Annotated in this window: 109 protein-coding genes, 1 tRNA gene and 1 pseudogene (2 of these 111 running past the window's edge); 33 read left to right on the forward strand and 78 right to left on the reverse strand. The window is 64.3% G+C overall.

Annotation, left to right across the window (positions count from 1 at the left end; translation table 11 throughout):
* The 22 genes from nuoL to cspD form a co-directional block, all read right to left on the reverse strand.
* Window positions 1-1,247, reverse strand: the 5' portion of a protein-coding gene (nuoL, locus tag K8U54_RS23800; protein WP_249908110.1) for an NADH-quinone oxidoreductase subunit L. It extends 601 nt beyond the left edge of the window; only the first 1,247 of its 1,848 coding nucleotides appear in the window; its start codon is at window positions 1,245-1,247; its stop codon lies off the left edge, out of view.
* A complete protein-coding gene (nuoK, locus tag K8U54_RS23805) occupies window positions 1,244-1,552 on the reverse strand; it encodes an NADH-quinone oxidoreductase subunit NuoK (protein ID WP_013791402.1) in 309 nt (102 codons plus the stop codon). Before nuoK ends, nuoL begins: the two co-directional genes overlap by 4 nt.
* On the reverse strand, window positions 1,549-2,058 hold the full coding sequence (nuoJ, locus tag K8U54_RS23810) for an NADH-quinone oxidoreductase subunit J (RefSeq protein WP_249908111.1): 510 nt from the start codon (window positions 2,056-2,058) through the stop codon (window positions 1,549-1,551). Before nuoJ ends, nuoK begins: the two co-directional genes overlap by 4 nt.
* On the reverse strand, window positions 2,058-2,606 hold the full coding sequence (gene nuoI / locus K8U54_RS23815) for an NADH-quinone oxidoreductase subunit NuoI (RefSeq protein ID WP_027905361.1): 549 nt from the start codon (window positions 2,604-2,606) through the stop codon (window positions 2,058-2,060). Before nuoI ends, nuoJ begins: the two co-directional genes overlap by 1 nt.
* A 10-nt stretch (window positions 2,607-2,616) precedes the next feature.
* Window positions 2,617-3,609 carry an NADH-quinone oxidoreductase subunit NuoH gene (nuoH, locus tag K8U54_RS23820; protein WP_249908112.1) on the reverse strand — a complete coding sequence of 331 codons (993 nt, stop codon included), beginning with the start codon at window positions 3,607-3,609 and terminating at the stop codon, window positions 2,617-2,619.
* Window positions 3,606-6,335, reverse strand: a complete 2,730-nt coding sequence (gene nuoG, locus K8U54_RS23825; protein WP_249908113.1) for an NADH-quinone oxidoreductase subunit NuoG — start codon at window positions 6,333-6,335, stop codon at window positions 3,606-3,608. Before nuoG ends, nuoH begins: the two co-directional genes overlap by 4 nt.
* A 108-nt stretch (window positions 6,336-6,443) precedes the next feature.
* Window positions 6,444-7,805, reverse strand: coding sequence for an NADH-quinone oxidoreductase subunit NuoF (gene nuoF / locus K8U54_RS23830; RefSeq protein ID WP_249908114.1), 1,362 nt, complete (start codon window positions 7,803-7,805; stop codon window positions 6,444-6,446).
* A complete protein-coding gene (nuoE, locus tag K8U54_RS23835) occupies window positions 7,802-8,293 on the reverse strand; it encodes an NADH-quinone oxidoreductase subunit NuoE (protein ID WP_070887421.1) in 492 nt (163 codons plus the stop codon). The genes nuoF and nuoE overlap by 4 nt, the downstream gene beginning before the upstream one ends.
* Before the next feature lie 10 nt (window positions 8,294-8,303).
* On the reverse strand, window positions 8,304-10,085 hold the full coding sequence (gene nuoC / locus K8U54_RS23840) for an NADH-quinone oxidoreductase subunit C/D (RefSeq protein ID WP_249908115.1): 1,782 nt from the start codon (window positions 10,083-10,085) through the stop codon (window positions 8,304-8,306).
* Between the two features lie 58 nt (window positions 10,086-10,143).
* Window positions 10,144-10,821, reverse strand: coding sequence for a NuoB/complex I 20 kDa subunit family protein (locus K8U54_RS23845; protein WP_013791410.1), 678 nt, complete (start codon window positions 10,819-10,821; stop codon window positions 10,144-10,146).
* A gap of 10 nt (window positions 10,822-10,831) precedes the next feature.
* Window positions 10,832-11,245: an NADH-quinone oxidoreductase subunit A gene (locus tag K8U54_RS23850; protein WP_070887418.1), complete on the reverse strand. Its 414-nt coding sequence runs from the start codon at window positions 11,243-11,245 to the stop codon at window positions 10,832-10,834.
* Between the two features lie 422 nt (window positions 11,246-11,667).
* On the reverse strand, window positions 11,668-13,263 hold the full coding sequence (locus K8U54_RS23855) for an isocitrate lyase (protein ID WP_249908116.1): 1,596 nt from the start codon (window positions 13,261-13,263) through the stop codon (window positions 11,668-11,670).
* Between the two features lie 467 nt (window positions 13,264-13,730).
* Window positions 13,731-14,537 (reverse strand): secretin N-terminal domain-containing protein, encoded by an 807-nt coding sequence (locus K8U54_RS23860; RefSeq protein ID WP_249908117.1) that lies wholly within the window; start codon window positions 14,535-14,537, stop codon window positions 13,731-13,733.
* 8 nt (window positions 14,538-14,545) lie between these two features.
* On the reverse strand, window positions 14,546-15,160 hold the full coding sequence (locus K8U54_RS23865) for a histone acetyltransferase HPA2 (protein ID WP_249908118.1): 615 nt from the start codon (window positions 15,158-15,160) through the stop codon (window positions 14,546-14,548).
* Between the two features lie 38 nt (window positions 15,161-15,198).
* The gene (locus tag K8U54_RS23870) at window positions 15,199-15,624 is read right to left on the reverse strand and encodes a GNAT family N-acetyltransferase (protein ID WP_249908119.1); all 426 of its coding nucleotides are present in this window, start codon (window positions 15,622-15,624) and stop codon (window positions 15,199-15,201) included.
* Window positions 15,617-16,786, reverse strand: coding sequence for a cupin domain-containing protein (locus K8U54_RS23875; RefSeq protein WP_249908120.1), 1,170 nt, complete (start codon window positions 16,784-16,786; stop codon window positions 15,617-15,619). The genes K8U54_RS23870 and K8U54_RS23875 overlap by 8 nt, the downstream gene beginning before the upstream one ends.
* A gap of 80 nt (window positions 16,787-16,866) precedes the next feature.
* Entirely contained in the window at window positions 16,867-18,237 is a 1,371-nt protein-coding gene (gene purB / locus K8U54_RS23880; protein WP_249908121.1) for an adenylosuccinate lyase, read from the reverse strand.
* A gap of 175 nt (window positions 18,238-18,412) precedes the next feature.
* Window positions 18,413-19,033: a high frequency lysogenization protein HflD gene (gene hflD, locus K8U54_RS23885; RefSeq protein ID WP_192290935.1), complete on the reverse strand. Its 621-nt coding sequence runs from the start codon at window positions 19,031-19,033 to the stop codon at window positions 18,413-18,415.
* On the reverse strand, window positions 19,030-20,145 hold the full coding sequence (mnmA, locus tag K8U54_RS23890) for a tRNA 2-thiouridine(34) synthase MnmA (RefSeq protein WP_249908122.1): 1,116 nt from the start codon (window positions 20,143-20,145) through the stop codon (window positions 19,030-19,032). The genes hflD and mnmA overlap by 4 nt, the downstream gene beginning before the upstream one ends.
* A gap of 83 nt (window positions 20,146-20,228) precedes the next feature.
* Entirely contained in the window at window positions 20,229-20,675 is a 447-nt protein-coding gene (locus K8U54_RS23895; RefSeq protein WP_249908123.1) for an NUDIX hydrolase, read from the reverse strand.
* 81 nt (window positions 20,676-20,756) lie between these two features.
* Window positions 20,757-22,985, reverse strand: coding sequence for an NADP-dependent isocitrate dehydrogenase (locus K8U54_RS23900; RefSeq protein WP_249908124.1), 2,229 nt, complete (start codon window positions 22,983-22,985; stop codon window positions 20,757-20,759).
* A gap of 385 nt (window positions 22,986-23,370) precedes the next feature.
* Entirely contained in the window at window positions 23,371-23,637 is a 267-nt protein-coding gene (gene cspD, locus K8U54_RS23905) for a cold shock domain-containing protein CspD (RefSeq protein ID WP_249908125.1), read from the reverse strand.
* Window positions 23,638-23,858: 221 nt separating this feature from the next.
* Here cspD and clpS point away from each other — a divergent pair, with 221 nt between their 5' ends.
* Both clpS and clpA read left to right on the forward strand, forming a co-directional pair.
* Window positions 23,859-24,221 (forward strand): ATP-dependent Clp protease adapter ClpS, encoded by a 363-nt coding sequence (gene clpS / locus K8U54_RS23910; RefSeq protein WP_075930296.1) that lies wholly within the window; start codon window positions 23,859-23,861, stop codon window positions 24,219-24,221.
* A gap of 29 nt (window positions 24,222-24,250) precedes the next feature.
* Window positions 24,251-26,521 carry an ATP-dependent Clp protease ATP-binding subunit ClpA gene (gene clpA / locus K8U54_RS23915; protein WP_249908126.1) on the forward strand — a complete coding sequence of 757 codons (2,271 nt, stop codon included), beginning with the start codon at window positions 24,251-24,253 and terminating at the stop codon, window positions 26,519-26,521.
* Window positions 26,522-26,646: 125 nt separating this feature from the next.
* Here the strand turns inward: clpA and infA are convergent, their stop codons facing one another.
* From infA to trxB, 4 genes are all read right to left on the reverse strand, one after another.
* A complete protein-coding gene (gene infA, locus K8U54_RS23920; protein ID WP_002553999.1) occupies window positions 26,647-26,865 on the reverse strand; it encodes a translation initiation factor IF-1 in 219 nt (72 codons plus the stop codon).
* A 142-nt stretch (window positions 26,866-27,007) separates the two neighbouring features.
* Window positions 27,008-27,715: an arginyltransferase gene (locus tag K8U54_RS23925; protein ID WP_249908127.1), complete on the reverse strand. Its 708-nt coding sequence runs from the start codon at window positions 27,713-27,715 to the stop codon at window positions 27,008-27,010.
* A 66-nt stretch (window positions 27,716-27,781) separates the two neighbouring features.
* Window positions 27,782-28,474, reverse strand: coding sequence for a leucyl/phenylalanyl-tRNA--protein transferase (gene aat / locus K8U54_RS23930; protein WP_249908128.1), 693 nt, complete (start codon window positions 28,472-28,474; stop codon window positions 27,782-27,784).
* Window positions 28,475-28,521: 47 nt separating this feature from the next.
* Window positions 28,522-29,472 (reverse strand): thioredoxin-disulfide reductase, encoded by a 951-nt coding sequence (trxB, locus tag K8U54_RS23935; RefSeq protein ID WP_249908129.1) that lies wholly within the window; start codon window positions 29,470-29,472, stop codon window positions 28,522-28,524.
* A 215-nt stretch (window positions 29,473-29,687) separates the two neighbouring features.
* On the opposite strand from trxB, the gene ftsK reads away from it, so the two are divergent.
* From ftsK to cysG, 6 genes are all read left to right on the forward strand, one after another.
* Entirely contained in the window at window positions 29,688-32,096 is a 2,409-nt protein-coding gene (gene ftsK / locus K8U54_RS23940) for a DNA translocase FtsK (protein WP_249908130.1), read from the forward strand.
* Between the two features lie 17 nt (window positions 32,097-32,113).
* Window positions 32,114-32,740 (forward strand): outer membrane lipoprotein chaperone LolA, encoded by a 627-nt coding sequence (gene lolA, locus K8U54_RS23945; RefSeq protein ID WP_249908131.1) that lies wholly within the window; start codon window positions 32,114-32,116, stop codon window positions 32,738-32,740.
* Between the two features lie 7 nt (window positions 32,741-32,747).
* Window positions 32,748-34,073: a replication-associated recombination protein A gene (locus K8U54_RS23950; RefSeq protein WP_249908132.1), complete on the forward strand. Its 1,326-nt coding sequence runs from the start codon at window positions 32,748-32,750 to the stop codon at window positions 34,071-34,073.
* Complete coding sequence (gene crcB, locus K8U54_RS23955; protein WP_249908133.1) at window positions 34,070-34,444, forward strand: fluoride efflux transporter CrcB; 375 nt, start codon at window positions 34,070-34,072, stop codon at window positions 34,442-34,444. Before K8U54_RS23950 ends, crcB begins: the two co-directional genes overlap by 4 nt.
* A gap of 16 nt (window positions 34,445-34,460) precedes the next feature.
* On the forward strand, window positions 34,461-35,738 hold the full coding sequence (serS, locus tag K8U54_RS23960) for a serine--tRNA ligase (RefSeq protein WP_249908134.1): 1,278 nt from the start codon (window positions 34,461-34,463) through the stop codon (window positions 35,736-35,738).
* A 105-nt stretch (window positions 35,739-35,843) separates the two neighbouring features.
* Window positions 35,844-37,241, forward strand: a complete 1,398-nt coding sequence (gene cysG, locus K8U54_RS23965) for a siroheme synthase CysG (RefSeq protein ID WP_249908135.1) — start codon at window positions 35,844-35,846, stop codon at window positions 37,239-37,241.
* A 136-nt stretch (window positions 37,242-37,377) separates the two neighbouring features.
* Here the strand turns inward: cysG and K8U54_RS23970 are convergent, their stop codons facing one another.
* The 7 genes from K8U54_RS23970 to K8U54_RS24000 form a co-directional block, all read right to left on the reverse strand.
* Complete coding sequence (locus tag K8U54_RS23970) at window positions 37,378-38,379, reverse strand: TRAP transporter substrate-binding protein (RefSeq protein ID WP_249908136.1); 1,002 nt, start codon at window positions 38,377-38,379, stop codon at window positions 37,378-37,380.
* Window positions 38,380-38,549: 170 nt separating this feature from the next.
* A complete protein-coding gene (locus tag K8U54_RS23975; RefSeq protein ID WP_249908137.1) occupies window positions 38,550-39,836 on the reverse strand; it encodes a glycosyltransferase in 1,287 nt (428 codons plus the stop codon).
* 6 nt (window positions 39,837-39,842) lie between these two features.
* Window positions 39,843-40,340: a disulfide bond formation protein B gene (locus K8U54_RS23980; protein WP_249908138.1), complete on the reverse strand. Its 498-nt coding sequence runs from the start codon at window positions 40,338-40,340 to the stop codon at window positions 39,843-39,845.
* Window positions 40,341-40,628: 288 nt separating this feature from the next.
* Window positions 40,629-42,041, reverse strand: a complete 1,413-nt coding sequence (locus K8U54_RS23985; RefSeq protein ID WP_249908139.1) for an efflux transporter outer membrane subunit — start codon at window positions 42,039-42,041, stop codon at window positions 40,629-40,631.
* A complete protein-coding gene (locus K8U54_RS23990; RefSeq protein ID WP_249908140.1) occupies window positions 42,038-45,214 on the reverse strand; it encodes an efflux RND transporter permease subunit in 3,177 nt (1,058 codons plus the stop codon). The genes K8U54_RS23985 and K8U54_RS23990 overlap by 4 nt, the downstream gene beginning before the upstream one ends.
* Before the next feature lie 100 nt (window positions 45,215-45,314).
* Window positions 45,315-46,538, reverse strand: a complete 1,224-nt coding sequence (gene mexE / locus K8U54_RS23995) for a multidrug efflux RND transporter periplasmic adaptor subunit MexE (RefSeq protein ID WP_249908141.1) — start codon at window positions 46,536-46,538, stop codon at window positions 45,315-45,317.
* Window positions 46,539-46,718: 180 nt separating this feature from the next.
* Window positions 46,719-47,636: a LysR family transcriptional regulator gene (locus K8U54_RS24000; RefSeq protein ID WP_249908142.1), complete on the reverse strand. Its 918-nt coding sequence runs from the start codon at window positions 47,634-47,636 to the stop codon at window positions 46,719-46,721.
* A gap of 242 nt (window positions 47,637-47,878) precedes the next feature.
* Here K8U54_RS24000 and K8U54_RS24005 point away from each other — a divergent pair, with 242 nt between their 5' ends.
* Window positions 47,879-48,895, forward strand: a complete 1,017-nt coding sequence (locus tag K8U54_RS24005; RefSeq protein ID WP_249908143.1) for a zinc-dependent alcohol dehydrogenase family protein — start codon at window positions 47,879-47,881, stop codon at window positions 48,893-48,895.
* Window positions 48,896-49,005: 110 nt separating this feature from the next.
* Here the strand turns inward: K8U54_RS24005 and K8U54_RS24010 are convergent, their stop codons facing one another.
* The gene (locus K8U54_RS24010; RefSeq protein ID WP_249908144.1) at window positions 49,006-50,031 is read right to left on the reverse strand and encodes a LacI family DNA-binding transcriptional regulator; all 1,026 of its coding nucleotides are present in this window, start codon (window positions 50,029-50,031) and stop codon (window positions 49,006-49,008) included.
* Between the two features lie 192 nt (window positions 50,032-50,223).
* Here K8U54_RS24010 and K8U54_RS24015 point away from each other — a divergent pair, with 192 nt between their 5' ends.
* From K8U54_RS24015 to K8U54_RS24025, 3 genes are all read left to right on the forward strand, one after another.
* A complete protein-coding gene (locus K8U54_RS24015) occupies window positions 50,224-50,748 on the forward strand; it encodes a gluconokinase (RefSeq protein ID WP_249908145.1) in 525 nt (174 codons plus the stop codon).
* A 124-nt stretch (window positions 50,749-50,872) separates the two neighbouring features.
* Window positions 50,873-52,249: a GntP family permease gene (locus K8U54_RS24020; RefSeq protein ID WP_249908146.1), complete on the forward strand. Its 1,377-nt coding sequence runs from the start codon at window positions 50,873-50,875 to the stop codon at window positions 52,247-52,249.
* Window positions 52,250-52,269: 20 nt separating this feature from the next.
* Window positions 52,270-52,638 (forward strand): hypothetical protein, encoded by a 369-nt coding sequence (locus tag K8U54_RS24025; RefSeq protein ID WP_249910520.1) that lies wholly within the window; start codon window positions 52,270-52,272, stop codon window positions 52,636-52,638.
* A gap of 199 nt (window positions 52,639-52,837) precedes the next feature.
* Here the strand turns inward: K8U54_RS24025 and K8U54_RS24030 are convergent.
* The 9 genes and pseudogenes from K8U54_RS24030 to K8U54_RS24070 form a co-directional block, all read right to left on the reverse strand.
* Window positions 52,838-53,795: pseudogene (locus K8U54_RS24030) on the reverse strand (GNAT family N-acetyltransferase).
* Window positions 53,796-53,993: 198 nt separating this feature from the next.
* Window positions 53,994-54,755: an amino acid ABC transporter ATP-binding protein gene (locus K8U54_RS24035; protein ID WP_249908147.1), complete on the reverse strand. Its 762-nt coding sequence runs from the start codon at window positions 54,753-54,755 to the stop codon at window positions 53,994-53,996.
* Window positions 54,752-55,654 (reverse strand): amino acid ABC transporter permease, encoded by a 903-nt coding sequence (locus K8U54_RS24040; protein WP_249908148.1) that lies wholly within the window; start codon window positions 55,652-55,654, stop codon window positions 54,752-54,754. Before K8U54_RS24040 ends, K8U54_RS24035 begins: the two co-directional genes overlap by 4 nt.
* Window positions 55,651-56,547: an ABC transporter substrate-binding protein gene (locus K8U54_RS24045; RefSeq protein ID WP_249908149.1), complete on the reverse strand. Its 897-nt coding sequence runs from the start codon at window positions 56,545-56,547 to the stop codon at window positions 55,651-55,653. Before K8U54_RS24045 ends, K8U54_RS24040 begins: the two co-directional genes overlap by 4 nt.
* A gap of 3 nt (window positions 56,548-56,550) precedes the next feature.
* A complete protein-coding gene (locus K8U54_RS24050) occupies window positions 56,551-57,900 on the reverse strand; it encodes an LLM class flavin-dependent oxidoreductase (RefSeq protein ID WP_249908150.1) in 1,350 nt (449 codons plus the stop codon).
* 9 nt (window positions 57,901-57,909) lie between these two features.
* Window positions 57,910-59,220, reverse strand: a complete 1,311-nt coding sequence (locus K8U54_RS24055) for an MmgE/PrpD family protein (protein WP_249908151.1) — start codon at window positions 59,218-59,220, stop codon at window positions 57,910-57,912.
* A 144-nt stretch (window positions 59,221-59,364) separates the two neighbouring features.
* Complete coding sequence (gene xth, locus K8U54_RS24060) at window positions 59,365-60,165, reverse strand: exodeoxyribonuclease III (protein WP_249908152.1); 801 nt, start codon at window positions 60,163-60,165, stop codon at window positions 59,365-59,367.
* A gap of 307 nt (window positions 60,166-60,472) precedes the next feature.
* Entirely contained in the window at window positions 60,473-61,819 is a 1,347-nt protein-coding gene (locus K8U54_RS24065) for an ATP-binding protein (protein ID WP_249908153.1), read from the reverse strand.
* A complete protein-coding gene (locus tag K8U54_RS24070; protein WP_249908154.1) occupies window positions 61,816-62,529 on the reverse strand; it encodes a response regulator in 714 nt (237 codons plus the stop codon). The genes K8U54_RS24065 and K8U54_RS24070 overlap by 4 nt, the downstream gene beginning before the upstream one ends.
* Window positions 62,530-62,693: 164 nt before the next feature.
* Here K8U54_RS24070 and K8U54_RS24075 point away from each other — a divergent pair, with 164 nt between their 5' ends.
* Together K8U54_RS24075 and K8U54_RS24080 are read left to right on the forward strand one after the other, a co-directional pair.
* On the forward strand, window positions 62,694-63,467 hold the full coding sequence (locus K8U54_RS24075) for an MlaA family lipoprotein (RefSeq protein ID WP_249908155.1): 774 nt from the start codon (window positions 62,694-62,696) through the stop codon (window positions 63,465-63,467).
* 40 nt (window positions 63,468-63,507) lie between these two features.
* Window positions 63,508-63,744 carry a hypothetical protein gene (locus K8U54_RS24080; RefSeq protein WP_349654558.1) on the forward strand — a complete coding sequence of 79 codons (237 nt, stop codon included), beginning with the start codon at window positions 63,508-63,510 and terminating at the stop codon, window positions 63,742-63,744.
* Between the two features lie 28 nt (window positions 63,745-63,772).
* On the opposite strand, the gene K8U54_RS24085 is transcribed toward K8U54_RS24080, so the two are convergent.
* From K8U54_RS24085 to K8U54_RS24120, 8 genes are all read right to left on the reverse strand, one after another.
* On the reverse strand, window positions 63,773-64,543 hold the full coding sequence (locus K8U54_RS24085) for an IucA/IucC family C-terminal-domain containing protein (protein WP_249908157.1): 771 nt from the start codon (window positions 64,541-64,543) through the stop codon (window positions 63,773-63,775).
* The gene (locus tag K8U54_RS24090) at window positions 64,540-65,331 is read right to left on the reverse strand and encodes an ABC transporter ATP-binding protein (RefSeq protein ID WP_013791471.1); all 792 of its coding nucleotides are present in this window, start codon (window positions 65,329-65,331) and stop codon (window positions 64,540-64,542) included. The genes K8U54_RS24085 and K8U54_RS24090 overlap by 4 nt, the downstream gene beginning before the upstream one ends.
* A gap of 11 nt (window positions 65,332-65,342) precedes the next feature.
* Window positions 65,343-66,311, reverse strand: coding sequence for a FecCD family ABC transporter permease (locus K8U54_RS24095; RefSeq protein ID WP_434060046.1), 969 nt, complete (start codon window positions 66,309-66,311; stop codon window positions 65,343-65,345).
* 214 nt (window positions 66,312-66,525) lie between these two features.
* Complete coding sequence (locus tag K8U54_RS24100) at window positions 66,526-67,515, reverse strand: FecCD family ABC transporter permease (RefSeq protein WP_249908158.1); 990 nt, start codon at window positions 67,513-67,515, stop codon at window positions 66,526-66,528.
* Window positions 67,512-68,387, reverse strand: coding sequence for an ABC transporter substrate-binding protein (locus K8U54_RS24105; protein ID WP_249908159.1), 876 nt, complete (start codon window positions 68,385-68,387; stop codon window positions 67,512-67,514). The genes K8U54_RS24100 and K8U54_RS24105 overlap by 4 nt, the downstream gene beginning before the upstream one ends.
* Before the next feature lie 59 nt (window positions 68,388-68,446).
* Window positions 68,447-70,891: a TonB-dependent receptor gene (locus K8U54_RS24110; RefSeq protein WP_249908160.1), complete on the reverse strand. Its 2,445-nt coding sequence runs from the start codon at window positions 70,889-70,891 to the stop codon at window positions 68,447-68,449.
* Between the two features lie 65 nt (window positions 70,892-70,956).
* The gene (locus K8U54_RS24115) at window positions 70,957-71,907 is read right to left on the reverse strand and encodes a FecR domain-containing protein (protein WP_249908161.1); all 951 of its coding nucleotides are present in this window, start codon (window positions 71,905-71,907) and stop codon (window positions 70,957-70,959) included.
* Entirely contained in the window at window positions 71,901-72,413 is a 513-nt protein-coding gene (locus tag K8U54_RS24120; RefSeq protein ID WP_249908162.1) for a sigma-70 family RNA polymerase sigma factor, read from the reverse strand. The genes K8U54_RS24115 and K8U54_RS24120 overlap by 7 nt, the downstream gene beginning before the upstream one ends.
* 198 nt (window positions 72,414-72,611) lie before the next feature.
* Here K8U54_RS24120 and K8U54_RS24125 point away from each other — a divergent pair, with 198 nt between their 5' ends.
* On the forward strand, window positions 72,612-73,073 hold the full coding sequence (locus K8U54_RS24125) for a hypothetical protein (RefSeq protein WP_249908163.1): 462 nt from the start codon (window positions 72,612-72,614) through the stop codon (window positions 73,071-73,073).
* Here the strand turns inward: K8U54_RS24125 and K8U54_RS24130 are convergent, their stop codons facing one another.
* A complete protein-coding gene (locus tag K8U54_RS24130; protein WP_249908164.1) occupies window positions 73,074-73,961 on the reverse strand; it encodes a polyprenyl synthetase family protein in 888 nt (295 codons plus the stop codon). It lies immediately after the preceding gene.
* 272 nt (window positions 73,962-74,233) lie between these two features.
* Here K8U54_RS24130 and fni point away from each other — a divergent pair, with 272 nt between their 5' ends.
* Genes fni through crtB form a run of 5 tightly spaced genes read left to right on the forward strand, consistent with a single transcriptional unit; the run spans window position 74,234 to window position 80,184 of the window.
* Window positions 74,234-75,271, forward strand: coding sequence for a type 2 isopentenyl-diphosphate Delta-isomerase (fni, locus tag K8U54_RS24135; protein WP_249908165.1), 1,038 nt, complete (start codon window positions 74,234-74,236; stop codon window positions 75,269-75,271).
* Window positions 75,268-76,539, forward strand: coding sequence for a glycosyltransferase (locus K8U54_RS24140; RefSeq protein WP_249908166.1), 1,272 nt, complete (start codon window positions 75,268-75,270; stop codon window positions 76,537-76,539). Before fni ends, K8U54_RS24140 begins: the two co-directional genes overlap by 4 nt.
* Window positions 76,536-77,702, forward strand: coding sequence for a lycopene beta-cyclase CrtY (gene crtY / locus K8U54_RS24145; RefSeq protein WP_249908167.1), 1,167 nt, complete (start codon window positions 76,536-76,538; stop codon window positions 77,700-77,702). The genes K8U54_RS24140 and crtY overlap by 4 nt, the downstream gene beginning before the upstream one ends.
* A complete protein-coding gene (locus tag K8U54_RS24150; RefSeq protein WP_249908168.1) occupies window positions 77,699-79,189 on the forward strand; it encodes a phytoene desaturase in 1,491 nt (496 codons plus the stop codon). Before crtY ends, K8U54_RS24150 begins: the two co-directional genes overlap by 4 nt.
* A complete protein-coding gene (gene crtB, locus K8U54_RS24155; RefSeq protein ID WP_249908169.1) occupies window positions 79,186-80,184 on the forward strand; it encodes a 15-cis-phytoene synthase CrtB in 999 nt (332 codons plus the stop codon). Before K8U54_RS24150 ends, crtB begins: the two co-directional genes overlap by 4 nt.
* Here the strand turns inward: crtB and K8U54_RS24160 are convergent.
* The 3 genes from K8U54_RS24160 to K8U54_RS24170 form a co-directional block, all read right to left on the reverse strand.
* Entirely contained in the window at window positions 80,066-80,602 is a 537-nt protein-coding gene (locus K8U54_RS24160) for a sterol desaturase family protein (RefSeq protein ID WP_249910511.1), read from the reverse strand. The genes crtB and K8U54_RS24160 overlap by 119 nt on opposite strands.
* 247 nt (window positions 80,603-80,849) lie before the next feature.
* Window positions 80,850-81,686, reverse strand: a complete 837-nt coding sequence (galU, locus tag K8U54_RS24165) for a UTP--glucose-1-phosphate uridylyltransferase GalU (RefSeq protein WP_249908170.1) — start codon at window positions 81,684-81,686, stop codon at window positions 80,850-80,852.
* Window positions 81,687-81,735: 49 nt separating this feature from the next.
* Window positions 81,736-82,236 (reverse strand): CinA family protein, encoded by a 501-nt coding sequence (locus tag K8U54_RS24170; RefSeq protein WP_249908171.1) that lies wholly within the window; start codon window positions 82,234-82,236, stop codon window positions 81,736-81,738.
* 161 nt (window positions 82,237-82,397) lie between these two features.
* On the opposite strand from K8U54_RS24170, the gene K8U54_RS24175 reads away from it, so the two are divergent.
* Window positions 82,398-82,835, forward strand: a complete 438-nt coding sequence (locus K8U54_RS24175; protein ID WP_249908172.1) for a hypothetical protein — start codon at window positions 82,398-82,400, stop codon at window positions 82,833-82,835.
* An 81-nt stretch (window positions 82,836-82,916) separates the two neighbouring features.
* Entirely contained in the window at window positions 82,917-84,092 is a 1,176-nt protein-coding gene (ubiM, locus tag K8U54_RS24180; protein WP_249908173.1) for a 5-demethoxyubiquinol-8 5-hydroxylase UbiM, read from the forward strand.
* A 143-nt stretch (window positions 84,093-84,235) separates the two neighbouring features.
* Here ubiM and cysW read toward each other — a convergent pair whose 3' ends face one another.
* The 3 genes from cysW to cysP form a co-directional block, all read right to left on the reverse strand.
* Window positions 84,236-85,066, reverse strand: coding sequence for a sulfate ABC transporter permease subunit CysW (gene cysW / locus K8U54_RS24185; protein WP_249908174.1), 831 nt, complete (start codon window positions 85,064-85,066; stop codon window positions 84,236-84,238).
* Window positions 85,063-85,911: a sulfate ABC transporter permease subunit CysT gene (cysT, locus tag K8U54_RS24190; RefSeq protein WP_249908175.1), complete on the reverse strand. Its 849-nt coding sequence runs from the start codon at window positions 85,909-85,911 to the stop codon at window positions 85,063-85,065. The genes cysW and cysT overlap by 4 nt, the downstream gene beginning before the upstream one ends.
* Before the next feature lie 297 nt (window positions 85,912-86,208).
* The gene (cysP, locus tag K8U54_RS24195) at window positions 86,209-87,222 is read right to left on the reverse strand and encodes a thiosulfate ABC transporter substrate-binding protein CysP (protein WP_249908176.1); all 1,014 of its coding nucleotides are present in this window, start codon (window positions 87,220-87,222) and stop codon (window positions 86,209-86,211) included.
* Between the two features lie 183 nt (window positions 87,223-87,405).
* Between cysP and K8U54_RS24200 the strand changes: the two genes are divergently transcribed.
* Complete coding sequence (locus tag K8U54_RS24200; RefSeq protein ID WP_249908177.1) at window positions 87,406-88,302, forward strand: formate/nitrite transporter family protein; 897 nt, start codon at window positions 87,406-87,408, stop codon at window positions 88,300-88,302.
* A gap of 347 nt (window positions 88,303-88,649) precedes the next feature.
* Here K8U54_RS24200 and K8U54_RS24205 read toward each other — a convergent pair whose 3' ends face one another.
* The 10 genes from K8U54_RS24205 to K8U54_RS24250 form a co-directional block, all read right to left on the reverse strand.
* A complete protein-coding gene (locus K8U54_RS24205) occupies window positions 88,650-89,666 on the reverse strand; it encodes an ABC transporter substrate-binding protein (protein WP_249908178.1) in 1,017 nt (338 codons plus the stop codon).
* Between the two features lie 118 nt (window positions 89,667-89,784).
* The gene (locus K8U54_RS24210; protein ID WP_249908179.1) at window positions 89,785-90,651 is read right to left on the reverse strand and encodes an ABC transporter permease; all 867 of its coding nucleotides are present in this window, start codon (window positions 90,649-90,651) and stop codon (window positions 89,785-89,787) included.
* Window positions 90,652-90,663: 12 nt separating this feature from the next.
* Window positions 90,664-91,527 (reverse strand): ABC transporter ATP-binding protein, encoded by an 864-nt coding sequence (locus K8U54_RS24215; RefSeq protein ID WP_249908180.1) that lies wholly within the window; start codon window positions 91,525-91,527, stop codon window positions 90,664-90,666.
* 6 nt (window positions 91,528-91,533) lie between these two features.
* Complete coding sequence (locus tag K8U54_RS24220) at window positions 91,534-92,577, reverse strand: ABC transporter substrate-binding protein (protein WP_249908181.1); 1,044 nt, start codon at window positions 92,575-92,577, stop codon at window positions 91,534-91,536.
* Between the two features lie 211 nt (window positions 92,578-92,788).
* Window positions 92,789-93,682 (reverse strand): TauD/TfdA dioxygenase family protein, encoded by an 894-nt coding sequence (locus K8U54_RS24225; RefSeq protein WP_249908182.1) that lies wholly within the window; start codon window positions 93,680-93,682, stop codon window positions 92,789-92,791.
* Window positions 93,683-93,862: 180 nt separating this feature from the next.
* Window positions 93,863-94,585: an ABC transporter permease gene (locus K8U54_RS24230; RefSeq protein WP_249910512.1), complete on the reverse strand. Its 723-nt coding sequence runs from the start codon at window positions 94,583-94,585 to the stop codon at window positions 93,863-93,865.
* A 41-nt stretch (window positions 94,586-94,626) separates the two neighbouring features.
* Window positions 94,627-95,826: an ABC transporter substrate-binding protein gene (locus K8U54_RS24235; protein ID WP_249908183.1), complete on the reverse strand. Its 1,200-nt coding sequence runs from the start codon at window positions 95,824-95,826 to the stop codon at window positions 94,627-94,629.
* The gene (locus K8U54_RS24240; RefSeq protein WP_249908184.1) at window positions 95,792-96,610 is read right to left on the reverse strand and encodes an ABC transporter ATP-binding protein; all 819 of its coding nucleotides are present in this window, start codon (window positions 96,608-96,610) and stop codon (window positions 95,792-95,794) included. The genes K8U54_RS24235 and K8U54_RS24240 overlap by 35 nt, the downstream gene beginning before the upstream one ends.
* The gene (locus tag K8U54_RS24245; RefSeq protein WP_249908185.1) at window positions 96,607-97,671 is read right to left on the reverse strand and encodes an acyl-CoA dehydrogenase family protein; all 1,065 of its coding nucleotides are present in this window, start codon (window positions 97,669-97,671) and stop codon (window positions 96,607-96,609) included. The genes K8U54_RS24240 and K8U54_RS24245 overlap by 4 nt, the downstream gene beginning before the upstream one ends.
* 27 nt (window positions 97,672-97,698) lie before the next feature.
* A complete protein-coding gene (locus tag K8U54_RS24250) occupies window positions 97,699-98,259 on the reverse strand; it encodes a carboxymuconolactone decarboxylase family protein (RefSeq protein WP_249908186.1) in 561 nt (186 codons plus the stop codon).
* Window positions 98,260-98,362: 103 nt separating this feature from the next.
* Between K8U54_RS24250 and K8U54_RS24255 the strand changes: the two genes are divergently transcribed.
* Window positions 98,363-99,280 carry an AraC family transcriptional regulator gene (locus K8U54_RS24255; protein ID WP_249908187.1) on the forward strand — a complete coding sequence of 306 codons (918 nt, stop codon included), beginning with the start codon at window positions 98,363-98,365 and terminating at the stop codon, window positions 99,278-99,280.
* A 136-nt stretch (window positions 99,281-99,416) separates the two neighbouring features.
* On the opposite strand, the gene K8U54_RS24260 is transcribed toward K8U54_RS24255, so the two are convergent.
* Window positions 99,417-100,196, reverse strand: a complete 780-nt coding sequence (locus K8U54_RS24260; RefSeq protein WP_249908188.1) for a MetQ/NlpA family ABC transporter substrate-binding protein — start codon at window positions 100,194-100,196, stop codon at window positions 99,417-99,419.
* A 220-nt stretch (window positions 100,197-100,416) separates the two neighbouring features.
* Here K8U54_RS24260 and K8U54_RS24265 point away from each other — a divergent pair, with 220 nt between their 5' ends.
* The 4 genes from K8U54_RS24265 to tcyN all read left to right on the forward strand — a co-directional run bounded on the left by K8U54_RS24265 (window position 100,417) and on the right by tcyN (window position 103,753).
* Window positions 100,417-101,415: a D-cysteine desulfhydrase gene (locus tag K8U54_RS24265; protein WP_249908189.1), complete on the forward strand. Its 999-nt coding sequence runs from the start codon at window positions 100,417-100,419 to the stop codon at window positions 101,413-101,415.
* A gap of 102 nt (window positions 101,416-101,517) precedes the next feature.
* Window positions 101,518-102,315, forward strand: coding sequence for a cystine ABC transporter substrate-binding protein (tcyJ, locus tag K8U54_RS24270; RefSeq protein WP_249908190.1), 798 nt, complete (start codon window positions 101,518-101,520; stop codon window positions 102,313-102,315).
* Complete coding sequence (tcyL, locus tag K8U54_RS24275; protein WP_070887340.1) at window positions 102,312-102,980, forward strand: cystine ABC transporter permease; 669 nt, start codon at window positions 102,312-102,314, stop codon at window positions 102,978-102,980. The genes tcyJ and tcyL overlap by 4 nt, the downstream gene beginning before the upstream one ends.
* Window positions 102,981-102,991: 11 nt before the next feature.
* The gene (gene tcyN / locus K8U54_RS24280) at window positions 102,992-103,753 is read left to right on the forward strand and encodes an L-cystine ABC transporter ATP-binding protein TcyN (RefSeq protein WP_249910513.1); all 762 of its coding nucleotides are present in this window, start codon (window positions 102,992-102,994) and stop codon (window positions 103,751-103,753) included.
* Between the two features lie 33 nt (window positions 103,754-103,786).
* Here tcyN and K8U54_RS24285 read toward each other — a convergent pair whose 3' ends face one another.
* Both K8U54_RS24285 and gorA read right to left on the reverse strand, forming a co-directional pair.
* On the reverse strand, window positions 103,787-104,410 hold the full coding sequence (locus K8U54_RS24285) for a trimeric intracellular cation channel family protein (RefSeq protein ID WP_249908191.1): 624 nt from the start codon (window positions 104,408-104,410) through the stop codon (window positions 103,787-103,789).
* A 7-nt stretch (window positions 104,411-104,417) separates the two neighbouring features.
* Window positions 104,418-105,773 carry a glutathione-disulfide reductase gene (gene gorA / locus K8U54_RS24290; protein WP_249908192.1) on the reverse strand — a complete coding sequence of 452 codons (1,356 nt, stop codon included), beginning with the start codon at window positions 105,771-105,773 and terminating at the stop codon, window positions 104,418-104,420.
* A gap of 118 nt (window positions 105,774-105,891) precedes the next feature.
* Between gorA and K8U54_RS24295 the strand changes: the two genes are divergently transcribed.
* On the forward strand, window positions 105,892-106,314 hold the full coding sequence (locus tag K8U54_RS24295; protein ID WP_249908193.1) for a VOC family protein: 423 nt from the start codon (window positions 105,892-105,894) through the stop codon (window positions 106,312-106,314).
* Between the two features lie 90 nt (window positions 106,315-106,404).
* On the opposite strand, the gene galU (K8U54_RS24300) is transcribed toward K8U54_RS24295, so the two are convergent.
* Entirely contained in the window at window positions 106,405-107,241 is an 837-nt protein-coding gene (gene galU / locus K8U54_RS24300) for a UTP--glucose-1-phosphate uridylyltransferase GalU (protein ID WP_093504591.1), read from the reverse strand.
* Window positions 107,242-107,388: 147 nt separating this feature from the next.
* Here galU (K8U54_RS24300) and K8U54_RS24305 point away from each other — a divergent pair, with 147 nt between their 5' ends.
* Together K8U54_RS24305 and K8U54_RS24310 are read left to right on the forward strand one after the other, a co-directional pair.
* Window positions 107,389-107,640 (forward strand): hypothetical protein, encoded by a 252-nt coding sequence (locus K8U54_RS24305; protein WP_070887335.1) that lies wholly within the window; start codon window positions 107,389-107,391, stop codon window positions 107,638-107,640.
* Between the two features lie 228 nt (window positions 107,641-107,868).
* A complete protein-coding gene (locus tag K8U54_RS24310; protein WP_249908194.1) occupies window positions 107,869-108,654 on the forward strand; it encodes an outer membrane protein OmpK in 786 nt (261 codons plus the stop codon).
* 45 nt (window positions 108,655-108,699) lie between these two features.
* On the opposite strand, the gene K8U54_RS24315 is transcribed toward K8U54_RS24310, so the two are convergent.
* The 5 genes from K8U54_RS24315 to K8U54_RS24335 all read right to left on the reverse strand — a co-directional run bounded on the left by K8U54_RS24315 (window position 108,700) and on the right by K8U54_RS24335 (window position 110,626).
* Window positions 108,700-109,269: a GNAT family N-acetyltransferase gene (locus K8U54_RS24315; protein WP_249908195.1), complete on the reverse strand. Its 570-nt coding sequence runs from the start codon at window positions 109,267-109,269 to the stop codon at window positions 108,700-108,702.
* A gap of 81 nt (window positions 109,270-109,350) precedes the next feature.
* Window positions 109,351-109,437: transfer RNA gene (locus tag K8U54_RS24320), tRNA-Leu, on the reverse strand.
* A 179-nt stretch (window positions 109,438-109,616) separates the two neighbouring features.
* Window positions 109,617-109,952 carry a DUF883 family protein gene (locus tag K8U54_RS24325; RefSeq protein WP_013791518.1) on the reverse strand — a complete coding sequence of 112 codons (336 nt, stop codon included), beginning with the start codon at window positions 109,950-109,952 and terminating at the stop codon, window positions 109,617-109,619.
* 90 nt (window positions 109,953-110,042) lie between these two features.
* Complete coding sequence (locus K8U54_RS24330) at window positions 110,043-110,294, reverse strand: hypothetical protein (RefSeq protein WP_249908196.1); 252 nt, start codon at window positions 110,292-110,294, stop codon at window positions 110,043-110,045.
* 80 nt (window positions 110,295-110,374) lie between these two features.
* Window positions 110,375-110,626 (reverse strand): DUF1652 domain-containing protein, encoded by a 252-nt coding sequence (locus K8U54_RS24335; RefSeq protein WP_249908197.1) that lies wholly within the window; start codon window positions 110,624-110,626, stop codon window positions 110,375-110,377.
* Between the two features lie 205 nt (window positions 110,627-110,831).
* Here K8U54_RS24335 and K8U54_RS24340 point away from each other — a divergent pair, with 205 nt between their 5' ends.
* Complete coding sequence (locus tag K8U54_RS24340) at window positions 110,832-111,152, forward strand: YgaP family membrane protein (RefSeq protein WP_249908198.1); 321 nt, start codon at window positions 110,832-110,834, stop codon at window positions 111,150-111,152.
* A 10-nt stretch (window positions 111,153-111,162) separates the two neighbouring features.
* Here K8U54_RS24340 and K8U54_RS24345 read toward each other — a convergent pair whose 3' ends face one another.
* Window positions 111,163-111,366 (reverse strand): hypothetical protein, encoded by a 204-nt coding sequence (locus K8U54_RS24345; RefSeq protein ID WP_249908199.1) that lies wholly within the window; start codon window positions 111,364-111,366, stop codon window positions 111,163-111,165.
* A 263-nt stretch (window positions 111,367-111,629) separates the two neighbouring features.
* Here K8U54_RS24345 and K8U54_RS24350 point away from each other — a divergent pair, with 263 nt between their 5' ends.
* A protein-coding gene (locus tag K8U54_RS24350; protein WP_013791523.1) for an Arc family DNA-binding protein crosses the window boundary here: on the forward strand, window positions 111,630-111,715 show its beginning. It continues 205 nt past the right edge of the window; only the first 86 of its 291 coding nucleotides appear in the window; its start codon is at window positions 111,630-111,632; its stop codon lies beyond the right edge, outside the window.

The raw sequence follows: 111,715 nt of genomic DNA on the forward strand, positions 1-111,715 counted from the left end.
AGGCCGGAATGACCGCTGGCGAAGGCCTCCCAGAGGATCTCGTCCTTGGAGTAGAAACCCACGGTGATCAGTGGCAGCGCCGCCAGGGCCGAGCCACCGACGATGAAGCTGGCGTAGGCCAATGGCAGCTTCTTCCACAGGCCGCCCATCTTGAAGATGTTCTGCTCGTGGTGGCAGGCGTGGATCACCGAGCCGGAGGCGAGGAACAGCAGGGCCTTGAAGAAGGCGTGGGTCATCAGGTGGAAGATCGCCGCGTCCCAGGCACCGACGCCCAGGGCCAGGAACATGTAGCCGATCTGGCTCATGGTCGAGTAGGCGAGGATACGCTTGATGTCGGTCTGCACCAGGGCAGCGAAGCCCGCCAGCACCAGGGTCACGCCACCGACGATGCCGACCAGTTCGAGAATCTCCGGGGTCAGCAGGAACAGGCCGTTGGTACGGGCGATCAGGTAGACGCCCGCGGTGACCATGGTGGCGGCGTGGATCAGCGCCGAAACCGGGGTCGGGCCGGCCATGGCGTCGGCCAGCCAGGTCTGCAGCGGCAGCTGGGCGGACTTGCCGACCGCACCGCCGAGCAGCATCAGGGTCGCCAGCCACAGCCAGGTATCACCGGCCGCGTATTTCTGCGGGGCCAGCACCATCAGTTCCTGGATATTCAGGGTGCCGAGGTTGAGGAACAGCAGGAACAGGCCGATCATCAGGAATACGTCGCCGATGCGGGTGACGATGAAGGCCTTCAGTGCCGCGTTACCGTTGGGCACGTGCTTGTAGTAGAAGCCGATCAGCAGGTACGAGCATAGGCCCACGCCTTCCCACCCGAAGAACAGGGTCATCAGGTTGTCGCCCAGTACCAGCAGCAGCATGCTGAAGATGAACAGATTGGTGTAGGAGAGGAAGCGCGAGTAACCCTCTTCACCGCGCATGTACCAGCTGGCGAACATGTGGATCAGGAAGCCCACGCCGGTGACCACACCGAGCATGGTCAGCGACAGGCCATCCAGGTACAGGGTGAAGCTCGGCGCCAGGCCGTCGACGCTCATCCACTGCCACAGGGTCTGGGTGTACACGCCGCCTTGCGGTGGCGCGACGTTGAACTGCCACATGATCCAGGCGGTGGTCAGGGCCGACAGGCCGACCGAGCCGACACCGACGACGGCGGCAGCGCCTTCGCTCAGGCGGCCCCGGGAGAAGGCCAGGATGAACCAGCCGATCAGTGGGAACAGGAGGGTCAGGAATAGGAGGTTCATCCGCGCATCTCGCTGGCTGCGTCGATATCGAGGGTGTGGAAGCGGCGATACAGCTGCAGCAGGATCGCCAGGCCGATGCTCGCTTCGGCGGCGGCCAGGGCGATCACCAGAATGAACATGATCTGCCCGTCAGCCTGGGCCCAGCGCGCGCCGGCCACGACGAAGGCCAGCGCGGCGGCGTTCATCATCACTTCCAGGCTCATCAGCACGAACAGGATGTTGCGGCGCACCATTAGGCCGACCAGGCCGAGGCTGAACAGCACGCCGGCCAGCGCCAGGCCGTGCTCCATTGGAATACCATTCATGGCGTAGCATCCTTGATGTCGTTACGGCCCAGGTGATAGGCGGCCACCAGTGCCGCCAGCAGCAGCATGGAGGCCAGCTCGACGGCCAGCAGGTACGGGCCGAACAGGTGCACACCGACGGCCTTGGCATCGACCGTGGTATGGCCGATGGTGGCGCCGCTCGGTACCGCGAACAGCACGTACAGCAGCTGCCCCAGCAACACGGCGGAAAGCAGCGCCGGGCCGATCCAGATGCCCGGCGTCAGCCAGGTGCGTTCCTGCTGTACCGAGGCCGGGCCCAGGTTGAGCATCATCACCACGAACACGAACAGCACCATGATGGCGCCGGCGTAGACGATGATTTCCAGGGCGCCGGCGAACGGCGCGCCGAGGCTGAAGAACACCATGGACACGGCCAGCAGCGAGATGATCAGGTAGAGCAGGGCGTGCACCGGGTTCTTGCCGGTGATCACGCCCAGGGTCGAGGCAACCGCGACCCCGGCGGAGAAATAGAAGGCGAATTCCATTATGGCAACAACCCCTTGACGTTGATCGGCTCGGCTTCGTCCTGCGCGGCGCCTTTCGGCTTGCCGGCGATGGCCATGCCGGCCACGCGGTAGAAGTTGTAGTCCGGGTTCTTGCCGGGGCCGGAGATCAGCAGGTCTTCCTTCTCGTACACCAGATCCTGACGTTTGAACTCGCCCATTTCGAAATCCGGGGTGAGCTGGATCGCGGTGGTCGGGCAGGCTTCCTCGCACAGGCCGCAGAAGATGCAGCGCGAGAAGTTGATGCGGAAGAAGTCCGGGTACCAGCGACCGTCTTCGGTTTCCGCCTTCTGCAGCGAGATGCAGCCCACCGGGCAGGCCACGGCGCACAGGTTGCAGGCCACGCAGCGCTCTTCGCCATCGGGGTCGCGGGTCAGCACGATGCGGCCGCGGTAGCGTGGCGGCAGGTAGACCTGCTCTTCGGGGTATTGCAGGGTGTCGCGCTTGCGAAAGCCATGGCCGAAGACCATGACCAGGCTGCGCAATTGGGTCGCGGTACCGACCAGTACGTCCCAAATATATTTGAACATCACTCGCTCCTTACTGGGCCGTGGCCAGCACGACGGCGCCGGTCACCAGCAGGTTGATCAGGGTCAGCGGCAGGCAGAACTTCCAGCTGAAGGCCATGACTTGGTCATACCGCGGGCGCGGAATCGAGGCGCGCAGCAGGATGAAGATCATGATGAAGAAGCAGGTCTTGATCGCGAACCAGAAGAACGGGATCTGCGGCAGGATGCCGAACGGACCATGCCAGCCACCGAAGAACAGGGTTACCAACAGCGCGGAAATGGTCACGATGCCGATGTATTCACCGACGAAAAACATGCCCCATTTCATGCCGGCGTATTCGATGTGGTAACCGTCGGCCAGCTCCTGCTCCGCTTCCGGCTGGTCGAAGGGGTGACGGTGGGTCACGGCCACGCCGGCGATGAAGAAGGTACAGAAACCGAAGAACTGCGGAATGATGAACCACAGGTGCTCGGCCTGGTAATCGACGATATCGCGCATGTTGAACGAGCCGACCTGGGCGACGATGCCCATCAGCGCCAGGGCCAGGAACACCTCGTAGGAAACGGTCTGGGCCGAGGCACGCAGGCTGCCGAGCAGGGCGAACTTGTTGTTGCTCGACCAGCCGGCGAACAGCACGGCATACACCGACAGACCGGCCATGGCGAAGAAGAACAGGATACCGATGTTCAGGTCCGCCACACCCCAGTTGGGGGTGATGGGGATTATCGCGAAGGCCACCAGCATGGCGCCCATGCCGACGATCGGCGCCAGGGTGAAGATCATCTTGTCGGCGAACGGCGGCGTCCAGTCTTCCTTGAAGAACATCTTCAGCATGTCCGCAGCGATCTGGAACATGCCGAACGGACCGACCCGGTTGGGGCCGTAGCGATCCTGCCACCAGCCGAGCAGACGGCGCTCGACGAAGCTCAGCAGCGCCCCGCACACCACCACGGCGAGCAGGATGACGATGGCCTTGAGCACTTCCTGGATGATGTCGAGCAACGCGGGAGTCAACCAGCTCATTGTGCGGCCTCCCCGATACCGGTGACGGGCGCGCCAGCGAAGGCCGCCGGAATGCCGCCCAGGCCGACCGGCAGGCCGACCAGGCCGATGCCCAGTTCTTCGCTGACCCGCAGCGGCAGGCGCAGGCTCTGGCCGTTGACGCTCAGTTGCAGCAGGGCGCCATCATTGACGCCGAGGCGGTCGGCTTCATCCTTGGCCAGCGCTACGTAGGCGTCGGGCGTGCGTTCGGCAATCGGCGCGGCGCGCGAGGACATTTCCTCGCTGCCGAACAGATGATGCAGCGGCACGGCCTGCCAGGTGCCCTGGGCCGGGTTGAAGGCCGTTGGTGCGCTGAACCAGCCCAGGCTCGCGCCCTTGGCTTCGATCAGGCGCACGCCGGGGTCGCCGGCACGCAGATGGCCGCCGACTTCGTCCTGGAACTTGTTCCAGGCTTGCGGCGAGTTCCAGCCTGGGGACCAGGCGAACGGAATCTGCTGGCGATCTTCCTGGCTGCCCGAATAGCCCTCCATGGAGAAGGCGAAGGCGCTGTCCTTGTCCTGGGGCTGACGGGGCTCGTGCACGCTGATGTTGGCGCGCATGGCGGTGCGGCCGCTGTAGCGGTGCGGCTCGCGAGCCAACTTGAGGCCCTTGATGCGGAACGAGGCGCCTGGCGCGGCGTCGCGGATACCGGCCAGCTGGGCGTTGCTCGCGGCGCAAGCGGCGGTGACCTGATCCAGTTGAGTCCAGTCGACGACACGGTTGTGCAGCGTGCTGTGCAGCGCGTGCAGCCACCGCCAGCCTTCGCGCACCAGGATGTTGGCGTCGTAGTAGGAAGGGTCGTAGACCTGGAAGAAACGCTGGGCGCGGCCCTCCTGGCTGACCAGGGTGCCGTCGCCTTCGGCGAAGCTGGCGGCCGGCAGCAGCAGGTGCGCCTTGGCGGTGGTGGCGGTGCTCTGGTGATCGGCGACGATCACCACCTTGGCGGCGGCCAGGGCCGCGTCCACACGGGCGGCATCGGCGCGGTGATAGAGATCGTTCTCCAGTACTACCAGAGCGTCTGCCTGACCGCAGGTCAGCGCTTCGAGGGCGTCATCCAGGCTGTTGCCGGCGAACTGCTCGCCCATCAGCAGGGCCATGCCCATGCTGTTGGCTTCCGGCACCACCAGGCTGATGGAGCCGTTCTTCTCGCGGTTCTTCAGGGCGCTGGCGATGTTCGCGGCGGCTTCGATCAGCGCGCGATTGCCCAGCGAGGCGCCGGAAACGATCAGCGGGCGCTTGGCGTTCAGCAGCGCTTCGGCGATGCGTTGCACCAGTTCGCCGGCTTCGGCTTCCAGGCCTTCGACGGCCGGGGCGCTCGGGTCGATGGCGTGGGCCACGGCGAAGCCGATGCGCGCCAGGTCATCGGGCGCGGCGTGTACGCACTGCTCGGCGACATCGTCGAGGCGGGTGGCGGTGACGCTGGCGATGAACAGCGGGTTGAGCGCGTGCTGGGCGACGTTCTGCACGGCGGCCATGTGCCAGTCCTGGATCTTCGCGCCGGCGGCGATCTCGGTGGCCTTGCCCTTGACCGACTGGCGCAGGGCCAGGGCGACGCGGGCGGCGGTCTGGGTCAGGTCTTCACCGAGCACGAACACCGCGTCGTGGCTCTCGATGTCGCGCAGGGTCGGCACCGGCAGCGGGCCGTTCTGCAGCACGTCGCGGATCAGGCGGATGTTGGCCTGCTCGGCCGCGGCGATACCGGAGTAGAAGTTGCCTTCGCCGACCAGTTCGCGCAGGGCGAAGTTGCCCTCCAGGCTGGCACGTGGGGAACCGATACCGATCACCTTGCGACCCTTGAGCAGGGCGGCAGCCTGGTCCAGCGCGGCGTCCAGGCCCATCTTCATCTTGCTGAGCATCATCAGCGGCTGACGCGGACGGTCCTCGCGGTTGACGTAGCCATAGCCGAAGCGGCCACGGTCGCAGAGGAAATACTGGTTCACCGAGCCGTTGAAGCGGTTCTCGATGCGGCGCACTTCGCCGTAGCGCTCACCCGGGCTGGTGTTGCAGCCGCTGGAGCAGCCATGGCAGATGCTCGGGGCGAACTGCATGTCCCACTTGCGGTTGTAGCGCTCGGAGTGGGTCTTGTCGGTGAACACACCGGTCGGGCAGACCTCGACCAGGTTGCCGGAGAACTCGCTTTCCAGGGTGCCGTCTTCCACCCGGCCGAAGTACACGTTGTCGTGGGCACCGTAGACGCCCAGGTCGGTGCCGCCGGCGTAATCCTTGTAGTAGCGCACGCAGCGGTAGCAGGCGATGCAGCGGTTCATCTCATGGGCGATGAAGGGGCCGAGTTCCTGGTTCTGGTGGGTGCGCTTGCTGAACCGATAGCGACGGGCGTTGTGGCCGGTCATCACCGTCATGTCCTGCAGGTGGCAATGGCCGCCTTCCTCGCAGACCGGGCAGTCATGGGGGTGGTTGGTCATCAGCCACTCGACGACGCTCTTGCGGAAGGCCACGGCCTCTTCGTCGTCGATGGAGATCCAGCTGTTGTCGGTGGCCGGCGTCATGCAGGACATGACCAGGCGGCCGCGCTTGTCGTTTTCGTCGGTGTACTGCTTCACCGCGCACTGGCGGCAGGCGCCAACGCTGCCGAGCGCCGGGTGCCAGCAGAAGTAGGGGATGTCGAGACCAAGGGACAGACAGGCCTGCAGCAGGTTGTCCGCACCATCGACTTCGAGATCTTTGCCGTCTACGTGGATAGTGGCCATTTTTCTTCAGTCTTCGTTTGCCCACCGTGAGGTGGACGGGCTAAGGGAATTCTCTTCAACGACCTGGGCCGGACGGCGCCATCGCGCCCACTCGTCCGGCCAGCGGGCCTATACCGCGTGTGCCGCTACCGGCGGCTGTGGCGCAATGGCGCCCACGCCGGCTTCGAACTCTTCACGGAAATACTTGATCGCGCTGCCCAATGGCTCCACGGCGCCCGGTGCGTGAGCACAGAAGGTCTTGCCGGGGCCGAGGAAGTTGACCAGGCCGAGCAGGGTGTCGATGTCCTCGCGGGTGCCCTGCTTGCGCTCCAGGGCACGGAGGATCTTCACGCTCCACGGCAGGCCGTCACGGCACGGCGTGCACCAGCCGCAGGATTCGCGGGCGAAGAACTCCTCCATGTTGCGCAGCAGCGACACCATGTTCACCGTGTTGTCGATGGCCAGGGCCAGGCCGGTGCCCATGCGGGTGCCGACCTTGGCGATGCCGGCGGCGTACATGGACGCCTCGAGGTGCTCGGGCAGCAGGAAGCCGGTGCCGGCACCGCCGGGCTGCCAGGCCTTGAGGGTGTAGCCGTCGCGCATGCCGCCGGCGTAGTCCTCGAACAGCTCGCGGGCGCTGATACCGAACGGCAGCTCCCAGATACCCGGCGTCTTGACCTTGCCGGAGAAGCCCATCAGCTTGGTGCCGTGGTCTTCGCTGCCTTCGCGGGCCAGGGACTTGTACCAGTCCACGCCGTTGGCGACGATGGCCGGCACGTTGCACAGGGTCTCGACGTTGTTGACGCAGGTCGGCTTGCCCCACACGCCCACCGCAGCGGGGAAGGGTGGCTTGGCACGCGGGTTGGCGCGACGGCCTTCCAGGGAGTTGATCAGTGCGGTTTCTTCACCGCAGATGTAACGCCCGGCACCGGTGTGCACGAACAGCTCGAAATCGAAACCGCTGCCCAGGATGTTCTTGCCGAGCAGGCCGGCGGCCTTGGCTTCCTCGATGGCGCGGTTGAGGTTGGCGGCGGCGTCGACGTATTCGCCACGCAGGAAGATGTAACCGCGGTAGGCCTTCAGGGCCCGGGCGCTGATCAGCATGCCTTCCACCAGCAGGTGCGGCAGCTGTTCCATCAGCATGCGGTCCTTCCAGGTATTGGGCTCCATCTCGTCCGCGTTGCACAGCAGGTAGCGGATGTTCAGCGACTCGTCGTTGGGCATCAGGCCCCACTTCACGCCGGTGGGGAAGCCTGCACCACCGCGGCCCTTGAGGCCGGAATCCTTGACCGTCTGCACGATGTCGGCCTGGGCCATCTCGGCCAGGGCCTTGCGGGCGGCGGCATAACCGTTCTTCTGCTGGTACTCGTCGAGCCATACGGGCTGGGCGTCGTCGCGCAGGCGCCAGGTCAGCGGATGGGTCTCTTCGCTGCGGGCGATACGGTTGGCCGGGCCGAAGGAGGTCAGCAGGTTGGAGCTGCGGCTGATCATTGGAAGTTCTCCAGCAGTTGCGCCACGCCTTCGGGCTGCACGTCGCCGAAGGTTTCGTCGTCGATCATCATCGCCGGCGCCTTGTCGCAGTTGCCCAGGCAGCACACCGGCAGCAGGGTGAAGCGGCCGTCGGCGGTGGTCTGCCCAGGCACGATGCCCAGCTCGGCCTTGATGCTGCCCAGCACGTTCTCGTGGCCACCGATGAAGCAGGTCATGCTGTCGCACACGCGGATGATGTGGCGGCCGACCGGCTGGCGGAAGATCTGGCTGTAGAAAGTGGCCACGCCTTCGACGTCGCTGGCCGGGATGCCGAGAATCGCGCCGATGGCGTCGGCGGCGCCGTCCGGCACCCAGCCACGCTCCTTCTGCACGATCTTCAGGGCTTCGATGGACGCCGCGCGCGGGTCCTCGTAGTGGTGCATCTCGTGCTCGATGGCCGAGCGCTCGGTTTCACTGAGGGCGAAACGGTCGGTCTGAATCATGTTCATGGTGTTCTCCTCAGCGATCCACGTCGGCCATGACGAAGTCGATACTGCCCAGGTACGCGATAAGGTCGGCGACCATGCTGCCGCGGATTACCGAAGGGATCTGCTGCAGGTGCGGGAAGCTCGGCGTGCGGATGCGCGTGCGGTAGCTCATGGTGCTGCCGTCGCTGGTCAGGTAGTAGCTGTTGATACCCTTGGTCGCTTCGATCATCTGGAAGCTTTCGTTGGCCGGCATGACCGGGCCCCAGGAAACCTGCAGGAAGTGGGTGATCAGGGTTTCGATGTGCTGCAGCGTGCGCTCTTTCGGCGGCGGCGTGGTCAGCGGGTGATCCGCCTTGTACGGGCCTTCCGGCATGTTGCGCAGGCACTGGTCGATGATCCGGATGCTCTGCCGCATCTCCTCGACGCGCACCATGCAGCGGTCGTAGGCATCGCCGTTGGCGGCCAGCGGCACCTCGAACTCGAAGTTCTCGTAGCCCGAGTAGGGGCGCGCCTTGCGCAGGTCGAAGTCGCACCCGGTGGCGCGCAGGCCGGCACCGGTGGTGCCCCATTCCAGGGCTTCCTTGGTGTTGTACTGGGCCACGCCGATGGTACGGGCCTTGAGGATGCTGTTCTTCAGCGCGGCCTTTTCGTACTCGTCGAGACGCTTGGGCAGCCAGTCGACGAATTCCTTGACCAGCTTGTCCCAGCCGCGCGGCAGGTCGTGGGCGACGCCACCGATGCGGTACCAGGCCGGGTGCAGGCGGAAACCGGTGATGGCTTCGATCACCTTGTAGGCGCGCTGGCGGTCGGTGAAGGTAAAGAACACCGGGGTCATGGCACCAACGTCCTGGATGTAGGTGCCCAGGAACAGCAGGTGGCTGGTGATGCGGAAGAACTCGGCCATCATGATGCGGATGGTGTCGACCTTCTGCGGCACCTGGATGCCGGCGAGCTTCTCGACCGAGAGCACGTAGGGCAGGTTGTTCATCACCCCGCCCAGGTAGTCGATACGGTCGGTGTAGGGAATGAAGCTGTGCCAGCTCTGGCGCTCGGCCATCTTCTCGGCGCCACGGTGGTGGTAACCGATTTCCGGCACGCAATCGACGATCTCTTCGCCGTCGAGCTGCAGGATGATGCGGAAGGCACCGTGGGCGGACGGGTGGTTGGGGCCGAGGTTGAGGAACATGTAGTCCTCGTTCTCGCTGTGGCGTTTCATGCCCCAGTCTTCGGGATTGAAGCGCGCGGCTTCTTCCTCGAGCTGCTGCTTGGCCAGGGTCAGGCTGAACGGATCGAATTCAGTGGCGCGCGCCGGGTAGTCCTTGCGCAGCGGGTGACCTTCCCAGGTCGGCGGCATCATGATGCGGGTCAGGTGCGGGTGCCCGGTGAAGTGGATGCCGTACAGGTCCCAGACTTCGCGCTCGTACCAGTTGGCGTTCGGCCAGATAGCGGTCACGGAAGGCAGGTTGAGGTCGCCTTCGCGCAGGGCCACCTTGATCATCACGTCGCTGTTACGCTCCAGCGACATGAGGTGATAGAACACCGTGAAGTCGGCGTCCGGCAGCCCGCGACGCTGGGTGCGCAGGCGTTCGTCGACGCCGTGCAGGTCATACAGCATGACGTAGGGGCGGGTGGTCTGGCGCAGGAAGCGCAGGACCTCGACGAGCTTGTCGCGGCCGACCCAGATCACCGGCATGCCGGTGCGGGTGGCCTGCAGCGTGAAGCTGTCGGCGCCAAAACGGGATTGAAGCTCAACGACGACGTCTTGGTCGTCCGCCTTGTACGGCGCAATGGACACGAGGGTGTCTGCAGTCATGGTCTCGATCGCTATCGGTCAACGGTGAGAGTGAGCCCAGTTAATAAGTAAGCAGGACTCAGACTTCGTCAGGGGAACGCAGGTTGGTAACCGCAATACGCTGCTCGCGGCGCTGTTCTTTCTGGGAAGGCATCTCGGCGCGGTAAACGCCTTGATCGCCAACGACCCAGGACAGCGGGCGGCGCTCCTGACCGATGGATTCCTGCAGCAGCATCAGGCCTTGCAGGAACGCCTCGGGACGGGGCGGGCAACCGGGAATGTAGACGTCGACGGGAAGGAACTTGTCGACCCCCTGAACGACCGAGTAGATGTCGTACATGCCGCCGGAATTGGCGCACGAGCCCATGGAAATGACCCACTTGGGTTCGAGCATCTGTTCATAGAGACGCTGGATGACCGGCGCCATCTTGATGAAACAGGTGCCGGCGATGACCATGAAGTCGGCCTGGCGCGGGGAGGCTCGGATCACCTCGGCACCGAAGCGCGCGACGTCGTGCGGCGCGGTGAAGGCGGTGGTCATTTCCACGTAGCAGCAGGACAGCCCGAAGTTGTACGGCCACAGGGAGTTCTTGCGACCCCAATTCACCGCGCCGCTGAGAACATCCGAGAGTTTCCCCATGTAGATGTTCTTGTGCACTTCATCTTCTAGCTGTTGGTCGGTAACGACCTCCCGCTTGCCGATCGGGTATTGCTCGTTGGGAGCATCCGGATCGATCCGAGTGAGTTTGTATTGCATCGCCAAAGCCTCATTGTTTCAGCTTCGCCTGCCGAGCCTTACGACTCTCGGGTGCCCAATCCAGCGCACCGATACGCCAAAGGTAGACAAGACCTGCCAACAGAATGTTTATGAAAATGGCTGCTTCGATAAAGCCGGCCCAGCCGCTTTCGCGAACGGAGACGGCCCAGGCGAAGAGAAAGAGGGCTTCGACGTCGAAGATCACGAAGAGCATCGCGACCAGATAGAATTTGGCGGACAGGCGCAGGCGTGCGCTGCCGGTGGGAAGCATGCCCGATTCGAAGGGCTCGTTCTTGCTGCGCCCCCAGGCTTTGCTGCCCAGCAGGCTGGAGACACCCATCATGAAGGCACAGAGGCCAACGACGCCCAGCAGAAAAACGGCCAACGCCCAGTTGTGGGACAGGGAACTGCTTGCTTCCAGCATGCCGGGGCTCCTCAGGCAAGGAACGGCTTAACGCACGATTTAAAATTATGGCAAGGCATTAAGTGCCTTGAATCAATTCGCATAATGTTATGCCTGTATTGGGTGTAAGTAAATTTTTCCGCACAAAAAAATAATAAAACGTCGCATGCCTGCAATCAGCCAGTATCCAGAAAGCCACGCAAATCAAGGTGCTATAAAAACAAGGCGGAAACTTCGCGGATGCGCGCAAGTTGCATGTAGTGCAAAAATAAAGTCGCTTCAATAAGAATATATATCATTTGAGAATTTATTCTCTTGCCGCACCTCGATGGCTCTGCTCGTAATAAGCGCAGCAGTGAGCCAGTACTTCTTACTTGCAATAAAAAGCCCCGGCATCGCTGCCGGGGCCAGGGCTCGAAGTTGCGCCGGGCGACGCGTGATTCTCAATGAAACTGATTCATGGTGTTGTCCTTGCCGCCGGCCTTCAGGGCCGCCTCACCGGCGAAGTACTCCTTGTGGTTGTCGCCGATGTCCGAGCCCGCCATGTTCTGGTGCTTGACGCAGGCGATGCCCTGACGGATTTCCTGGCGCTGCACGCCCTTGACGTAGGCGAGCATGCCCTGGTCGGCGAAGTAGCCCTTGGCCAGGTTGTCGGTGGACAGCGCAGCGGTGTGGTAGGTCGGCAGCGTGATCAGGTGATGGAAGATGCCGGCATGGGCCGAGCCGTCGCGCTGGAAGGTGCGGATCTTCTCGTCGGCGACCTGGGCCAGTTCGGTTTCGTCGTACTCGGCGCTCATCAACTTGGCGCGGTCGTAGGCCGACACGTCCTTGCCCTCGGCCTGGAACGCATCGAACACCTGCTGGCGGAAGCTCAGGGTCCAGTTGAACGACGGGCTGTTGTTGTAGACCAGCTTGGCGTTGGGGATCACTTCGCGAACACGATCGACCATGGCCTTGATCTGGCCGACATGGGGCTTCTCGGTTTCGATCCAGATCATGTCCGCGCCGTTCTGCAGCGAGGTGATGCTGTCCAGCACGCAGCGATCCTCGCCAGTGCCCTTGCGGAACTGGAACAGGTTGGAGGCCAGGCGCTTGGGTCGCAGCAGCTTGCCTTCGCGGTTGATCACCACGTCGCCATTGTTCAGTTCGGCCGGGCTGATTTCCTCACAATCCAGGAAGGAGTTGTACTGGTCGCCCAGGTCGCCCGGCTCGCTGGTCACGGCGATCTGCTTGGTCAGGCCGGCGCCCAGGGAGTCGGTACGGGCGACGATCACGCCATCGTCCACACCCAGTTCGAGAAAGGCGTAGCGCACCGCGTTGATCTTGGCGAGGAAGTCGGCATGGGGCACGGTGACCTTGCCGTCCTGGTGGCCGCATTGCTTCTCGTCGGAGACCTGGTTCTCGATCTGAATGCAGCAGGCGCCGGCTTCGATCATCTTCTTGGCCAGCAGGTAGGTGGCCTCGGGGTTGCCGAAGCCCGCGTCGATGTCGGCAATGATCGGCACCACGTGGGTTTCGAAATTGTCGATCTGCGCCTGGATTTCGCTCTGCTTGGCGCGATCGCCCGACTCGCGGGCCGCGTCTAGGGCGCTGAACAGCAGGTCCAGCTCGCGGGCATCGGCCTGGCGCAGGAAGGTGTACAGCTCTTCGATCAGTGCGGCGACCGCGGTCTTCTCGTGCATCGACTGGTCCGGCAGGGGGCCGAAGTCGGAACGCAGCGCGGCGATCATCCAACCGGACAGGTACAGGTAGCGCTTGTTGGTGGTCTTCAGGTGCTTCTTGATGGAAATCAGTTTCTGCTGGCCGATGAAACCATGCCAGCAGCCCAGCGACTGGGTGTAGACAGAAGAGTCGGCGTCGTACTCGGCCATGTCCTTGCGCATGATGGCCGCGGTGTACCTGGCTACATCCAGGCCGGTCCTGAAGCGGTTCTGGGCGCGCATACGAGCGACGGATTCCGGGTTGATAGCGCTCCAGCTGCTGCCAGCGGCTTCTTTCAGGGCGGTAACGGCTTTGATGTCGTTTTCGTAAGCTGACATGGTCAATCCTTCAAGTATGTGTTGGGGCGAACACCGAGCGTGCGCACAGGCGCAGGGCACGGCGCGAGCTCACCGCAGACGTTGAGGGGAAACCGGAAGGAGGAGGGCTTGTGGCGGGATGGACGAAGCGTATCGTGTGCTCGCTGCCGGGTAGGCGAGCGGTGGTGCGTGCAGGCCCGTGGACGCCCTTGGCACCGTGCAACTCGATACGTGAAACGCTTCCCCGTCCCTCAGGACAACCTCGTTCCAGTCGCCATCTCGTCGAACTGCCTTGTGGGCTTAACAACACGAATCGATCCCTGCGGTAAGCGGGAACGATTCGGAGGCTCCGTTTCCGGAACCCCTGATTAGCGGGAGCGAGGCCATCATGCGACCGACGAAAATGTTCGTCAATCGTTTTTGTAGTGTTTTTTAAGGAGTACTACATAAGTCTTAGATCGACCATATGGTCACGTTTTACGGGGCTTTCAGTCGATCACCTCGACCTTCACGCGCATGCTCATGTCGTCGCGCCCTTCGGTCGAGTAGCGGCGCAGGATGCCACTGCGGTCGGCCTGGCTCTGCTCGCTGCTGCCGCCGATGGTGATCCACTCGCCGAGCCGACCGCTGACCCGGGTGTCGGCTTGCTGGATGTCGATCACGCCGGGCTGCTGCTGGCTGACCCGGTCACGGTTGCTGCTGATGTCCAGGTGCACGATCTCGCCGGCCAGGCTGGCGGTGACGTAGAAGCCCTGGGTGACGTTGCGGTACTCGGTGTTGTTGTACACCTGGCCGTAAGGACCGCGGCTGCTGGTGGTCACCGGTACGCTCTGGCCGACCTGGATCAGCGCCGGGTAACCCTCGCTGGTCTGCACCTGCTGGGTGCCGCCGCCGCGGCTGTCGGTACTGCGGCGAATGATGCGCGCCTGGTCACGACCGGCCACTTCGCCACGGCCGATCTCCACGCGGCCATTGCCGGCACTGATGCTGCCGTCCACGCCGTAGCCGCGGTCGTCGCGGTAGGTCGATTCACTGGTGTCGACGCTGATCAGCAGGCGTCGCGGCTGGGTGTCGAGCTGGCCGAGCAGGGCGCGCACCTCCTCGATCTTCGCCGGTGGCGCATTGACGATCAGTTGGTTGCCATAGGCGCTCACCCGCCCGTCGTTACCGAGCGCCGATTGCACCACGGGCAGCAGCTCGTCTGCGGTGCGGAAGTTGAGCGGGATGACTTCGGTCGCCGCGCTGGCCAGGAGGCTGAAGGCGAGCAAGGCGGCACCCATCACGCATCGTGTCATGGCGTTCGTCATAGCAAGAAGCTCCGCAAATCAGGGTCGAGAATGCTGGTGTCCCAGGTCTGGTCGAACTGGTGCTGCAACTGGCGGACGCGGGCCGGATCCTGGTACTTGGCGTAACCGGCGAACTGGTCGGTTTCCGGGCGCATCAACAGGCCCTGATCGTCAGCGAGTAGGAAGGCGCCGTCGGGCGCCGGATAATCCGGGTGACAGCGGCGAATATGCAGGTGACTGGGCCGTTTGCGCGACAGCGCGATGAGCCGATGCCCGTCACGGACCGCCCGACTGCTGTCGCACACCAGAATACGCAGGCTGCTGTGACGATGGCGCAGCAGGAAATCGCTGCAGGCCTTGTAGACGCTGCCGTGATGGTAAAGCCAGGGGTCGAGATCGGGGCTGTAGAGGCACAGGGTGCGCCTGGCCTGCTGCATCATCGCCAGGGCGTGGCTACGGGCCTGATCGGGCAGGCTGAAGCGCTGCAGGGCCTGCTCGCTGCCGAGTGCGAAGGGCGCCGGTTCCCAGGCGGCCGGTTGCGGCAGGGGGTTGTCCGGGTTGTGCAGGGTAAAACGCCCAGGCGATTCGAACTCGATGGGCTCGAGATCGGCGGGCGTGTGTTCGTCGTTCATGCTGACCTCTGTGGCACCGGTGCGTGCCACAGCTGACATCAGCTGCTGCTGCGCACCATGTCGACGTGAGGGATACCGGCTTCCAGGTATTCCTCGCTCACTACAGTGAAGCCCAGCTTTTCATAGAACGGCGTCGCCTGCACCTGGGCGCTGAGCATTTGCTGGCTCAGGCCACGTTTTTCCGCCTCGGCGATCACCGCCAACAGCAGTGCTTCGCCGACTTTCAAGCCGCGCCAGTCCTTGAGCACCGACACCCGGCCGATCTGGCCGTCGGCGAGCAGGCGTGCCGTACCGATCGGGTAGTCGCCTTCGCAGGCGAGAAAATGCACGGCATCACTGTCTTCGGCGTCCCATTCCAGTTCAGGCGGCACGGCCTGTTCAGCCACGAAAACCGTTTCGCGGATGCGACGCAGCTCCTCGTAATCCCTGTGCCAGTCGGCGATGCGTACGTGCAGGTCATTCATCGGCAGCAAACTCCAGGCTTCCCTGCTTGGCCAGTTCGAGCACCAGCTCGCGGGCCTCGTCGTTGCCCAGCCATGGGCCCAGGTTTTCCAGGTGCAGGGCGTCGGCCGAGCAGATCAGCTTGAGCAGCTCGCGCAGGCTGGCGGACACCAGGCGGCTCTGGCCGCTGGCGAACAGCACCAGGCCATCGCCGACTTCCGACCAGGCCAGGCGCGCGCTGGGGTTGCGGACCAGGATGGCGCCATCCTCGAGCTGATCGAGGAAGCCGTCCTCGTCGATCTCGATGCCGGCGATCAGTTCCGGGTACTTGGGCTCGGTCATGAACTGGCCGAACCAGGTCATCAGCAGGCGCTCGTCGCTCATGTGCTCGGCGAGCAGCGCCTTGAGGCGCTCCAGGGCATCGCGCTGGATCTCGTTGGGGTCGCTGGCCGGCGCGGTGCCGGCGTCGCTGTAGCGCGTTTCGTCCGGCAGGAACTGGCCAAGGAAATCAGTGAAATGGGTCAGTACTTCGGCCGCGCTGGGTGCGCGGAAACCCACGGAATAAGTCATGCAATCGTCCTCGGCGGTACCACAGTGGGCCAGGAGCGGCGGCAGATAGAGCATATCGCCGGGCTCGAGCACCCATTCTTCAGTTTGATCGAATTGAGCCAGGATCTTCATGTCCAGATCCGGCAGCAGCGGGCTCTGGGCGTCGCACATCTGGCCGATCTGCCAGCGGCGGCGGCCATGGGCCTGCAGCAGAAACACGTCGTAGTTGTCGAAGTGCGGGCCAACACCGCCACCCGGTGTGGCGAAGCTGATCATCACGTCGTCGATGCGCCACTTGGGCAGGAACTTGAACTGCTCCAGCAGCTCGGCGACGTCGGGCACGAACTGGTCGACGGCCTGCACCAGCAGGGTCCAGTCACGTTCCGGCAGCTCGGCGAAGGCATCCTCGGCGAAGGGGCCGCGGCGAACTTCCCAGGGCGTCTCGCCGTGCTCGAGCACCAGGCGCGACTCGACTTCTTCCTCGAGGGCCAGGCCGGCCAGCTCGTCGGGAGAAATCGGACTCTCGAAGTCGGCGATGGCCTGGCGCACCAGCAAGGGCTTCTTCTGCCAGTAGTCGCGCAGGAACTCGCGTGCGCTCAGGCCACCCAATAGCTGAAGAGGAGCATCAGGATTCATCTGTAAGTCCTTGATATTTATTGAAGCGTATAAAAAGAAACGCCCGGCTTCAGCCGGGCGTCCTTGGGGCCGAAGGCCGTTTAGATGCGTTTGGCCTGCGCCACGGCATTGCCGATGTAGTTGGCCGGCGTGAGCTGCTTGAGCTCTTCCTTGGCCGCAGCGGGCATGTCCAGCGTGTCGATGAAGGCCAGCAGCGCCTCGGGCGTGATGCCCTTGCCACGGGTCAGCTCCTTGAGCTTCTCGTAGGGGTTCTCGATGGCATAGCGACGCATGACGGTCTGGATCGGTTCGGCGAGCACTTCCCAGCAGGCGTCCAGATCTTCAGCAATACGCTGAGCATTGAGCTCCAACTTACTGATTCCCTTGAGGCTTGCTTCATAGGCGATCACGCTGTGGGCGAAGCCGACACCGAGGTTGCGCAGTACGGTGGAGTCGGTCAGGTCACGCTGCCAGCGCGAGATCGGCAGCTTGCTGGCCAGGTGCTGGAACAGCGCGTTGGCGATACCGAGGTTGCCTTCGGAGTTCTCGAAGTCGATCGGGTTGACCTTGTGCGGCATGGTCGAGGAGCCGATTTCACCAGCGACGGTCTTCTGCTTGAAGTAGCCCAGGGAGATATAGCCCCAGACGTCGCGATCGAAGTCGATGAGGATGGTGTTGAAGCGCGCGATGGCGTCGAACAGCTCGGCGATGTAGTCGTGCGGCTCGATCTGCGTGGTGTAGGGGTTCCACTGCAGGCCCAGGTCACCTTCGATGAACTGGCGGGCGTTGGCTTCCCAGTCGACCTGCGGGTAGGCCGACAGGTGGGCATTGTAGTTGCCCACGGCGCCGTTGATCTTGCCCAGCAGCGGCACGGCGGCGATCTGCACGATCTGTCGCTCGAGGCGGTAGACGACGTTGGCCAGTTCCTTGCCCAGGGTGGTCGGCGAAGCCGGCTGGCCATGGGTGCGCGACAGCATCGGCACGTCGGCGAACCTGACCGCCAGCTCGCGGATGGCGGCAGCGATCTGGCGCATCAGCGGCAGCAGCACCTTGTCGCGGCCTTCGCGCAGCATCAGGGCGTGGGACAGGTTGTTGATGTCCTCGCTGGTGCAGGCGAAGTGGATGAACTCGCTGACCTTGTCCAGTTCCGGCAGCTTCGCCGCCTGCTCCTTGAGCAGGTACTCCACGGCCTTGACGTCGTGGTTGGTGGTGCGCTCGATTTCCTTGACGCGCTCGGCGTGCTCGACGGCGAAATTTTCCGCCAGCTCATCGAGCAAGGCGTTGGCTTCGGCGGAGAAGGGCGCCACTTCGCTGATGCCTTGATGGGCGGCGAGGCGCTGCAGCCAGCGCACTTCCACCTGGACGCGGAAACGGATCAGGCCGTACTCGCTGAAAATGGGGCGCAGGGCGCTGGTTTTGCCGGCATAGCGGCCGTCTACGGGCGAAACCGCGGTGAGCGAGGAAAGCTGCATGGGAGGCGTTCTCGGACAGTCGGGCGTTGAAAAGGGCGCATATCATACACGACGGCGCTCGCTGCAGGCTGCAAGCTGCAGGTAAAAGCGATTGATGGACAGGCGCTTTAAACTAAAAAACCTTTTAAACCATCTAGTTGCGGTGAAAACCTAATCTGAAGCCTGAAGACCGCCCTTAGCCACGCAGCATCGGGTAAAGCTCGCGCAGCAACTTGCGGCGACTGAATACCAGCTGCCAGCGATGGCCGCCCAGTTGGCGCCAGAGGCGCGCCGAGCGAATCCCGGCGAGCAGCAGGCCGCGAATCTTCGAGGCGTTGGCCGGTTGCTGCAGGAAGCGGCTGTCGCCCTGTACCTGGATGCGTTGCTTGAAGGTGCTGATGGTGTCCTGGTAAAGCGCGCCGCACGAGGAAATGACATTCTCGTGGCCGATGCCGAAGTGATCGGCCTGGCTCTGGATCTGATCCAGGCGATTGCCCATCAACTGCAGCAGGTCGCCGCGCTTGTCGAGTTGGCGTTCCAGGCCGAGCAGGGCAAGGGCATAACGCAATGGCTCGCGCTGCAGGCTGGTGGGGTCGCGCTCCAGAGCGCTGACCAGAGCGCGATAGCCGTCGCGCAGATTGAGGTCATCGCCGCCATAGACATCCAGGGTGCCGTTGGCATCGCGCACCAGCAGGCTGCCGATCAGGCAGGTCACTTCGCTTTCGCCGGCCTGGCCGGTCTTGGCGATCTTGTCGACCATTACCGCGGCCTGAAATACCGCGCCCAGAGCGATCAGCTGTTCTTGAATGGGATTCATCGCGGGGCGCCCTCGCTCCAGGGCTCGGCGCTTTCGATCACGCTGCCGCCGAGACAGATATCGCCGTCGTAGAACACCACGGACTGGCCCGGCGTGACGGCGCGTTGCGGTTGCTCGAAGGTGGCACGATAACCCTCGGCCGTGCGCTCCAGGGTGCAAGCCTGATCGGCCTGGCGGTAGCGCACCTTGGCGGTCAGCTGCCGCGGCACGTCGAGCGCCACCGGGTTGACCCAATAGATCTGCGAGGCGAGCAGGGCGCGGGAGAACAGCCACGGGTGCTCGTTGCCCTGGCCGACCACCAGCACATTGCGGGCCAGGTCCTTGTGCAGCACGTACCAGGGCTCGTCACCGGCATCCTTGAGGCCGCCGATACCCAGGCCCTGGCGCTGACCGATGGTGTGATACATCAGGCCGTGATGCTTGCCGATCACCTCGCCCTCGGTGGTTTCGATGGTGCCGGGCTGCGCCGGCAGGTACTGCTTGAGGAAATCGCTGAAACGCCGCTCGCCAATGAAGCAGATGCCGGTGGAATCCTTCTTCTTGGCGGTGGCCAGCTCGTATTTCTCGGCGATCGCCCGCACCTCGGGCTTTTCCAGTTCACCGACCGGGAACAGGGTCCTGGCGATCTGCTCGCCGCCCACGGCGTGCAGGAAGTAGCTCTGGTCCTTGTTGGCATCCAGGCCCTTGAGCAGTTCGCTGCGGCCGTCGACATCGCGGCGGCGCACGTAGTGGCCGGTGGCGATCAGGTCGGCGCCGAGCATCAGGGCGTAGTCGAGGAACGCCTTGAACTTGATCTCACGGTTGCAGAGGATGTCCGGGTTGGGCGTGCGGCCGGCCTTGTACTCGGCCAGGAAGTGCTCGAACACGTTGTCCCAGTACTCGGCGGCGAAGTTGGCGGTGTGCAGCTTGATGCCGATGCGGTCGCACACGGCCTGGGCGTCGGCCAGGTCGTCCATGGCGGTGCAGTATTCGGTGCCGTCGTCTTCGTCCCAGTTCTTCATGAACAGGCCTTCGACCTGGTAGCCGGCTTCGAGCAGCAGCAGGGCCGAGACGGAGGAGTCGACACCGCCGGACATGCCGACGATGACGCGCTGGGTGGCTGGATCTTGCATGGTCGGGATCAATACGGGCTTCAAAGGGACGGGATTCTAACAGGATGCGCGGCGGGTTTCAGTCTGGCGCGCATGGGCGGCATTCACATCAGGTCGTGGATGAGGCCGAGGGGGAAGCGGGCGCCGGCCAGGTAGTCGTCCAGGCAGCGCAGCACCAGTTCGCTGCGCAGGCGATCACGCGCGGCCAGCAGTTCGTCGTAGGTGAGCCAGCGGATGCCGCTGATGTCGCGGTCCAGCTCGCGCTCGGGGTGGTGCTGCAGCAGCTCGGCGACGAAGCAGATGCGCTGGTAGGTCACGCCGTTGCTCGGCGCGGTGTACAGGTAGATGCCGGTAACTCCGGTCAGTTCGACGTCGCAGCCGGTTTCCTCGAGCGTTTCGCGCACGGCGGCCTGCGGCAGGCTTTCCCTGGGTTCCAGATGGCCGGCGGGCTGATTGAGCACCAGGCGCCCACCCTTGAGTTCCTCGACGAACAGAAAGCGCCCCTCGTGCTCGACGATGGTGGCGACGGTAACGTGTGCATGCCAGGTCATGCTGACTCCTTTATCGAGAACTGAAAACGACAACCCCGGCGCAAGGCCGGGGTTGTCGGTGCCGCTAGATCAACGTTTCGCTCAAGCCAGGGAGGCCAGGGCCGCGTTGAGGGTCGCGCTCGGACGCATGACTTTTTCGGTCAGCGCCTTGTCCGGTGCGTAGTAGCCACCGATTTGCGCCGGCTTGCCCTGGACCGCGCCCAGCTCGGCAACGATCTTGGCTTCGTTGTCGCTCAGGGTCTTGGCCAGCGGCGCGAACTGCGCCTGCAGGGCGGCGTCTTCGCTCTGGGCTGCCAGGGCTTGTGCCCAGTACAGCGCCAGGTAGAAATGGCTGCCGCGGTTGTCGATACCGCCAACCTTGCGCGCCGGCGACTTGTCGTTGTCGAGGAACTGGCCGGTAGCCTGGTCCAGGGTCTTGCTCAGCACCAGGGCTTTGGGGTTGTCGTAGGTATTGCCCAAGTGCTCCAGGGAAGCGGCCAGGGCCAGGAATTCACCCAGGGAATCCCAGCGCAGGAAGTTCTCTTCGACCAACTGCTGCACGTGCTTCGGCGCGGAGCCGCCAGCGCCGGTTTCGAACAGGCCGCCGCCGTTCATCAGCGGCACGATCGACAGCATCTTGGCACTGGTGCCCAGTTCCATGATCGGGAACAGGTCGGTCAGGTAGTCGCGCAGTACGTTGCCGGTCACCGAGATGGTGTCCTTGCCTTCGCGGATGCGCGCCAGGGAAAACTTGATGGCGTCGACCGGGGCGAGGATGCGGATGTCCAGGCCGTTGGTGTCGTGCTCCTTCAGGTACTTCTCGACCTTCCTGATCATTTCGGCGTCGTGAGCGCGCGCCGGGTCCAGCCAGAACACCGCCGGGGTGTTGCTCAGGCGGGCACGGTTGACGGCCAGCTTGACCCAGTCCTGGATCGGCGCGTCCTTGGTCTGGCACATGCGGAAGATGTCACCTTCCTCGACCTTCTGCTCCATCAGCACCTTGCCGCTGGCATCGCTGACGCGCACCACGCCATTGGCGTGGATCTGGAAGGTCTTGTCGTGGGAGCCGTACTCTTCGGCTTTCTGCGCCATCAGGCCAACGTTCGGCACGCTGCCCATGGTGGTCGGGTTGAAGGCACCATTGGCCTTGCAGTCTTCGATCACGGCCTGGTAGATGCCGGCGTAGCAGCGATCCGGGATCACCGCCTTGGCGTCCTGCAGTTCACCAGCGGTGTTCCACATGCGGCCCGAGTCACGAATCATCGCCGGCATCGAGGCGTCGACGATCACGTCGCTCGGCACGTGCAGGTTGGTGATGCCCTTGTCGGAGTTGACCATCGCAAGCGCCGGGCGCTCGGCGTAGACGGCGTTGATGTCGGCTTCGATCTCGGCCTGCTTGTCGGCCGGCAGCTTCTTGATGCTGGCGTACAGGTCGCCGATGCCGTTGTTCAGGTTGAAGCCGGCTTCCTGCAGGGCAGCAGCGTGCTTTTCCAAGGCTGGCTTGTAGAACTCGGCGACGATCTGGCCAAAGATGATCGGATCGGAGACCTTCATCATGGTGGCCTTGAGGTGCACCGAGAACAGCACGCCCTGTTTCTTGGCGTCCTCGATCTGGGCGGCGATGAAGCTGCGCAGGGCCTGCTTGCTCATCACCGAGCAATCGAGAACTTCGTCAGCCAGTACGCTGGTCTTCTCTTTCAGCACGGTGGTGCTGCCGTCAGCGGCGATCAGCTCGATCTTCACGCTGCCCTGGGCGTCGATCAGGGCGGCTTTTTCGCTGCCGTAGAAATCGCCGCTCTCCATGTGCGCCACGTGGGACTTGGAGTCGGCAGCCCAGGCGCCCATCTTGTGCGGGTGCTTGCGGGCGTAGTTCTTGACCGACAGCGGCGCACGGCGGTCGGAGTTGCCTTCGCGCAGAACCGGGTTCACGGCACTGCCCTTGACCTTGTCGTAACGGCTGCGGATGTCGCGGGCTTCGTCGCTGTCACCGGCATCCGGATAGTCGGGCAGGGCATGGCCCTGGCTCTGCAGTTCCTTGATCGCGGCTTTGAGCTGCGGCACCGAGGCGCTGATGTTCGGCAGCTTGATGATGTTGGCTTCTGGCGTGGTGGCCAGGGCGCCCAGTTCGGCGAGGTGGTCACCCTGTTTCTGAGCGTCGGTCAGAAACTCGGGGAACAGCGCCAGGATACGGCCGGCCAGCGAAATGTCGCGGGTCTCGACGGCGATATCGGAGGAGGCGGTAAAGGCTTTGACGATGGGGAGCAGGGAGTAGGTCGCGAGCGCTGGGGCTTCGTCGGTGAGGGTGTAAATGATCTTCGAGCGTGTGGTCATATTTGATTTAACTCTCTTTTTGCTGAACTTGCGCGGCACTGATCCGGGTGAGGTGGCTTCTGGCCACAGCGCGGCATCAATGATGCGAATTCGAAGTTCCATCCCGATGATGTTGGGTGTCGCAACTGGCTGGAGGCGGTAACGGATCGCCTGACAAGACCGGCACGACGGGTGCTGGAAGCCGTACTCCAGGCATAGGCGCCCTTATGACTACTCAGTCAGCGCCCGAGTATATCAAACCGACGTAGCAAGTTGCTCGCGCCGGTGGCGAAGATGCGCGTTGCGTCGTCAGGAGCCTTCGCCAACCGGCGTTCGATTGCCTCAGGCGCCGGCTGAACCGCAAAAAAAACCGGCCACGGGGGCCGGTTGCCTAGCAGGTGAAAGGTCAGGCGCCAACGGCGGACGCCCGTGCCGGGCTGGCTGCTGGAGCAGGTGCATCCTGGACGGCCTGAGCGGCACTGATATTCACGGCGTGGAGACCCTTGGGGCCTTGAATGATATCGAAACTGACGGCTTGGCCGGCCTTCAGGGTTTTGTAGCCATCCATCTGGATGGCCGAGTAATGGGCGAACAGGTCCTCATCTCGGCCGTCGGCGAGGATGAATCCGTAGCCCTTGGCGTTGTTGAACCACTTGACCTTACCACTTAGCATGCTGATATCCCTCTGCAAGGAACCCCACTGCTGGAGTATCATCCACATTAGATCCAGCGTTCACGGGAATTCCCCAGTGAACGCAAGCCCTTTCACCCCGTAGGGGTATCCTTTGGTTGTAACACCCTTTTGCCGATAGTCAAGGCATCGCACGAAACGACGATAAACGGGTCTGATTTTTGCGGCCCGCTCCATTCACCTCCACGAACCTTTTATCCAGCATGCATGCAAGTAGCCAGATTCGACTAACATTCAATCAGGATCGACCCGCACCGCATGAGGACGACTCATCAGGCCTGGCCGTCGAGGAGTCCAAGCCGGCATTGCAGGCGCCTCCTCTCTACAAGGTGGTCTTGTTCAATGATGACTACACCCCCATGGATTTCGTGGTCGAGATACTTGAGACCTTCTTCAACCTCAATCGCGAGGTGGCAACCAGGATCATGTTGACCGTGCATACCGAAGGTCGCGCCGTGTGCGGGCTCTATACCCGCGACATCGCCGAGACCAAGGCCACGCAGGTCAATCAATACGCGCGGGAAAGCCAGCATCCATTACTCTGTGAAATCGAGAAGGACGGTTAACGCCGGCCGCTTGGGCATGAGGTGAAGCTATGTTAAATCGAGAGCTCGAAGTCACCCTCAACCTTGCCTTCAAGGAGGCACGCGCAAAGCGTCATGAATTCATGACCGTGGAGCACCTCCTGCTGGCTCTTCTGGACAACGAAGCGGCAGCCAGCGTGCTGCGCGCCTGTGGGGCCAGCCTGGACAAGCTGCGCAGTGACCTGCAGGAATTCATCGACTCCACCACGCCGCTGATCCCCCAGCATGACGAAGAGCGTGAAACCCAGCCGACGCTGGGCTTCCAGCGTGTGCTGCAGCGCGCGGTATTCCACGTGCAGAGCTCCGGCAAGCGCGAAGTCACCGGGGCCAATGTGCTGGTGGCGATCTTCAGCGAGCAGGAAAGCCAGGCGGTGTTCCTGCTCAAGCAGCAGAGCGTGGCCCGTATCGACGTGGTCAACTTCATCGCCCACGGCATCTCCAAGGTGCCCGGGCAGGGCGCGTCCCCTGAGTCCGACCCGGAAATGCAGGACGAGGAGGGCGGCGAGTCCTCTTCCTCGAGCAATCCACTGGACGCCTACGCCAGCAACCTGAACGAGATGGCCCGCCAGGGGCGCATCGATCCACTGGTCGGCCGCGAGCACGAAGTCGAGCGCGTCGCGCAGATCCTCGCCCGGCGGCGCAAGAACAACCCGCTGCTGGTCGGTGAAGCCGGCGTCGGCAAGACCGCCATCGCCGAAGGCCTGGCCAAGCGCATCGTCGACAACCAGGTGCCCGACCTGCTGGCCGACAGCGTGGTCTATTCCCTGGATCTCGGTGCGCTGCTGGCCGGCACCAAGTACCGTGGTGATTTCGAGAAGCGCCTCAAGGCGCTGCTCACCGAGCTGCGCAAGCGCCCGCAGGCCATCCTGTTCATCGACGAGATCCACACCATTATCGGTGCGGGTGCGGCCTCGGGTGGCGTGATGGATGCCTCCAACCTGCTCAAGCCGGCGCTGTCGTCCGGTGAGATCCGCTGCATCGGCTCCACCACCTTCCAGGAATTCCGCGGCATCTTCGAGAAGGATCGTGCCCTGGCGCGTCGCTTCCAGAAAGTCGATGTGGTGGAGCCATCGGTGGAAGACACCATCGGCATCCTCAAGGGCCTCAAGGGGCGCTTCGAGCAGCACCACGACATCGAGTACAGCGACGAAGCGCTGCGCGCAGCCGCCGAGCTGGCCTCGCGCTACATCAATGACCGTCACATGCCCGACAAGGCCATCGACGTGATCGACGAGGCGGGCGCCTTCCAGCGCCTGCAGCCCGAGGACAAGCGCGTCAAGCGTATCGACGTGCCCCAGGTCGAGGACATCGTCGCCAAGATCGCACGGATTCCGCCAAAGCACGTCAGCAGCTCCGACAAGGAACTGCTGCGCAACCTGGAACGCGACCTGAAGCTGACCGTGTTCGGTCAGGACGCCGCCATCGACTCGCTGGCCACCGCCATCAAGCTGTCGCGCGCCGGCCTGAAAGCACCGGACAAGCCGGTCGGCTCGTTCCTGTTCGCAGGCCCTACCGGCGTCGGCAAGACCGAGGCGGCTCGCCAGCTCTCCAAGGCGCTGGGCGTGGAACTGGTGCGCTTCGACATGTCCGAGTACATGGAGAGGCACACCGTATCGCGCCTGATCGGCGCGCCACCCGGCTACGTCGGCTTCGACCAGGGCGGCCTGCTGACCGAGGCGATCACCAAGCAGCCCCATTGCGTACTGCTGCTCGACGAGATCGAGAAGGCGCACCCGGAAGTCTTCAACCTGCTGTTGCAGGTCATGGACCACGGCACCCTGACCGACAACAACGGGCGCAAGGCGGACTTCCGTAACGTGATCCTGATCATGACCACCAACGCCGGCGCGGAAACCGCCTCGCGGGCGTCGATCGGCTTCAGCTACCAGGATCACTCGTCCGACGCCATGGAAGTGATCAAGAAGAGCTTCACGCCGGAGTTCCGCAACCGTCTGGATACCATCATCCAGTTTGGTCGCCTCAGTCACGACACCATCAAGAGCATCGTCGACAAGTTTCTCATCGAGCTGCAGGCGCAGCTCGAGGACAAGCGCGTCATGCTCGAGGTCAGCAACGCTGCGCGTGACTGGCTGGCCGAACAGGGTTACGACGTTCAGATGGGCGCACGGCCGATGGCGCGCCTTATCCAGGATCGCATCAAGCGACCGCTGGCGGAGGAGATCCTCTTCGGCGAACTCTCCGAGCACGGCGGCACGGTGCATGTGAATCTCGAAAACGGCGAACTGACGTTCGAGTTCGAGACCACCGCGGAGATGGCCTGAGGTACGGCGGGGTGCTTATCGCGCCCCGCACTGCCTATGGCGACAAGCCAATAAAAAGCCCGACATGAGTGCCGGGCTTTTTATTGGCCGCTGGGAGCAGAGCAGTGAATCGTGCTCCTGCTCCGTTAGCGGGCGCGATAGGTGATGCGACCCTTGCTCAGGTCGTACGGGGTCAGCTCTACGCGAACCTTGTCACCCGTCAGAATGCGGATGTAATTCTTGCGCATCTTTCCGGAGATGTGCGCGGTAACGACGTGCCCATTTTCCAACTCCACGCGAAACATGGTGTTGGGCAGGGTGTCGACGACAGTGCCTTCCATTTCGAAGCTGTCTTCTTTCGACATGCAGTAAAGCCCTCGGTATCCAGAGAATGGCCCGGCGCAACTGGCCCCAGGCAAAAGCGGCAAGCATTGTGCCTGAAAACCAGGGTTGACGCCAAGGGGCTACCTCTGTTTCGGCAGCGAAAGGCCAGGAAAATCGTCGCTTTCAGGTCAGGGCGACCCAGCGCTGATTGACGAACAGCTCGATGGGGCGGTACTGGGTCTTGTAGTTCATCTTTCTGCAGTTCTTGATCCAGTAGCCAAGATATACGGCGTGCAGGTCAAGGCGCAGCGCTTCGCCGATCTGCCAGAGGATCGCGTAGCGACCCAGGCTGCGCCGCTCCTCATCCGGGTCGTAGAAGGTGTAGACCGCCGACAGGCCGTTGGGCAGCACGTCGGTCACGGCAATGGCGAGCAGCCGGCCCTGCTCGCGGAACTCGAAGAAACAGGAGAAGGGCAGGTCACGCACCAGAAAGGTCGAGAACTGCTCACGGCTTGGTGGATACATGTCGCCGTCGGCATGGCGCTGCTCGATATAGCGCGCATACAGTTGATAATATTCTTCGTTGAATGAAGGGCTTACCGGCTTTACTTCAAGTGATTCATTACGTTTTAGGATGCGTCGCTGCTGTCGATTGGGGGCGAAGCGGGCAGCCGGAATTCGCGCCGGCACGCAGGCTGTGCAGCGCTGACAATGCGGGCGATAGAGGTGATCGCCGCTACGCCGGAAACCCAGCTCGGAGAGCTCGGCGTACATCTCCACGTCCATCGGCTGGCTGGGATCGAGAAACAGCGTAGTGGCCTGTTCCTCGAGCAGATAGCTGCAGGGATGTGGCTGCGTGGCGTAGAACTTCAGGCGAGCCAGCTCAGTCATGATCGACTCCCAGGAATGGCCTCGAATCAGTGTATGCCAGCGCCGAGCTGCGGGCCAGGGCGCCTGTCACCGTTCGCCAGCGGCGCGCCAGTCGGCCGGGCTGGGCTGATCCAGAAAGCGCGCCAGGTAATCGGCGAACGCCTGGCGGCTGATGGCGCGGGCGCCGAGGCTGTGCAGGTGCTGGGTCGGCATCTGGCAGTCGATCAGCTCGAACTGCCACGCCTCGAGTCGCTCGACCAGGCTGACGAAGCCGACCTTGGAGGCATTGTCGGCCCGGCTGAACATCGATTCGCCAAAGAACAGCCTGCCCATGGCCAGCCCATACAGCCCGCCGACCAGTTGCTGGTCCTGCCAGACTTCCACACTGTGAGCCACGCCGCGCTCATGCAGGTCGATATAGGCCTGCTGCATGGGTGTGGTGATCCAGGTGCCGTCGGCGTAGTCGCGAGGCGCCGCGCAGGCGCGGATGACCTCGGCGAAGGCGCGGTCGAAGGTCACCTGAAAATGCCCCTGGCGGAGGACCTTGCGCAGGCTGCGCGACACGTGCAGCTCGCTGGGAAACAGCACGGTGCGCGGATCCGGTGACCACCACAGCAGCGGCTGGCCATCCTGGTACCAGGGGAAGCAGCCATGCCGATAGGCGGCGATCAGCCGCTCGGCGCGCAGGTCGCCGCCCGCGGCCAAGAGGCCGTTGGGTTCGCGCAGCGCCTTGTCGAGCGGCGGAAAGGTCAGGGAGTCGCGTTGCAACCAGGTAAGCATGGGCGAGACCGCAGCGGGGGAGGGCGGGCGTTACCCCGCCCGGAGCCTCAGTTGTCGTCGAGGAATTTCTCGACGTCCAGGGCGGCCATGCAGCCGGCACCGGCCGAGGTGATGGCCTGGCGATAGACGTGATCCGCCACGTCGCCGGCGGCGAACACGCCCTCGATGCTGGTGGCGGTGGCGTTGCCTTCACTGCCGCCCTTGACCAGCAGGTAGCCGTCACGCATTTCCAGCTGGCCCTGGAACAGGTCCGTGTTGGGCTTGTGGCCAATGGCGATAAACACGCCGGCCAGCGGCAGGTCGCGGGTGGTGCCATCCTGGGTGCTGCGCAGGCGCGCGCCGGTCACGCCAGTGGCGTCGCCCAGCACTTCTTCCAGGGTGTGGTTCCAGTGCAGCTTGATATTGCCGTTGGCGACCTTGTCGAAGATCTTGTCCTGCAGGATCTTCTCCGAGCGCAGTTTGTCGCGGCGGTGCACCAGGTGCACTTCCTTGGCGATGTTGGACAGGTACAGCGCTTCTTCCACGGCGGTGTTGCCGCCGCCGATCACGGCGACCACCTGGTTGCGGTAGAAGAAACCGTCGCAGGTCGCGCAGGCGGACACGCCCTTGCCGGCGAACGCTTCTTCGGAGGGCAGGCCCAGGTACTGGGCCGAAGCGCCGGTGGCGATGATCAGCGCGTCACAGGTGTAGGTGCCGCTGTCGCCCTTGAGGGTGAACGGACGGCTCTGCAACTCGGCGGTGTGGATGTGGTCGTAGATGATCTCGGTTTCGAAGCGCTCGGCATGTTTCTGCATGCGCTCCATCAGCCCCGGCCCAGTCAGCCCTTCCACGTCACCCGGCCAGTTGTCGACCTCGGTGGTGGTGGTCAGCTGGCCGCCAGGCTGAATGCCGGTGATGATGACAGGCTTCAGATTGGCGCGAGCGGCGTATACGGCGGCGCTGTAACCGGCCGGCCCGGAGCCCAGGATAATCAGGCGGGAATGCTTGACTTCGCTCATAAAAACACCTCATAAGCCTTTGTCACAAAAGAGAATGCATGCTCAAATTGAGCCGCACGGACGAATAGTGGCCGCTATGCTACACCGAAGCACGGGACGAGCGGGAGCCAGCCGGGTGATCGGTTCCCCAATGCACCGGCGGCATGCCGTACAATGGCGGCGTTTCGTCCTCCACCGATCATTCGGCGCGCTAGCAGCGCAGGAACAGATGCGTTTTGAAGAACTCTAGCTCTACAGCACCGGCGCCGGCCTGGCGCCAGCAATTGCCATATCGCCTCAAAGAGGGCGCCCTGATCGCTCTTGGGGCGTTGTGTCTCTACGTGTGGATGGCGCTGCTCACCTATGACCCGGCCGATCCGGGCTGGACGCACACCAGCAACGTCGAGCAGGTGCACAATGCCGCCGGGCGGGCCGGTGCCTGGTTCGCCGACGTGCTGTTCATGGCCCTCGGTTATTTCGCCTACCTGTTTCCGCTGCTGCTGGGCATCAAGGCCCTGCAGGTGTTCCGGGCCCGCCACGAGCCCTGGCACTGGAGCGGCTGGCTGTTCTCCTGGCGGCTGATCGGCCTGGTGTTCCTGGTGCTGTCCGGTGCGGCGCTGGCCTACATCCATTTCCAGAGCAGCGCCAACATGCCGGCCTCGGCCGGTGGCGCGCTGGGCGAGAGCCTCGGGCAACTGACCGTCGCGGCGCTCAACGTGCAGGGCAGCACGCTGCTGTTCATCGCCCTGTTCCTGTTCGGCCTGACCGTGTTCACCGACCTGTCCTGGTTCAAGGTCATGGACCTGACCGGCAAGATCACCCTCGACCTGCTGGAGCTGGTGCAGAGCGTGGTCAATCGCTGGTGGAGTTCGCGCCAGGATCGCAAGCAACTGGTCGCCCAGCTGCGTGAAGTGGACGAGCGCGTGCATGACGTCGCCGCCCCGGTGGTCAAGGACCGCCGCGAGCAGGCCAAGGTCAAGGAACGCCTGATCGAGCGCGAAGAGTCGCTCAACAAGCACATGAGCGAACGCGAGAGCCGCCCGGCACCGGTGATATCCGCCCCGGTGGCGCCCAAGGCACCGGAGCCGAGCAAGCGCGTGCAGAAGGAAAAGCAGGTGCCGCTGTTCGTCGACAGCGCCGTGGAAGGCACCTTGCCGCCCATTTCGCTGCTCGACCCGGCCGAAGCCAAGAAGGTCGAGTACTCGCCCGAGTCCCTGGCTGGCGTCGGCCACCTGCTGGAAATCAAACTCAAGGAATTCGGCGTCGAGGTCACGGTGGACTCGATCCACCCGGGCCCGGTGATCACCCGCTACGAAATCCAGCCGGCCGCCGGCGTCAAGGTCAGCCGCATCGCCAACCTGGCCAAGGACCTGGCCCGCTCCCTGGCGGTGACCAGCGTGCGCGTCGTGGAAGTGATTCCCGGCAAGACCACCGTGGGCATCGAAATTCCCAACGAGAATCGCCAGATCGTGCGTTTCTCCGAAGTGCTGTCCACCCCGGAGTACGATGACGCCAAGTCGCCGGTCGCCCTGGCCCTGGGCCATGACATCGGCGGCAAGCCGGTGATCACCGACCTGGCGAAGATGCCCCACCTGCTGGTGGCCGGTACCACCGGCTCCGGTAAGTCGGTGGGCGTCAACGCGATGATCCTGTCGATCCTGTTCAAGTCGAGCCCGGAAGATGCGCGGCTGATCATGATCGACCCGAAGATGCTCGAGCTGTCGATCTACGAAGGCATTCCGCACCTCTTGTGCCCGGTGGTCACCGACATGAAGGAGGCGGCCAACGCCCTGCGCTGGAGCGTGGCGGAGATGGAGCGCCGCTACAAGCTGATGTCGAAGATGGGCGTGCGCAACCTGGCGGGCTTCAACCGCAAGGTCAAGGACGCCATCGAGGCCGGCGAGCCGCTCGCCGACCCGCTGTATCGTCGCGAGAGCATGGAAGACGAAGCGCCGCTGCTCAAGCCGCTGCCGACCATCGTGGTGGTGGTCGACGAATTCGCCGACATGATGATGATCGTCGGCAAGAAGGTCGAGGAACTGATCGCCCGTATCGCCCAGAAGGCGCGGGCCGCCGGCATCCACCTAATTCTCGCCACCCAGCGCCCCTCGGTGGACGTGATCACCGGCCTGATCAAGGCCAACATCCCGACCCGTATGGCCTTCCAGGTATCGAGCAAGATCGACTCGCGCACCATCATCGACCAGGGCGGCGCCGAACAGCTGCTCGGCCACGGTGACATGCTCTACATGCCGCCGGGCACCAGCCTGCCGATCCGCGTGCATGGCGCCTTCGTGTCCGACGATGAAGTGCACCGCGTGGTCGAGGCCTGGAAGCTGCGTGGCGCCCCCGATTACAACGAAGACATTCTCGCCGGCTCGGAAGAGGGCGGCGGCGGTGGCTTCGACGGCGGCAGCGGCGGTGAGGGTGGTGAAGACAGCGAAAGTGATCCTTTGTACGACGAAGCGGTCAACTTCGTACTGGAAAGCCGCCGCGCCTCCATCTCCTCGGTGCAGCGCAAGCTGAAGATCGGCTACAACCGCGCTGCCCGGATGATCGAAGCCATGGAAATGGCCGGCGTCGTGACACCGATGAACACCAACGGCTCGCGCGAGGTCATCGCACCCGGGCAGAACCGCGATTAATCTGACAGAGGATCCCCATGCGCCTGATTCGCCTGATGCTGCTCGCCGTTCTCACCACGGCCAGCCTGTTCGCCCACGCTGACGACGAGGCGGCGGTCAAACGCCTGACCGAGCTGCTCAACCAGGCGCAGACCATCACCGCACGCTTTTCCCAGCTGTCCCTCGATGGCAGCGGCACCCAGCTACAGGAAACCGCTGGCGAGCTGGCCCTCAAGCGCCCCGGCCTGTTCCGCTGGCACACCGACGAGCCGATGGAGCAGTTGCTGGTTTCCGATGGCAAGCAGGTGTGGCTGTACGACCCTGATCTGGAGCAGGTGACCATCCAGTCCCTCGACCAGCGCCTGACCCACACCCCGGCGCTGCTGTTGTCCGGCGACGTGTCGCAGATCCGCGAAAACTTCGAGATCACCTTCAAGGAAGGCGGCAGCGTGGTGGACTTCATTCTCAAGCCGAAGTCCAAGGACACCCTGTTCGACAGCCTGCGCCTGTCCTTTCGCAACGGCGTGCTCAACGACATGCAGCTGATCGACAGCATCGGCCAGCGCACCAATATCCTGTTCATGAGCGTGAAGATGAACCAGCCTCTGGATGACAAGCAGTTCAGCTTCGACATCCCCGAGGGTGCGGACGTCATTCAAGAGTAGGTAAGCCGTGGATCTGTTTCGCAGCGCGCCCGTCGCCCAGCCCCTGGCCGCCCGTTTGCGGGCGACCACCCTGGACGAATACGTCGGTCAGGAGCACCTGCTGGCCCGCGGCAAACCGCTGCGCGAAGCGCTGGAGCAGGGCGCCCTGCACTCGATGATCTTCTGGGGCCCGCCCGGGGTCGGCAAGACCACCCTGGCCCGCCTGCTGGCCCAGGTCACCGATGCGCATTTCGAGACCATTTCCGCGGTGTTGTCCGGCGTCAAGGAAATCCGCCAGGCCGTCGAGATGGCCCAGCAGCATGCGGCGCAGTATGGCCGCCGTACGATCCTGTTCGTCGACGAAGTGCATCGCTTCAACAAGTCCCAGCAGGACGCCTTTCTGCCCTATGTCGAGGACGGCACGCTGATCTTCATCGGCGCGACCACCGAAAACCCATCCTTCGAACTCAACAATGCCTTGCTGTCCCGCGCCCGGGTCTACGTGCTCAAGAGCCTCGACGACGCCGCACTGCGCAAGCTGGTCGAGCGCGCCCTGAACGAGCCCAAGGGGCTGGGCGAGCGGCGCCTGACGCTGCCGGAAGAAAGCTTCGAGATCCTCAAGAATGCGGCCGACGGTGACGGCCGGCGCTTTCTCAACTTCCTGGAAAACGCCGCCGACCTGGCCGATGACGGTGGCGAGATCAGCACCGAACTGTTGCTCGACCTGCTCGGCGATACGCGGCGGCGTTTCGACAAGGGTGGCGAGGCCTTCTACGACCAGATTTCCGCGCTGCACAAGTCGATTCGCGGCTCCAGCCCGGATGGTGCGCTGTACTGGTTCGCGCGCATGCTCGATGGTGGCTGCGACCCGCTGTACATCGCGCGCCGCGTGGTGCGCATGGCCAGCGAGGATATCGGCAACGCCGACCCGCGGGCCCTGACCCTGTGCCTTAACGCCTGGGACGTGCAGGAGCGCCTGGGCAGCCCGGAAGGCGAACTGGCGGTGGCCCAGGCCATCGTCTACCTGGCCTGCGCGCCGAAGAGCAATGCCGTGTACATGGCCTTCAAGGCCGCCAAGCGCGACGTCGCCGAGAATGGCTCGCGAGAGGTGCCGCTGCACCTGCGCAACGCGCCCACCAAGCTGATGAAGGAGCTCGGTTACGGCGACGAATACCGCTACGCCCATGACGAGCCCGATGCCTACGCGGCCGGCGAGGACTACTTTCCCGAGGACCTCGAACCGCGGCGCTACTACGAGCCGGTGCCGCGCGGCCTGGAACTGAAGATTCGCGACAAGCTAGCCCACCTGGCCAACCAGGATGCCAACAGCCCCAGGCAACGGAGAAAGTCATGATCGTCACCGTTGCGGCAGTTGCCGTCGGCGGCGCCCTGGGCACATTGGCGCGGTTTTTCACCGGCAACTGGGTCGCAGCCAACTGGCCGCAGCATTTTTATGGCGCCACCTTGCTCGTCAACCTCGTCGGCTGCCTGCTGATCGGGGTACTCTACGGCCTGTTCCTGATGCGCCCCGAGGTGCCGCTGCCCGTTCGGGCCGGGCTGATCGTCGGCGTGCTGGGCGGTTTCACCACATTTTCTTCGTTTTCCCTGGACACCCTGCGCCTGCTGGAAGGCAGCCAGGCGCCGCTGGCCCTGGCCTATGTGGCAGTGAGTGTCCTGGGCGGCCTGCTCGCCACCTGGGCGGGCCTTTCGTTAACCAAACTCTGATCGACGAGAACCTGAAATGCTCGATTCCAAACTGGTGCGCAGCCAACTGCACGATATTGCCCAGCGTCTGGCCACCCGTGGCTATGAACTGGACGTGACCCGCGTCGAAGCCCTCGAGGCCCAGCGCAAGTCCGTCCAGACCCGCACCGAGCAACTGCAGGCCGAGCGCAACAGTCGATCCAAGTCCATCGGCCAGGCCAAGCAGCGCGGTGAAGACATCGCGCCGCTGCTGGCCGATGTCGACCGCATGGGCAACGAACTGGAAGAGGGCAAGCGCGAATTGGACGCCATCCAGGTCGAACTCGACGACCTGCTGCTGAGCATTCCCAATCTGCCCCACGAGTCGGTGCCAGTGGGCGCCGATGAAGACGACAACGTCGAAGTGCGTCGCTGGGGTACGCCGCGTGCCTTCGATTTCGCCGTGCAGGATCACGTCAGCCTCGGCGAGCAGCACGGCTGGCTGGATTTCGAAACCGCCGCCAAGCTGTCCGGCGCACGCTTCGCGCTGCTGCGTGGGCCGATCGCCCGCCTGCACCGCGCCCTGGCGCAGTTCATGATCAACCTGCACACCGCCGAGCATGGTTACGAAGAGGCCTATACGCCGTACCTGGTGCAAGCACCTGCACTGCAGGGTACCGGCCAGTTGCCGAAGTTCGAGGAAGACCTGTTCAAGATCAGCCGTGAGGGCGAGGCGGACTTCTACCTGATCCCGACCGCCGAAGTGTCGCTGACCAATATCGTGGCCGGCGAAATCATCGAGGCCAAGCAGCTGCCGCTGAAGTTCGTCGCCCACACGCCGTGCTTCCGCAGCGAGGCCGGTGCCTCGGGCCGTGATACCCGAGGCATGATCCGCCAGCACCAGTTCGACAAGGTCGAGATGGTCCACGTAGTCGAGCCGGGCAAGTCCTTCGAGGCGCTGGAGGAGCTGACCGGCCACGCCGAGAAGGTGCTGCAACTGCTCGAACTGCCGTACCGCGTGCTGGCCCTGTGCACCGGCGACATGGGCTTCAGCGCCACCAAGACCTACGACCTGGAAGTCTGGGTGCCGAGCCAGGACAAGTACCGCGAGATTTCCTCGTGCTCCAACTGTGGCGACTTCCAGGCCCGCCGCATGCAGGCCCGCTATCGCAATCCGGAAACCGGCAAGCCCGAGCTGCTGCACACCCTCAACGGCTCCGGCCTGGCGGTGGGTCGTACCCTGGTGGCGGTGCTGGAGAACTACCAGCAGGCCGACGGCAGCATCCGTGTGCCTGAGGTGCTGAAACCCTACATGGGTGGCATCGAGGTCATCTGAGCCGCTGCACCGCGCGTGGTGCAGCACCAGTGTTGAATCAGGCCCCGTATCAGGGGCCTCTCTATTTCATACGTCGCCGATCGGGTGACTGAGACGGGCCTCGCTATGGACTTCCTTCCCCTGTTCCACAAATTGCAGAACCGCCGCGTGCTGGTGGTGGGCGGTGGCGAAATCGCCTTGCGCAAGGCACGGCTGCTGGCCGATGCCGGCGGTACGCTGCGGGTGGTGTCGCCCGACGTGGGCAGCGAACTGCGTGAACTGGTCGAGCAGGGGGCAGGGGAGCTGCTGCTGCGTGGCTATGAGGCAGACGATCTGCAGGGTGTGTCGCTGGTCATCGCCGCGACCGACGACGTGCCGCTCAATGCGCAGATCTCCGAGCAGGCCCAGGCCCTCGGTATTCCGGTCAACGTGGTGGACGCGCCGGCGCTGTGCAGCGTGATCTTCCCGGCCATCGTCGACCGCTCGCCGCTGATCGTCGCGGTCAGCAGCGGCGGCGATGCCCCGGTGCTGGCGCGCCTGATCCGCGCCAAGATCGAGACCTGGATCCCGGCAACCTATGGCCAGCTGGCCGGGTTGGCGAAAATTTTCCGTGCCCAGGTCAAGAGCCTGTTCCCGGACGTGCAGCAGCGCCGCGTGTTCTGGGAGGACGTGTTCCAGGGGCCGGTCGCCGAGAGCGCCTTCGCCGGCAAGCTCGGCGAAGCCCGCCGCCTGCTCGAAGACAAGATCAACGGCGCGGCTCCCCAGGCGCTGGGCGAGGTGTACCTGGTCGGTGCCGGCCCCGGCGACCCCGACCTGCTGACCTTTCGCGCGTTGCGCCTGATGCAGCAGGCCGACGTGGTGCTTTACGACCGCCTGGTCGCCCCGGCCATCGTCGAGCTGTGCCGGCGTGACGCCGAGCGCATCTATGTCGGCAAGCGCCGCGCCGATCACGCCGTGCCCCAGGAGCAGATCAACCAGCGACTGATCGACCTGGCCAAGGCCGGCAAGCGCGTGTTGCGCCTCAAGGGCGGTGACCCGTTCATCTTCGGTCGTGGCGGCGAAGAGATCGAGCAACTGGCGGCCCATGGCATTCCCTTCCAGGTGGTGCCGGGCATCACCGCGGCCAGCGGCTGTTCGGCCTATGCCGGCATACCCCTGACGCACCGCGACCACGCCCAGTCGGTACGCTTCGTCACCGGCCACCTGAAGGACGGCAGCGCCGATCTACCGTGGCAGGAGCTGGTGGCCTCGAGCCAGACGCTGGTGTTCTACATGGGCCTGGTCGGCCTGCCGACCATCTGCCAGCAGTTGGTCGCCCACGGGCGTGCCGCCAGCACCCCGGCGGCGCTGGTGCAGCAGGGCACCACGAGCAATCAGCGGGTATTCACCGGTACCCTGGCCAACCTGCCGGACCTGGTAGCGCGCCATGAGGTGCATGCCCCGACGCTGGTGATCGTCGGCGAAGTGGTCTTGCTACGCGAGAAGCTGGCCTGGTTCGAAGGGGCTCAGCACGCGCCCAACTAGTGGTGTTCGTAGCCCGGCGTTGGGCGCAGCGATACCCGGGAGCGGCTGCTGCGGATGGCGCTTCGAACAGCCTGGGACTGGAAGCGACTAAAACCAAAGAGGCCCGCGTTATGCGGGCCTCTTTGGTTTGCAGCACTCAGTCGTGGCGCTTGCGGTTGACGATCTGGGCAGCCTTGATCACGTCGCTGCCGATCTCGGCCTCGAATTGCTGCCATACCGGACGCATCGCCTCGCGCCAGGCCTGGCGCTGTTCCGGGGTGAGGCTGATGATCTGGCTCTTGCCGGAGGCTTCGATGCGGCGGCGATCGGCCTGGTTGGCTTCCTCGGCCTGGCGATTCACCGCGTAGGTAACCTCGTCGATGATCGCTTCGAGCTCGGTGCGGATCTGGTGGGGGATGCCGTACCAGAAGCGCGCGTTGCTGATCAGCATGTAGTCGAGCACACCGTGGTTGGTTTCGGTGATGAACGGCTGCACCTCGTGCAGGCGCTGGCTGTAGATGTTCGACCAGGGGTTTTCCGCGCCCTGTACCTGGCCGCTCTGCAGGCCCTTGAAGACCTCGGCGAAGGGCATCTTCACCGCGCTCGCGCCGAGCTGGGCGAACTGGGCATCGAGCACCTTGGAATTCTGGATGCGGAAGTTCAGGCCGGCGGCATCACCGGGCACGCGCAGGGCCTTGGTCGCCGACATCTGCTTCATGCCGTTGTGCCAATAGGCCAGACCGACGATGTTCTGCTCTTCCATCGAACGCAGCAGCTGGCGGCCTTTGGCGCGCTTCTGGAAACGATTGACGGCCTCCAGGTCATCGAACATGAACGGCAGGTCGAAGACCTGCAGCTGCTTGGTGTACTGGTCGAACTTGGCCAGCGACGGGGCCAGCATCTGCACCTCGTTGTTGCGCAGCGCTTCCAGTTCGTTGGCATCGCCATACAGCGAGGAGTTGGGGTAGACCTCGACCCGCACCTTGCCCTCCAGACGCTGGTCGACCAGGCGCTGGAACATCAGCGCACCCTGGCCCTTGGGCGTGTCGTCGGCGACCACATGGGAAAGCTTGATCACCAGCGTGCCTTCTTCGGCAACGGCGGCATAGGAAGTGAGCGTCAGGGCGCAGACGGCCGCGACAGCGATCTTTTTCAGCATGTGGAAGACCTTATTCTTGTCGACTGTTTTTTAGGTCGGACGCCGGTTGGCAGTAGCGCCCGTGGGAATCGCTTAGGATTGTAGGCGAAGTCTACTGCAATCATGGCGCCATATATGTGACAGCCGTCTAGCTGCGCCACCTGGCGCGGCAAAATGCCAGCCTGCCGGGCTCAGCTGCCGCGTGCGTTCTTGGCGGCGATCCACTGGGACATGTACTGGGTGCTCTTGTGCTGGTGGTGACGCAGCATGGCACCGACGAAGTTCAGCTGGCGATGCTGCTCGCGCGTCTCCAGTAACTGCTCCAGCCTGGTGAGCAGTTCGGCGCCGAGCCGCGGGCGATCGAAGCGCTGCTGCAGCAGCGGCGCGCTGTGGCTGCGCGCTTGCGACCACGCCGCCGGGTCTTCATGCAGCTGCACAGCCGCCTCGGCAAAGGCCTGGGCGTCGTCGCTCACGTGCCCCGGCCAGGGCAGTTCGCCGTGCATGCCCTCGCTGCCGATGGAGGTGGTCACGCTGGGCGTGCCGCAGGCCATGGCATCGGCCAATTTACCCTTGATGCCGGCGCCGAAGCGCAGGGGCGCCAGGCACACGCGGGCCTGGGCCATCACCCGGTGGGCGTCGTCCACCCAGCCCAGCACATGAAAGCCCTGTATGGGGTTGTGCAGCGCCGTGGCCTTGGGCGGCGGGTAGGCGCCGTAGACATGCAGCTGGGCGTGCGGCAGCTGCGCGCGAATCAACGGCCACAGGGCGTGCTTGAGCCACAGCACGGCGTCCCAGTTGGGCGCATGGCGGAAGTTGCCGATGCTCAGGAAATGCGCGCGCTCGGCGAAGGGCAGGTCGACCAGCGCCGGCGGGATCAACATCAGCGCGCAGTCATGCAGCAGGCTCGCCGGCACGCCGAATTGCGCCTGCAGCAGTTGCATCTCGAACGCGGAAATCATCAGCGTCAGGTCGCTGCGGTAGATCGACGCCACCTCGCGCTGGGCCATGTCACCGCCGGCCATAGTCGCATACAGCTGCTGCGCGGATGCCTGCACCGGCCCCACCTGCTGGCGCTGGGTTTCGTTGGCGCAGGCCTGCTGGCAGGCCTTGAGCAAGCCGTGGCGGGCATCGCGCAGGCAGTGCAGGTCACTGGTATCGAGCACCCGCAGGGCCGCTGGCCAGGCCCGCTCGACCCGCCAGCCAAACTGCTCCTCGGTGAAGAAGCGGTCGAACAGCACCAGGTCCGGCTGCAGGGCCGCGACATAGCCATCGAAACTGTCGCAGTTCAGGGCGACGGCCACTTCCTCGATGTCGAGTTCGGCCAGGTCGGCACGGTGGGTCGACAGTGCCGCGGCGCTGGCGAAGGTGACCTGCCAGCCCTGGCCGCGAAACACCCCGAGCAGTTCCAGCATGCGGCTGCCAGCCGCGGACGAACGCGGCTCCGGCCACACGTAGCCGATTACCAGTACCTTGCGCATAGGGGCTCAGCGTGTGCCGCGAATGCTGCGCCACAGGGTGACCAGCACCAGCACGAACAAGGCGGCAATGCTGGCCAGCGTCCACACGGTGAAGGGCAGGCCGAGAATCTTGTAGTCGTTCATGCCGCACACGCCGCCGCTCATGAACACCGCCGGCCAATATTCGTGCAACGGCAACTGCTGGTAGTAGAACGGGAAGGGCGAGCAACTGGTGCTTTCCATGATGCCCAGTTCGATCAGGGTGACATGGGCGTTGTCGATCAGCGCCATACCGCTGGCGGCCAGCAACAGCGGCCACAGCAGCACCGCCAGCCAGGTCTGCCGGGCTGCCGAGGCGGCGCTCAGCAGCAGGGCGATGGCGGCAGTCAGGCACAGCCACAGGCGGATCTGCACGCATAGGGTGCAGGGCTCCCAGCCGAACACATGCTGGGCAATCAGGGCGCCGGCGAGCATCAGGGCGCTGGCCAGGGCGATCAGCAGCAACAGCGGGGCGGGGCGGGACATGCAACTCTCCAGGTGAGAAGGCCTACGGCAACAAGGTGCCGTTTGTACCGGAAGGCGGCCTGCCGGGCAATCGAGGATTCCGATGCGAACCATCATTTTTCGAGTGCAGGCATGGCGCTCGCGGCGGGGGCCTTGCGCAAGCCGGCCGTGGGAACGGGCCATGCCCGTGACGTCGCGCGCATGGCGCGCTCCCACAAGGGCAGTACTTCGTAAAAAAAATCCCCACGCAGAGGGGCATCTGCATGGGGCAACAAGGGCCGACAAAGCGGCCGGGAGGGAAAGGGATACTCAGGACGCCGGCTGCCAGCCGCCGCCCAGTGCCTTGTAGATGGCGACGATGCCCTGGTAAAGCTCGACCTCGGCCTGGGCCTGGCTGTCTTCGGCGGCCAAACGCTCACGCTCGGCGTCGAGCAGCACCAGGAAATCCGCACTGCCTTCACGGTATTGCAGCGCGGCCTGGGCCGCGGCGGCGCGGCTGGCCTCCGACTGGCGTACCAGTGACAACAGACGTTGCTGGCGTTTGCCGTAATCGCTGAAGGCGTTTTCCGACTCTTCCAGGGCCAGCAATACCTGCTGCTCGTAGCTGGCCAGGGCGCCGTCGGCATCCGCCTCGGCGCCGCGCAGACGGGCACGGACGCTGCCCAGGTCGAACGCCGCCCAACTGATGGTCGGTGCCACGCCCCAGGCGCGCGCCGCCGAGGAGCCGAGTTGCGAACCACGCCCGGCGGTAAAGCCGAGGAAGCCGGACAGGCTGACCCGCGGGAACAGGTCCGCGGTGGCCACGCCAACCTGGGCAGTGGCGGCTGCCAGCTCCCGCTCGGCAGCACGCACGTCCGGCCGGCGGCGTAGCAGCTCGCCCGGATCACCGATCGGCAGGGCCTTGGCGATGGCCGGCAGCGGCCGTGGCGACAGGTCCACGCTCAGCGCATCAGGGCGCTGGCCGAGCAGGGTGGCGATGCGGTTGCGCGCCCGCACCTGCTGCGCCTGGAGCTGCGGCAGCGTGGCTTCGGTGGCCGCCAGGCGGGCGTCGGAACGCAGCACGTCCAGCTCGCTGCCCATGCCGACCTCACGGCGACGCTCGATGATGTCCCGCGACGATTGCTGGTTCTCCAGGTCGGAACGGGCGATGCTTTCGCGCAACTGGGCGCCGCGCAAGGTGCCATAAGCGTCGACCAGTTCGGCTATCAGGCTGACCTGCAGCTGCTGGTAGTCGGCCTGGGCCACCTCTATCTGCGCTTCACTGGCTTCCAGCTGCCGCTGGATGCGCCCGAACAGGTCGAGCTCCCAGGCCATGTCCAGGCCCAGGTCATAGCGCTCGGCGTTGACCCGCTGCTCGGTCACGCCGGGCTGCTGGGCCTTGCCGATCTCGCTGCTGGCCCGGCTGGTCACGGTGGGAAGGCGGTCGTTGGCCATGTCGTCAAGAATCGAGCGGGCGGCGCGCAGACGGGCGTAGGCCACGCGCAATTCACGGTTGTCCTGCAGCGACTGCTCGACCAACTGGTTGAGCGTCGGGTCGTCGAACTGCTGCCACCACTGCGCTTCGAAGTGGGCAGTGTCGTAGCTGCCCCGGGCCGCTGGCGCGGACACCCCGTTGGCGTCCTGTGGCGCCCTGTAATCCGGGCCGACCGCGCAGGCGCTGATGGCCAGCGCCAGGGCGGGGATCAGCAGCCCACGGGGCAGATGAGTGATCATCGAATTCATGCCTGGGCCTCCTGCAGACGAGCCTGTTGTTTGCGCGCCTCGCGTTTTTCCACGAAGGCGCGGATCAGCACATAGAAAACTGGGGTGAGCAGCAGGCCGAAGAAGGTCACGCCGAGCATGCCGCTGAATACCGCGACGCCCATCGCATGACGCATTTCCGCACCGGCGCCGCTGGACAGCACCAGCGGCACCACACCCATGATGAAGGCGAAGCTGGTCATCAGGATCGGCCGCAAGCGCAGGCGGCAGGCTTCCAGCACCGCGGCGACGCGATCCAGGCCATGTTCCTGCTGTTCCTTGGCGAACTCGACGATCAGGATGGCGTTCTTGCACGCCAGGCCCACCAGGACGATCAGGCCGATCTGGGTGAAGATGTTGTTGTCGCCACCGGACAGGATCACCCCGGTGATGGCCGACAGCAGCACCGTCGGCACGATCAGGATCACCGCCAGCGGCAGGCTCCAGCTCTCGTATTGAGCGGCCAGCACCAGGAAGGCCAGCAGCACGCAGAGCGGGAACACGAACAGTGCGGTATTGCCGGCGAGGATCTGCTGGTAGGTCAGCTCGGTCCACTCGTAGCTCATGCCGTTGGGCAGTTCTTCCCTGAGCAGCTTGGCCATCGCCGCTTCGGCCTGGCCGGAGCTGTAGCCGGGGGCTGCCGCGCCGTTGATCTCGGCGGTGATGAAGCCGTTGTAGTGCATCACCCGGTCGGGGCCGGAGGTGTCGCTGACCTTGACGAAGGTCGACAGCGGAATCATCTCGCCCCGGTTGTTGCGCACCTTCAGCTGGCCGATCTGCTCGGCGTCCAGGCGGAAGCGCTGGTCGGCCTGCACGTTGACCTGGTAGGTACGGCCAAAGCGGTTGAAGTCGTTGGCGTACAGCGAGCCGAGGTAGACCTGCATGGTGTCGAAGATGTCATCGATGGCCACGCCATGGGTCTTGGCCTTCTCGCGGTCGAGGTTGGCTTCCACCTGGGGCACGTTGACCTGATAGCTGGTGAACAGCCCGGCCAGCTCCGGTACGTTCTGGCTCTTGGCGATGATGTTCTGGGTCTGCCTGTACAGCTCCTCGTAACCCAGGCTGCCGCGATCCTGCAGCTGCACGCGGAAGCCGCCGATGGTGCCCAGGCCCATCACCGGTGGTGGCGGGAAGATGGCGATGTAGGCTTCCTGGATGCTGGCGAACTGGCCGTTGAGGTCCGCGGCGATGGCGTTGGCGCTCAGCGACGCGTCCTTGCGCTGATCGAAGTCCTTCAGGGTGACGAACACGATGCCGCTGTTCGGGCTGTTGGTGAAACCGTTGATCGACAGGCCCGGGAAGGCCACGGTGTTCTCCACGCCGGGGTGCTTGGCGGCGATGTCCGACATTCGCTTGATCACCGCTTCGCTGCGGTCCAGGCTGGCGGCGTCCGGCAGCTGGGCGAAGGCCACCAGGTACTGCTTGTCCTGGGGCGGCACGAAGCCGGTGGGCGTGCTGGAAAAGCCCAGGTAGGTCAGCCCCATGAGGCCGGCGTAGAGGATCAGCGCGATGCCGCTGCCGCGCACCACCCGGCGCACGGTGCCGACGTAGCCATGGCTGGCCCGTTCGAACACGCGGTTGAAGGGGTTGAACAGCCAGCGGCCGAACAGCCGGTCGAGGACCACCGAGAAACGGTCCTTGGGCTCGTGATGGCCTTTGAGCAATACGGCGGCCAGGGCCGGCGACAGGGTCAGCGAGTTGAACGCCGAGATCACCGTGGAGATGGCGATGGTCAGCGCGAACTGCTGGTAGAACTGCCCGGTGAGGCCGGAGATGAAGGCGGTCGGCACGAACACGGCGCACAGCACCAAGGCGGTGGCGACGATCGGCCCGGTGACTTCCTTCATGGCCTGGCGGGTCGCCTCCAGCGGCGTCTTGCCGAGGCCGATGTTGCGTTCGACGTTCTCCACCACGACGATGGCGTCATCCACCACGATACCGATGGCCAACACCAGCCCGAACAGTGACAGGGCGTTGAGCGAGAAGCCGAACATGTGCATGACCGCGAAAGTGCCGATCAGCGACACCGGCACGGCGGCCAGGGGGATGATCGAGGCGCGCCAGGTCTGCAGGAACAGGATCACCACCAGCACCACCAGCACGATGGCTTCGAGCAGGGTGTGCACCACCGCTTCGATGGAGCCGCGCACGAAGATGGTCGGGTCGTAGACGATTTCGTAATCCACGCCCTGGGGGAAGCTCTGCTTCAGTTCGGCCATGCGCTCGCGCACCGCATCGGAAATGGCGATGGCGTTGGAGCCCGGGCGCTGGAAGATCGGCATGGCCACGGCGGGTTTGTTGTTGAGCAGCGAACGCAGGGCGTATTGCTTGGAGCCCAGTTCGATGCGGGCGATGTCCTTGAGGCGGGTGATCTCGCCGTTCTCGCCGGCGCGCACCACGATGTTCTCGAACTCTTCCTCGCTGACCAGACGGCCCTGAGTATTGATCGACAGCTGGAAGCTGTTGTCGCTGGCCGCCGGTGGTGCGCCCAGGGAGCCGGCCGCCACCTGGCGGTTCTGCTCGCGGATGGCATTGACCACGTCGGTGGCGGTGAGCCCGCGGGAGGCGACCTTGTCCGGGTCCAGCCACACGCGCATCGAGTAGTCGCCGAGGCCGAACAGCTGCACGTCGCCGACGCCATCGAGGCGAGCCAGCTCGTCCTTGATGTTCAGCGAGGCGTAGTTGGACAGGTAGAGCATGTCGTAGGCGTCGTTGGGCGAGGTCAGGTGCACGACCATGGTCATGTCCGACGAGGCCTTGTCCACCGTCACGCCAAGGCGCTGCACTTCGGTGGGCAGCGTCGGCATGGTGCGGGTGACGCGGTTCTGCACCTGCACCTGGGCAGTATCCAGGTTGGTGCCCAGGGCGAAGGTGATGGTCAGCGTCATGCGCCCGTCGTTGGTCGCCTGGGACGACATGTAGAGCATGCCCTCGACGCCGACGATGGCCTGCTCCAACGGCGAGGCGACGGTTTCGCCGATCACCTTGGGGTTGGCACCGGGAAAGTCGGCACGTACCACCACGGTGGGCGGCACCACTTCCGGGTATTCGCTGATCGGCAGCTGGAACAGCGAGATGGCGCCGCCGATCAGGATGATCAGCGACAGCACGGCGGCGAAGATCGGCCGCTGGATGAAGAACTGCGAGAAGTTCATCGTTAGAGTCCTTTTGATGCGGGCACAGCCCAGCCTGCCCACGCCATGGGCGGCGCGAGCAGGTTCTCGGGTAGGAAGGGGGAGAGGGCGAGGCCCGCTGTTACTTGAGGCTGACCTTCAGCGGTTCGTCATTGTTGCGCGCCGAGGCCACGGCCTTGCGCTGCTTTTCCAGCGTCGCCAGGGTCTTCTCGTCGGCCATCGGCACGGCTTGCGGGTCCACGGTACTGCCCGGAATGGCACGCTGCAGACCGTTGACCACCACGCGGTCGCCCTTGGCCAGGCCACTGCGTACGATGCGCAAGCCCTCCAGCTTGGGCCCCAGCTCCACCGAGCGGTAGGCCACGGTGTTGTTGTCACCGAGCACCAGCACGAACTTCTTGCCCAGGTCGGTGCCGACGGCGACGTCCTGGATCAGCATGGCGTCGTAGGTGTCGCTACCCACCAGCTTCAGGCGCGCATACAGGCCCGGGGTGAACTGGCCGTCACGGTTGTCGAACACCGCGCGGCCGCGGATGGTGCCGGTGCGCGGGTTGACCTGGTTGTCGAGAAAGTCCAGCTGGCCCAGGTGCGGGTTGCCTTCCTCATTGGACAGGCCCAGGTACACCGGGCTCTTGCCACGGCTGTCGTGGCCGGCCTTGCGAGCCAGCTCGGTGTACTTGAGGAAGGCGCGCTCGTCGGCGTCGAAGTAGGCGTACACCTTGTCGGTGGACACCAGCGAGGTGAGCAGCGATTCGCTGGCGGTCACCAGGTTGCCGGCGGTGACTTCGGCACGGCTGACGCGGCCATCGATGGGCGCGGTCACGCGGGTGAAACTGAGGTTCAGGCGAGCGTTGTCGAGTTCGGCCTGAATGCCGGCCACGGCGGCCTGGGCCTCCTGGGCCGCACTCTTGCGTGCATCGGCCAGTTCGGTGGAAATCGCATTGCCTTCCCGCAGGCGCTCGCCACGCTGGGCTTCGCTGCTGGCGCGAACCTGATTGGAGCGGGCTTGCTGCAGCTGCGCTTCCAGGCGTTTGACTTCGGCCTGGAAAGGGCGCGGGTCGATCTGGAACAGCAGGTCGCCTTTCTTAACCAGTGCCCCTTCGGTAAAGCTCACCTTGTCGATGAAGCCGGAAACCCGGGGGCGGATCTGCACCGATTCCGGCGCTTCGAGGCGGCCGGTGAACTCGTCCCATTCGTTGAGGGGCTGTTCGATGACTTCGGCCACGCTGACCTTGGGGGTAGGCATCTGCTGTGCGGTTTCCTGGCTCTTGCCACAGGCAGCCAGTACGAGGGCTGCGGTAAGGGCCAGGGGAAATTGCCAGAGCCTTGGGTTGGACTGTTCCATGATTGCGATCCGCCAAGAGGAGAGGGAGGTGATGGAGGCGGAGTCTGGTCGCTGCAACATCCGGGCACGAATCGAATGCCACGAAAATAAATATCATCACGAATGATGATATTACCCGTTGGAATATAAATAGAAAGCTACCTATCTATTTAATCTAGATGGCCAAGCTGGTTCCAGGCGCTATTCCAGGCTGTCGGGATCACCGAAGAACATCTGGATGCGCGAGCGCAGCCAGCGTTCGGCCGGGTCGTTGTCCTGGGCGCCACGCCAGGCCATGGACATCTCGAAGCTGTCGCTTTCGAAGGGCAGGTCTTCGGCGCGCAGGCCGCCGGCGGCGGTGAGCGCGGCGGCGGTGTAGTCGGGCACCACGGCGATCAGGTCGGTACCGGCCAGCAGGGTGCCCAGGCCGTTGAACTGCGGCACGGCGAGCACCACCTTGCGGGTGCGCTCGAAGCGCGCCAACTGATCATCGATGAAGCCGTTGAGGTCGCCGGCGAACGACACCATGGCGTGGGGGCGAGCGCAGTATTCGTCGAGGCTCAACTTGCCAGGTATCGAATCGGCACGCAGCAGCTTCGGCTTGCTGCGCCGCAGCGTCTTGCGCTTGGCGTTGGCCGGCAGCTCCTCGGTGTAGCTCACGCCTACGGAAATTTCCCCGGAGGCGAGCAGGTTGGGCATCAGCAGGTAGTTGGCACGGCGCACCACCAGCACCACGTTGGGCGCCTCGGAGCGCAGGCGCCGCAGCAGCGCCGGAAGCAGCGCGAACTCGACGTCGTCCGACAGGCCGACCCGGAATACCGCGGTGCTGGTGGCCGGGTCGAACTCCGAGGCGCGGCTGACCGCGGTGGAGATCGAATCCAGCGCCGGCGACAGCAGGGCGAAGATTTCCTGGGCCCTGGCGGTGGGCTCCATGCTGCGGCCGGTGCGCACGAACAGGGGGTCGTCGAACAGGTTGCGCAGGCGCGACAATGCCGCACTGATCGCCGGCTGGCCAAGGAACAGTTTCTCTGCCGCACGGGTCACGCTGCGTTCGTGCATCAGCGTTTCGAACACGATCAGCAGGTTGAGATCGAGACGGCGCAGGTCGTTGCGGTTCATCCGGGTTCCAAATGTGCGGGCTTGCCAGAGCGGGACGCTAGTGAGAGCCTTGTCCGCCAATAGTACGAGCACTTGAGCGCATTGGGAAAGACACCGGTAACATTGGCATATCCACACGTTCCGCCGGCCTATATCACTGCCAGGCATGACGACTATTAGTCGTGTCGGGTGGTGTGCACCCAGGTCTGCAGATAAAGTCGAATCCAGTGAATGACCCAATCCGCGATCAGTTGAGGTTGACGATGTCCCGCATGATCCGTTTCCACAAGTTCGGCGACGCCAGCGTATTGCAGTGCGAAGAAATGCCGACACCCACTCCGAATGCCGGGGAGGTGCTGGTACGTGTCCAGGCGCTCGGCGTCAGCTGGGGTGACGTGCTGTGGCGCCAGAACCTGGCGTCCGAAGAAGCCAAATTACCTTCCGGGGTCGGCTCCGAGCTGGCCGGTATCGTAGAAGCCGTGGGCGAGGGTGTCGACGACCTTGCGGTCGGCACGCCGGTAGCCGCGTTCCCGGCCAATACGCCCAACCGTTACCCGACCTGGGGGGACATGGTGGTGGTGCCGCGCTATGCGCTGACCCGCTACCCCGACGTGCTCAGCCCGGTCGAGGCGAGCATCCACTACACCGGCCTGCTGTTCGCCTATTTCGCGATGGTCGACCTGGCCAAGCTCAAGGCCGGCCAGCACGTGCTGATCACCGAGGCCTGCCATTGCCTGGCGCCGCAGTCGGTGCAACTGGCCAAGGCGCTGGGTGCCAAGGTCATCGTTTCGACCAGCGTGCCGGGCAGCCGCGAGTTCCTGCGCGAGCTGGGCGCCGACAAGATCATCTTCACCGAGGAGCAGGATCTGGTTCTCGAGGTCGAGCGTTACACCGAGGGCAAGGGCGCCGAGGTGATCCTCGACCACTGCGCCGGCCAGCAGCTCAAGCTGCTCGGTGACGTCGCCGCCACCCGCGGCAAGCTGATCCTCTACGGCCTCAACGGTGGCAACGACACCGCGTTCCCGGCCTGTGCCGCGTTCAAGAAACACCTGCAGTTCTTCCGTCATTGCGTGCTGGACTTCACCGGGCACTCGGAACTGGGCATCGAGCAGGATCACGCCGCCGTGCAGCGCGCCCTGGATCACATCAACATGCTCACCGCCGATGGCCTGCTCAAGCCGCGGATCGACAAGACCTTCGCTTTCGAGGAGTTCGCCGAGTCGCATCGCTACATGGAAGCCTGCCCCGAGCGTGGACGCGTCGCCCTGACGCTGGAGTGATCCGCCCCAGAACGAAAGAAGCCCGGCACTGACCGGGCTTTTTTCTGGGGCGATACATCCTTGTATCAGGCCTCGAGCATCGCCGAGATGTATTGCCGTTTGATGACCTGCTAGCTGCTTTCCCGCACCCGCAACTCGAAGCCCAGGTCGATGCTGGATGCAGCAGGGCGACCATCGAGCATTTTCAGCAGCAGGTTGGCGGCTTCGCGACCGACCTCGGTGCGCGGCGTATGGATCGATGACAGCCGCGGCACGGTGTGCGCAGAAGCCGGCAGGTCGTTGAAACCGACCATCGCCACGCGTCCCGGCACAGCCATGTCGCAGCGTTGCGCCTCGAAAAGCGCGCCCTGGGCCAGGTCGTCGTTGCAGAAGAAGATGCCGTCGACATCCGGGTGGCGCTGCATCAGCTCGCGAAACAGCTGGCAGCCCAGGCCGATGGACGAGGGCAGGGGGTGCAACAGCTCCAGGGTCGGGTCGTAGACACCCGCGGCCTGCAGGGCACGGCGAAAGCCTTCGCCACGCTGCATCACCCGTGGGTCCAGCTGGGCCGCCACATAGGCGAGCCGCTTGCGACCTTGCTGCAACAGGTGCCTGGCCGCGGCTTCACCCGCCGCCTGCTGGGAAAAGCCGACGCTGGCGATACCCGGCGCATCGCTCAATTCCATCATGTGCACGCAGGGAATGCGGCTGGCGCCGAGCAGGTGTCGCGTGCCTTCGGTGCGGTCGAAACCGGTCAGCAGCATGCCCATGGGCCGGTACGGCAGGTAGTTGCGCACCAGTCGCTCTTCCTCGTCGCGGCAATAGTGGTAATCGCCGATCAATACCTCGATACCGCGTGGGCGCATCACTTCGTGAATGGCCTCCAGCGGCTCGATGAACAGCTGGTTGGAGAGCGACGGAATCAGCACCACGACCGAGGTGCCACGCGCCGACGCCAGGGTTCGCGCCGCCGGGTTGCCCACATAACCCAGCTCATCGGCGGCCTTGCGCACCCGTTCGGCGAGATCGGCACCCACCGTGGCCACGCCGCGCAGCGCCCGCGAGGCGGTGATGGTCGATACCCCGGCACGTTCGGCGACCTGCGCCAGGGTCGGCATGCCAAGGGTGCGGGAACTGCTGTGCGTCGGGGATTTCATCGCCAGGGGTTGTCATCGGCCAGAGTTGATGGTTAAGGTAGCGCTGTCTCAAGGGCTTGGCAATCGAGCGCGATGCGCTGGCAGCCTCTGAGCAGCAGGAACCGGCGTATAACAGTTACAACATTTGAAGCCGCTGTCTCGCGTATTGCTATATCCGCCAAAGATAGCGCTGTCTTCTGCTGGAGTTGCACGATGAGCAAACCGATAACCGCAGTGGTCGTCATGGGCGTATCCGGATGTGGCAAAAGCTGCGTCGGCGAATCGATCGCCAACCATGTCGGCGGTTACCTGATCGAAGGTGACCAGTTTCATCCGCCCGCCAATATCGAGAAGATGAGCGCGGGAATTCCCCTCGATGACGATGACCGTGCCGACTGGCTGACGCGCCTGGGTCGGGAACTGATCAGCGCACTCGAGGCCCACCCCCATCCCGTATTGACCTGCTCGTCGCTCAAGCGCAAGTACCGCGACCGGCTGCGCGAGGCCGTGCCCGGCCTGGGCTTCGTGTTTCTCGAATTGTCCCGTGAGGAGGCCGCCCAGCGCGTCGGCAATCGCCCGGGGCACTTCATGCCCGCCAGCCTGATCGACAGCCAGTTCGCCACTCTGGAACCGCCCCATGGCGAGCCCTCGACCCTGGCGCTGGATGCCACGCAACCCATCGATACCCTTGGCCGCAAGGCCGCTGACTGGTGGCGGGCTTCCAGCGACGACCGCTGACCGTGCACCCATGCATCTCCCATAACAAAGACAAGTGGAGGCGACATGAATACCGAACATCAGGCTGAGCTGTACCGCACACCCCTTGATCACCTGACTGCAGCTGTAGAGGAGGGCGCTCACCATGAATGAAGTGACCACCACCCTCGGCGCCGGGCCACTGCTGTCCATCGCCGCCGGCGCCGTTCTGCTGCTGTTGCTGATGATCATCCGCTTCCGCCTGCATGCGTTCCTGGCGCTGGTGCTGGTGAGTATCTTCACGGCTCTGGCGACGCAGATTCCCTTCGACAAGATCGTGCCGACACTGCTCGGCGGCTTCGGCACCACCCTCGCAGCAGTAGCCTTGCTGGTCGGCCTTGGCGCGATGATCGGCCGCCTGCTGGAAATCACCGGCGGCGCCCAGGTGCTGGCCGACACGCTGATCAACAAGTTCGGTGAACACCGGGCGCCATTCGCGCTGGGCGTAGCCTCGCTGCTGTTCGGCTTTCCGATCTTCTTCGATGCCGGCCTGATCGTGATGCTGCCGATCATCTTCAGCGTGGCCAAGCGCTTCGGCGGCTCGACCCTCAAGTATGCGCTGCCTGCCGCCGGCGCCTTCGCCGCGATGCACGCCCTGGTGCCGCCGCATCCGGGGCCGGTGGCCGCGGCAGAACTGCTGGGCGCCAACATCGGTCTGCTGGTCATCGTCGGTACCGTCATCGCGCTGCCAACCTGGTATTTCGGCGCCTATCTGTTCGGCCTGTGGGCCGGCAAACGCTATGACCTGAAACTGCCGGCCAGCTTTCTGACCGACGTGCCGCGCGATAACAGCGTGACGCCGCCGGCCTTTTCACTGGTGATGACCATTCTGCTGATGCCATTGCTGCTGATCTTTCTGGACACCGGCCTCAACACCCTGACGGTCATGGGCGCGGTGGATGGCGGCAGCAGCTGGGTGCAGTTCCTGCGCATGCTCGGCAAAACGCCGGTGGCGCTGCTGATCACCGTGCTGTTCGCCTTGATCGCCTTCAGCGGCCGGCACAGTCGCCAGCATCTGGAAAAGGTCTGCGAAGGCGCGCTCGGGCCGATCTGCTCGATCATTCTGGTCACCGGGGCAGGGGGCATGTTCGGTGGTGTGCTGCGCACCAGTGGTATCGGTGATGCCCTGGCCGATACCCTGTCGGACACCGGCATGCCGGTAATCCTCGCTGCCTTCGTGATCTCCGCGGCGCTGCGCGTCGCCCAGGGCTCGGCTACCGTGGCCTTGACCACCACAGCCGCGCTGGTGGCACCAATGGTCGCCGCCACGCCGGGGCTCAGCGAGTTCGACCTGTGCTTTATCGTGGTGGCCATCGCCGGTGGCGCGACGGTGCTGTCCCATGTCAACGACTCGGGCTTCTGGCTGGTCAGCCGCTTCCTGGAAATGGACGAGAAGACCACGCTGAAAACCTGGACGGTGATGGAGACGTTGCTGGGTGGTATCGCGTTCATTCTGGCCGTTATCGGTAGCCTGATCCTGTAGCGTGAAAGGCCGATGCCGTCATGGCGACGGCATCGGTGCGGGATTACACACCGTTCCAGATCTGGAACAACCCGGCAGCTTGCTATGCGGCGCCCTGGAACGTGTTCATCTGGTGCCGTACGCAGCGCCAGATCCTGGCGAACGACCCACGATATTTCTCAGGCACAACGCGAGCTGAAAGCAGGACGCCAGCCGCGGCATCTTCGACAGCCATATCTGCAAAGCCGTCCAAGCACCGTGCGCATGCCCATGGCGAGCATCTTTCGCAAATTAGAGTGTTCGGCATCAGCAGCGGCCACTTTGAAGGGACTGACGATTACGTAGTGAGTTTTGCAGCGGATGATTACAAGAACCTGGCAGGAGAACGGCTGGCATCGTTCAGTACATAACTTCGCATAATGTATATTATGTTAAATTGCATATACGAAGCTGCCAGCCGCTAGATCAACCTGTGCCCCGTTTGCCTCAAACCTCGACGACGATGGCACGCTGAGTCGCCTGGCATTTCTCCTCGCTCAATCTTCTATCCATAGCAATCTTATCAGCCATGAACAGCGCTGCCCGTTCTTGGGAAGATTTCGCGCCGGATTACAGGTGATAATCACCCGCCGCCTCCGGCTGGTAAAGCACCTTCCTGATCTCGATCTGCCGCGTGCGACCCGCTATGCGCCAGTTGATGGCATCCCCCTCCTGATAACCCAGGATCGCGGCGCCGAGGTCGGAACACACCGAATGCTTGCCAGCGCTGTGGTCGGCGTCTTCGGGATAAACCAGGGCCACTTCGAACGCTTCGTCGTCCAGCTGCACCAGGGCCCTGGAGTTCATGGTGACGACATTGCTGGGCACCTGATCCGCCTCGACGACGATGGCGCGCTCGAGCTCATGTTCGAGTTGGACGACTGGGCCTTCCTCCAGCGCGATCAGGCTGTCGAGCTTGGCCTTGTCCATTTCGGTGATGTAGATCCCAGGTGCATCGCGGAACGCATCTTCGCGCAGCAGCTGCAGGTAGCGCCCGGCCGTCATGGCCCATAACGTCATGGTCGGCGTTTCGCTCTCGAGTCTGAAGCCGCTGCGTTCAAAGGCTTTCTGCGAGCGCTGGTTGTCCGGATGGATCTTGGCGATCAGCGTCTTGGCCCGCATGTCGAGGAAAGCCAGTTTCATGCTTTCGCGGATCGTACGGGTGCCCAGGTTCTGCCCCCACTTGTCGCTGTCGCCGATGGCCAGGACGATTTCGCACGCCGAGCCGGTCTTGATCAGACGCACGAAGCCAACCGGATCGTCATGCCGGTCGTAGGCCATGAAGAATCGGCCGCCCTGGTTGAACAGATGGGTCAGAATCGGCAACTGAGTCCGATCGATGGCGTGTTCGATGGAGCGGGAAACATCACGCGAATCGCTCAGGTAGCAGGTAACGCGCTCATCTTCCAACCAGTCCATCAGCTTCAGCGCATGTGCCCGGGTAATTTCAGGGCACAGCGAAATGAAAGGCTTGTTCATCTTCACCACACATATTTGAAGGATGAAAGCCCTTCATGGCTATGGCCATGACGGTTCTTTCGGCAACCGGCAAGTCTAATACATCGGGCGCGTGATTCCGACCCGCTTGAACATGGTTGGCTGTTACTCGGCAGGTCGGCGCCCTCTCCCGCCTTAGACAGCTGCGCAATTTCTACATACCGTTCACGCAAGCCGGGCCGAATAAAGCACCTGGCGATGAGCAAGGCTCACCACCAGGCGGCGCGCCTCAAAGCACGCTGGCCAGGAACTCGCGCAGCCGTGGATGCTGCGGGTTGTCCAGCAAGGCGCGGGCATCGCCCGCCTCCACCACCTTGCCGTTGTCCATGAACACGAGGTTGTCCGCCACCTCGCGGGCAAAGCCGATTTCATGGGTGACCACCACCATGGTGATGCCCGAGTGCGCCAACTGCTTCATTACCTGGAGCACTTCGCCCACCAGCTCGGGGTCCAGTGCCGAGGTCGGCTCGTCGAACAGCATCACCTCGGGTTGCATGGCCAGTGCCCGGGCGATCGCCACGCGCTGCTGCTGGCCGCCGGACAGCTCCCGTGGCCAGGCCTGCGCACGGTGCGCCAGACCGACCTGGTCAAGCAGCTGCATGGCCCGCGCCTCCACCTCGGCGCGTTTCTGGCCGAGGATGCGGATCGGTGCATCGGCGATGTTCTGCAGCACCGTGCGGTGCGGGAACAGGTTGAACTGCTGGAACACCATGCCGATGCGCTGACGCTGCCGGGCGACGGCCTTCTCCGGCAGTTCGTAGAGCGCCTGGCCCTTGCGGCAATAACCGATCAGCGTGTCGCCGACGTGAATGGTGCCGCCGTCGAGTTTTTCCAGGTGGTTGATGCAGCGCAGCAGTGTCGACTTGCCCGAACCGGACGGCCCGAGAATCACCGTCACCGAGCCGGCGGCGATGTCCAGGTCGATGCCGTGCAGCACCGTATTGCCGGAAAACTGCTTGTGCACGCCATGCAGGCGGATGGGCTCGCTCATGACGCGGACTCCTGCGTGCCTTTGTTGCGGCGCAGCCAGCTGCCCCGCGCCGGGCCATTGCCGCGGCTGAACCACACTTCGATGTAATGCTGGAGCACCGACAGCACCGAGGTCATCACCAAGTACCAGAGGGTGGCGACCAGCAGCAGCGGAATCACCTCATAGGTGCGCTGGTAGATGATCTGCGCCGAATAGAGCACATCCTGCAGGGCGATCACCGACACCACCGCGGTGGTTTTCAGTTGGCCGATCACCTCGTTGCCGGCCGGCGGCAGGATGGTGCGCATGGCCTGGGGCAGCACGGTCTGGCGGAAGATCTGCCCGGGCCGATAGCCCAGGGCCTTGGCGGCTTCGAGCTGGCCCTGTCCGACGCTCTGGATGCCGGCGCGAATGATTTCCGCCGCGTACGCGGACTGGTGAATCACCAGGGCCAGCACCGCCGCGCTGAACGGGCTGATGATCTCGTTGGTTTCCGCGCTCCACAACTCGCCCACCAGCGGCAGGCTCAGCGACAGCTGCGGGTACAGCGCCGCGATGTTGTACCAGAGAAACAGCTGCACCAACATCGGCACGGCGCGGAAGAACCAGGTGTAGGCCCAGCTGACGCTGACCAGCACCGGGTTGGACGACAGCCGCATCAGGGCCAGCAGCGTACCGCCGGCAAAGCCGAACACCACCGAGATGACCGTCAGTTCGATGGTCATCAGCACGCCGGCGAGGATCGACTCCTCCGTCAGGTTCTGCGCCACCACGTCCCATTCGAAACGTGGGTTGTTGACCATCGAGGTGGCCACCAGCGACAGCAGCAACAGCACGATCAGGGCGCTGAACCAGCGCCCCCAGTGACGGTGCTTGACGATGCGCAGCCCGGCGATGTCGTCGTCAGGCCGTTGGCTCATTTGAGGTTTTCTGCGTTGAGGCCGGCGGATTCGACGGCGCCGAAGCCGATTTCCCACTTGTCGAGGATCTGCTGGTAGGTGCCGTCCTTGATCAGCGAGTTCAGCGCTGCCTGGATCGGTTTGCCCAGCGGCGAGTCCTTGGCCAGGGCGATGGACACGATGGTGTCCTCGATGGTGATCTCGCCGGCCAGTTTCAGCGCCTTCACCTGGCTGGCCTGGTAGCGCAGGCCTTCGTAGGGGCCGAAGAACATCGGCACGCGGCCGCTGATCACCGCCTGTACGCCGGCCGGGCGATCCGGGAAGATCGGCACCTTGATGGCCGGCTTGCCATCGGCCACGCAGGCCTCGCTGGCCTGTTGCAGGCGCGTGACCTGGGAGGTGCCGGCGCCGGCGCCGACGGTCTGGCCGCACAGCTCGGCAAAGCTGTTGAACGGGCCTTTGTCGGAATCCGCGCGGCCGACCAGGGCCAGCTTGGAGGCGTTGTAGTAGCCGACGAAGTCGACCTGCTCCAGGCGCTTGGCATTGGCGTCGATATTGGAGATCGCCGCGTCGTAACGCCCGGATTTCAAGCCCGGAATGATGTTGTCGAAGCCGCCGGTGTCGCGCAGATCCAGCCTGACGCCCAGGCGATCGGCGACCGCGCTGATGATGTCGATCTCGCGCCCGGCCAGGGTCTTGTTGTCGGCCTGGTAGAAGGTGGTCGGCGGGGTGTTCGGGTTGGTACCGGCGATGATGCTGCCACGTTTCTTGATCGCCTCCGGCAGGCTGTCATGCAGCGCGGCATCGGCCTCGGGCTTGGCGGTGGCGTTGAAGGGCACGCCCTTGTCGGCGGCAATGGCGCCGGTCAGGGGCAACAGCGCGAAGGCGGCAGCGGTCAGTGCAGAACGTTTCATGGGTCATTCCTTCTCGGTTGCCAGTGGGGCAACGGCGGCAAAGTTTTCGTCGACAGGAGGCAGGCCGAGGTTTTCCCGCAGCGTGCTGAATTGGTAATCGGTGCGGAACAGGCCGCGGCGCTGCAGCTCGGGAATCACCAGCTCGACGAACAGCTCCAGCTGGTCGGGCAGCACCGCCGGCATGATGTTGAAACCATCGGCGCCGCCCTGCTCCAGCCAGTGCTGGAAGTCATCGGCGATATCCTCGGCGGTGCCGACCACAACGCGGTGACCGCGCGAGCCGGCAGCCACCGCCGCCAGTTGGCGCAGGGTGAGGTTCTCGCGGGCGGCCAGCTCGGTAAGCAGCTTGACGCGGCTCTGGCTGCCTTCGGTGGCGGGGATTTCCGGCACCGGGCCGTCCAGCGGATAGGCGGTCATGTCCACGCCGAAACGCGCCGACAGCTGCTCGATGCCGTTGTCGATGTCCACCAGTTCGTTGAGCTGGTTCCAGACTGCCTGGGCCTCTTCACGGGTACGGCCGACGATGGGCATCACACCGGGCAGGATCAGCAGGTGGTCGGGCTGGCGACCGGCGTCACGCACGAACTGCTTCTGGCTCTGGTAGAAGGCCTGGCCCTCCTCCAGCGACGACGCTGCGGTGAACACCACTTCGGCGGTTTGCGCGGCCAACTGCTGGCCTGCCGGCGACGAACCCGCCTCGATGATCACCGGGCGGCCCTGGGGTGAACGGGCGATGTTCAGCGGGCCTTGCACCTGGAAGTGCTTGCCCTTGTGGTTGGCCGCATGGATCTTGCTTTCATCGGAGTAACGGCCGGTGTCCTTCTCGCGGACGATGGCGCCCTCTTCCCAGCCATCCCACAGCTTGAAGGCCACATCGAGAAACTCCCGGGCCATTTCGTAGCGGTCGGCGTGGGACGGCAGGTCTTCACGGCTGAAGTTGCGCGCCGCGTCGAGGGAGAACGAGGTGACCACGTTCCAGGCGCCGCGGCCACGGCTGATGTGGTCCACCGAACAGAGCGCGCGCGCCAGGTGGAACGGCTCGTCGAAGGTGGTGGACGCGGTGGCGGCCAGGCCGATGTGTTGGGTCTGCACGGCCAGGGCCGAGAGCAGCGTCAGCGGTTCCAGGCGCGATAGGGTCGACGGCAAACGATGCACGCTGGTAGCCAGGGCGTCGCCGACGAAGAACATGTCGAACTTGCCCTCTTCCGCCTTCCTGGCGATCCAGGTGAACCAGTCGATATCGGTGGGCGAGCCTTTCGCGCCCTCGGCACGCCAGCCGCCCACGTGGTGCCCCAGCGCCTGCACGAACAGGCCGAGGCGCAATTGACGGGGTGAAGCAGGTTGCACGGACATAACGAATCCTTACTGACAGCTAATGAGTGAAGCCAGACGATGCAGCGCGGCATCGTCAGCGAGTTGCAGATCCGCGCTGATCGCGGCCAGCCGCGCCTCGGGCAGGGATCGAAGGTTGTTGCGCAGCTTGGCCAGCACATCGGTGGGCACGGCGGCGGTTTCCAGGCGCGTCACGCAGTGGCTGTGGGAGGTGCCATCGGCCATGAACAGGGTGACGCGGTGAAAGCGCCGGTCCGGATCCAGCTCATCGGCCGGCGCACTGGGGTCCGGTACCCGGCGTACCCGGGCGGCCAGCGCGGCGATCCGGATATCGACCGCTTCTTCGCCGTAACGCTCGAGGGAAATGGCGCCGTTGAGCAGCCCATCGGCGATCACGTATTCGAGGCTGAAGCGCGCCTGCACGCCATTGACCGGGGCAGTGATATTGGGTGCGGTGTCGGCGCCCGGCGGGAAGCTCACCTCGATATGCTGCACGGCGTCCAGGTCGGCACCCAGCCGCTCGCGCAGCACGAAGGCCGCTTCCGCGGCGCTATGGGTACCGCCGCAGGTTGGGTAACGCTTGAATTCCAGGCCGGGCGAGATGATTCGCCAGGGTGCGCCCCACCCGGCCAGCAGATCATCAGGGCGTTCGACGCCGTAACCCACGGCGGCCAGGAATGCCTCCAGCACGCCGTGGCGTTGCGCGGCGAAACCGGCGCGGGCCAATTCGACGCTGTTGACCGCACCCCGTGCGGCCAGGCCGGCATGCAGGGCCTTGGCCGCGGAGCCGAACTGGGCGCGCAGGCCCGAAGCCTGGGTGGCGGCCAGGCCAAGGGCGACTTCGCTTTGTTCCTTCGTCAGGCGCAGCAACCGGCACGCGGCGCCGGTGGCCGCGATCACACCCAGCGTCGCGGTGCTGTGCAGCCCGGCGGCGTAATGGCGCGTGCCGATGGCCTTGCCCAGGCGCCCCGCCAGCTCGACGCCGACGATATAGGCGTCGAGAAACGCCTCGACCGCCATCGGCGGCTGGTCTTCGAGCAAGGTCAGCAGCGTCGACAGCACCACGGTGGTCGGGTGGCCGCGAAAGGTCGCATGGTAGTCGTCGAAATCCAGGGCATGGCTCATGTAGCCGAGCTGCAACGCGTGATTTCCCATGCTGCGCGTAGCAGGAAACACCCCACGTAGCGGCGCCAGTCCCGAGTCCCGCACCAGGCCGAGTTGCACCGGCAGCAGGCAGGCGAAATAGTCGATCAGGCCGTCGCGGGCACGCTGACGCTCGTCAGGCCCCGGCTGGCTGTCGAAAAGCGTTGTGGCCAACTGGCCGCTGAGGGATGCGTTCAAAAGACACCTTTAAAGTAAGGCTTTGACCTGTATCAAAAAATTGCGTAATCGAGCATTTTCCTTGTCACCCAAAGCGGCTGCAAATATGAAAAAGGTCTTTGCTTATTTCCAAAGGAAATAACGCTTCTGGTCGTCAGCATGGCTTCATCTGCCTCGCCGTTTGCGGCTGCTCAGCTGGATCCAGGTTGGCGCGTGGTCACTGGGGTGCTCCTCGCCACGCACCCAGGTGTCTACGCCCGCCGCCTGGAGGTAGGGCGCCAGTGCCGGGTTGAGCAGCAGGTGGTCGATCCGCAGCCCGGAGTTGCTCTGCCAGTGGCGACGGAAGTAATCCCAGAAGGTGAACAACTGCTCATCCGGGTGCAGGGTGCGCAACGCGTCCACCCAGCCCTGGTCCAGCAAGCGCCGGAAGCACTCACGGCTTTCCGGCTGCAGCAAGGCATCCTTCAGCCAGGAACGGGTGTTGTAGATGTCGAAGTCGGTCGGCACCACGTTGAAATCGCCGGCCAGCACCACCGGGTGCTCGCTGGCCTGCAGGCTGCGTGCATGCTCGATCAGGTGCTCGAACCACCTGAGCTTGTAATCGAACTTCGGGCCGGGCTGCGGGTTGCCGTTGGGCAGGTACAGGCAGGCCACCACCACGCCAAGTACCGCCGCCTCGATATAGCGCGCCTGGCTGTCCCATTCCGCACCGGGCAGGCCACGGCGAATCTCCAGTGGCTGGGTATCGCGGCCGAGAATCGCCACGCCGTTCCACGACGTCTGCCCCTGATACACCACGCCGTAGCCGGCCGCTTCGATGTCCCGGGCCGGGAACGACTTGTCCGGCGTCTTCAGTTCCTGCAGGCACACCACGTCCGGCTGCTCACGCTCCAGCCAGCTCAGCAGGTTGGGCAGTCGGGCGTTGATGCCATTGATATTGAAGGTGGCGATGCGCAGGCGCTTCATCGGCGGCTCCCAGGGTGATCATCGTAGGCTTGTGACCTGCGCGACCGGCAGCCGGTGCAATTTATGTATTGGCCGGTCGAGGCTATTCGCCGACCGCCATTACCACGCCCCGCCGGATAGCGGCGTAATAGGAGCCTGGTGTTTGCCCTCAAGGAAAATGGCACGCGCATGATGGCCGAACGCGAGACCAACGCGGAACATGCCGGTTCCGTCGTGGTGACGTATTCGGACATCTCACCATAGCTCTGGCTGAAGCCGTCTCGGCGAGCCAGAAGGCCGGATCGGTCAGCTGAACTTCGTAAGATGCTCAGGCGAACGGCAGTTCGACCCGCACCTCCAGGCCGCCGCGGGGGCGATTGCGCAAGGTCAGGCTGCCGCCGTGTTCCAGCACGATGGCCCGGGCGGCGCAAAGTCCCAGGCCAACGCCGCCGGTGTGCTTGTTGCGCGAGCCCTCGATACGGAAGAAGGGTTTGAAGACCTCCTCCTGATACGCCGGGTCGATGCCCGGCCCGCGGTCCAGCACGCGGATGTGCACACCCTCTGCGCGCTGTTCCAGGGTGATGGCCGGCTCGCGGCCATACTTGATGGCGTTGTCGAGCAGGTTGCCGAGCGCGCGCTTGATACCGATCGGCCGGCCGACATAGACCAGCCGCCCGGGAGTCCTCAGCTGCACCTCGACGCCGGCATCCCGGTAGTCGTCGACCAGGGTGTGCAGCAACCCGGCGAGATCGAAGGCGGTCGCCGGTTCCAGGCGGGCGTCATCGCGGAAGAACTCCAGGGCACTGTTGATCATCGCCTGCATCTCGTCCACATCGCGAAACAGCTTGGCCTGTTGCTCCGGGTCGTCGATGAATTCGCCGCGCAAGCGCATGCGCGTCAGCGGCGTGCGCAGGTCGTGGGAAATCGCCGCGAGCATCTGCGTGCGGTCGTGGATGAAGTGCTGCAACTGCGCCTGCATGGCGTTGAAGGCGACGATGGCCTGGCGGATTTCCCGGGGCCCCTCGACGGCGATGGGCGGCGCGCGAAAATCACTGCCGAAGCGCCGGGCGCCGCGGGCGAAGCGCTCCAGGGGAGTGGCCAGGTGACGTGTGGCGATCAGCGCCACGGCAATGGTCGACAGCAGCACCAGGGCAATGACGATCAGGTTGCGCGGCAATGGATCGAGGCCCCAGTTGCGGGTGAATGCCGAGAACTTCAGCCATGAGCCATCGCGCAGTTCGACCAATAGGGCATAGCCTGCCCGTGGGTCGTTGGCCGGCCACTCATCGGGCTCGAACCCCAGGACCCTGGCGTTGGGATTGCCCAGCTGGCTGCGCAGAAATTCTTCGCCGGCGCGAAAATCCGCATCGTCGTCCGGCGCCGGCACCTCGGCTTCCTCGAAGCGGCGCAGCCAGGTGGTGCTGTATATCTCGTTGCTGGCCGACCTGGCGATGGCCGGGCGCTGCTCGAGCGGCGCAGCATCGATGATCCGGCTGATGCTGGCCAGGCTCTCCAGCAGGCCGGTCTGCAGCAGCGGTGGCCGTGCCCATACGCCCGCCAGTTGGCTGAGTGCCCAGGTCAGCAGCAGCGCGGTCAGCATGGCGGCCATGGTGGTCAGGGCGATCCAGCGCGCCACCGTATCGCTGGGGCAGTCGAGCCATCGTAGCGGTTTCATCGTTTCACCAGCACGCTGGGGGTGAACAGGTAGCCGCTGTTGCGCACCGTACGGATCATCGGCAGTGCGCCGACATCGCCTTCCAGCTTGCGGCGCAGGCGGCTGACCTGCACATCGATGCTGCGATCGAAGGCGTCGTGGGCGTCGCCGCGGGTCATGTCCAGCAGTTGCTGGCGACTGAGCACCCGGCGCGGGTGCTCGGCGAACACCAGCAGCAGCTCGAATTCGCCAGCGGACAGCGGAATCATCACCTGGTCCGGCGAGCGCAGTTCGCGGCGCGTGACGTCCAGCTGCCAGCCGGCGAATTCCAGGGTCGGTCGCGGCTTGTCGTTGAGTACGCTTCTGACTTCGCCGGTCCGGCGCAGCACCGCGCGCACCCTGGCCAGCAGCTCACGGGCGTCGAAGGGCTTGCTGAGGTAGTCATCGGCGCCAAGCTCCAGGCCCACCACGCGGTCGCTGAGTTCGCCCATGGCGGTGAGCATGATCACCGCAACCGAGTGTTCGCTGCGCAGGCGCTGACAAAGCACCAGGCCGCTCTCCCCCGGCAGCATCACGTCGAGGATCACCAGGTCGGGCTGCTGGCGCTGCATCGCCTGCCACAGGCTGGTGCCATCGCTGGCCACGTCGACGCGGTAGCCGTGCAGCTCGAGGAATTTCTTCAGGAGGTCGAGGACGTCGAGGTCATCGTCCACCAGCAATAGGTGGTTCACGCGGGGCTCGCTGCAGGCAGTTGTGGAGCGGCTATCTAAAACCATTGGCGCAGGCGCGTCATATATTTCAATTCGGCAATAAAGCGGCGATTTCGCAACAAGGCGGACATCCTCCGGCAAAACCTGCCAGGCAGCATCGGCGCAGTTTCCATCGAGGATCATCCATGCCGACTCCCGCTTTCGCTCGTCACTTCGCCCGTACCCTGTCGCTGGCTGCTGCCGTGAGCCTGGCCGCAGGCTGCGCTAGCCCCACGCCCTCTTCCAGCCAGCTTTGCCAGGGCACCCTGGCCGCGCCCCATGACCCGGCCGAGCCGCTCAACCGTGGCATCTTCGCGTTCAACCGCGGCGTCGACGACTACCTGCTGGCCCCGGTGGCCCGCGGCTATCGGCACCTGCCCGGCTTCGTGCAGGGCGGCGTGCACAACTTCGTCGCCAACTTCGGCGAGCCCAAGGTGTTCATCAACGATCTGCTGCAGGGCAATGGCCGGCGCTCGCTGACCACGGCCGGCCGCTTCGCGCTCAATACCACGGTGGGTGTCGTCGGCCTGATCGACGTGTCCGGACGGCTGGACATCGAACGCCACGAGGCGGACTTCGGCCAGACCTTCGGCGTGTGGAACATCGCCAACGGCCCGATCGTCGAGCTGCCGCTGCTCGGCACCGGCAACCTGCGCGACGCCGGCGGCAAGGTGTTGAGCTTCCTGGTCTCGCCGTTCGGCAGCAACAGCGACACCCTGGAGACCCTGGGCACGGTGGATACCGTCGGCGGCATCGTCGATGGCCGCGCCGAGGCGTTGCCGCTGACCGACGAGCTGAGAAAGCAGCCTGATTACTACCTGGCCCTGCGCGATGCGGTGGCCGAGCGGCGGGCGCATTTCGTTGCCGAGGGCAAGCTTGGAATACAACCGGACCTTTGCGGAGCGATCGATGAGCGCTGAAGGCGTACTGGTATTACACCGGCGAATCAGAACCCCGGATATGACCACCCTGCATTGCCGCGAACTGCAACTGCGCCTCGACGCCGATGGCCGCCACCTGGTGCTCAGCCGCTATACCGAGCTGTATGGCGAGGACCAATCCATCTGGGGTGCCACGCGGGATCACAAGGTGTCGCTGGTCAGCCTGCTGCGCTGGATGGTCAGCCAGCAGAATGGAGCCAGGATCGCGCCGGGAGACAGACCCGGTGACGGCCACCCGACCGCGCAACGGCGGTAAGCATCAGCAACGGCTCCGCTCCTCGGCGTTATCGCGGGGCCTTGGGGCGGATCAGCGGGCAGGTCGAGCAGTACTCCACCGGGTCGCTGGCCTGGTAGTAGAAGCAGCAGGTGCGGCGGAAACGCACCGCCCGGGCGCCGTCGTCGAGCAGGGTCAGCGGCCGGTTGAAGTGCTGCAGCGGGTTGTAGTCGAGGCCGAACAGGCTGCCGGGCGCCTGTTCGGTCAGCCAGCGAAAGTCCTCGGCGCAGCGCTGGCGCATCGCCGTGCATTCGAGCTTGGCCAGGCGCCGCTCGTACAGCGAGTAGACCCGCACCGCGGTGTTTTCCCAGAGGATGCGCCGCGACACGCCCGTGAGCTGATGAAAGCGCTCCCATAGCGGCTGCAGCAAGCCGGCGAACAGCTGACCAGCCACCGCCTCGCGCCAGGCCTCGCGTGCGCCGGGTTCAGGCCGGCTCACGGCCAGGCTGCGCAGCGGCAGCGACGAGGTCCACAGGCAGTCGTCGTGGCCGTACTCGATAAAGGTGTTGTCCAGCGACAGTTCCAGCCCCTTGTCATAGGCCGACATGGCATACAGGCAGGCGCCGGTGAGCAGGAACGACTGGCGCTTGCCCAGCAGCGAGGCGGTGATACGCCGCGATGGCGAGAGAATCACCGGGCCGAGCCTGTCCAGCAGCGCCGTGCAGGTGTCTGCGTCGAGCAGCTCGGCAGCCGGCAGGCTGCGCTCAGTATCCCGCTCGCATTCGCGGCGCAGCCGTAGCGCGCCGCAGAGGCTGGCCCATTCGGCGTCGCTGAAGCTCATCGCGGAATGTCCCGGCCGAAGGGAATGCATAGCGGTGTATGGAAGAACGGGTCGGGGATGATCCGGCAATCCAGGTCGAACACCGTCTTGACCAGCTCTTCGCTGAGGATGTCCGCCGGCTTGCCCTGGGCGTAGGCGGTGCGCTGGTGCACGGCGACCATATGGTCGGCGTAGCGACAGGCCAGGTTGAGGTCGTGCAGCACCATGACGATGGTCTTGCCCTCCTGGCGATTGAGCTCGCGCAGCAGGTCCAGCACCTCGATCTGGTGGGCCAGGTCGAGAAAGGTGGTGGGCTCGTCGAGCAGCACCAACTCGGTTTCCTGGGCCAGAGTCATGGCGATCCAGGCGCGCTGCCGCTGACCGCCGGACAGCGCATCGACCGGCCGTTCGGCCAGCTCGTCGAGGCCGGTGCGGGTCAGTGCGCGGGCCACCACGGCTTCGTCCTCGGCCGACCACTGCTGCATCCAGCTCTGGTACGGGTAGCGCCCCAGGGCGACCAGCTGACGCACGCTGATGCCCTCGGGCGCTACCGGCATCTGCGGCAAGATCGCCAGCTCCCGCGCCACGGCGGCGGTCGGTTTGCGCTGGATGTCGGCGCCGTTGAGGATCACCGTGCCGGCCTGCGGCTTGAGCAGCCGGGCGAAGGATTTCAGCAGCGTGCTCTTGCCGCAGCCGTTGCTGCCGATCAGCACCGTCACCTGGCCGCGCGGCAGTGCCAGGTCGAGGTTGTCGATGATCGGCTGGCGCTGGTAGGCAAGAGTCAGGTTGCGGCTGGCGATGGCGGTCATTTCAGGAGTCCTCACTGCCGCTGCTTGATCAGCAGGTACAGAAAATACGGGGTGCCGAACACGGCGACGAAGATGCCGGCGGGCAAGTCCAGCGGCAGAAACAGGGTGCGCCCGGCCAGGTCGGCGAGTATCACCAGATTGGCACCGACCAGCGCCGCCATGCAGGCCTGGGCGGCGAAACCGATGGGGATCAGCTGGCGAGCGATATGCGGCGCGATCAAGCCGACGAAGGCCATGGCGCCGCCCCAGGCGATGGCCGAGCCGGCCAGGGCCACACTGACGGCAAGAAGCGCTGCGCGCAGCCACTGCACGCGCACGCCGATGCCGCGGGCCAGGCCCTCGTCCAGTTGCTGAACCACCACGTGGCGCGACAGCAGGACCAGAACCGGCAGCAGGCACAGCAGCGCGCCCGCCAGCGCCTTGACCTCTCGCCAGCTCGCGCCGTACACGCTGCCGGTCAGCCACACGTAGGCCGACAAGGTGGTGCTCAGCGGGCTGAACACCAGCATGAAGGTGGTGGCCGCCGCCAGCATGGCCGACACACCGACGCCGATCAGCACCAGCCGCAGCGGTGACGTGCCCTGCTTCCAGGCCAGGCCGTAGACCGCCAGCGCGGCACTGCCGGCGCCGAGCATCGCCGCCAGCGGCAAGCCGCCTATACCCCAAGTCGCCGCGAAGGCCGACAGGTACAGCACCGCCGCCGCACTGGCGCCACTGGACAGCCCAAGCAGATCCGGCGAGGCCAGGGGGTTGCGCACGATGGCCTGCAGGATCAACCCGGACACCGCCAGGGCCCCGCCGATCAGCCCGCCGAGCAGCAGGCGCGGCAGGCGCAGTTGCTCGACGATAAAGCTCAGCCCGGCCCCGCCCTCGCCCATCAGCACGGCAGCGACTCGCTGCGGCGAGAGCATGACCTTGCCCAGGCACAGGCCGAGAACCAGCACGAAAAGGCTGAACAGTACGGCCAGCAGCAGGCGCAGCGCGCCGGTGCCTTCGATTCGCCGCGAGAAACCGCGCCAGCGCAGGATGCGAGGCTTGACAGGCCGTTGAAAAACGTTGGCGAGGCAGCCAGCGCAATACCGAGGGCGGCCCCGCAAAAACAGGCGAGAAAGCGGAGTGTACAAGCTGTACATGAGCATTTTGAGCTTGTTTTTAACGCCGCGCTGGCAACGCAGGTAGGTTTTCGACGGCCTGTTAGGCATTGCGACCTCCACGCCTCGCCAGTGCGATAAAGAACGGCGCGCCGAACAACGCGGTCATCACCCCGACCGGCACTTCGTGGGGCAGGATCAGCACCCGGGCGAGCATATCGGCGACCAGCAACAGCGTGGCGCCGAGCAGCGCGCAACCGGGCAGCATCACCCGGTGGTCGATGCCGACCAGGCGACGCACCATGTGCGGCACGATCAGCCCGATGAAACCGATGCTGCCCGCCAGGGCCACCGCGCTGCCGGCCAGCAGCACCACTAGCACGCCCAGTTTCAGGCGGATCAGGCCGGTGCGCTGGCCCAGGCCGATGGCGATCTGCACGCCGGCATTCAGCACATTGACCTGGGCGCCGAGCAGGCAGGCCACCAGCAGCGCTACCAGTGCACAGATCAGCAGCGGCACGGCGGTGGCTAGGCTGCGCTCGCTGAGCGAGCCGGCCAGCCAGAACAGCACGGTGTCCAGGCCCTGTTGATCGATCACCAGCAACGCCTGGCTGAACGCCGTGAACAGCGCGGTTATCGCCGCCCCGGCAAGCACCATGCGCAATGGGTTGAGCGCGCCCTGCCCGCTGTTGCCCACCGTCCAGACCAGCGCGCCGGCCACGGCGGCGCCTGAGAAGGCGCTCCACAGCCATTGCTCAGGCGCATTCAGGGAGAACAGCGACAGGCTGACGATCAACGCGAAGGTCGCCCCGGCGTTGATGCCGAATAGCCCCGGCGAGGCCAATGGGTTGCGGGTCATGGCCTGCATCAGCGCGCCAGCCACCGCCAGGCTGGCGCCGACCACCACTGCCATCAGGGTGCGCGGCAGCCGGGTGGTGTTGACCAGCAAATGGTCGACGTTAGACGGATCGGCCTGCAGCAAGGCGTCGAACACGCTGTGCGGGCCGATCCAGCTGGGGCCGGTGGACAGGCTCAGCACGCAGCAGGCCAGCAGCACGACTAAGGCGATGATCAGCTTGCCGGGCGCCGTCATGCCGCGGCGTCCGCCAGCAAGCTGCGTTCGATATCGTCGAGAATGCGTGTGGCGCCAAGGATGCCGCCGGAAAATATCCAGGCCACGCCATCCACCCACCACACCTGCCCGGCTTGCGGCGCGGCCATACGCTGCCACAGCGGGTGCCCAGTAATCGCCTGGTAATGGCGCTGAACCGCGGGGCTGTCGGCCCGGCCGAACACGAAGAACACATCGGCGTCGGCCACCGGCAGGCTTTCCCGGCTGCGCAGCTTGATGGACACGCCGCTGGCATCGCGGCTCTGCCGGTTCCACACGAAGCCCAGCTCGGCCAGCACGCTGCCGGCGAAGCTGTCGGGCAGGTAGCTGCGCAGGTGGTCCTCACGCACGTCCAGCACCGACACGCTGAGCGGCCAGCGCGCGCCGAACTTCGCGGCCAGGCGCTCGCGCATCGCGCTGACGCGTGCATCCCAACGCGCCTGCAAGGCCCGCGCCTCGCCACTGCGCGCGGTAGCAGCGCCCATCACGCGCAGGGTATGGCGGAATTCGAATACCTCGTCGAGCATCACCACCGGGCACAGCTGCTCGAGCAGCCCGGCAATCCGATCATGGCGAAAGCGCGAGGCGACGATCAGGTCCGGGCTGAGCAAGGCGATGTCCTCCAGGCTCGGCTGGGTTTCCAGGCCGACATGGGGCACGCCTGCCAAGGCCGAGCGCAGGTAGCGATACATGGGCTTCTCGCTCCACGAATCGACCACGCCGGCCGGCCGAATGCCAAGCGCCACCGCGGTATCGGTGGCGCCCTGAAACAAGGTGATGACGCGCCGCGGCGCAGGCCCGGCATTGACCAGGGGCATTGCACCGGCAGCGAGAACGCCCAGGGACAGGCGCATCAATGTGCGCCTGGAGAGCGCCCCCTTACTACCTTGCAAACTCGATCCCACTCACTGGATCAGAACCCGAGGGTGGCCGACAGCACGAAGGTGCGTGGAGTTGAGATCGTCAAGCCTGGCGAGCTGTCGTCCGAGGCGCCCGCCGAGATCCAGTCCCGGGAGTCGGCGACGTTCTCGACGGTGCCACGCAAGGTGACATCGGTCTCGCTGACCTTGAAGGCGTAGCGCGCACCCAGGTCGTAGCGGGTCCAAGAGCCGATTTCCTTGGTGTTGGCCTGATCCAGATACTGCGAACTGCTATAGATAGCGCGGCCCGTCACGGTCAGGCCCTGAACGCCAGGCAGGTCCCACTCGGCACCGAAGTTTGCATTGAGCTTGGGTGTGGCCGGCGCGCGATTGCCATCGTTGGCACCACCGTTGTTGGTGTCCTTCAGTTCGCTGTCGATATACATCACCCCACCGAGCAGCCTGACGCCGTCAACGGGTTCGCCAAAGACGTTGAGCTCGATACCGTCATTGACGCGTTTGCCGTTGGGACCGAACGTTCCTTCGGTTTGACCCGCCGCGGGCGCCGCAGTCTCGTAAGCCGGCTGTTTGATACGGAAAACCGCCGCGGTAAGGGCAAACCTGCCCATATCGTATTTGGCCCCCGCCTCAGCCTGGCGACTGATAAAGGGCGGGAAAATCTCGTTTTCGTTCTCCGCTGTGCCGGGCGCGATCTTGCCCTGGCTCAGGCCTTCCATGTAGTTGGCGTACAACGAAAGTTGATCGGTCGCCTTGAACAACACGCCCGCCGAAGGCGAGAACTTTTCCTCGTCATAGGCGGTGGGTTGCTTCACGCCATCCGACCAGTCATCGACGACCACTCGCTGCCAACGTGCTCCCAATGTCACCAGCAGGCGATCCTCCATAAAGCCCAGGGTGTCAGAGAGCGCTACCCCGCTGAAGCGGTTCTCTGTGTAATCCCTGGTTGACGGCCTCGTGGGCAAGCCTGGCGCAGGCGTTGGTCGCGTGTTGTAGAGGTTGCTATTTCCACGGGCATAGCGTGTGTCGCCGTTTTCAAAATCCATGGAGAAATAGTCGGCGGCCAAGTTGACCTCATGGCTGACCGATCCTGTGTTAAACCACTTACGCACGCCGGCGTTGATGGTTCGAACATCCTCATCCCTGCTGAACCCCCTCGGGTCAACCGTGAAATCGCCAGCAGCGTTCGTCACCGACACGTTGTGCCGCAGGAAATCATGACGACTCTTACGCGCACCCACAGCGCCATAAACCATCAACGAATCGTCGATATCGTACTCACCGCGCAGCGCACCAAAGGTGTCGCGGGTCTCGGCCTTGCTCCAGGCTTGCGCGTAGTTGTGGCGCACGTCATCGGCCCGCGGCACGGGTGCATTGGCGCCGACCAGCACGCGCTCCTGGGGCGCATCGGTATCGCGCTCGGTATGCCCCAGATCCATCGACAGGCGCAGGCGTTCGTCGCGGAAATCCAGCCCCACCACGGCCATCTCGCGGTTGACCTTCTGGTGATCCCACTCGGTATCACCGGATTGCTTGACGCCGTTGAAGCGGATGCCGAAGCGGTTGTCCTCGCCGAAACGACGACCCACGTCGACCGCCCCACCGACCTGGCTGTCCGAGGCGTAGCTGCCGGTGAACTCGGTGATCGGCTTGTCGGTGGCGCGCTTGGGCACCACGTTGATGCCGCCGCCGACGCTGCCGCGAGGCGAGATGCCGTTGACCAGTTGGGTCGGGCCACGAAGGATATCGACGCGGTCGGCCATTTCCATGTCGATGGAGTACGTCGGCATGATGCCGTACAGCCCACCGTAGGACACATCACTGTTGAACAGGCTGAAACCACGGATGGTGAACTGCTCGAAGCGCCCGCCCGCCGGGTTGGTCGAGCGCACCGCCGGGTCGCTGGCGGTCAGGTCGGCCAGGGTGCGCGACTGGGTATTCTTCACCGCCTCGCTGGTGTAGGTGGTCATGCTCAGGGGCGATTCCATGAAGTCCCGCGAGCCCAGCAGCCCCTGGGAACTGCGCCGCGCGACCTGGCCGCCGGCGTAGCGCTCGCCCTCCAGGCTTTGCGACGGGATGGTTACGCCAGTGATCGCCGTCGGGGCGATTTCCAGGGTCTCGGCGCTATCGGCTGTTGGCGCGATGGTATAGGCCGAATCGCCAACCGGCTGCAGACGCAAGCCGCTGCCCTGGAGCAGGCGAGTGAACCCCTCATCGACGCTGTAGGTACCGGACAGCCCCTGGCTGCTGCGCCCCCTGACCAGCGCCGGATCTACCGACAGGCTTACCCCGGCCTGGCTGGCGAAGCGGCTCAGGGCCTCACCGAGGCTGCTGCTCGGCACGCTGTAGCTGCGCTCGGCGGTTTGTGCCCCGGCGCTCAGCGGCGCGATGCTGCCCAGCCCGAGCATCAGGCTCAGGCAGACGGTGGAGTAGGAAATCGAAGACACCAGACGAGGCCGATAACGTGTCAGGGGTGGCATGGCAGACGCTCTCTTTTTGATTCACTACCTCCCATGACAGGTGAGTGAAAAAAAAGGGACAGGCTTCAGGCAGTTTTTTCGCGCGGCACCAGAGTGACCCAGTAACGGGTGCGCTTGTGCACCTCGACAGGCAGGCTGGCAGCCAGCAGGTCGAGGATCTGGTCGGTGTCGGCGAGGCGGAAACTGCCGGTCACCCGCAGGGTTTCCAGGGCCGGCGACCAGCGCAGAATGCCGGGCCGGTAACGGTCCAGCTCACGCAGGAAATCGCCCAGGGGCTGGTCGTTGGCCATCAGCACACCGTCACGCCAGCCAGGCGCACCAGGGTCGAAGATCTGGGTGGACTGGATGCGCCCAGCGCGCAGTGTGGCCCGCTGCCCCCGCTGCAGAACCTGTGTCTCATGAGTACTTGCCTGCAGTTGCACCGAACCCGCCAGCACCGAGAACCGGCAGCTATCGCCCTGCTGATGCACGCAGATCTCTCCAGCCACAAGCGTCGCCCTGCCCTGGCCGGTCTCGATAACGAATGGCGAGCTGCCAGCGACACGCAGGGCCACTTCGCCCCGCAACAAGGTCAGGCGACGCCCACCGGCGTCGAGGTTCAGCGCGGAATCGGTATTGATGTCCAGCACGCTGCCATCGGCCAGTGTCAGCCGCTGCCGCTCACCCACACGGGTGGCCAGGTCGGCGCGCCAGGCATCGATAGGCAGTTCACGGCTGACCAGCCAGGCCGCCGGTGCCAGCGCGGCGAACCCCAGCATGCCTTTGAGCAGGCGCCGCCGGCCCTGGTCAGGGCGGTCGAGGCTGGCCATCGCCAACTCGGCAGGCAATGCGCCAAAGCGCGAACGCAAGGCCTGGATCTTCTGCCAGGCATGCTCGTGACTGGCGTGCACGTCACGCCAGCGCTGCAGCGCCAGGTGGTCCTGCTCGCTGGCCGCACCGGACTCGATCAACGCCAGCCAACGTGCCGCCGAGCGCGCCACCCGCCGGGTGTCTTCGCTGATCTCGCGGTTCAGCACAGCTCGACCAGCAGGCAGTGCTCGTAGGCCTGCGCCATATAGCGCTTGACGCTGCGCTCGGAGACCTCGAGGCGCTCGGCGATCTCGCGGTAACCGAGCCCTTCGAGCTGGCTGAGCAGGAATGCTCGACGCACCACCTGGGGCAAGCCGTCGAGCAGTTCGTCCAGGGCCTGCAAGGTTTCCAGCACCAGCCACCGCTCTTCCGGTGATGGCGCACAGGCTTCCGGCAGTTGCGCCAGCGCCTCCACATAGGCCTGCTCCAGGCTGCGGCGCTTGTACAGGTTGATCAGCAGGCGCTTGCCGATGGTTTTCAGGTAGGCACGCGGTTCCTGCAGCTCGCTGATCGCCTGGGAACCGGCCAGCACGCGCATGAAGGCATCCTGGCTGAGATCGGCGGCATCCCAGCCATTGCCCATACGGCGGCTCAGCCACTGCTCCAGCCAGCTGCGATGCTCCCGGTACAGATCGTCGAACGCGCGTTCACTCGATACAGCCACACCACCCATGCCAACACCCGTTACGAAAGATCAATAACGAGATCGATTCTAATTAACAACTATACCGAAAGGTAGCCTTGCACTCGGAATTACCGGGGGCTGCAGGCCGGCCTGCAGTGCCGAGGAAGCTGGAGCAAATGCAAAATATTTGGCAAGCGTGACCGCCGCGCTCTATTGTGCTGCCACTTTTTCACCGAGCGGCTTGCCATGAAACGACTTTGCATCCTGTTGTTCAGTGTTGTCTGTTCCTCCACCTGGGCGACCGACGCGCCCGCGCCGACACGCTGGACGCTGCTGGATCAATTCGAGAAGGCCTATACCCTGGACGATAGCGCCCGCGTGGTGCTGGTGGCGCGCAGCATGTCCACCGCCCGCCTGGTCAACGGCGCGCTGGAAGAACAGCCGGAAGGGTTTCTGGATGCTCGTCACGTGGTCTACGTGGCCGATATCGAGAAGATGCCGTCGCTGGCGAAGATGGTTGCAGTACCGGCCATGCGTTCGGCCAAGTATCGGATCATGCTCGACCAGACCGGTCGGGTCGCCAGTCGCTACGACGGTGATCGCGACACCGTGCAGTGGCTGGACGTGCACAATGGCAACGTGGTTCGTGAACAGCGTTTCAGCGATGCGGCAGCCCTGCAGGCCGCGCTGGAGGCGCTGCCCCGGTAATCAGCCGAACAGCATGCCCAGGAAGCGGCCGATATAGGCGTCGCCGCGGTAGGCTTCATCCAGGCAGATGTGCGCCCGGGCCAGGTGGCTATCGAGGCGCTCGCGCACCTTCTGCTCGCCGTGCAGGGCCAGCAGCGTCGACTTGCCGTTGTCCTTGCCCTGGTCCTTGTCGCTGTTGGGATTGATGTCCTGCAGGTCGTCGTAGAGCTGCACGGCGTGCCCCAGCTCGATGGCGAAGCGCTGCAGCACCCCCCGCAACGGCTGGGGTGCATCGCTGATCAGAAACGCCATATCCATGATCGCGCTGAACAGCACCCCGGTCTTGAGGTTGTTGGTGGCGGCGATTTCCTCTTCGCTACGGGCGTGCCTGCCGTCGCGCAGGTCCTGCAACTGCCCCTGCACCAGCCCCTGGGAGCCGATGGTATTGGCGAGAATCTCCACCAGTTGGGTGCGCACCAGCGGGCGCAGCCCGTCGATCGAGGCCACCACACCAAAGGCCCGTGACAGCAGCGCCACGGCCGCGAGAATGGCGATGTCCTCGCCGAACGCCAGGTGCACGGTGGGCCGCCCGCGGCGCAGCTGGGCGTTGTCCATGCAGGGCATGTCGTCGAGAATCAGCGAGGCGGCGTGCACCATCTCGATGGCACAGGCCAGATCCAGCGCCTGGTGCTGATCGGCGCCCAGCCCGTCGGCGGCGAGCAGCAACAGCAGCGGGCGCATGCGCTTGCCCGGGGCCAGTGCCCCGTCACGGATCGCCGCAGCCACCAGGTCGCGCTCGTTGCTGGCAGGCGGCAACAGCTCGTCGAGTCGGTCATCGACGGCGCCACGCAGCTGCATCAGGTGTTCGGTGAATCCGCTGTCGATCGTTGCGGTCGCATAGGCTGTCATCGTTCACTCTCTTCTTCTGTATGCCTGCAGTACGCGAACACCTGTTACGTACCGAGGGTCACGACGTTGTACGATCCTGACATCTAAATCATCGTAACCAAAGCCGATTTGTAATGTTGGAACGTCTAATGCCTGCGGTTGCCTGATAATCTTGCCTGCCAGCAGGTTGTTCAAAGACTTGTACAAGGCGGCTGGATCGACATGCTATTCGATTATTCCGTTCTGGACAGACCGCGTGCACAGCAAAATGATTCCGGCGCAATGGAGCCTGCATGAATAATAGCGACCTCAGTCGGCGTAAGGATGATCATCTGGATATCGTTCTGGATCGGCACAAGGCCGCTACCCGTGTCAGTGCCGGTTGGTCGCAGGTGCAATTCGAGCACTGCGCCCTGCCCGAGCTCGACCACGCCGCCATCGACCTGCGCGCCTCGCTGCTCGGCACCCCGCTGCAGGCGCCCTTGCTGATCAGCTCCATGACCGGCGGCGCGGCGCGCTCCGAAGCCATCAATCGTCACCTGGCCGAGGCCGCTCAGGCACTGGGCATCGCCATGGGCGTCGGCTCCCAGCGCGTCAGCCTGCAGACCGGCAATGACCAGGGCCTGACCGGCGAGCTGCGTCGGCTGGCTCCGGATATCGTGCTGCTGTCCAATATCGGCGCCGCCCAGTTGCTCGAGGTCGACGGTCTCGACCTGGCCCGCCGTGCGGTCGATACGTTGCAGGCCAACGGCCTGATCATTCACCTCAACCCGCTGCAGGAAGCCGTGCAGGCCGAAGGCGACCGTGACTGGCGCGGTGTGCTGACGCAGATCGCCCGGGTGGTCGACAGCCTGGAGGTGCCGGTGATCGTCAAGGAAGTCGGCGCCGGCCTGTCGGCCAGCGTCGCCCGTTCGTTGGTCGAGGCCGGTGTGCAGGTCATCGACGTGGCCGGTGCCGGCGGAACCAGCTGGGCGGCCGTGGAAGGCGAGCGTGCCACCAACCCGGCCGATCGGGCGGTGGCCATGGCCTTCGCCGACTGGGGCATTCCTGCGGCCAGCGCCGTGCAGGCGATACGCGATGCCCTGCCGGACGTGACGCTGGTCGCCTCCGGCGGGATACGCGACGGCGTCGATGCCGCCAGGGCCATCCGCCTGGGCGCCGATATCGTCGGCCAGGCGGCCGGCGCGCTGCCCGGCGCGACGCTGTCGACCGAGGCGGTGATCGAACACTTCCAGATCGTCATCCGGCAACTGCGTACCGCGTGCTTCTGCACCGGCTCGGCCAACCTGGCCGCGCTGCGCCAGGCGCCTTTGCTGGCGAGCCAGGCATGACCCACTTCGCGGTTGTCGCACCGCCTTACTACAGTCACTTCCAGGCCCTGCAGGCCCTCGCCGTCGAGCTGATCGGCCGCGGCCATCGGGTGACCTTCTTCCATCAGTCCGATGCCGCCCACTGGCTCAGCGACCCGCGCGTGGCCTTCCGCTCGGTAGGCGCCAACACCCACCCGCCCGGCAGCCTGGCGCGCACCCTGCACCAGGCCGCACACCCGGACACGCCCTGGGGCCTGCGGCGCATCATCAAGCAGATGGGCGCGACCACCGCCATGCTCTGCAGCGAGCTGCCCCAGGCGCTGGCCGATAACGCCGTGGAGGCCCTGCTCTGCGACCAGATGGAGCCCGCTGGCGGACTGGTCGCCGAAAGCCTGGGCCTGCCGTTCGTGTCGGTGGCCTGCGCGCTGCCGGTCAACCGCGAGCCGGGCCTGCCGCTGCCGGTGATGCCTTTCGCCTACGGCACCGACCAGCGCAGCCAGCATATGTACCGCGGCAGCAGCCAGGTTTACGACTGGCTGATGAAGCCCCTGGGCAAGGTGATTCAGGATGCAGCGCTGCGCCTGGGCGTGCCGCCGCGCACCGCCCTGCATGAGTGCCTGTCGCCCCTGGCGCAGATCAGCCAGACCCTGGCCGGTTTCGACTTCCCGCGCAGCCGGTTGCCGGCACATTTCCATGCGGTCGGCCCACTGCGCAGCCCAGCCACGCCGCAACAGGGCGAATGGCCCATCGATGAGCAGCGGCCGTTCCTTTTCGCCAGCCTGGGCACCTTGCAGGGAGATCGGCTCGGCGTGTTCGAACGCATTGCCAAGGCTTGCAAGCGCCTCGATGGCCAGTTGCTGATCGCCCACTGCGGCAAGCTCGATGCTGCCCAGGAACGCCGCCTGATCGACTGCGGCGCCACCTGGGTCACCGACTTCGCGCCGCAGCAATGGGCACTGGAGAAAGCCGACGCGGTCATCACCCACGGCGGCCTGAACACCGTGATGGATGCCATCGTTGCGCGCACGCCGATGCTGGTGATGCCGATCGCCTTCGACCAGCCGGGTGTCGCCGCACGGGTGGCCTACCGCGGTGTGGGCAGCCAGCTGAGCCGGCGTGCCGGCGCGGCCCGTATCGAAGCGGCGTTGCGTGATCTGCTCACCAAACCTTTGACCGGCTTCGACCCGCTGATCGACGAGCTGCAGCAGGCTGGCGGCGTAACCCGGGCGGCCGATATCGTCGAGGCTGCCGTGGTCAGCCACGCCACCGCACAGGCGCACACCTTATGACCCATGACCTGATCCTGGCCGGCGGCGGCCTCGCCAACGGCCTGATCGCCTGGCGCCTGCAGCAGCAACGCCCGGACCTCAAGGTGCTGTGCATCGAGGAACAGGCCAGCCTGGGCGGCAACCATACCTGGTCATTCCATGATGGTGACCTGAGCGAGACCCAGCATCGCTGGCTGGAACCGCTGGTGGTCAAGCGCTGGGCCAGTTACCAGGTGCACTTCCCCTACCTGTCGCGCGCCCTGAACAGCGGCTACGCGAGCATCACCGGCGAGCGCTTCGCCGACGTGTTGACCCCGGCGCTGGGTTCCTCCCTGCGCTTGAGCAGCAGCATCAGCGCGCTCGGCCCGACCCATGTGTTGCTGGAAAGCGGCGAACGTCTGGAGGCGCGGGCGGTCATCGACGGGCGTGGTGCGCGGCCCAGCGACAACCTGGTGCTCGGCCAGCAGGCTTTCGTCGGCCAGCTGCTGCGTCTGGAGGAGCCCCACGGGCTGACGGCGCCTATCATCATGGATGCGCGGGTGCCCCAGGGCGACGGCTATCGTTTCGTCTACGTGCTGCCGTTCTCGGCCGACACGCTGCTGATCGAGGACACCCACTACGTCGACAACCATCGCGCCACCACCGATCAGCTTCGCGAGCACATTGCCGCCTATGCCAGGCAGCATGGCTGGCAGATAGCCGAATGCCTGCGCGAGGAACAGGGTGTGCTGCCGATCACCCTGGCCGGCGACTTCGAGGCCTTCTGGGACGAGGCCGCCGGCCAGCCGCTATCGGGCCTGCGCGCCGGCCTGTTCCACTGCACCACCGGTTACTCCCTGCCCCATGCGGTGCGCCTGGCCGACTGGCTGGTGAGTTATCAGCTGCGCGACGCCGCCACCCTGGCCCACGACCTGCGCGAGCATGCCCGGGGTGAGTGGCGCAACCAGGGCTTCTATCGCCTGCTCAACCGCATGCTGTTCCTGGCCGGCCGGCCACAGGATCGCTGGCAGGTGATGCAACGTTTCTACGGCCTGCCAGCCGGGTTGATCGAACGTTTCTACGCCGGCCGCAATCCCTGGTACGACCGTGCACGAATTCTTGTCGGCAAACCGCCGGTCCCCGTTGACCAAGCCATGCGGGCGGCCCTGCGCCACTCGCCCAGGCATTTCGAGACGCGTTCATGAACCAAGTGAAAACAGCCATCGTCATCGGCGCGGGTTTCGGCGGGCTGGCCCTGGCCATCCGCCTGCAGAGTGCGGGCATCCAGACCACCCTGCTGGAAAAACGTGACCAGCCCGGCGGCCGTGCCTATGTGTACCGCGACCAGGGCTTCACCTTCGATGCCGGCCCGACGGTGATCACCGACCCCAGCGCCATCGAGGAGTTGTTTGCCCTCAGCGGCCGCAGGATCGAGGACTACGTAGAGCTGCTGCCGGTCGCGCCGTTCTACCGCCTGTGCTGGGAAGACGGCACGCAGTTCGACTACGCCAACGACCAGGCCGAGCTGGACCGCCAGATCGCCGCCCTGAACCCGGCCGATGTCGCCGGTTACCAGCGGTTTCTCGCCTACTCCAAGGCCGTGTTCAAGGAGGGCTATCTGAAGCTCGGCGCCGTGCCCTTCCTGTCGGTGGGCGACATGCTCAAGGTCGGCCCACAGTTGGCCCGCCTGCAGGCATGGCGCAGCGTCTATTCGATGGTGTCGAGCTTCGTCGAGCACGACAAACTGCGCCAGGCGTTCTCCTTCCACTCGCTGCTGGTGGGCGGCAACCCGTTCGCCACTTCGTCGATCTACACCCTGATCCATGCCTTGGAGCGCGAGTGGGGCGTGTGGTTTCCCAGGGGCGGTACCGGCGCGCTGGTGCAGGGTATGGTCAGGCTGTTCGAGGACCTGGGCGGTACCCTGGAGCTGAACGCCGACGTGGCCGCCATCGACACCGCGGGCAACCGCGCCACCGGCGTGCGCCTGCAGGACGGCCGCCACTTCGCCGCCGACAGCGTGGCCTCCAACGGCGACGTCGTGCACACCTACGACAAGCTACTGGCCGGCCACCCACGCGGCCGCCAGGAAGGCAAACGCCTGAAGGGCAAGCGCTTCAGCAACTCACTGTTCGTGATCCACTTCGGCCTCAAGCGCCCGCAGCCCCAGCTGCAGCACCACACGGTGTGTTTCGGCCCCCGCTACCGCGAGCTGATCGAAGAGATCTTCAAGGGCCAGACCCTGGCCGAGGATTTCTCCCTCTACCTGCACGCGCCCTGCGTGACCGACCCGAGCCTGGCCCCCGAAGGCTGCTCCAGCCACTATGTACTGTCGCCGGTGCCGCACCTGGGCAATGCGCCGATCGACTGGAGCGTCGAGGGGCCGCGCTATCGCGACCGTATCCTCGCCTATCTGGAAGAACACTACATGCCGGGGCTGCGCGAGGACCTGGTGACCTGCCGGATCTTCACCCCGGATGACTTCCGCGACGAACTCCACGCCTACCAGGGCTCGGCGTTCTCCCTGGAGCCGGTGCTGCAGCAGAGCGCCTGGTTCCGCCCACACAACCGCGATGCCCAGTTGCACAACCTGTATCTGGTCGGCGCCGGCACTCACCCCGGCGCCGGGGTGCCGGGCGTCATCGGCTCGGCCAAGGCCACCGCCAGCCTGATGCTCGAGGACCTGCAGGCATGAGCGGCGCGCCGCAGGACGACGCGCTGATCGAACACGCCAACCAGAGCATCGCGGTGGGCTCGAAAAGCTTCGCCGCGGCCTCGAAACTGTTCTACGAACCCACCCGGCGCAGTGCGGTGATGCTCTACGCCTGGTGCCGCCATTGCGACGACGTGATCGACGGCCAGGAGGCCGGCCACGACGCCGTGCCGATCAGCCGCGAGGAAGCCGAGCGGCGCCTGCTACATCTCAAGGCGCAGACCCACGCGGTGTACCGCGGCGACGCGCTGCACGACCCGGCGTTCGCTGCCTTCCGCCAGGTGGTACTCGCCCATGACATCCCGGAGCAGCACGCCCTCGAGCACCTGGCCGGCTTCGAGATGGATGTGCTGGAGCGCCGCTACCTGAGCATCGACGACACCCTCGAGTACTGCTACCACGTCGCCGGCGTGGTGGGCCTGATGATGGCGCGGGTAATGGGCGCCCGGGACGAGGCGACCCTGGATCGCGCCTGCGACCTGGGCCTGGCGTTCCAGCTGACCAATATCGCCCGCGACATCATCGATGACGCCGCCGTAGGCCGCTGCTACCTGCCCGAGCGGTGGCTGGAAGAGCAGGCCATCCCGCGTGACCGGCTCGCCGACCTCCATCACCGCCCGGCGGTGGCGCTTCTCGGCCAGCGCCTGGTCGAACTGGCCGAGCCCTACTACGCCAGCGCTCAGGCAGGCTTGAGCGCCCTGCCCTGGCGCTCGGCCTGGGCGGTAGCGACGGCAGCTGTGGTGTATCGGCAGATCGGCATGAAGGTGCTGGAAGCCGGCGAGCACGCCTGGGACGAGCGTATTTCCACCTCCAAGGCGGAGAAGATCGGCGCCGTGTCGATCGGCTTGTGGCGCGCGGTTACGAGTCGCTTCGCGCGCTGGCCGGCTCGCTCCGCCGATCTGTGGCAACGTCCCCGTCCGGCTTGCGCAGCGGGCCGTCGTGCATCGCCCGCAACTGAGCCTTCAGACGCGCCGTAGTCGGCGCGTAGAGAAAGCCGAACGACACGCAGCGCTCCTTGCCCTCCACGGCGTGGTGCATCCGGTGCGCCTGATACAGGCGCTTGAGGTAGCCACTGCGCGGCACGAAGCGAAATGGCCAGCGGTGATGCACCAGGCCGTCATGCACGACGAAATACAGAAAACCGTAAGCGGTCATGCCGGCGCCGATCCACTCCAGTGGGTGCCAACCCTGGGTGCCCAGGGCGATCAGCACGATGGCCAGCCCGGCGAACACCGCGGCGTACAGGTCGTTCTTCTCGAACCAGCCTTCGCGCGGCTCGTGGTGGGAGCGATGCCAGCCCCAGCCCCAGCCATGCATCACGTACTTGTGGGCAAGGTAGGCCACGCCTTCCATGGCGGTCAGGGTGGCAAGGAAAACCAGGGCGTTGATGATCATCGGGTACCGGTGCGCGTAGGCTGAAAAGGTGAAGAGACCGTTTGCCACCGTGCAGCTCGAATCACTGCGCGACGGGCACTGCTATCGACCCTGCGGGCCGCCATCCGATCCATCTGTTTGAGCGCCGGGGCGGCGGGGTCGTCTGCGATTGTATCCGCAGATGGTGATCACCGTGTGGCCCAGGTCAATAAAGCGCAGGCAATAAAAAACCGGGCCCATGGCCCGGTTTCTCGTTCAGCGACGCCGATCAGCCGCGGCCTTCACGGTAGAGGTTCTCGAAGCAGTAGTTGGTCGCCTCGATGTAGCCCTCGGCGCCACCGCAGTCGAAACGACGGCCTTTGAACTTGTAGGCCAGTACACAGCCGTCCTGGGCCTGCTTCATCAGCGCGTCGGTGATCTGGATCTCACCGCCTTTGCCCGGCTCGGTGTTCTCGATCAGCTCGAAGATGTCCGGGGTCAGGATGTAGCGACCGATGATCGCCAGGTTCGACGGCGCGTCTTCGGCCTTCGGCTTCTCGACCATGTGGCTGACGCGGAAGATGTCGTCACGGATGGTTTCGCCGGCGATCACGCCGTACTTGTGGATCTCGTCCATCGGCACTTCCTGCACCGCCACGATCGAGCAGCGGAACTGGTTGTACAGCTTGACCATCTGGGTCAGTACGCCATCGCCTTCGATGTTCAGGCACAGGTCGTCGGCCAGCACCACGGCGAACGGCTCGTCACCGATCAGCGGGCGACCACTGAGGATGGCGTGGCCCAGGCCCTTCATTTCCACCTGGCGGGTGTAGGAGAAGGTGCAGTTGTCGATCAGGCGACGAATGCCGACCAGGTACTTTTCCTTGTCGGTGTTGCGGATCTGGTGCTCGAGCTCGTAGCTGATGTCGAAGTGGTCTTCCAGCGAGCGCTTGCCGCGACCGGTGACCATGGCGATCTCGTTCAGGCCTGCATCGAGCGCTTCCTCGACGCCGTACTGGATCAGCGGCGTGTTGACCACGGGCAGCATTTCCTTGGGCATGGCCTTGGTCGCCGGAAGGAAGCGTGTGCCGTAACCGGCGGCAGGGAACAGGCATTTCTTGATCATGGGTTTTCCTTGAATGGTCAATGTTGCTCAAGTCGCTGAGACGTCGGCATCAGGAGGTCTGACGCAGCCGCTCGTAGTAATAAGGCAGTCGCAGCAAGGCATGGCGTGCGGCGGCCGCACGTCGTTCGTTATTGTCGCCGGGAAGGGTCACGGTCTCGCTGGTCACCCCCTGGTGCTCGGCCAGGCGCGTGGCGCAGGCAAAGCACATGGCGCCGTCGTAGACTTCCTGACCACGCTTGTCGTCGGCGGTCGGTGCGCCGGTGATGGCCAGGATGATGTCGGCGCTGCTGGTCATCAGCACGCCCAGGGCCATCTCGCGCGCCACCTCTTCGCTGTTCATGCCGAAGGTCTCGATGGTCTCCGGCTTGACGCCCAATGAGGCCTGCATGGCGCGCTTGGAATACACCACGAAGCCGCTCTCGAGCACGCCATCACAACCCGGCACGGCAGCCACCGTGGCAGCCAGCAGGCCGGCCGTGGCCGACTCCGCAGTGCTCAGCACCAGGTTGTACTTTTCCAGGAAATGGACCGCCTGCTCGATGTTTTGCATGCCCGCGAATGTCTCCTGCCAATTGTTACCGTGTGTCTATGGCAGTGGCTGGGGCATACAAGTTCCGAAGCATTTAGCGCCGACCGCTGATCGTGCCGGCTGAACTCCACAGGCAGGCTGTTTTTCCCAGGCTAGAGAGCCTAAGAACGAGGGGATGACAGGTGAATACGCTGCGCAAATCGCAAGACACCCATGAACTGCACGACGTGAGCGATGACTCGTTGCGCCAGGCATTCGTCCAGGCGCTGAGCGAGAAGGCGCGCCCGCTGTTCGAGGAAGCGGCCAGCTACGCACGCAATCACGATCTCGACGTGGTGGTCGATCTGGTGCTGGAGCATGACAAGCCGCGCCTGATCCTGGCGGTCAGCCGCCCGGGTGAAGACACCGTGAGCAGCTACAGCCTGGTCGCCAATCTGGCCTCGCAGCGCATGCTGCACGAGGAGTTCTACGCCGACAGCGGTGATATCCATCGCCAGGAATCGTTGCTCGCCTCGATCAACGAAAAGGTCATCGATACCCGCCTGGCCAACTTCTTCCGCAAGGGCTTCGCGTTGCCGCTCGACTACATCAACGAGCGTCATCCCATCGGCTTCTGGTAATCGCAGGATGGGCTGATCCTGAGCAAGGTTTGCCGACCGGTGCTGACCTAGACTGGCGGCAGATCCTCAGGAGAAACCGCCATGAAAACCGATGTCGTGATCGTGGGCGCCGGGCCTGCGGGGCTGTGCCTGGCGCGCTCGTTGTCGGGCCATGGCCTGTCGATCCGCATCATCGAACGGCAGACGCAAGCTGACCTGGCCACGCCGCCATTCGACGGTCGCGAGATCGCACTGACGCACGCATCGCAACGCACCCTCGAGGACCTGGGCCTATGGCAACAGTTTGGTCCCGAGGAAATGGCGCCATTGCGCGACGCCCAGGTGCTCAACGGTCCCTCCCCCTATGCCTTGCGCATTGCCGCCGCGGCGGTCGGCAAGCAGCGCCTCGGCTGCCTGGTGCCCAACCAGGCGATTCGCCGGGCCGCCTATGGTGCGATAAGCGGGTGTAGTGACATCGACCTGCTCTGCGAACGCACCATCAGCGAGCTGAATTGCTCGGCCGATGGCGTCACCCTGCGCTTGAATGACGGCGCAATGCTGCAGGCTCGCCTGATCGTAGCGGCCGACAGCCGTTTTTCGGAAACCCGCAGGCGCCTCGGCATCGGCGCCCGCCTGGAAGATTTCGGCAAGACCATGCTGGTCTGCCGCATGGCCCACGAGCACAGCCATGAACAGGTCGCCTGGGAATGGTTCGGCTACGGACAGACCCTCGCCCTGCTGCCGCTGAACGGCAACTGCGCTTCGGCGGTGCTGACCCTGGAACCCACGGAAATGAATCGGGTGATGAGCCTCGATGAACAGGCCTTCGCCCGCGACATGGAGCGGCGTTTCGAGCGGCGCCTGGGGCGCATGGAGCTGCTGGGCGAGCGCATCACCTATCCGCTGGTGGGCGTGTATGCCGAGCGCTTCGCCGGGCAGCGCAGCGCGCTGGTCGGTGACGCCGCGGTGGGCATGCACCCGGTCACGGCCCATGGCTTCAACTTCGGGCTGCAGAGCCAGAAGCGCCTGGCCGACACCCTGCTCGACGCATTGCGTCAGGGCCGGGACATCGGTGGGCCAGGCGTACTGCAGCGCTACGCCGGTGCCCAGCAGCGGGCCAGCTGGCCGCTGTATCAGGCCACCAGCCTGCTGGTGCGCCTGTACACCGATGATCGCGCCCCTACCCGCCTGCTGCGCAACGCGGGGCTGCGGCTGGCGCAGAACCTGCCGCCGTTCAAAACGGCCCTGGCCCGGCACCTGACCCAGATTGCGCGCTAGGGTCTGTCTGAAAAGTCTCCGAGCGAAGGTCAGGCGAGGCAAAAATCGGTGAGGAAGCGGAGTTTACGAGCCGTAAATGAGCATTCCGAACCGATTTTTAACGAAGCATCACCGAGCGCAGGTACTTTTCGGACAGAGCCTAATCAGCTGTCGGCGGCGCGCTGCATGCTCACCCGCTGGCGCCATTCCATGTAGGTCTTGAGCAACAGGGTGAGCAGCGCCATGCAGGCCAGCAATGCTGCGGCGGTGAAGGCGGCCACCGGCTTGTAGTCGTTGTTGAGCTGGTCGACCAGCAGCGGCAGGGTCAGGGTCTGGTTGAGGATGGTGCCGGAGACCACCGACACCGCGCCGAACTCGCCGACGGCCCGCGCATTGGTCACCACCACGCCATACAGCAGCGCCCACTTGATGTTCGGCAGGGTGATATGGCGGAAGATCTGCCAGCCATTGGCACCCAGGCACAGCGCCGAGGTTTCCTCGTCGTCGCCCTGGGACTGCATCACCGGAATCAGGATACGCGCCACATAAGGTGCGGTGACGAACACCGTGACCATGACGATGCCCGGCCAGGCGAACATCAGTTGCATGTCGTTATCGTAGAACCACTGTCCCAGTGCGCTTTCCAGCCCATAGACGACCAGGTAGCAAAGACCCGCCACCACCGGCGACACCGCATAGGGAATGTCCACCAGGGTGGTCAGCAGCTTGCGGCCGCGGAAGTCGTAGTGGGTCACGCACCAGGCCAGCAGAATGCCGAAGCACAGGTTCAGCGGCACGGTGAGTGCGGCGACCAGCAGGGTCAGGCCGATGGCGTGCTGCATGTAGTCCTGGGACAGGTTGTCGACCAGCATCGCCCAGCCACCGCTGAGCGCCCGAGTGAAAATCAGCGCCAGGGGCACCAGCAGCATCAGCGCGACCGCGCCGAGGCCCAGGCCGATGAGCAGCCATTGGTGCCAGTATTGGGGCTTTTTCATCGACCTTGCCTCTGCCATTTGAACAGTCGACCCTGCACCACCTGCAGGCTGAACAGCAGGAACAGCGACGCCAGCAGAATCACCGAGGCGATCGCCGCCGCCGCCGGGTAGTTGAATTCCTGCAGGCGCACGAAAATCATCAGCGACGACACTTCGGTCTTATAGGGAATGTTGCCGGCAATCATGATCACCGCGCCGAACTCGCCGAGGCTGCGCACGAAGGCTTGCGACGCACCGGTGATCAGCGCAGGCAGCAAGCTCGGCAGCACCACGTAGGCGAAACTCTGCCATTTCCTGGCGCCCAGGGTGCGCGCCGCTTCCTCGTACTCGCTGCCCAGGCTCTGCAGCACCGGCTGCACGGTGCGCACCACGAACGGCAGGCTGGTGAACACCATGGCGATCAGCAGGCCCGGGTAGGCGTAGGCGATCTTGATGCCGGCGGCCTCGAAATACTGGCCGAGCCAACCGCCGGGCACCAGCAGGGTCGCCAGGGTCAAACCGGCCACCGAAGTCGGCAGCGCGAATGGCAGGTCCACCAGGGCATCGACCAGGCGGCGCCCCGGGAAGTCGTACCGGGTGATGATCCAGGCGATCAGCAAACCGATCAGCAGCACGATCACCGTCGAGTAGAAGGCGCCGCTGATGGTCACCTTGTAGCTCTGTACCACGCGCGGATCGCTGATCGCCTGCCAGTACTGCGCCCAACTCATGTCGCTGACGTACAGCAACAGGGCGGACAGCGGAAACAGGATGACCAGCGACAGGTAGAAGACGCTGAAACCGAAGCTCAGGCCGAAACCCGGCAGCAATGGATTCTGCAGAAAGAAAACGGGGGTCTTGCTCACTCGAAAATCCTTGAATGCACAAACCGCCGGAAGTCGGCGGTTTGTGGAATACGGCTGATGCGGCTCAATAATCAGGGTGGTTCGCCGCTCACGGCCCGCAGCAGGCCCCTATTTCTTCTGTCGCGGTAACGCCCTCTGCATTGACTGCAAGGTGGCATGGCGAGAGCGGACATCTGTAGGGTGGACGACGCTTCATCCGTCCACCGCTCCGCGATCGCAACGGTGGATGAAAAGAGCGTCATCCACCCTACGTAGCGACCGCTTTTGCCTTATCGCCGTCGGTCGACTGCAAGCCGATTACCGGCCTTCGGCCAGAAGCTGGTCAAGAATACCATTGCCATCGAAGTGCTTGGCAGTGATCTCGTCCCAGGTGCCGAGCACATCGGTCGGGTTGATCAGGCGTAGCTCCTGGAACTGGCCAGCGGTCTCGGCAGCCACTTCCTTGTCCTGCACGCGGTAGTGGTAGGTGGTCAGCAGCTTCTGGATGTCCTTGCTGTACTGGAAATCCAGGTAGGCCTTGGCCACGTCGCGGGTGCCCTTCTCGTCCACCACCTTGTCGACGATGGCGACCGGGAATTCGGCCAGCACGCTCACCGGCGGCACGATCACCTCGAACTCGCCGGATTTGAACTCCTCGCCCTTGGCGATATTCACCACTTCCGATTCGAAGCTCAGCAACACGTCGCCCTGGCCGTTCTGGGCGAAGGCCACGGTGGCGCCGCGGCCGCCGGTGGGGAAGTTCTCGACATTGCGCAGTACCTTGCCGACGAACTCCTTGATCTTCGCTTCATCACCCTTGAACGCTTCGTTGGCGTACAGCCAGGCGCCCAGGTAGCTGTAGCGCGCGTTGCCGGAGGTTTTCGGGTTGGGGAACACCAGCTTCACGTCGGAACGGGCCAGGTCGTCCCAGTTCTTGATGCCCTTGGGATTGCCCTTGCGCACCAGGAATGCGGTGGTGCTGTAGTACGGCGAGCTGTGGTTGGGGAACTGCTCGGCCCAGTCCTTACGCACCAGGCCGCGCTTGGCGAGGATGTCCACGTCGGTGACCTGGTTGAAGGTCACGGTGTCGACCTTCTTGCCCTGAATGATGTCCTGGGCCTGGCGCGACGTGCCGGCGAACGACTGGTCGATCTTCAGATCCTTGCCGGTCTCGGCCTTCCAGTGGGCCTGGAACTTGGGGTTGATCTCGGCGAACAGCTCGCGGGCGACATCGTAGGAGGCGTTGAGAATCGGCTTGTCCGCAGCCAGCGCTGCAGCGCTACCGAGCAGCGACGTGGTGACGGCAGTCGCCAGCAGGATTTTCTTCAGCATGATCCAGGGTTTCCTTACGAGGGGGCAGATAAGGGCGGCAGTCTGCCTGGTGGCCTTATGCCTTAAAAGAACCCTTTTATCATAACCATATTCCACTACGCACTGAGAACGACGCCGGCCGCCGCAGGTCTGAATCCTCAGACAGACGGGCCTCCGTTGTTTCCCCCCATGAAGGTAACTGGTATGCACGAACAAGCAGACGGCAAGACCCCCGGCCTGTCAGCCGAAGAAGAGCGCGAGATCGATGAGAAGCTGCCGCCGCGGGCGGCGGTGTTGCATGAAACCATCAGGATCCAGGGCGACCATGAGCTGGAACGCAGCATCGCAGCATTATGGTGGTCGGCGCTGGCCGCCGGGCTGACCATGGGCCTGTCGCTGATGGCCATGGGTTTGTTCCGCTCTCGGTTGGGCCCCAGCGATGAAAGTCATGTGATCGCCAGCCTCGGTTATTCGGCAGGCTTTCTGGCGGTGATCCTCGCCCGTCAGCAACTGTTTACGGAAAACACCCTGACCGCCGTGCTGCCGGTGATGAGCAAGCTGACCCTGAACAATGTCGGGCGACTATTGCGTCTTTGGGGCGTGGTGCTATGCGGAAACCTGGCCGGCACCCTGCTGGTGGCTTGGGTGATGCTGCGCCTGCCGATTTTCGATACCCAGACCGACGTGGCGTTTCTGGAAATCGGCCGTAAGGTGATGGAAAACGACGTGTCCAAGATGCTTGCCAAAGGCATCATCTCGGGCTGGATGATCGCCACCATGGTGTGGATGATCGCCTCGATGGAAAGCGCCAAGATCGCCATTATCGTGCTGATCACTTACCTGATGGCACTGGGTGACTTCACCCATATCGTGGTCGGCTCGGTAGAGGTGTCTTATCTGGTGTATGCCGGCGAAGTGAGCTGGAGCGATTTCTGGCTGGTGTTTGCGGGGCCTACCCTGGCCGGCAACATCATCGGCGGCAGCTTTATCTTCGCCCTGCTCAGCCATGCCCAGATCCGCAGCGAGCGTGACGTGATTGCCAAGCGCGAGCGCGACAAGCACAAGTTGCTGGAGGAGTTGCGCCGCAATCGCAAGGACTGACTGTGCAAGATCGCCAAAGGCCTGACATCTTCGCAGCGCCCAATCATCGGCGCGGCGCGATCCATGCCAAACGAAGAATTATTCCCGAACCCCGTCCATAGCCGCAAATCCCTGCTGGTCTGATGCTCTGCGCGCAGATGCAACAAAGCCCGCCTGATTTCCCAGGCGGGCTTTGTTGATGGCAGCTGAGGTCAGCAGGCGAGCCAGTCGATCCACGTGCCGCCTCCGGTGAACTAAGGAGAGCCTGCAAGCCAGGCAGGAGCTGCCGCAGCTCGTCGTTCCCCCAGCCCTTCATCGAGTCACTACGCTGCCAGAAGTGAAGCGCCCAGTATCCAGTTCAACGCTGATCAGCTCCCCGGATTGACGTAGGCCTGCTCGAAGAAGTAATCCTTCCAGGAGCTGGCCTGGTTCTTCAGCACGCCCAGTTCGTGCAGCTTCTCGGCATAGATGAAGGTGCGCTGCGGCGACACGGTGAAGTCGTTTTCCGGATCCTCGATGATCTTCTTCACGAACGCCAGCGGCAGCTTGGAGTTCTCCACGCGGATGTAGGTCTCGGCCGCAGCGGCCTTGTCGGCCTTGATGATCTGCGAGGCCTCGACCAGTGCGTCGTAGAAGGCCTGGTAGGTCTTCGGGTTTTCGTCGTGGAATTTCTCGGTGGCATAGAGCACGTTGAAGGTGGCCTGGCCGCCGAGGATGTCGTAGCTGCTGATCAGCTTGTGCACCTGGGGGTTTTCCAGCGCCTGGTACTGGAACGGCGGGCTGGAGAAATGCGCGGTGATTTCCGAGCCGCCCTTGGTCAGCGCTGCGGTGGCATCCGGGTGCGGCAGGCTGACGGAAATCTTGTCGAAGCGCTGGAAGTCGGCATTGCCATACAGCTTGGCGGTCTCGATCTGCAGGGTACGCGACTGGAAGCCGACACCGGCAGCCGGCACCGCGATACGGTCCTTCTCGCCGAGATCATCGAGGGTCTTCACCTGTTCACGGTTGCTCAGCAGGTAGTTGGGCAGCGAACCCAGCGAGGCCACGGCCTTGACGTTCTGCCGGCCGTGGGTGCGGTCCCAGACGGTCAGCATCGGCGGCACGCCAGCCGACACCACGTCGATGGCACCGGCCAGCAGCGCCTCGTTCATGGCGGTGGCACCGGAGATGGTGCGCCACTCGACGTCGATCTTGTCCAGGCCCTGGGCCTTGGCGTGCTTCTCGATCAATTGCTGGTCCTTGACCACGTGCAGCACCAGGTAACCGATGCCGAACTGCTGGGCGATGCTGATCCGGCCTTCGGCCTGAGCGGCCAGCGGGGTGGCCAAGGCGCCGAGAAGCCCCAAGGCGGTGGCCAGGCGGCCGAGTTTGAAGGTGTTGGTCATCGACTTTTCTCGTTATGTGATCAGTAAGTTGGTTACGTAGGGTGGATGACGCTCTTTTCATCCACCATTGCGACTGCGAAACGGTGGATCGGTGAAGCGTGATCCACCCTACTGGGCCCTAGCGCTGCATCCCCCAGCGCTTGACGGTGACCCGCTCGATGCTGGCGAAGATCAGGTTCTCCACCAGCAGGCCGATCAGGATCACCGCCACCAGCCCGGCGAACACCTTGTCGGTGTACAGCTCGTTGCGGTTCTGGAAGATGTACCAGCCCAGGCCGCCCTTGCCGCTGGAGGCGCCGAACACCAGTTCGGCGGCGATCAGCGTGCGCCAGGCGAAGGCCCAGCCGATCTTCAGCCCCGAGAGGATCGATGGCAGCGCCGCCGGGATCAGGATGAACAGCACGAAACGCAGGCCCTTGAGGCCGTAGTTGCGCCCGGCCATGCGCTGGGTTTCGGAAACGCCGAGAAAACCGGCGTAGGTGTTGAGCGCCAGGGCCCAGAGCACCGAGTGCACCAGCACGAAGATCAGGCTGTTCTCGCCCAGGCCGAACCAGAGCAGCGACAGCGGCAACAGGGCGATGGCCGGCAGCGGGTTGAACATCGAGGTCAGGGTCGACAGCAGGTCGCGGCCGAGCTGGGTCGAGACCGCCAGGCTGGTCAGCAGAAAGGCCAGGACGATGCCGATCAGGTAACCCTTGACCAGCACCGACAGCGAGATCGCCACCTTTTCCAGCAGCTCGCCGCTGCCGATGCCTTCGATGAAGGCCCTGGCCGTCTGCAGGAAGCTGGGCAGCAGCAGGTCGTTGGCCTGGTAGCGGGCCGCCGCCTCCCAGACCAGCGCCAGGGCCAGCAGAATCAGCGATTTGCGCAGCCCGCCCTGTTGCCACAGGCGCTGGCCGAGGGACAGCTCGCGCTCCAGCTTGAGGCCGGGCAGCGGCTGCAGGGGGATTTCGTATTCCTCACGCCGTGCGGGGGAAAGACTCATGATGAACGCTCCTCAGTAGGCGATGCGGATATCCTGGAAACCCAGTTCGACGGCCGTGCCGTTGTCGACCTCCTCGTCGAACAGCAGGCGGTGAATCCGCTGCGCGGTCTGCTGGAAGCCCACACCACCAAGGCTGTGCAGGTCGAACTGATGGCTGTTGATTTCCGCCCGCACCCGGCCGGGGTGTGGCGACAGCAGCAGGATGCGGTTGCCGACGATCAGCGCCTCCTCGATGGAGTGGGTGACGAACAACAGGGTGAAGCGCACCTCCTCCCAGAGCGCCAGCAACTCTTCCTGCATCTTGCGTCGGGTCAGGGCGTCGAGGGCGGCGAAGGGCTCGTCCATCAGCAGGATCTTCGGCTGCATGGCCAGGGCACGGGCGATCGCCACCCTCGCCTTCATGCCGCCGGACAGGGTGTGCGGATAGGCATCGGCGAAGGCGGCCAGGCCGACCTTCCCCAGGTAATGCAGGGCGCGCTCCTCGGCCTCCTTACGGCCCAGGGTGCGTGAGGCCAGCAGCGGGAACATGACGTTCTGCTTGACCGTCTTCCATGGCGGCAACTGGTCGAACTCCTGGAACACCACGATCCGATCCGGGCCCGGCTCGTGGACCTGGGCACCGTCGAGGCGGATGCTGCCGGCGACCGGTTCGATGAACCCGGCCACCGCCTTGAGCAGCGTGGACTTGCCGCAGCCAGAGGGGCCGAGCAGCACGAAACGATCGGCACGGTCCACCTCGAAACTGACATCGTGGGTGGCGCGCACCACGCGCTGCGGGGTGCGGTATTCGAGGCTGACCTTCTCCACCTGCAACAGGGTGTCGAAGGCGCCTGCAACGGGGGTGCTGGCCGTGTGGCCTTGCAGAGGGGCATTCATGGTTTATCAGCTTCCCTGACCGATGGCGGCGTCTTCGAAGAAATAGTCCTGCCAGCTGGCCGGCTTGTGCTTGATGGCGCCGACGCGGTGCAGGAAATCGGCCAGCGGATAGGTGTTGGTGGGCGTGACGGAGAACTGGAACTGCTCGTTGTCGATGATCTTCAGCAGTTCTTCACGGCTGATCTTGGCGCTGGTGACGCGGAGGTAGGTGTCGGCTGCCGCGCCCTTGTCGTTCTGGGCGAAGTCCGCCGCTTCGGCCAATGCCGCGACGAAAGCCTTGTAGGTCTTGGGGTTGTCGGTGCGGAATTTCTCGGTGGCATAGAGCACGGTCGGCGAGTTCGGGCCGAGCAGCTCGTAGGTGTCGAGCACCACGTGCACATCCGGGTTTTCCAGCGCCTGGTTCTGGAACGGCGGGTTGGAGAAGTGCCCGGTCAGCTCGGTGCCACCGGCTTTCAGGGACGCCGTGGCATCCGGGTGCGGCAGTGCCACGGTGTACTTGTCGAGGCGGTCGAATGCCTGGTCGCCCCACTGCTTGGCGGCGGCGTACTGCAGGAAGCGCGACTGCACCGACACGCCCACCGCCGGCACGGCGATACGGTCCTTGGCGGTGAAGTCGGCGATGGTCTTGACCTTGGGGTTGTTGCTCAGCAGGTAGTAGGGGAAGTTGCCGAGCGAGGCCACGCCCTTGACGTTCTGCTTGCCGTGGGTACGATCCCACACGGTGAGCAGCGGGCCGATGCCGGCACCGGCAATATCGATGGAGCCGGACAGCAGCGCATCGTTGACCGCCGAGCCACCGGAGAGCTGCTGCCAGTCGACCTGGATGTCCAGGCCCTCGGCCTTGCCGTGCTTTTCGATCAGTTGCTGGTCACGCACCACGTTGAGCAGCAGGTAAACGATGCCGAACTGCTCGGCGATACGGATCTGCCCCTCGGCATGGGCGGCTTGCGGCGCCGCCAGGCTGCCGACCAGCAGGCTCAGACTCAGGACGATGCCGCCAGCCAGCCGGCCAAAACGGGGGATGAAGGGAAAGCGCTTGCCTGCCGACATATCGAGGCTCCAGTCAAAAAAGTGCAGAAATTGTGGTGTGGCGAGCTATCGCGTAAAAGGTCGTTGAAAACGTCGGCGAGGCAGTCAGCGCAAGGCCGATGGCGGCCCCGAAAAAACAGGTGAAAAAGCGGAGTGTACGAGCAGTACATGAGCATTTTGAGCCTGTTTTTAACGCCGCGATGGCAACGCAGGTAGTTTTCCGGCGGCGTTTTTAAAACGGCACATCGCCCTGGATAGTGGTGCGGTGCATGCGCCGGCGCAGATGGCTGGGGCAGCCGGTAGCCAGGTGGATCAGCGCGCGGTTGTCCCAGAACACCATGTCGTTGTCCCGCCACTGATGGCGATAGATGAATTCCGGTTTGGCGCTGTGGGCGTACAGCTCGGCGAGAATCTGCCGGCTCTCGTCCTCGGGCACATCGAGAATGTGGGTGGTGAAGTTCTCGTTGACGAACAGGCCCTTGCGGCCGGTTTCCGGGTGAGTGCGCACCACTGGATGGACCACCGCCGTGACCTCGGCCAGCTGCGCCTCGGTCAGCGTCGGGCGACGAATGCCGGCGAATACCTCATCGGCATAACGCGCCGTATAGGAATGGGCAGCGCGCTTGCCGTCGATGGCCTGGCGCAACTCGGTCGGCAGCGTCTCGAAGGCCAGCTGCTGGCTGGCGAACAGGGTGTCGCCGCCCTCTTCCGGCAGCTCCTGGGCGTAGAGCATGGAGCCCAGGCTGGGGAATTCCTTGTACGAAAGATCCGAATGCCAGAACTTGCCGGCATCGCCCAGGCCGATCGGCTGCCCGTTCTCCTTGATGTTGGAGATGATGAAGATTTCCGGGTGGCCTTCCAGCAGGAACTGCTTGAGCACGTGGATCTGCAAGCTACCGAAACGGCGGCTGAAATCGATCTGCTGCTGCGGCGTGATGCGCTGGTCGCGGAACACCACGACGTTGTAGTCGAGGTGCGCCTGGTGAACGCGGGCGAAATCGGCGTCGTTCAACGGGCGGCTGAGGTCGAGGCCGACGATCTCGGCCCCGATGGCGGCGGAAAAAGGACGTACTTCAAAATTCTGCGTCGGTTGGTGATCGGCAGAACTCAACGACACGGCGGACATGTGCGCAACTCCACACGGTAAGGGCGCCAACGGGGCGCGTCTCAGAAGCAGGTGTCTGGCACCTGTATTCAGTCGTGCGGCGCGCCGGTTGGCCGGCAGGTACGCATGGGAAAACTATATAGTCATAAGAACTAAGTTTTAAATACCTTTTTAGAATTAACTTATGACGGCATCGGCGCGTCAGCCGTGGCTCCAGCGCGCATACAGCGTACGTGCCGCAGCATCGAGGAAAAAACCCAGCACGCCGATCAGCAGCACCATCGCCATCAGCTCGGAATAGGCCAGCCGATCGCGGGTATCGAGGATGTAATAACCCAGCCCGGCACTGACCCCGAGCATCTCGCAGGGCACCAGCACGATCCACAGGATGCCGATGGCCAGGCGCACGCCGGTCAGCACATGGCCCAGCACGCCAGGTACTATCACCCGGCGCAGGGTTTCCCAGCGCGTCGCACTGAGGCTGCGCGCCAGCTGCAGCCAGCGGCCGTCGAGCTGCTTGACCCCGGCAGCGGTGTTGAGCAGGATCGGCCACACCGCGGCGAAGGCCAGCAGAAAGTAGATGGGCTGGTCCCCTACCCCCATGACCATCACCGCGATGGGCATCCAGGACAATGGCGAGATCATCCGCAGGAACTGGAAGGCCGGCGTGGTCGCCCACTCCAGGTTGCGCCAGCTGCCCACCAGCAGGCCCAGAGGCACGCCGACCAGCAGCGCCAGGGCGAGGCCGATGACGATGCGCTTGAGGCTGACCAGCACATGTTCGAACAGCTCCGGGCGCTGCAGCAGCTCGACCAGGCTGGCCAGGGTGGCCTGCGGGGTGAACAGCGCCACCAGGCCCTCGCCGCTGCCGAACACTTCCAGCAGCAGCCACCACAGGCCGAACAGGCCCAGCAGACCGAGCATGCCGAGCCCCCATGGCCCGGCGTGACGGCGCAGCAGGCTGCTCAAACGACGATCTCCTCGGTGCGCTCGAAGCTGTCAGGCGCCCCGAATACCTTGAGCCCGCCGACCGCTTCGATGGCGCGCCGCACGAAGCGGTCGTCCACCAGATCACGGGCGGTGGCTGCCGGGTCGAGACCGGCGAGGAAGCCGTTGTTGCCCTCGATCAGGGTGGTCTTCAGGCGCTTGACCAGCTCCTCGGTGTAGCTGGGGAACGGATAGGGCTGGAAGTCGATGCGCTCGTCGGCCCAGTCGCCATGCTGGATCGCACCGCTGGCCAGATAGCTCTCACGCTCGCTGGCGGCCGGCGCCAGCACCCGGCCGAGCACCTCCGGCGCATGGGGCGTGTAGCGGTTGCTGCCGTCCTTGGACAGCAAATGCGCCGCCGCCTCGCGGTTGTCGCGGGTCCACAGCTGCGCCTTGACGATGGCGCTGACCACCTTCTGCGACCACTCGGGGCGGTTGTTCAGATCGTGCTCGTGCATGAACACCACGCAGCAGGCATGGTTGCGCCACACATCGCCGGTGAAGCGCTGGATGCGCCCGACCTTGAGGTTCTCGGCCAGGGCGTTGAACGGCTCGGCGACGATATAGCCGGCGATGCGCTTGCTGGCCAGGGCCGGCGGCATGTCCGACGGTGCCAGCACCACCAGGTTGACCTCGTGGGCCGCCAGGCTGGCGTTGACCGCCTTGCTCACCGGGGTCAGCCCGGCGTCCCGCAGCAATTGCTGCAGCACCACGTTGTGGATCGAGTACCAGAACGGGATAGCCACGCTTTTGCCGCCGAGCTGCGTCACCTCGCCGATATCCGGCGCCACGGTCAGACCGGAGCCGCCGACGTGGTTCCACGCCACCACCTTGGCTGGCACCTTGCTGCCATAGCGCGCCCAGACGGTCATCGGCGACAACAGGTGAATGACGTTGACCTGGCCGGAAATGAAGGCCTCGATCACCTGCGCCCAGCTGCGCAGCAGCACTGGCCGCTCGGACTTGATGCCCTCGGCCTCGAACAGGCCGTTGTTGTGCGCCACCAGCAACGGCGCGGCATCGGTGATCGGCAGGTAGCCGATGCGCACCGGGGCGTCCGGCTCGCGGGCGGCGCGCGCCTGCAGGCTGGTGAGCAGCGGCAAGGCACCGGCAGCGGTGAGCAGGCCGCTCAGCTTGATGAAATCACGACGTGTATGAGTGGGATCGTCCAGGCACATGGCAAGGCTCCAGCGGTTCGATTGAAGGTCCGTTGTTGCGGCTCGCCCGCCGTAGGGTTTTGAGGATATCGACGCGCAGGGCGCCCAGCTCGTCGACCAGTTCGGCACGCGGCTGCGGCAGGTCGACGTGCCACTGGTCGAGCGTGTGCGCCGGGGTGCCACCCAGTAGCAGGATACGGTCGGACAGCAGCAACGCTTCATCGATGTCATGGGTGATCAGCACGGCGGCGGTCTGTCGCTCGCGGATCAGGTTCAGCAGCAGTTGCTGCATGTCGGCGCGGGTCACCTCGTCCAGCGCGCCGAAGGGTTCGTCGAGCAGCAGTACGTGCGGTTCGCGGGCCAGACAGCGGGCCAGCGCGGTACGCTGGGCCATGCCGCCGGAAAGCTCGCTGGGGTAGCGCTCGCGGGCGTGGGCAAGATCCACGGCGGCAATCGCCTGGTCGATCAGCGCCTGACGCTGCGCCGCCGTGCGACTCGGCTGACGGGCGAAGTCCAGGCCGAAGCCGACGTTCTGCTCCAGGCTCAACCAGGGCAGCAGCGACGGATCCTGAAAAGCCACCGCCACCCGTGGGTGCGGCCCGTTCAGTTGCTCGCCAAATAGCTCCACCCTGCCCTGCTGCGCCGCCTGCAAGCCGGCCAGCACGCGCAGCAGGCTGGACTTACCCACCCCGCTGGGGCCGAGAATGCTGACCAGCTCGCCGGCACGCAGCTCCAGCTGGAAGCCTTCCAGCACGCTGCGTTGGGCGTAGCCCAAACTGATGTCACGCGCATGCAGGACGGTCATGCGGCCAACTCACCGTGCTTGCGCAGCTCGCTACGCAGTTGCACCAGGCTCGGCGTAACCACGGGCACGAAGGCAGACTCGCGCAGGCGCCGGGCAAAACCGCTGCCGTAAGCTTGCAGGTAGGCCTTGCCGCCGCTGGCCTGCAACTCCAGCTGTACCGCCTCGGCCGCCACCTGGGCCAGGCCGATACGAATCTTGAACAGCGGCACCGGGCCGGCGGCGAACTGGCCGTGTTTCAACCCATCGCGCAGCGCGCGCTCGAGCCCCTTGAGCTCAGCTTCGAGCGCCTGCCAGTCGCCTTCCAGCACCGAGCGACCGTCGCCCAGCCGCGCCTTGGCTTCCGCCAGGGCGCGCCGCGCCAGGCCAATCGCCAGGCCACACTGCAAGCCAAGGAAGGCTGGCCGCACGCGCGGCAGGTAACTGCGCGCATCGGCGGCGATCAACCACTCTCGGCCGAGTGCTGCGCCGTCGATACGAATCGCGGCAGTGTTGCTCGACTGCAGGCCCAGCAAGTGCAGGTCGTCACTGCGCACCAGCCCCGGCAAGTCATCCGGCAGCGCCGCCACGAAGGGCTGCGCGCCCGGCAGGTCGATGGCGGCGGCCACACTGAAGCCGCTCTTGCGCAGGTTGGTGACCCACGGCAATTGGCCGTCCAGTCGCCAGCCATCGCCCTGCGCCTGGGCCACCACGCCCAGTTGCTCGATACCGGAAAGAAATTTCATGGCGTTGGACAGGCCGGTGGCGCCCGCCTTGCGCCCGCTGAGCAGATCACCCAGCAGGCGTTCGCGCAGACCGGCGTTGTCGCTCTGCAGCAGGTACTCGATAAAGGCGCGCTGGCCCCAGAAGACGAACGCGGCGGTCAGTGAATGGCTGGCGACCTGGGCGATGGCTTCGACAGCATCGATCACGTCCCCACCCGCGCCGCCCAGCTCGGGCGCAACGCCGTGGCGCAACACATCGGTGGCGGCCAGTTGGCCGAGCAGGGTTTCGCCGTCGAGCAGGCCAAGGTCGAGTGCATCGGCCTGAGCATCCAGCCATTGGCGCAACGAGTGATCGAGCATGCGGTCGGTCTCCTTCAAGGCTGGTTCTCAGACCTCGGCCTGTTCCCAGCGATAGCGCGCGAGCTCAGGGTTGAGCGGCGTATGGGCAAAGCTGTTGGCGAAGTTGCACAGGGTTGCCAGGCTCACGCCAAGGATCACCTCCAGCGCCTGGCCCTCTTCGAAACCGGCATCCTTGAACGCCTGGTACTCGACGTCGCTGACGTTGCCACGGGTGGCGATCACCGCGCGGGTGAAGGCGGCCAGGGCCTCGTAACGGGCATTGGGCAACTCGCCGCGGCCGCGCAGCGCTTCGATCACCTCGGCCGGCAACTTGGCCTTGTTCTGCGCCACCGCCGTATGGCCAGCCACACAGAAGCTGCAGCCATGGGTGGTGGCGGCGATCAGCTGGATCACCTCGCGCTCGGCCAGGCCGAGGCTGGCTTTGCCGTTGAGTGCAGAGACGGTGACGTAGGTTTCCAGGGCAGCCGGCGCATTGGCCAGAACAGCCAGCAGATTGGGGATGAAACCCGAGTTGTTCAGGGCGCTCTGCAGGAAAGGACGGGCGTCTTGCGGGGCCGATTCAAGAGTCTGTAGGGTGATGCGAGCCATGGTTCATCTCCTAACCAAGAGGTGTGGCACTATTGTCTTGGTTATAAAAATCATGAGCCATATTCTAAAGTCGCATTCACTTGCTCCTGAGTCTTTCCATTAGATGAATTCTTCCACTGCCCCTTTTGAATGGTTATTAGCCAGCCTGGAACTGGACGCCAGCCTGTTCCATGTTGGCCGTTACTGTGGCAGTTGGCAGGCCAGTACCCACGGCCTGGCACGCGCCAGCTTTCACCTGCTGGTACAGGGCGAATGCTGGCTGCACCTGGACGACGAGCCGGCGCCGGTCGCCCTGCAGACCGGCGATGCGGTATTTCTGCTGCGCGACTTGGCCTACCGCCTGGCCAATAGCGAGTCGCCGTACGAGGCGCAGTGCAACCCGAGGGTTGCCATGCAGCCGCTCGACAACAGCGCCCAAGACGGGGTCAGCCTGGTGTGCGGCTTCTTCCACTTCCGCCCGGGGCTCAGCAGCCTGATCCTGGAGTCGCTCCCGCCGGTGCTGGTGCTACGAGCCGGCGATCCGACTCTCGGAGCGGCACGCACGCTGTTCGAGCTGATCCTTGCGGAGTGCGCGCGGCCGGAAGGCCCATCGGATGCGTTGCTCGAACGCCTCAGCCATCTGTTGTTTCTCTACGTGCTGCGCGGGCAAGGCCAGGCCGAGCAACTGGGCGGCCTGCTCGGCCTGGCGCGCCATCCGCAGTTCGTCACGCTGATCGAGCAGCTCATTGCCCACCCTGAGCACAGCTGGCCCATGGCAGACATGGCGAGCTACACCGGTTTGTCGCGCTCGGCGTTCTGCAAGCGTTTCCAGGAGCTGTCAGGTGCCTCGCCCGGCCAGACGCTGGTCAGCTTGCGGGTTCGCCAGGCTTCCCGCCTGCTCAAGCAGGGTATCTCGGTGGCCGATGCAGCCGAGGCCGTGGGCTATCAATCGGTAGCCGCCTTTACCCGGGCTTTCAGCAAAATCACCGGCATCCTGCCGGGAGCCTTTCGCCGGCAGTTCAGCGGCGGCACAGCGCCTTAGACGCTCGTCACGGCCATGCTGCTCGGGAAGGCCGTGCCCGCCCTGAATGACCGATACGAAAACGCCGACAGAAGCAGCGCTTCTGCCGGCGTCGTGGCAGCGAGCGGTTCGCGTGCCAGAGCTGTCGAGCATTCGCTTAGAACGCAGGCACCACGGCGCCCGAGTATTTCTTCTCGATAAAGGCCTTCACGTCCGGGCTGGTCAGGGCGTCGGCGAGCTTCTTGATGGCATCGCTGTCCTTGTTGTCCGGGCGGGCTACCAGGTAGTTCACGTACGGCGAATCCTTGTTCTCCAGCACCAGTGCGTCCTTGTTCGGGTTGAGCTTGGCTTCCAGCGCGTAGTTGGTGTTGATCAGTGCCAGGTCGACCTGATCCAGCACGCGCGGCAGCATGGCCGCTTCGAGCTGCTTGAACGTGAAGTTGTGCGGGTTGCTGGCCAGGTCCTTCGGCGTGGCCTGGATGTTGGCCGGGTCCTTGAGGGTCAGCAGGCCGGCGTGTTGCAGCAGCTGCAAGGCACGGCCGCTGTTGCTGGCTTCGTTGGGGATGGCGATGGTGGCGCCGTCCGGCAGCTCCTCGAGGCTCTTGTACTTGCGCGAGTAGCCGCCGAAGGGTTCGACGTGCACGCCCTTGACGATCACCAGGTGGGTGCCGCGGCTTTCGTTGAAGCTGTCCAGGTAGGGCTTGGTCTGGAAGTAGTTGGCATCGAGTTGCTTCTGCTCGACCTGCAGGTTGGGCTGCACGTAGTCGGTGAACACCTTGATCTCGAGGTCGACGCCCTGCTCCGCCAGTTTCGGCTTGATCAGCTCGAGGATTTCGGCGTGGGGAACCGGCGTGGCCGCCACGGTGAGTTTTTCGGCGGCGAAAGCCTGGCTAGCCAGAACGGAGGCCAATGCAGCCAACAGAAGCGTTTTTTTCATGTTTATTCTCGGTAGGTGCCGTTGGATCGACAGCGGCATGGGGTGATTTGGCCGGACCGGATAGGGGCGGCGCGCTGACAATACGGCTCACAGTTATACGTGGAAAATACTTTTAATTCATTCTCATATTTCTTATCAGAATAAGGAGAAGCCGGCGCACTTGTTGTGTTTCGGGCGGTCACTTCTAAAGTGAAAGCACCTCTATTGCGGATTGATGAACATGATCAGCGAAGCCCTGAGCCGTTTCGAGCGCCTGGAACTGGTTCCCCATGCCACCCCGCTGCAACACCTGCTGCGCCTGTCGCACCATATGGGGCGCGAAATCTACGTCAAACGCGATGACCTGACCTTGTTCGCCCTCGGCGGCAACAAGGCACGCAAGCTGGAATACCTGGGTTCCGACGCACTGGCTCAGCAGGCCGATACGCTGATTACCGCCGGAGCCATCCAGTCCAATCACGTGCGCCAGACCGCCGCGCTGGCCGCCAAGCTGGGCCTGGCCTGCGTCGCCCTGCTGGAGAACCCCATCGACACCCAGGAGCAGAACTACCTGCACAACGGCAATCGCCTGCTGCTGGATCTGTTCGGCACGCGCGTGGAGCATGTCGACAACCTCGAAGAGCCGGATTTGCTGCTGATGGCCAAGGCCGACCGCCTGCGCGCCACCGGCAAGAGTCCCTACGTGATCCCGATCGGCGGCTCCAACGCCCTCGGCACCCTGGGCTACGTTAAGGCGGGCCTGGAGTTCGCCGAACAGGTCGCCGCCAAGGGCCTCGACAGCGGCACCCTGGTGCTGGCCTCGGGGAGCGGTGCGACCCATGCCGGCCTGGCCCTGGCCCTGGCCCATGTGCTGCCCGAATGGCGGGTACTCGGCGTTACCGTATCGCGCCCCGCCGACCTGCAGCGCCCCAAGGTACAGGGCCTGGTACAGCGCACCGCGGAACTCTTGGGCGTCAACGTACCGCAAGCGCTGGCCATCGAACTGTGGGACGAGTACTTCGGCCCGCGCTACGGCGAGCCGAACACCGGCACGCTGGACGCCATTCGCCTGCTGGCGAGCAGCCAGGGCCTGCTGCTCGATCCGGTATACACCGGCAAGGCCTTCGCGGGGCTGCTCGACGGCATCCACAAGGGCGCGTTCGAAGAAGGCAAGCCGATCGTCTTCCTGCACACCGGCGGCGCGCCTGCGCTATTTGCATACCAGTCCTTGACTCTCTGAACGGCATATACAAATAATTTTTTATTATTTTCTCGACTACCCTGCCCACCTTAGAGTGCCGCGTCCCAAGCACCTCATAACAACACCCATCGAGGCTCGATCATGATAATTGCCACACTGCGTCGACATATCCTTATTGGCAGCCTCGGCTTGGCGCTGTTCGCCGGCGCCGGCAGCCAGGTTTACGCGGCCGATGACCTGCAGAAGATCAAGGACACCGGCAGCATCAAGGTAGGCCTGGAAGGCACCTACCCACCGTTCAACTTCCAGGACGAAAGCGGCAAGCTCGCCGGCTTCGAAGTGGACCTGGCAAACGCCCTGGCCAAGGAACTGGGCGTGACCGCCAGCTTCCAGCCAACCAAGTGGGACGGCATTCTCGCCTCCCTCGAATCGGGCCGTATCGACGTGGTGATCAACCAGGTCACCATCTCCGAGGAGCGCAAGAAGAAATACGACTTCTCCACGCCCTACACCGTTTCCGGCATCCAGGCCCTGACCCGCAAGCGCGAAGCGGACAGTGTGAAGAGCGCCGCGGATCTGGCCGGCAAGAAGGTCGGCGTGGGCCTGGGCACCAACTATGAGCAGTGGCTGAAGGAAAACGTGCCGCAGGCCGACATCCGTACCTACGACGATGATCCGACCAAGTTCCAGGACCTCAACGTCGGCCGTATCGACGTGGTGCTGGTCGACCGCCTGGCCGCGTTCGAGATGGTCGCCAAGACCGGTGAGCGCATGGCCGTTGCCGGCGACGCCTTCTCCCGCCAGGAGTCGGGGATCGCCCTGCGCAAAGGCAACCCGGAGCTGCTCGCGGCGCTCAACAAGGCCCTCGACAAACTGCGCAGCGACGGCACCCTGAAACAGCTCTCCGAGAAATGGTTCAAGGCTGACGTCACGCAATGATGCCGGACACCTTCCAGCTGGTGCTGGACTCCCTGCCCTTCCTCCTCAAGGGGGCAATCTGGACCATCGTTCTGAGCCTCGGCGGCATGTTCTTCGGCATGCTGCTGGGCTTCGGCCTTGCCCTGGTCAGGCTCTATGCCATCGCCCCGCTGGGCTGGTTGGCCAGGGTCTACATCTCGTTCTTCCGCGGCACGCCGCTGCTGGTGCAGCTTTTCGTCATCTACTTCGGCCTGCCTGAACTGGGGCTGCAACTGGAGCCACTGACCGCGGCGCTTATCGGCTTTTCCCTGAACATGGCGGCCTACGTCGCCGAGATCATGCGCGCGGCCATCGCCTCCATCGACCGTGGTCAATGGGAAGCCGCCGCCAGCATCGGCATGAGCAAGAGCCAGACGATGCTGCGTGCCATTCTCCCGCAGGCGATGCGCACGGCATTACCACCGCTGGGCAACAGCTTCATCTCGCTGGTCAAGGACACCGCCCTGGCGGCTACCATTCAGGTGCCGGAGCTGTTCCGCCAGGCCCAGCTGATCACCGCCCGCACCTACGAGGTGTTCGCCATGTACCTGGCGGCCACGGTGATCTACTGGATTCTCTCCAGCCTGCTGGCCCACCTGCAGAACCGCCTGGAAGCACGCGTCAACCGCCACGAGGCGGACAACTGATGGCCTCAAGCATGATCACCGTTCGCAACCTGAGCAAATCCTTCAAGGGCCAGGCCGTACTCGCGGGTATCGACCTGGATATCGCCCCCGGCGAGGTCGTCGCCATCATCGGCCCCAGCGGCTCGGGCAAGACCACCCTGCTGCGCTGCCTCAACCTTCTGGAAACCCCGGACGGCGGTAGCATCCGCGTCGGCGACATCGAGATCGACGCCGGCAAACCGATCGGCCAGCAACAGGGGCTGATCCGCAAGCTGCGCCAACACGTGGGCTTCGTGTTCCAGAACTTCAACCTGTTTCCCCATCGCAGTGCCCTGGAAAACGTCATCGAAGGCCCGCTGGTGGTCAGGAAACAACCCCGTGACAAGGCCGTCGAACTGGGCCGGCAGTTACTGGCCAAGGTCGGCCTGGCCGGCAAGGAAGACGCCTACCCGAAGCGCCTTTCCGGCGGCCAGCAGCAGCGCGTCGCCATCGCCCGGGCACTGGCCATGGAACCGGACGTGATCCTGTTCGACGAGCCGACCTCGGCCCTCGACCCGGAACTGGTGGGTGAAGTGCTGGCGACCATCCGCGCCCTGGCCGAGGAAAAGCGCACCCTGGTGATCGTCACCCACGAGATGAGTTTCGCCCGTGACGTGGCCAACCGGGCGATATTCATCGACGGCGGCGTCATCGTCGAACAGGGCGACGCCCGCGAGCTGTTCAGTGCGCCCAAACAGGCACGCACCCAGCAGTTTCTCAGCAAATTCCTCGGCAGCGAGCCCGCACGCCCCTAGCCCTTGAAACCCGCCAGCCGTGCTGGCGGGTATCTATTCGCGGTCCAGCAAGTGGAACCGGGGCAGCGAAACACGCCAGCGAATGGCGGCCAGGCGGATGCCCAGCACCACCAGCATGGCCACCCCGGTATCCAGCCAGTGCGGGGTTGCCAGCATGCGCAGCAGCACGAAGGTCACCGCGCCGGCCAGGCAGGCGGTAGCGTAGATCTCCTTCTTGAAGATCAACGGGATCTCGTTGCAGATCACGTCGCGCATCACGCCACCGGCAACGCCGGTCATGATGCCCATGATCACCGCCGTGCTGGAGGGCATGGCGTACTGCAGGGCGACCTCGGTGCCGATCACGGTGAACACCGACAGCCCGAAGGCGTCGGCGATCAGCAGGCCCTTTTCGTGGATCGGCCGGGTCATGCGCACCCAGATCACCGTACCCAGCGCCGACAGGGTGGCCACCAGGATATAGGTGTCGTTGCGGATCCAGCTGACCGGGTGGTTGTCCAGAATCACGTCACGCAGGGTGCCGCCACCCAGGGCGGTGATGATCGCGATCACCAGCACCCCGAACAGGTCCATGGACTTGCGTCCGGCCATCAGCGCGCCGGTAATGGCGAATACCGCCACGCCGAACAGGTCCGCCAGGTAGAACAGCTGGTTCATCGACAAGTCAGTTCACCGGCGTACGCAGGGTCACGAACTCCTCGGCGGCGCTTGGGTGAACGCCGATGGTCTCGTCGAACACCTGCTTGGTCGCCCCGGCCTTGAGCGCGATCGCCAGCCCCTGGACGATTTCGCCGGCATCGGGGCCGACCATGTGACAGCCCAGCACCCGGTCGGTCCTGGCATCGACCACCAGCTTCATCAGCGTGCGCTCTTCGCTCTCGGTCAGGGTCAGTTTCATCGGCCGGAATCGGCTCTCGAAGATCTTCACCTCATGCCCGGCGTCGCGGGCCTGCTCTTCGCTGAGCCCCACGGTGCCGATGTTCGGCAGGCTGAACACCGCCGTGGGGATCATCCGGTAATCGACCTTGCGGTACTCGTCCGGCTTGAACAGGCGGCGTGCCACCGCCATGCCTTCGGCCAGTGCCACGGGGGTCAGCTGCACGCGACCGATCACGTCACCGATGGCCAGGATCGAGGGTGCGTTGGTCTGGTACTCGTCGTCGACCTCGATGTAGCCCTTGTCGTCCAGGCTGACCGAGGTGTTTTCCAGGCCCAGGTTGTCGAGCATCGGGCGGCGACCGGTGGCGTAGAAGATGCAATCGGCTTCCAGCGTACGGCCATCCTTGAGCGTGGCCTTGAGGCTGCCGTCGGCCTGTTTGTCGATGCGCGCGATGTCGGTGTTGAACTGTACGTCCAGGCCGCGCTTGCCGAGCTCCTCATGCAGGTGGGTGCGCAGGGAATTGTCGAAACCACGCAGGAACAGATCGCCGCGGTACAGCAGCGAGGTCTGCGCGCCCAGGCCGTTGAAGATCGAGGCGAACTCCACGGCGATATAACCACCGCCCACCACCAGCACGCGCCTGGGCAGTTCTTCCAGGAAGAACGCCTGGTTGGAGTTGATCGCGTGCTCATGGCCCGGAATCTCGGGAATGTGGGGCCAGCCGCCGGTGGCGATCAGAATGCGCTCGGCGCTGTAGGTCTTGCCGTCGACCTCCACCCGGTGCTCGTCGAGCAGGCGCGCATGGCCCTCGACCAGGGTGACGCCACTGCCCACCAGCAGCTTGCGGTAGATGCCGTTGAGGCGCTCGATCTCGCGGTTCTTGTTGGCGATCAGCGTCGGCCAGCTGAAACTGGCCTGGCCGGGCGTCCAGCCGAACCCTTCGGCATGCTCGAACTCGTCGGCGAACTGGGCGCCGTAGACCAGCAGCTTTTTCGGCACGCAGCCGACGTTGACGCAGGTGCCACCCAGATAGCGGCTTTCCGCCACGGCCACCCGGGCACCATAGCCCGCCGCGAAGCGCGCCGCGCGCACGCCGCCGGAGCCGGCACCGATTACAAACAGATCGAAATCGTAGGTCATAACAGCCTCCTGAACAGACGCAGAGCATACCGTAAACGCAGCGCCCTGCCCGCCTGGCGCATGGGGCAAACTTGTCATCGGCACCTGGGGTCTAGAGCCGTAACGGAGGAACACTGCCATGCGCCCGATTCTCACCCATCTCGCCCTGCACGTACCGGACCTGCAGGCCTGTATCGACTTCTACGCAGACTTCTGCGGCATGCGGGTCATCCACCGTCGCCCTGGCAAGGGTTCGCAGATCGTGTGGATGGCCGAGCCGGGGCGGGAGAGCGACTTCATCTTCGTGGTCATGCCCGGCGGTGAGCCGCGCCAGTTGGCGGCCAACGATTACAGCCACTTCGGTTTCGCCCTGCAGAGCCGCGCCGAGGTGGACGCGGTGGCCGCCAAGGCCGAGGCTGCCGGATGCCTGCTCTGGGCGCAGCGCGACGAGCCCTATCCGGTAGGCTATTACTGCGGCGTTCGCGACCCGGCCGGTCACCAGATCGAGTTCAGCTACGGCCAACCCCTCGGCCCCGGCGCGACGCCGATCAACGCCAGCTGAGCGACCGCGGCTTGCTGTGCGCGTGCAGGACACGGCGGGCATAAAAAAACCGCCCGAGGGCGGTTTTTCCGAAACTGCGACTGGCGCGCTTCAGCCTTTGCCGGTCTTGTACAGGTTCTCGAAGCAGAAGTTGGTCGCCTCGATGTAGCCCTCGGCACCACCGCAGTCGAAACGCTGGCCCTTGAACTTGTACGCCAGCACGCAACCGTCCTGGGCCTGCTTCATCAGCGCATCGGTGATCTGGATCTCGCCGCCCTTGCCCGGCTCGGTTTTCTCGATCAGCTCGAAGATGTCCGGGGTCAGGATGTAGCGACCGATGATCGCCAGGTTGGACGGTGCATCTTCGGCCTTGGGCTTCTCGACCATGCTGTTCACGCGGAAGATGTCGTCGCGGATCATCTCGCCGGCGATCACGCCGTACTTGTGGATCTCGTCCATCGGCACTTCCTGAACCGCCACGATCGAGCAGCGGAACTGGTTGTACAGCTTGACCATCTGGGTCAGCACGCTGTCGCCGTCCAGGTTCAGGCACAGGTCATCGGCCAGCACCACGGCGAACGGCTCGTCGCCGATCAGCGGACGACCGCTGAGGATGGCGTGGCCCAGGCCCTTCATTTCCACCTGGCGGGTGTAGGAGAAGGTGCAGTTGTCGATCAGGCGACGAATGCCGACCAGGTACTTTTCCTTGTCGGTATTGCGGATCTGCTCTTCCAGCTCGTAACTGATGTCGAAGTGGTCTTCCAGCGAACGCTTGCCGCGCCCGGTCACCATGGCGATTTCGGTAAGGCCGGCAGACAGCGCTTCCTCCACACCGTACTGGATCAACGGCTTGTTCACGATTGGCAGCATTTCCTTGGGCATGGCCTTGGTTGCCGGGAGAAAACGAGTGCCGTAGCCAGCGGCAGGAAACAAGCATTTCTTGATCATGGAAGTCCCTGAATGAGAGAGGGTTATCGACGCCGCAGCAGTCTAGCAGGACGTGCAAGGCTTACAACGGGAGCAATGCAAACAGCTCAAACGTTTGCGGCAGCGGGCAGTCACAACAGGTGAAACCCACCGCAACGCGAGGTTCGCATGTCCATCGACAATGACCTGAAGAAAGAAGTTCTCACTCGTCTGCTGCACGCTCATCCCGCCGGCCTGGGCAAAGAGGTGCTGGACAATTTCCGCGGCGAGCACGCGGTCGTGGACGTGCTCAGGCACCTGCAGAAAAACGGCCTGATCCACGACGGCAACCTTTCCGAATCGGACGGTGAGCTGTCCATCCACTACCCCATCAAGCTCAGCTCATCGGGTGTCGAGACGGCCAAGCAGCTCGACGCCTGACCCACCCTTGCGCTGCGCAGCCTGCGCCGTTCTCCCGCTGAAGGAAAACGGCGCAGTCGTCTCTGCGGCCCGGCCGTTCGCGGCCCATCCACTCCCCGCAAATGCTGTACACTCCCGCGCCGCGCGCTGCCGGGACAGCCGCCGCAGAGCGCTTGCCTGCCCCTGCGAACGCCTTCGGGCGGCCAACGCTGCGTAGCCACTATTCAACATTTGCCGGAACACCTCGTGATGAAACACTGCGCAACCTCCCTGTTGCTGGCGGGTAGCCTGCTGGCGCCTGCCCAGGCCATGGCCGCCCTGCTCTGGCAGGACAACAGCCTGACCTACCTCAACGGCATCGACTTCAAGATCGATCCGCCTCGCCAGCAGACGCTGACCTTCGAGCACGCCAGCGGCTGGAGCTTCGGTGACCTGTTCCTGTTTGTCGACGGCATCAAGTACAACACCGAGGCCACCAACGGCGCCGGTGACGGCCACACCTTCTATGGTGAAATCAGCCCACGGCTGTCGTTCGGCAAGATCAGCGGCGCCGATCTGTCGTTCGGTCCGGTCAAGGACGTGCTGCTGGCGGCCACCTACGAATTCGGCGAGGACGACGTCGACGCCTACCTGCTGGGCCCGGCGGTGGATCTGGCGATTCCCGGCTTCGACTACTTCCAGCTAAACACCTACCTGCGCCGCCCGGACGGCAAGCGCGACGGCCGCCACGTCTGGCAGATCACCCCGGTATGGAGCTACACCATCCCGGTTGGCCGGTCCGACCTAGTGATCGATGGTTTCATCGACTGGGTGGTGGACAACGACGACAGTTATCACGCCAACCTGCACATCAATCCGCAGATCAAATACGACCTGGCCAAGGCCATGGGTTGGGGGCAGAAATTCTACGTGGGCGTCGAGTACGACTACTGGAAGCACAAGTACGGCATCGACAACGACAGCCCGTTGGGTGACGAGGTGCTCGGTGGTACCAACCAGAGCGCCATCAGCCTGCTGGTCAAGGCGCATTTCTGATTCACCGGGCTGGCCATCGCCATGGCGGCGGCCAGCTGCCGCCGGTCAGCCTGCCACCAGTACGCGGGCTGCCTGATCGGTGCTCAGTAGGCTGTACTGATGCAGGCTCAGATAGCGTCCGTCCTTGAACTCGACGTCGCGCAAGGTGCCTTCGCGGCTGAAGCCCAGTTTCTCGGCCAATCGCCAGCTCGCGACGTTCTCCGGCTCGATGTCCAGGTGAACGCGGTGCACACCCATGACCGTCAGGGCATGGCGAAGCACGTGCGGCAGCGCCTGGCCCATGAGGCTGCGCCGCCAGTGTTGCGGCAATAGCCAGTAGCCCATGTCGATACGGTGATGCGCGTGGTTCCAGTCATTGAAGCCACAGGCGCCGATCAGCAGGTCCTGATCATCGGCCAGCCCCCACCAGATGCCCGCTTCGTCTGCCAACAACCGCTCATACCACTGCATCTGCTCGCGGGTGGCGACCAGGCTCGGGTAGGAAACACCGTAATGGGCGATCACCTGGGGATGCGACAGCGCGGCATAGACCTGTTCGATATCGTCAGGACGAATACGCCGCAATCTGTAACCGGAAAATGAGAATTCGGGAAATGTAGCGAGTGCGCTGTCCATGCTTCACCCGATGCGCCTGATAAACACGCCCGCAGAGATAAGGGAACGACGCGCGGACTTCCCATGGGCCGACGCCCGAAATGGTGCCCCGAGCCGGAATCGAACCGGCAAGGCCTTGCGGCCGGCAGATTTTAAGTCTGCTGTGTTTACCAATTTCACCATCGGGGCGGCGAAATATGCAAGGGCAGGACTATATACAGCCCCAGGCGACGCCGCAAGTTTAAAGCATGCAATAAAAAACCTCGTAAATCAGTGATCTACGAGGTTATTACGTTGGGCTTACCGATACGGCAGCACAACGGCATCGACCGTGGCCGGGCGGGCGCCGAGGCACCCGGCCCTGCCGGTTACTTGCTGCTGCGGCCGACCAGCAGACCGATCAGCAAGCCGAAACCGGAAGCGACGGCAACCGATGTCCAGGGATTGCTTTCGATACGATCCTGGGCATTGCCGATGGTCTCACGGCCAAGTTCGACAGCCTCACGGCCTTTGTCGGTGATGGTGCCTTTGGCCTCATTGAGCAATGCGATGACTTTTTCACGCGCTTCATGGGCCTTGTCACCGGAGAACGACTCGGCGTCACCCAGCGCCTTGCTGGCCTGATCAAGAAGCTTCTTCAGTTCCTTGGCGCTTTCCTGTTGAAACTGGTCCAGGCCGCTCTCGAGCGAAGTTTTACGTGCCATTGGCGAATGCTCCATACAGTGGTTGATGTTTTTTGGAGGCCCAGCCAAGCGGCAGAGTTCAGGCTTTTTGCCGCGTGCAACGGTCAGCCCTCAGGCGTCGAGCGGAATGATGCCGGTGTGAGCCACATGGTCGCCGGCCATGCCGCGTATCCGTGCGCGCAGGTCAAAGGGCATATCCGGCTTGAATGTCACCGCATGCCCGATCAACTGGCCGTTCTCGTCGACACGCTCACGCTCTTCCTGCATCCAGGTCTGCAGCTCGTCCTCGGTCAGGCCGAGTTCCTGCGCCAGCAAGGCGTTGAAGCGCTCCAGATCGACGCCATCGAATTTTCCACCATCCATATCCTCGCCCTCCTCAGGTCAGTGTTGCTAACTGAGGCCCCGGGTACGGGCAGGCAGTTCCCTCTCTCTTGCCGAGGCGCTCAGGCCTGCCGCCTGACCGTACCGGAATTCAGGGTGCGCAGATCCTGGCGAAGCTGCATCACCAGCTGCGAAATCTGGCGGGAAGTCGACAGTTCGGCGCGGGAAATTCCGGTGACATTCAGGTAGACCTGGGCGGTAACCGGGTCCTTGATCTGAATCGTCACCGACTCACTGCCATCGATGAAGCAACTGCACGCCAAGGGCAGAAAGGCACATTCGACTATATGACGCTGCTCGAGAATGGACATCATCCTGGAAACTCCTTCCTCACGTTGATGACGAGTGGAGTCTAGCTGCCCCGTGAAATCCGGCATGAGGCATTTTGTCCCGTCCATCGGCTGGCGGTTTGCCATGCACCAGGCGACCACTCGTAAGGCGTCGTGAACCTCCCGCGGTTCTGCCCCCTCCCTACTTCACTGCCCCTATGGGCATTACCGACAGTCGATGAGGTGAAACATGCATACGCAGAATGTAGAGGGTACCGAACGCCTGCTCTCGCTGGCCGTGGGCACCATGGGGATGGTCAGTGGCATTAGGCAGGGCGGCGTTGGGGGTCTGCTCAAGGTCGCCGCCTCGGCGATGATTGCCAAGCGCGGGCTGACCGGGCATTGCCAGCTCAAGAGCCTGCTGGAGGCCCAGCGCGAGATTGCCGACGAGGAGCCGCTCCGCGGGCCCAGCGCAGCGACCTCAACCGAGGCCGGCAAGCGGACCGAAGAGTCACGAATGGAGAACGCGCTGGAGGAAACCTTCCCGGCCAGCGATCCGATCTCGCCCTGAAACCTGACGGTTACCCGGCAAGGACGATGAGCATGTTGGTCGGGGTGATGCGTGGCAGCAGTTGCCGGATGTCGGGCGGTGTCTCGGCCTTGAAAAATACCCGGTAACCGCTGCCATCCGGGTAAGGTCGCGAATGGGTGATCCAGTTCGCCAGCAGATTTTCGTTGAGGCCGAGATCAGTGGCGATTTTCGGCAATGGCATATGAACAGTCATGCGAGTTCCCTCTCCTTTGTTCAGATAGTGATGCATGCATCACGCTACGGACTTCCGTGCCCGGCGCCAGGTTGACAGGCAATATCACTATGCCACATTACAGATCTATAATGATGCTTTCTTGCGTGGGTCCAAAGGAACCGGTTTTAGCTGGAGTCAGTGGATAGTTCGGCGCCCTGTTTGCGACCAATCGTCCGGTCAAATGAACTATCACCCCAGCTACCATCAAATAGCTAGTATTACTCGATATGGAGGAACCAATCGTGAGCAAACCCATTTTCAATGCCCGCACCGCGGACAAGTTCGTTGTCCGTTTGCCTGATGGAATGCGCAAGCGCATCGAAGATCT

This window comes from Pseudomonas fulva (assembly GCF_023517795.1).
GTDB classification, from domain to species: Bacteria; Pseudomonadota; Gammaproteobacteria; order Pseudomonadales; family Pseudomonadaceae; genus Aquipseudomonas; species Aquipseudomonas fulva_D.

Excerpts from the sequence above, each read along its gene's own strand:
- K8U54_RS24200 (WP_249908177.1), top strand. The coding sequence starts at position 87,406 with ATGCACGAACAAGCAGACGGCAAGACCCCCGGCCTGTCAGCCGAAGAA.
- K8U54_RS24310 (WP_249908194.1), top strand. The coding sequence starts at position 107,869 with ATGAAACACTGCGCAACCTCCCTGTTGCTGGCGGGTAGCCTGCTGGCG.
- K8U54_RS24315 (WP_249908195.1), bottom strand. The coding sequence starts at position 109,269 with ATGGACAGCGCACTCGCTACATTTCCCGAATTCTCATTTTCCGGTTAC.
- K8U54_RS24065 (WP_249908153.1), bottom strand. The coding sequence starts at position 61,819 with ATGAAACCGCTACGATGGCTCGACTGCCCCAGCGATACGGTGGCGCGC.
- lolA (WP_249908131.1), top strand. The coding sequence starts at position 32,114 with ATGCGCCTGATTCGCCTGATGCTGCTCGCCGTTCTCACCACGGCCAGC.
- K8U54_RS24210 (WP_249908179.1), bottom strand. The coding sequence starts at position 90,651 with ATGAGTCTTTCCCCCGCACGGCGTGAGGAATACGAAATCCCCCTGCAG.
- infA (WP_002553999.1), bottom strand. The coding sequence starts at position 26,865 with ATGTCGAAAGAAGACAGCTTCGAAATGGAAGGCACTGTCGTCGACACC.
- K8U54_RS24260 (WP_249908188.1), bottom strand. The coding sequence starts at position 100,196 with ATGAAAAAAACGCTTCTGTTGGCTGCATTGGCCTCCGTTCTGGCTAGC.
- K8U54_RS24255 (WP_249908187.1), top strand. The coding sequence starts at position 98,363 with ATGAATTCTTCCACTGCCCCTTTTGAATGGTTATTAGCCAGCCTGGAA.
- K8U54_RS24075 (WP_249908155.1), top strand. The coding sequence starts at position 62,694 with ATGCCGACTCCCGCTTTCGCTCGTCACTTCGCCCGTACCCTGTCGCTG.
- K8U54_RS24325 (WP_013791518.1), bottom strand. The coding sequence starts at position 109,952 with ATGGCACGTAAAACTTCGCTCGAGAGCGGCCTGGACCAGTTTCAACAG.
- crtB (WP_249908169.1), top strand. The coding sequence starts at position 79,186 with ATGAGCGGCGCGCCGCAGGACGACGCGCTGATCGAACACGCCAACCAG.
- mnmA (WP_249908122.1), bottom strand. The coding sequence starts at position 20,145 with ATGCAAGATCCAGCCACCCAGCGCGTCATCGTCGGCATGTCCGGCGGT.
- trxB (WP_249908129.1), bottom strand. The coding sequence starts at position 29,472 with ATGAGCGAAGTCAAGCATTCCCGCCTGATTATCCTGGGCTCCGGGCCG.
- K8U54_RS24010 (WP_249908144.1), bottom strand. The coding sequence starts at position 50,031 with ATGAAATCCCCGACGCACAGCAGTTCCCGCACCCTTGGCATGCCGACC.
- gorA (WP_249908192.1), bottom strand. The coding sequence starts at position 105,773 with ATGACCTACGATTTCGATCTGTTTGTAATCGGTGCCGGCTCCGGCGGC.
- xth (WP_249908152.1), bottom strand. The coding sequence starts at position 60,165 with ATGAAGCGCCTGCGCATCGCCACCTTCAATATCAATGGCATCAACGCC.
- cysW (WP_249908174.1), bottom strand. The coding sequence starts at position 85,066 with ATGAAAAAGCCCCAATACTGGCACCAATGGCTGCTCATCGGCCTGGGC.
- hflD (WP_192290935.1), bottom strand. The coding sequence starts at position 19,033 with ATGAATCCCATTCAAGAACAGCTGATCGCTCTGGGCGCGGTATTTCAG.
- K8U54_RS24160 (WP_249910511.1), bottom strand. The coding sequence starts at position 80,602 with ATGATCATCAACGCCCTGGTTTTCCTTGCCACCCTGACCGCCATGGAA.
- K8U54_RS23850 (WP_070887418.1), bottom strand. The coding sequence starts at position 11,245 with ATGCTGGAAGCAAGCAGTTCCCTGTCCCACAACTGGGCGTTGGCCGTT.
- cspD (WP_249908125.1), bottom strand. The coding sequence starts at position 23,637 with ATGCTAAGTGGTAAGGTCAAGTGGTTCAACAACGCCAAGGGCTACGGA.
- K8U54_RS24015 (WP_249908145.1), top strand. The coding sequence starts at position 50,224 with ATGAGCAAACCGATAACCGCAGTGGTCGTCATGGGCGTATCCGGATGT.
- fni (WP_249908165.1), top strand. The coding sequence starts at position 74,234 with ATGAATAATAGCGACCTCAGTCGGCGTAAGGATGATCATCTGGATATC.
- tcyJ (WP_249908190.1), top strand. The coding sequence starts at position 101,518 with ATGATAATTGCCACACTGCGTCGACATATCCTTATTGGCAGCCTCGGC.
- K8U54_RS24080 (WP_349654558.1), top strand. The coding sequence starts at position 63,508 with ATGACCACCCTGCATTGCCGCGAACTGCAACTGCGCCTCGACGCCGAT.
- K8U54_RS23985 (WP_249908139.1), bottom strand. The coding sequence starts at position 42,041 with ATGAATTCGATGATCACTCATCTGCCCCGTGGGCTGCTGATCCCCGCC.
- nuoF (WP_249908114.1), bottom strand. The coding sequence starts at position 7,805 with ATGATCAGCCGCAGCTCCAACCTGCTGACCTCCTTCGGCCCGGCCAAC.
- tcyN (WP_249910513.1), top strand. The coding sequence starts at position 102,992 with ATGATCACCGTTCGCAACCTGAGCAAATCCTTCAAGGGCCAGGCCGTA.
- ubiM (WP_249908173.1), top strand. The coding sequence starts at position 82,917 with ATGAAAACCGATGTCGTGATCGTGGGCGCCGGGCCTGCGGGGCTGTGC.
- K8U54_RS24205 (WP_249908178.1), bottom strand. The coding sequence starts at position 89,666 with ATGACCAACACCTTCAAACTCGGCCGCCTGGCCACCGCCTTGGGGCTT.
- K8U54_RS23975 (WP_249908137.1), bottom strand. The coding sequence starts at position 39,836 with ATGCGCAAGGTACTGGTAATCGGCTACGTGTGGCCGGAGCCGCGTTCG.
- K8U54_RS23900 (WP_249908124.1), bottom strand. The coding sequence starts at position 22,985 with ATGACCACACGCTCGAAGATCATTTACACCCTCACCGACGAAGCCCCA.
- K8U54_RS24225 (WP_249908182.1), bottom strand. The coding sequence starts at position 93,682 with ATGTCCGCCGTGTCGTTGAGTTCTGCCGATCACCAACCGACGCAGAAT.
- K8U54_RS24265 (WP_249908189.1), top strand. The coding sequence starts at position 100,417 with ATGATCAGCGAAGCCCTGAGCCGTTTCGAGCGCCTGGAACTGGTTCCC.
- K8U54_RS23865 (WP_249908118.1), bottom strand. The coding sequence starts at position 15,160 with ATGAACGACGAACACACGCCCGCCGATCTCGAGCCCATCGAGTTCGAA.
- K8U54_RS24000 (WP_249908142.1), bottom strand. The coding sequence starts at position 47,636 with ATGAACCGCAACGACCTGCGCCGTCTCGATCTCAACCTGCTGATCGTG.
- K8U54_RS24150 (WP_249908168.1), top strand. The coding sequence starts at position 77,699 with ATGAACCAAGTGAAAACAGCCATCGTCATCGGCGCGGGTTTCGGCGGG.
- cysG (WP_249908135.1), top strand. The coding sequence starts at position 35,844 with ATGGACTTCCTTCCCCTGTTCCACAAATTGCAGAACCGCCGCGTGCTG.
- K8U54_RS24295 (WP_249908193.1), top strand. The coding sequence starts at position 105,892 with ATGCGCCCGATTCTCACCCATCTCGCCCTGCACGTACCGGACCTGCAG.
- K8U54_RS23980 (WP_249908138.1), bottom strand. The coding sequence starts at position 40,340 with ATGTCCCGCCCCGCCCCGCTGTTGCTGCTGATCGCCCTGGCCAGCGCC.
- nuoI (WP_027905361.1), bottom strand. The coding sequence starts at position 2,606 with ATGTTCAAATATATTTGGGACGTACTGGTCGGTACCGCGACCCAATTG.
- K8U54_RS24245 (WP_249908185.1), bottom strand. The coding sequence starts at position 97,671 with ATGCTCGATCACTCGTTGCGCCAATGGCTGGATGCTCAGGCCGATGCA.
- nuoG (WP_249908113.1), bottom strand. The coding sequence starts at position 6,335 with ATGGCCACTATCCACGTAGACGGCAAAGATCTCGAAGTCGATGGTGCG.
- K8U54_RS24005 (WP_249908143.1), top strand. The coding sequence starts at position 47,879 with ATGTCCCGCATGATCCGTTTCCACAAGTTCGGCGACGCCAGCGTATTG.
- K8U54_RS24120 (WP_249908162.1), bottom strand. The coding sequence starts at position 72,413 with ATGGGTGGTGTGGCTGTATCGAGTGAACGCGCGTTCGACGATCTGTAC.
- K8U54_RS24085 (WP_249908157.1), bottom strand. The coding sequence starts at position 64,543 with ATGAGCTTCAGCGACGCCGAATGGGCCAGCCTCTGCGGCGCGCTACGG.
- K8U54_RS24335 (WP_249908197.1), bottom strand. The coding sequence starts at position 110,626 with ATGATGTCCATTCTCGAGCAGCGTCATATAGTCGAATGTGCCTTTCTG.
- K8U54_RS24250 (WP_249908186.1), bottom strand. The coding sequence starts at position 98,259 with ATGGCTCGCATCACCCTACAGACTCTTGAATCGGCCCCGCAAGACGCC.
- K8U54_RS24105 (WP_249908159.1), bottom strand. The coding sequence starts at position 68,387 with ATGCGCCTGTCCCTGGGCGTTCTCGCTGCCGGTGCAATGCCCCTGGTC.
- K8U54_RS24230 (WP_249910512.1), bottom strand. The coding sequence starts at position 94,585 with ATGCTCGGTCTGCTGGGCCTGTTCGGCCTGTGGTGGCTGCTGCTGGAA.
- nuoK (WP_013791402.1), bottom strand. The coding sequence starts at position 1,552 with ATGAATGGTATTCCAATGGAGCACGGCCTGGCGCTGGCCGGCGTGCTG.
- K8U54_RS24045 (WP_249908149.1), bottom strand. The coding sequence starts at position 56,547 with ATGAAACGTTCTGCACTGACCGCTGCCGCCTTCGCGCTGTTGCCCCTG.
- nuoE (WP_070887421.1), bottom strand. The coding sequence starts at position 8,293 with ATGAACATGATTCAGACCGACCGTTTCGCCCTCAGTGAAACCGAGCGC.
- K8U54_RS23845 (WP_013791410.1), bottom strand. The coding sequence starts at position 10,821 with ATGCAATACAAACTCACTCGGATCGATCCGGATGCTCCCAACGAGCAA.
- crcB (WP_249908133.1), top strand. The coding sequence starts at position 34,070 with ATGATCGTCACCGTTGCGGCAGTTGCCGTCGGCGGCGCCCTGGGCACA.
- K8U54_RS24235 (WP_249908183.1), bottom strand. The coding sequence starts at position 95,826 with ATGTGCCTGGACGATCCCACTCATACACGTCGTGATTTCATCAAGCTG.
- K8U54_RS23860 (WP_249908117.1), bottom strand. The coding sequence starts at position 14,537 with ATGACACGATGCGTGATGGGTGCCGCCTTGCTCGCCTTCAGCCTCCTG.
- purB (WP_249908121.1), bottom strand. The coding sequence starts at position 18,237 with ATGCAGCTTTCCTCGCTCACCGCGGTTTCGCCCGTAGACGGCCGCTAT.
- K8U54_RS24090 (WP_013791471.1), bottom strand. The coding sequence starts at position 65,331 with ATGACCGCCATCGCCAGCCGCAACCTGACTCTTGCCTACCAGCGCCAG.
- K8U54_RS23875 (WP_249908120.1), bottom strand. The coding sequence starts at position 16,786 with ATGAATCCTGATGCTCCTCTTCAGCTATTGGGTGGCCTGAGCGCACGC.
- K8U54_RS24220 (WP_249908181.1), bottom strand. The coding sequence starts at position 92,577 with ATGTCGGCAGGCAAGCGCTTTCCCTTCATCCCCCGTTTTGGCCGGCTG.
- K8U54_RS24305 (WP_070887335.1), top strand. The coding sequence starts at position 107,389 with ATGTCCATCGACAATGACCTGAAGAAAGAAGTTCTCACTCGTCTGCTG.
- K8U54_RS23855 (WP_249908116.1), bottom strand. The coding sequence starts at position 13,263 with ATGTCAGCTTACGAAAACGACATCAAAGCCGTTACCGCCCTGAAAGAA.
- nuoH (WP_249908112.1), bottom strand. The coding sequence starts at position 3,609 with ATGAGCTGGTTGACTCCCGCGTTGCTCGACATCATCCAGGAAGTGCTC.
- K8U54_RS23925 (WP_249908127.1), bottom strand. The coding sequence starts at position 27,715 with ATGACTGAGCTGGCTCGCCTGAAGTTCTACGCCACGCAGCCACATCCC.
- K8U54_RS23895 (WP_249908123.1), bottom strand. The coding sequence starts at position 20,675 with ATGACCTGGCATGCACACGTTACCGTCGCCACCATCGTCGAGCACGAG.
- nuoC (WP_249908115.1), bottom strand. The coding sequence starts at position 10,085 with ATGACTGCAGACACCCTCGTGTCCATTGCGCCGTACAAGGCGGACGAC.
- nuoJ (WP_249908111.1), bottom strand. The coding sequence starts at position 2,058 with ATGGAATTCGCCTTCTATTTCTCCGCCGGGGTCGCGGTTGCCTCGACC.
- clpS (WP_075930296.1), top strand. The coding sequence starts at position 23,859 with ATGCATGCAAGTAGCCAGATTCGACTAACATTCAATCAGGATCGACCC.
- crtY (WP_249908167.1), top strand. The coding sequence starts at position 76,536 with ATGACCCATGACCTGATCCTGGCCGGCGGCGGCCTCGCCAACGGCCTG.
- tcyL (WP_070887340.1), top strand. The coding sequence starts at position 102,312 with ATGATGCCGGACACCTTCCAGCTGGTGCTGGACTCCCTGCCCTTCCTC.
- K8U54_RS24345 (WP_249908199.1), bottom strand. The coding sequence starts at position 111,366 with ATGACTGTTCATATGCCATTGCCGAAAATCGCCACTGATCTCGGCCTC.
- cysP (WP_249908176.1), bottom strand. The coding sequence starts at position 87,222 with ATGCTGAAGAAAATCCTGCTGGCGACTGCCGTCACCACGTCGCTGCTC.
- K8U54_RS24040 (WP_249908148.1), bottom strand. The coding sequence starts at position 55,654 with ATGAGCCAACGGCCTGACGACGACATCGCCGGGCTGCGCATCGTCAAG.
- K8U54_RS24130 (WP_249908164.1), bottom strand. The coding sequence starts at position 73,961 with ATGACAGCCTATGCGACCGCAACGATCGACAGCGGATTCACCGAACAC.
- K8U54_RS24020 (WP_249908146.1), top strand. The coding sequence starts at position 50,873 with ATGAATGAAGTGACCACCACCCTCGGCGCCGGGCCACTGCTGTCCATC.
- galU (WP_093504591.1), bottom strand. The coding sequence starts at position 107,241 with ATGATCAAGAAATGCTTGTTTCCTGCCGCTGGCTACGGCACTCGTTTT.
- K8U54_RS23990 (WP_249908140.1), bottom strand. The coding sequence starts at position 45,214 with ATGAACTTCTCGCAGTTCTTCATCCAGCGGCCGATCTTCGCCGCCGTG.
- K8U54_RS23970 (WP_249908136.1), bottom strand. The coding sequence starts at position 38,379 with ATGCTGAAAAAGATCGCTGTCGCGGCCGTCTGCGCCCTGACGCTCACT.
- K8U54_RS24025 (WP_249910520.1), top strand. The coding sequence starts at position 52,270 with ATGGCGACGGCATCGGTGCGGGATTACACACCGTTCCAGATCTGGAAC.
- clpA (WP_249908126.1), top strand. The coding sequence starts at position 24,251 with ATGTTAAATCGAGAGCTCGAAGTCACCCTCAACCTTGCCTTCAAGGAG.
- K8U54_RS24100 (WP_249908158.1), bottom strand. The coding sequence starts at position 67,515 with ATGACGGCGCCCGGCAAGCTGATCATCGCCTTAGTCGTGCTGCTGGCC.
- K8U54_RS24240 (WP_249908184.1), bottom strand. The coding sequence starts at position 96,610 with ATGACCGTCCTGCATGCGCGTGACATCAGTTTGGGCTACGCCCAACGC.
- galU (WP_249908170.1), bottom strand. The coding sequence starts at position 81,686 with ATGATCAAGAAATGCCTGTTCCCTGCCGCCGGTTACGGCACACGCTTC.
- K8U54_RS24050 (WP_249908150.1), bottom strand. The coding sequence starts at position 57,900 with ATGTCCGTGCAACCTGCTTCACCCCGTCAATTGCGCCTCGGCCTGTTC.
- aat (WP_249908128.1), bottom strand. The coding sequence starts at position 28,474 with ATGCTTACCTGGTTGCAACGCGACTCCCTGACCTTTCCGCCGCTCGAC.
- K8U54_RS24035 (WP_249908147.1), bottom strand. The coding sequence starts at position 54,755 with ATGAGCGAGCCCATCCGCCTGCATGGCGTGCACAAGCAGTTTTCCGGC.
- K8U54_RS24340 (WP_249908198.1), top strand. The coding sequence starts at position 110,832 with ATGCATACGCAGAATGTAGAGGGTACCGAACGCCTGCTCTCGCTGGCC.
- K8U54_RS24140 (WP_249908166.1), top strand. The coding sequence starts at position 75,268 with ATGACCCACTTCGCGGTTGTCGCACCGCCTTACTACAGTCACTTCCAG.
- K8U54_RS23870 (WP_249908119.1), bottom strand. The coding sequence starts at position 15,624 with ATGAATGACCTGCACGTACGCATCGCCGACTGGCACAGGGATTACGAG.
- K8U54_RS24330 (WP_249908196.1), bottom strand. The coding sequence starts at position 110,294 with ATGGATGGTGGAAAATTCGATGGCGTCGATCTGGAGCGCTTCAACGCC.
- K8U54_RS24170 (WP_249908171.1), bottom strand. The coding sequence starts at position 82,236 with ATGCAAAACATCGAGCAGGCGGTCCATTTCCTGGAAAAGTACAACCTG.
- K8U54_RS24285 (WP_249908191.1), bottom strand. The coding sequence starts at position 104,410 with ATGAACCAGCTGTTCTACCTGGCGGACCTGTTCGGCGTGGCGGTATTC.
- mexE (WP_249908141.1), bottom strand. The coding sequence starts at position 46,538 with ATGGAACAGTCCAACCCAAGGCTCTGGCAATTTCCCCTGGCCCTTACC.
- serS (WP_249908134.1), top strand. The coding sequence starts at position 34,461 with ATGCTCGATTCCAAACTGGTGCGCAGCCAACTGCACGATATTGCCCAG.
- K8U54_RS24110 (WP_249908160.1), bottom strand. The coding sequence starts at position 70,891 with ATGCCACCCCTGACACGTTATCGGCCTCGTCTGGTGTCTTCGATTTCC.
- K8U54_RS24125 (WP_249908163.1), top strand. The coding sequence starts at position 72,612 with ATGAAACGACTTTGCATCCTGTTGTTCAGTGTTGTCTGTTCCTCCACC.
- K8U54_RS24215 (WP_249908180.1), bottom strand. The coding sequence starts at position 91,527 with ATGAATGCCCCTCTGCAAGGCCACACGGCCAGCACCCCCGTTGCAGGC.